This is a genomic window from Bartonella schoenbuchensis R1, assembly GCF_002022685.1.
GTDB classification, from domain to species: domain Bacteria; phylum Pseudomonadota; class Alphaproteobacteria; order Rhizobiales; family Rhizobiaceae; genus Bartonella; species Bartonella schoenbuchensis.
The window spans coordinates 461,373-576,715 of record NZ_CP019789.1 but is presented as its reverse complement, the minus strand read 5'-3'; the positions used below and the strand labels follow the sequence as shown (position 1 = coordinate 576,715).

At 36.3% G+C, this 115,343-nt stretch carries 88 protein-coding genes, 2 tRNA genes and 9 pseudogenes (1 of these 99 only partly in view); 45 read left to right on the top strand and 54 right to left on the bottom strand.

Features of this window, described 5'->3' with window-relative positions:
* The first annotated feature begins 436 nt into the window (after window positions 1–436).
* Window positions 437–2,422, top strand: a complete 1,986-nt coding sequence (gene uvrC, locus BscR1v2_RS02325; RefSeq protein ID WP_078689593.1) for an excinuclease ABC subunit UvrC — start codon at window positions 437–439, stop codon at window positions 2,420–2,422.
* A 75-nt stretch (window positions 2,423–2,497) separates the two neighbouring features.
* The gene (pgsA, locus tag BscR1v2_RS02320; protein ID WP_010703580.1) at window positions 2,498–3,079 is read left to right on the top strand and encodes a CDP-diacylglycerol--glycerol-3-phosphate 3-phosphatidyltransferase; all 582 of its coding nucleotides are present in this window, start codon (window positions 2,498–2,500) and stop codon (window positions 3,077–3,079) included.
* A 323-nt stretch (window positions 3,080–3,402) separates the two neighbouring features.
* On the opposite strand, the gene ndk is transcribed toward pgsA, so the two are convergent.
* The 3 genes from ndk to BscR1v2_RS08485 all read right to left on the bottom strand — a co-directional run bounded on the left by ndk (window position 3,403) and on the right by BscR1v2_RS08485 (window position 6,768).
* Window positions 3,403–3,825, bottom strand: coding sequence for a nucleoside-diphosphate kinase (gene ndk, locus BscR1v2_RS02315; RefSeq protein ID WP_078689592.1), 423 nt, complete (start codon window positions 3,823–3,825; stop codon window positions 3,403–3,405).
* A 415-nt stretch (window positions 3,826–4,240) separates the two neighbouring features.
* Window positions 4,241–6,208, bottom strand: coding sequence for a BafA family autotransporter (bafA, locus tag BscR1v2_RS02310; protein WP_335617882.1), 1,968 nt, complete (start codon window positions 6,206–6,208; stop codon window positions 4,241–4,243).
* On the bottom strand, window positions 6,175–6,768 hold the full coding sequence (locus BscR1v2_RS08485) for a hypothetical protein (RefSeq protein WP_335617881.1): 594 nt from the start codon (window positions 6,766–6,768) through the stop codon (window positions 6,175–6,177). The genes bafA and BscR1v2_RS08485 overlap by 34 nt, the downstream gene beginning before the upstream one ends.
* 510 nt (window positions 6,769–7,278) lie before the next feature.
* Between BscR1v2_RS08485 and BscR1v2_RS02305 the strand changes: the two genes are divergently transcribed.
* On the top strand, window positions 7,279–8,568 hold the full coding sequence (locus tag BscR1v2_RS02305) for an MFS transporter (protein ID WP_078689591.1): 1,290 nt from the start codon (window positions 7,279–7,281) through the stop codon (window positions 8,566–8,568).
* Here the strand turns inward: BscR1v2_RS02305 and BscR1v2_RS08175 are convergent.
* Window positions 8,565–8,789 (bottom strand): hypothetical protein, encoded by a 225-nt coding sequence (locus BscR1v2_RS08175; protein WP_078690296.1) that lies wholly within the window; start codon window positions 8,787–8,789, stop codon window positions 8,565–8,567. The genes BscR1v2_RS02305 and BscR1v2_RS08175 overlap by 4 nt on opposite strands.
* Window positions 8,790–9,000: 211 nt before the next feature.
* Entirely contained in the window at window positions 9,001–9,447 is a 447-nt protein-coding gene (locus BscR1v2_RS02295) for a DNA polymerase III subunit chi (RefSeq protein WP_078689590.1), read from the bottom strand.
* A gap of 405 nt (window positions 9,448–9,852) precedes the next feature.
* Here BscR1v2_RS02295 and lptF point away from each other — a divergent pair, with 405 nt between their 5' ends.
* The 6 genes from lptF to rsmA all read left to right on the top strand — a co-directional run bounded on the left by lptF (window position 9,853) and on the right by rsmA (window position 17,423).
* Window positions 9,853–11,043, top strand: coding sequence for an LPS export ABC transporter permease LptF (gene lptF / locus BscR1v2_RS02290; protein ID WP_078689589.1), 1,191 nt, complete (start codon window positions 9,853–9,855; stop codon window positions 11,041–11,043).
* Complete coding sequence (gene lptG / locus BscR1v2_RS02285) at window positions 11,040–12,131, top strand: LPS export ABC transporter permease LptG (protein ID WP_078689588.1); 1,092 nt, start codon at window positions 11,040–11,042, stop codon at window positions 12,129–12,131. Before lptF ends, lptG begins: the two co-directional genes overlap by 4 nt.
* Window positions 12,132–14,504 carry an LPS-assembly protein LptD gene (locus BscR1v2_RS02280; RefSeq protein ID WP_078689587.1) on the top strand — a complete coding sequence of 791 codons (2,373 nt, stop codon included), beginning with the start codon at window positions 12,132–12,134 and terminating at the stop codon, window positions 14,502–14,504.
* A 93-nt stretch (window positions 14,505–14,597) separates the two neighbouring features.
* Window positions 14,598–15,608 carry a peptidylprolyl isomerase gene (locus tag BscR1v2_RS02275; protein ID WP_078689586.1) on the top strand — a complete coding sequence of 337 codons (1,011 nt, stop codon included), beginning with the start codon at window positions 14,598–14,600 and terminating at the stop codon, window positions 15,606–15,608.
* On the top strand, window positions 15,589–16,602 hold the full coding sequence (pdxA, locus tag BscR1v2_RS02270) for a 4-hydroxythreonine-4-phosphate dehydrogenase PdxA (RefSeq protein WP_078689585.1): 1,014 nt from the start codon (window positions 15,589–15,591) through the stop codon (window positions 16,600–16,602). Before BscR1v2_RS02275 ends, pdxA begins: the two co-directional genes overlap by 20 nt.
* Window positions 16,593–17,423: a 16S rRNA (adenine(1518)-N(6)/adenine(1519)-N(6))-dimethyltransferase RsmA gene (gene rsmA, locus BscR1v2_RS02265; protein ID WP_078689584.1), complete on the top strand. Its 831-nt coding sequence runs from the start codon at window positions 16,593–16,595 to the stop codon at window positions 17,421–17,423. Before pdxA ends, rsmA begins: the two co-directional genes overlap by 10 nt.
* 49 nt (window positions 17,424–17,472) lie before the next feature.
* Here the strand turns inward: rsmA and gmk are convergent, their stop codons facing one another.
* The 7 genes from gmk to BscR1v2_RS02230 all read right to left on the bottom strand — a co-directional run bounded on the left by gmk (window position 17,473) and on the right by BscR1v2_RS02230 (window position 23,672).
* The gene (gene gmk / locus BscR1v2_RS02260; RefSeq protein WP_078689583.1) at window positions 17,473–18,138 is read right to left on the bottom strand and encodes a guanylate kinase; all 666 of its coding nucleotides are present in this window, start codon (window positions 18,136–18,138) and stop codon (window positions 17,473–17,475) included.
* A 78-nt stretch (window positions 18,139–18,216) separates the two neighbouring features.
* Entirely contained in the window at window positions 18,217–19,326 is a 1,110-nt protein-coding gene (mltG, locus tag BscR1v2_RS02255) for an endolytic transglycosylase MltG (protein WP_078689582.1), read from the bottom strand.
* A 107-nt stretch (window positions 19,327–19,433) separates the two neighbouring features.
* Window positions 19,434–20,696, bottom strand: coding sequence for a beta-ketoacyl-ACP synthase II (gene fabF, locus BscR1v2_RS02250; RefSeq protein WP_078689581.1), 1,263 nt, complete (start codon window positions 20,694–20,696; stop codon window positions 19,434–19,436).
* Window positions 20,697–20,811: 115 nt separating this feature from the next.
* Window positions 20,812–21,048: an acyl carrier protein gene (locus tag BscR1v2_RS02245; RefSeq protein WP_007477496.1), complete on the bottom strand. Its 237-nt coding sequence runs from the start codon at window positions 21,046–21,048 to the stop codon at window positions 20,812–20,814.
* Between the two features lie 261 nt (window positions 21,049–21,309).
* Window positions 21,310–22,047 (bottom strand): 3-oxoacyl-[acyl-carrier-protein] reductase, encoded by a 738-nt coding sequence (gene fabG / locus BscR1v2_RS02240; RefSeq protein ID WP_078689580.1) that lies wholly within the window; start codon window positions 22,045–22,047, stop codon window positions 21,310–21,312.
* An 18-nt stretch (window positions 22,048–22,065) separates the two neighbouring features.
* Window positions 22,066–23,010 (bottom strand): ACP S-malonyltransferase, encoded by a 945-nt coding sequence (gene fabD, locus BscR1v2_RS02235; RefSeq protein ID WP_078689579.1) that lies wholly within the window; start codon window positions 23,008–23,010, stop codon window positions 22,066–22,068.
* 74 nt (window positions 23,011–23,084) lie between these two features.
* Entirely contained in the window at window positions 23,085–23,672 is a 588-nt protein-coding gene (locus BscR1v2_RS02230) for an undecaprenyl-diphosphatase (RefSeq protein WP_078689578.1), read from the bottom strand.
* A 355-nt stretch (window positions 23,673–24,027) separates the two neighbouring features.
* Between BscR1v2_RS02230 and rpsF the strand changes: the two genes are divergently transcribed.
* The 9 genes and pseudogenes from rpsF (at window position 24,028) to BscR1v2_RS02180 (ending at window position 33,048) form a co-directional block, all read left to right on the top strand.
* Window positions 24,028–24,435: a 30S ribosomal protein S6 gene (gene rpsF / locus BscR1v2_RS02220; protein WP_010703562.1), complete on the top strand. Its 408-nt coding sequence runs from the start codon at window positions 24,028–24,030 to the stop codon at window positions 24,433–24,435.
* A complete protein-coding gene (gene rpsR, locus BscR1v2_RS02215) occupies window positions 24,435–24,683 on the top strand; it encodes a 30S ribosomal protein S18 (protein WP_007477487.1) in 249 nt (82 codons plus the stop codon). The genes rpsF and rpsR overlap by 1 nt, the downstream gene beginning before the upstream one ends.
* A gap of 158 nt (window positions 24,684–24,841) precedes the next feature.
* The gene (locus BscR1v2_RS02210; RefSeq protein ID WP_078689577.1) at window positions 24,842–25,822 is read left to right on the top strand and encodes a hypothetical protein; all 981 of its coding nucleotides are present in this window, start codon (window positions 24,842–24,844) and stop codon (window positions 25,820–25,822) included.
* Window positions 25,823–25,847: 25 nt separating this feature from the next.
* Window positions 25,848–26,420, top strand: a complete 573-nt coding sequence (gene rplI, locus BscR1v2_RS02205; protein WP_078689576.1) for a 50S ribosomal protein L9 — start codon at window positions 25,848–25,850, stop codon at window positions 26,418–26,420.
* A 685-nt stretch (window positions 26,421–27,105) separates the two neighbouring features.
* A pseudogene (locus tag BscR1v2_RS02200) lies at window positions 27,106–28,607 on the top strand (replicative DNA helicase).
* Between the two features lie 5 nt (window positions 28,608–28,612).
* Window positions 28,613–29,989 carry a DNA repair protein RadA gene (gene radA, locus BscR1v2_RS02195; protein WP_078689575.1) on the top strand — a complete coding sequence of 459 codons (1,377 nt, stop codon included), beginning with the start codon at window positions 28,613–28,615 and terminating at the stop codon, window positions 29,987–29,989.
* Window positions 29,990–30,143: 154 nt separating this feature from the next.
* A complete protein-coding gene (locus BscR1v2_RS02190; protein WP_078689574.1) occupies window positions 30,144–30,686 on the top strand; it encodes a CvpA family protein in 543 nt (180 codons plus the stop codon).
* Between the two features lie 117 nt (window positions 30,687–30,803).
* A pseudogene (gene purF, locus BscR1v2_RS02185) lies at window positions 30,804–32,296 on the top strand (amidophosphoribosyltransferase).
* A gap of 2 nt (window positions 32,297–32,298) precedes the next feature.
* Window positions 32,299–33,048 (top strand): SDR family NAD(P)-dependent oxidoreductase, encoded by a 750-nt coding sequence (locus BscR1v2_RS02180; RefSeq protein ID WP_078689573.1) that lies wholly within the window; start codon window positions 32,299–32,301, stop codon window positions 33,046–33,048.
* Window positions 33,049–33,113: 65 nt separating this feature from the next.
* On the opposite strand, the gene pssA is transcribed toward BscR1v2_RS02180, so the two are convergent.
* The 6 genes and pseudogenes from pssA to BscR1v2_RS02150 all read right to left on the bottom strand — a co-directional run bounded on the left by pssA (window position 33,114) and on the right by BscR1v2_RS02150 (window position 40,887).
* Window positions 33,114–33,953: a CDP-diacylglycerol--serine O-phosphatidyltransferase gene (gene pssA / locus BscR1v2_RS02175; protein WP_078689572.1), complete on the bottom strand. Its 840-nt coding sequence runs from the start codon at window positions 33,951–33,953 to the stop codon at window positions 33,114–33,116.
* Between the two features lie 8 nt (window positions 33,954–33,961).
* Window positions 33,962–34,660: a phosphatidylserine decarboxylase gene (locus BscR1v2_RS02170; protein ID WP_078689571.1), complete on the bottom strand. Its 699-nt coding sequence runs from the start codon at window positions 34,658–34,660 to the stop codon at window positions 33,962–33,964.
* A gap of 114 nt (window positions 34,661–34,774) precedes the next feature.
* Window positions 34,775–36,661, bottom strand: coding sequence for an ABCB family ABC transporter ATP-binding protein/permease (locus BscR1v2_RS02165; protein ID WP_078689570.1), 1,887 nt, complete (start codon window positions 36,659–36,661; stop codon window positions 34,775–34,777).
* A 121-nt stretch (window positions 36,662–36,782) separates the two neighbouring features.
* Complete coding sequence (locus BscR1v2_RS02160) at window positions 36,783–37,454, bottom strand: DUF421 domain-containing protein (RefSeq protein WP_078689569.1); 672 nt, start codon at window positions 37,452–37,454, stop codon at window positions 36,783–36,785.
* Between the two features lie 43 nt (window positions 37,455–37,497).
* Window positions 37,498–39,006, bottom strand: a complete 1,509-nt coding sequence (cysS, locus tag BscR1v2_RS02155; RefSeq protein WP_078689568.1) for a cysteine--tRNA ligase — start codon at window positions 39,004–39,006, stop codon at window positions 37,498–37,500.
* 553 nt (window positions 39,007–39,559) lie between these two features.
* Window positions 39,560–40,887, bottom strand: a pseudogene (locus tag BscR1v2_RS02150) (dihydroorotase).
* A gap of 64 nt (window positions 40,888–40,951) precedes the next feature.
* On the opposite strand from BscR1v2_RS02150, the gene ygfZ reads away from it, so the two are divergent.
* Window positions 40,952–41,818, top strand: coding sequence for a CAF17-like 4Fe-4S cluster assembly/insertion protein YgfZ (gene ygfZ, locus BscR1v2_RS02145; RefSeq protein ID WP_078689567.1), 867 nt, complete (start codon window positions 40,952–40,954; stop codon window positions 41,816–41,818).
* Window positions 41,818–42,432 (top strand): YfbR-like 5'-deoxynucleotidase, encoded by a 615-nt coding sequence (locus BscR1v2_RS02140; protein ID WP_078689566.1) that lies wholly within the window; start codon window positions 41,818–41,820, stop codon window positions 42,430–42,432. The genes ygfZ and BscR1v2_RS02140 overlap by 1 nt, the downstream gene beginning before the upstream one ends.
* A gap of 473 nt (window positions 42,433–42,905) precedes the next feature.
* Here BscR1v2_RS02140 and panB (BscR1v2_RS02135) read toward each other — a convergent pair whose 3' ends face one another.
* The 12 genes and pseudogenes from panB (BscR1v2_RS02135) to rpoZ form a co-directional block, all read right to left on the bottom strand.
* Window positions 42,906–43,721, bottom strand: coding sequence for a 3-methyl-2-oxobutanoate hydroxymethyltransferase (panB, locus tag BscR1v2_RS02135; protein ID WP_078689565.1), 816 nt, complete (start codon window positions 43,719–43,721; stop codon window positions 42,906–42,908).
* Between the two features lie 152 nt (window positions 43,722–43,873).
* Window positions 43,874–44,701, bottom strand: coding sequence for a 3-methyl-2-oxobutanoate hydroxymethyltransferase (panB, locus tag BscR1v2_RS02130; protein WP_078689564.1), 828 nt, complete (start codon window positions 44,699–44,701; stop codon window positions 43,874–43,876).
* An 11-nt stretch (window positions 44,702–44,712) separates the two neighbouring features.
* Window positions 44,713–45,558 carry a pantoate--beta-alanine ligase gene (gene panC / locus BscR1v2_RS02125; protein WP_078689563.1) on the bottom strand — a complete coding sequence of 282 codons (846 nt, stop codon included), beginning with the start codon at window positions 45,556–45,558 and terminating at the stop codon, window positions 44,713–44,715.
* Between the two features lie 25 nt (window positions 45,559–45,583).
* A pseudogene (recO, locus tag BscR1v2_RS02120) lies at window positions 45,584–46,329 on the bottom strand (DNA repair protein RecO).
* 1 nt (window position 46,330) lies between these two features.
* Window positions 46,331–47,236 carry a GTPase Era gene (gene era, locus BscR1v2_RS02115; protein ID WP_078689562.1) on the bottom strand — a complete coding sequence of 302 codons (906 nt, stop codon included), beginning with the start codon at window positions 47,234–47,236 and terminating at the stop codon, window positions 46,331–46,333.
* A complete protein-coding gene (gene rnc, locus BscR1v2_RS02110; protein WP_078689561.1) occupies window positions 47,229–47,936 on the bottom strand; it encodes a ribonuclease III in 708 nt (235 codons plus the stop codon). Before rnc ends, era begins: the two co-directional genes overlap by 8 nt.
* A pseudogene (gene lepB / locus BscR1v2_RS02105) lies at window positions 47,917–48,727 on the bottom strand (signal peptidase I). Before lepB ends, rnc begins: the two are co-directional and overlap by 20 nt.
* An 81-nt stretch (window positions 48,728–48,808) precedes the next feature.
* Window positions 48,809–49,210 carry a holo-ACP synthase gene (acpS, locus tag BscR1v2_RS02100; RefSeq protein ID WP_078689560.1) on the bottom strand — a complete coding sequence of 134 codons (402 nt, stop codon included), beginning with the start codon at window positions 49,208–49,210 and terminating at the stop codon, window positions 48,809–48,811.
* A complete protein-coding gene (locus tag BscR1v2_RS02095; RefSeq protein WP_078689559.1) occupies window positions 49,207–49,797 on the bottom strand; it encodes a DUF2062 domain-containing protein in 591 nt (196 codons plus the stop codon). Before BscR1v2_RS02095 ends, acpS begins: the two co-directional genes overlap by 4 nt.
* Before the next feature lie 98 nt (window positions 49,798–49,895).
* Window positions 49,896–50,474 (bottom strand): orotate phosphoribosyltransferase, encoded by a 579-nt coding sequence (pyrE, locus tag BscR1v2_RS02090; RefSeq protein ID WP_078689558.1) that lies wholly within the window; start codon window positions 50,472–50,474, stop codon window positions 49,896–49,898.
* Between the two features lie 16 nt (window positions 50,475–50,490).
* Window positions 50,491–52,719: a RelA/SpoT family protein gene (locus tag BscR1v2_RS02085; RefSeq protein ID WP_078689557.1), complete on the bottom strand. Its 2,229-nt coding sequence runs from the start codon at window positions 52,717–52,719 to the stop codon at window positions 50,491–50,493.
* A gap of 127 nt (window positions 52,720–52,846) precedes the next feature.
* Entirely contained in the window at window positions 52,847–53,245 is a 399-nt protein-coding gene (gene rpoZ, locus BscR1v2_RS02080) for a DNA-directed RNA polymerase subunit omega (RefSeq protein WP_010703534.1), read from the bottom strand.
* A gap of 496 nt (window positions 53,246–53,741) precedes the next feature.
* On the opposite strand from rpoZ, the gene BscR1v2_RS02075 reads away from it, so the two are divergent.
* The gene (locus BscR1v2_RS02075) at window positions 53,742–54,410 is read left to right on the top strand and encodes a uracil-DNA glycosylase (RefSeq protein ID WP_078689556.1); all 669 of its coding nucleotides are present in this window, start codon (window positions 53,742–53,744) and stop codon (window positions 54,408–54,410) included.
* A gap of 46 nt (window positions 54,411–54,456) precedes the next feature.
* Here BscR1v2_RS02075 and smpB read toward each other — a convergent pair whose 3' ends face one another.
* Together smpB and dapA are read right to left on the bottom strand one after the other, a co-directional pair.
* Window positions 54,457–54,933 (bottom strand): SsrA-binding protein SmpB, encoded by a 477-nt coding sequence (smpB, locus tag BscR1v2_RS02070; protein ID WP_078689555.1) that lies wholly within the window; start codon window positions 54,931–54,933, stop codon window positions 54,457–54,459.
* Window positions 54,934–54,954: 21 nt separating this feature from the next.
* Window positions 54,955–55,836, bottom strand: coding sequence for a 4-hydroxy-tetrahydrodipicolinate synthase (gene dapA / locus BscR1v2_RS02065; RefSeq protein ID WP_078689554.1), 882 nt, complete (start codon window positions 55,834–55,836; stop codon window positions 54,955–54,957).
* A gap of 246 nt (window positions 55,837–56,082) precedes the next feature.
* Between dapA and BscR1v2_RS02060 the strand changes: the two are divergent.
* A pseudogene (locus tag BscR1v2_RS02060) lies at window positions 56,083–58,181 on the top strand (lytic transglycosylase domain-containing protein).
* Between the two features lie 213 nt (window positions 58,182–58,394).
* Here the strand turns inward: BscR1v2_RS02060 and BscR1v2_RS02055 are convergent.
* Window positions 58,395–59,177 carry an energy transducer TonB family protein gene (locus tag BscR1v2_RS02055; protein ID WP_078689553.1) on the bottom strand — a complete coding sequence of 261 codons (783 nt, stop codon included), beginning with the start codon at window positions 59,175–59,177 and terminating at the stop codon, window positions 58,395–58,397.
* A 246-nt stretch (window positions 59,178–59,423) separates the two neighbouring features.
* Here BscR1v2_RS02055 and BscR1v2_RS02050 point away from each other — a divergent pair, with 246 nt between their 5' ends.
* The 5 genes from BscR1v2_RS02050 to BscR1v2_RS02030 all read left to right on the top strand — a co-directional run bounded on the left by BscR1v2_RS02050 (window position 59,424) and on the right by BscR1v2_RS02030 (window position 65,743).
* On the top strand, window positions 59,424–61,646 hold the full coding sequence (locus BscR1v2_RS02050; RefSeq protein ID WP_078689552.1) for a TonB-dependent hemoglobin/transferrin/lactoferrin family receptor: 2,223 nt from the start codon (window positions 59,424–59,426) through the stop codon (window positions 61,644–61,646).
* 250 nt (window positions 61,647–61,896) lie between these two features.
* Window positions 61,897–62,952, top strand: a complete 1,056-nt coding sequence (locus BscR1v2_RS02045) for a hemin-degrading factor (RefSeq protein WP_078689551.1) — start codon at window positions 61,897–61,899, stop codon at window positions 62,950–62,952.
* 3 nt (window positions 62,953–62,955) lie between these two features.
* On the top strand, window positions 62,956–63,843 hold the full coding sequence (locus BscR1v2_RS02040; RefSeq protein ID WP_078689550.1) for a heme/hemin ABC transporter substrate-binding protein: 888 nt from the start codon (window positions 62,956–62,958) through the stop codon (window positions 63,841–63,843).
* 20 nt (window positions 63,844–63,863) lie between these two features.
* Window positions 63,864–64,952: a FecCD family ABC transporter permease gene (locus BscR1v2_RS02035; protein ID WP_078689549.1), complete on the top strand. Its 1,089-nt coding sequence runs from the start codon at window positions 63,864–63,866 to the stop codon at window positions 64,950–64,952.
* Window positions 64,949–65,743 (top strand): heme ABC transporter ATP-binding protein, encoded by a 795-nt coding sequence (locus tag BscR1v2_RS02030; RefSeq protein ID WP_078689548.1) that lies wholly within the window; start codon window positions 64,949–64,951, stop codon window positions 65,741–65,743. The genes BscR1v2_RS02035 and BscR1v2_RS02030 overlap by 4 nt, the downstream gene beginning before the upstream one ends.
* A gap of 625 nt (window positions 65,744–66,368) precedes the next feature.
* On the opposite strand, the gene BscR1v2_RS02025 is transcribed toward BscR1v2_RS02030, so the two are convergent.
* A tRNA-Ser gene (locus tag BscR1v2_RS02025) sits at window positions 66,369–66,459 on the bottom strand.
* 334 nt (window positions 66,460–66,793) lie between these two features.
* On the opposite strand from BscR1v2_RS02025, the gene BscR1v2_RS02020 reads away from it, so the two are divergent.
* The 10 genes and pseudogenes from BscR1v2_RS02020 to BscR1v2_RS01975 all read left to right on the top strand — a co-directional run bounded on the left by BscR1v2_RS02020 (window position 66,794) and on the right by BscR1v2_RS01975 (window position 80,649).
* Entirely contained in the window at window positions 66,794–67,987 is a 1,194-nt protein-coding gene (locus tag BscR1v2_RS02020) for a porin (protein ID WP_078689547.1), read from the top strand.
* A gap of 980 nt (window positions 67,988–68,967) precedes the next feature.
* Window positions 68,968–70,804 (top strand): annotated as a pseudogene (gene thiC, locus BscR1v2_RS02015) (phosphomethylpyrimidine synthase ThiC).
* Window positions 70,801–71,749: pseudogene (locus tag BscR1v2_RS02010) on the top strand (FAD-dependent oxidoreductase). Before thiC ends, BscR1v2_RS02010 begins: the two co-directional pseudogenes overlap by 4 nt.
* Before the next feature lie 3 nt (window positions 71,750–71,752).
* A complete protein-coding gene (thiS, locus tag BscR1v2_RS02005; RefSeq protein ID WP_078689546.1) occupies window positions 71,753–71,950 on the top strand; it encodes a sulfur carrier protein ThiS in 198 nt (65 codons plus the stop codon).
* Between the two features lie 4 nt (window positions 71,951–71,954).
* Entirely contained in the window at window positions 71,955–72,728 is a 774-nt protein-coding gene (locus tag BscR1v2_RS02000; protein WP_078689545.1) for a thiazole synthase, read from the top strand.
* The gene (locus BscR1v2_RS01995) at window positions 72,725–73,330 is read left to right on the top strand and encodes a thiamine phosphate synthase (RefSeq protein WP_078689544.1); all 606 of its coding nucleotides are present in this window, start codon (window positions 72,725–72,727) and stop codon (window positions 73,328–73,330) included. Before BscR1v2_RS02000 ends, BscR1v2_RS01995 begins: the two co-directional genes overlap by 4 nt.
* Window positions 73,321–74,079, top strand: coding sequence for a hydroxymethylpyrimidine/phosphomethylpyrimidine kinase (locus tag BscR1v2_RS01990; protein ID WP_078689543.1), 759 nt, complete (start codon window positions 73,321–73,323; stop codon window positions 74,077–74,079). Before BscR1v2_RS01995 ends, BscR1v2_RS01990 begins: the two co-directional genes overlap by 10 nt.
* A gap of 440 nt (window positions 74,080–74,519) precedes the next feature.
* Window positions 74,520–75,350 carry a uracil-DNA glycosylase gene (locus BscR1v2_RS01985; protein WP_010703517.1) on the top strand — a complete coding sequence of 277 codons (831 nt, stop codon included), beginning with the start codon at window positions 74,520–74,522 and terminating at the stop codon, window positions 75,348–75,350.
* A 73-nt stretch (window positions 75,351–75,423) separates the two neighbouring features.
* Window positions 75,424–78,051 (top strand): aminopeptidase N, encoded by a 2,628-nt coding sequence (gene pepN, locus BscR1v2_RS01980; RefSeq protein WP_078689542.1) that lies wholly within the window; start codon window positions 75,424–75,426, stop codon window positions 78,049–78,051.
* Between the two features lie 279 nt (window positions 78,052–78,330).
* Window positions 78,331–80,649: a PAS domain-containing sensor histidine kinase gene (locus BscR1v2_RS01975; RefSeq protein ID WP_078689541.1), complete on the top strand. Its 2,319-nt coding sequence runs from the start codon at window positions 78,331–78,333 to the stop codon at window positions 80,647–80,649.
* Window positions 80,650–80,654: 5 nt separating this feature from the next.
* Here the strand turns inward: BscR1v2_RS01975 and BscR1v2_RS01970 are convergent, their stop codons facing one another.
* The 13 genes from BscR1v2_RS01970 to BscR1v2_RS01910 all read right to left on the bottom strand — a co-directional run bounded on the left by BscR1v2_RS01970 (window position 80,655) and on the right by BscR1v2_RS01910 (window position 96,185).
* The gene (locus BscR1v2_RS01970) at window positions 80,655–81,191 is read right to left on the bottom strand and encodes a methylated-DNA--[protein]-cysteine S-methyltransferase (RefSeq protein WP_078689540.1); all 537 of its coding nucleotides are present in this window, start codon (window positions 81,189–81,191) and stop codon (window positions 80,655–80,657) included.
* Window positions 81,192–81,278: 87 nt separating this feature from the next.
* Window positions 81,279–84,203, bottom strand: a complete 2,925-nt coding sequence (locus tag BscR1v2_RS01965; protein WP_078689539.1) for a bifunctional [glutamine synthetase] adenylyltransferase/[glutamine synthetase]-adenylyl-L-tyrosine phosphorylase — start codon at window positions 84,201–84,203, stop codon at window positions 81,279–81,281.
* 108 nt (window positions 84,204–84,311) lie between these two features.
* The gene (locus tag BscR1v2_RS01960) at window positions 84,312–85,694 is read right to left on the bottom strand and encodes a sensor histidine kinase (protein ID WP_078689538.1); all 1,383 of its coding nucleotides are present in this window, start codon (window positions 85,692–85,694) and stop codon (window positions 84,312–84,314) included.
* Window positions 85,691–86,377 carry a response regulator transcription factor gene (locus BscR1v2_RS01955; protein ID WP_078689537.1) on the bottom strand — a complete coding sequence of 229 codons (687 nt, stop codon included), beginning with the start codon at window positions 86,375–86,377 and terminating at the stop codon, window positions 85,691–85,693. The genes BscR1v2_RS01960 and BscR1v2_RS01955 overlap by 4 nt, the downstream gene beginning before the upstream one ends.
* Before the next feature lie 78 nt (window positions 86,378–86,455).
* Window positions 86,456–87,964: a Do family serine endopeptidase gene (locus tag BscR1v2_RS01950; RefSeq protein WP_078689536.1), complete on the bottom strand. Its 1,509-nt coding sequence runs from the start codon at window positions 87,962–87,964 to the stop codon at window positions 86,456–86,458.
* Between the two features lie 215 nt (window positions 87,965–88,179).
* Window positions 88,180–88,608, bottom strand: coding sequence for a cytochrome c-type biogenesis protein (locus BscR1v2_RS01945; protein WP_078689535.1), 429 nt, complete (start codon window positions 88,606–88,608; stop codon window positions 88,180–88,182).
* 39 nt (window positions 88,609–88,647) lie between these two features.
* Complete coding sequence (locus BscR1v2_RS01940; protein ID WP_078689534.1) at window positions 88,648–90,591, bottom strand: heme lyase CcmF/NrfE family subunit; 1,944 nt, start codon at window positions 90,589–90,591, stop codon at window positions 88,648–88,650.
* Window positions 90,581–91,078: a cytochrome c maturation protein CcmE gene (ccmE, locus tag BscR1v2_RS01935; RefSeq protein ID WP_078689533.1), complete on the bottom strand. Its 498-nt coding sequence runs from the start codon at window positions 91,076–91,078 to the stop codon at window positions 90,581–90,583. Before ccmE ends, BscR1v2_RS01940 begins: the two co-directional genes overlap by 11 nt.
* Before the next feature lie 192 nt (window positions 91,079–91,270).
* A complete protein-coding gene (locus BscR1v2_RS01930) occupies window positions 91,271–91,999 on the bottom strand; it encodes a tetratricopeptide repeat protein (protein WP_418214939.1) in 729 nt (242 codons plus the stop codon).
* Window positions 92,000–92,649: 650 nt separating this feature from the next.
* A complete protein-coding gene (locus BscR1v2_RS01925) occupies window positions 92,650–94,062 on the bottom strand; it encodes a sensor histidine kinase (RefSeq protein ID WP_078689532.1) in 1,413 nt (470 codons plus the stop codon).
* Complete coding sequence (locus BscR1v2_RS01920) at window positions 94,059–94,727, bottom strand: response regulator transcription factor (RefSeq protein ID WP_034990115.1); 669 nt, start codon at window positions 94,725–94,727, stop codon at window positions 94,059–94,061. The genes BscR1v2_RS01925 and BscR1v2_RS01920 overlap by 4 nt, the downstream gene beginning before the upstream one ends.
* A gap of 20 nt (window positions 94,728–94,747) precedes the next feature.
* Entirely contained in the window at window positions 94,748–94,984 is a 237-nt protein-coding gene (locus BscR1v2_RS01915) for a hypothetical protein (protein WP_078689531.1), read from the bottom strand.
* Window positions 94,985–95,324: 340 nt separating this feature from the next.
* Window positions 95,325–96,185 (bottom strand): peptidoglycan-binding domain-containing protein, encoded by an 861-nt coding sequence (locus BscR1v2_RS01910; protein ID WP_078689530.1) that lies wholly within the window; start codon window positions 96,183–96,185, stop codon window positions 95,325–95,327.
* A 1,249-nt stretch (window positions 96,186–97,434) separates the two neighbouring features.
* Between BscR1v2_RS01910 and BscR1v2_RS01905 the strand changes: the two genes are divergently transcribed.
* Together BscR1v2_RS01905 and BscR1v2_RS01900 are read left to right on the top strand one after the other, a co-directional pair.
* On the top strand, window positions 97,435–97,818 hold the full coding sequence (locus BscR1v2_RS01905; RefSeq protein ID WP_078689529.1) for a DUF5330 domain-containing protein: 384 nt from the start codon (window positions 97,435–97,437) through the stop codon (window positions 97,816–97,818).
* Between the two features lie 109 nt (window positions 97,819–97,927).
* Window positions 97,928–98,338 (top strand): SufE family protein, encoded by a 411-nt coding sequence (locus BscR1v2_RS01900; RefSeq protein WP_078689528.1) that lies wholly within the window; start codon window positions 97,928–97,930, stop codon window positions 98,336–98,338.
* Window positions 98,339–98,444: 106 nt separating this feature from the next.
* Here BscR1v2_RS01900 and BscR1v2_RS01895 read toward each other — a convergent pair whose 3' ends face one another.
* Window positions 98,445–98,882: a Ros/MucR family transcriptional regulator gene (locus tag BscR1v2_RS01895; protein ID WP_078689527.1), complete on the bottom strand. Its 438-nt coding sequence runs from the start codon at window positions 98,880–98,882 to the stop codon at window positions 98,445–98,447.
* Window positions 98,883–99,768: 886 nt separating this feature from the next.
* Here BscR1v2_RS01895 and BscR1v2_RS01890 point away from each other — a divergent pair.
* Window positions 99,769–101,861, top strand: a pseudogene (locus tag BscR1v2_RS01890) (S9 family peptidase).
* Between the two features lie 79 nt (window positions 101,862–101,940).
* Here BscR1v2_RS01890 and BscR1v2_RS01885 read toward each other — a convergent pair.
* Window positions 101,941–102,543 (bottom strand): superoxide dismutase, encoded by a 603-nt coding sequence (locus BscR1v2_RS01885; protein ID WP_010703497.1) that lies wholly within the window; start codon window positions 102,541–102,543, stop codon window positions 101,941–101,943.
* Window positions 102,544–103,161: 618 nt separating this feature from the next.
* Between BscR1v2_RS01885 and BscR1v2_RS01880 the strand changes: the two genes are divergently transcribed.
* Window positions 103,162–103,359, top strand: a complete 198-nt coding sequence (locus BscR1v2_RS01880; protein ID WP_153301970.1) for a hypothetical protein — start codon at window positions 103,162–103,164, stop codon at window positions 103,357–103,359.
* Between the two features lie 364 nt (window positions 103,360–103,723).
* Here the strand turns inward: BscR1v2_RS01880 and BscR1v2_RS01875 are convergent.
* The 4 genes from BscR1v2_RS01875 to BscR1v2_RS01860 form a co-directional block, all read right to left on the bottom strand.
* Window positions 103,724–103,798, bottom strand: a tRNA-Gln gene (locus tag BscR1v2_RS01875).
* A gap of 1,238 nt (window positions 103,799–105,036) precedes the next feature.
* Window positions 105,037–107,703 carry a pyruvate, phosphate dikinase gene (ppdK, locus tag BscR1v2_RS01870; RefSeq protein WP_078689525.1) on the bottom strand — a complete coding sequence of 889 codons (2,667 nt, stop codon included), beginning with the start codon at window positions 107,701–107,703 and terminating at the stop codon, window positions 105,037–105,039.
* A 193-nt stretch (window positions 107,704–107,896) separates the two neighbouring features.
* A complete protein-coding gene (locus tag BscR1v2_RS01865) occupies window positions 107,897–108,541 on the bottom strand; it encodes a DsbA family protein (RefSeq protein WP_078689524.1) in 645 nt (214 codons plus the stop codon).
* A 92-nt stretch (window positions 108,542–108,633) separates the two neighbouring features.
* Window positions 108,634–109,134: a DUF721 domain-containing protein gene (locus tag BscR1v2_RS01860; RefSeq protein ID WP_078689523.1), complete on the bottom strand. Its 501-nt coding sequence runs from the start codon at window positions 109,132–109,134 to the stop codon at window positions 108,634–108,636.
* Window positions 109,135–109,208: 74 nt separating this feature from the next.
* Between BscR1v2_RS01860 and mutY the strand changes: the two genes are divergently transcribed.
* Window positions 109,209–110,267 carry an A/G-specific adenine glycosylase gene (gene mutY / locus BscR1v2_RS01855; protein ID WP_078689522.1) on the top strand — a complete coding sequence of 353 codons (1,059 nt, stop codon included), beginning with the start codon at window positions 109,209–109,211 and terminating at the stop codon, window positions 110,265–110,267.
* Window positions 110,268–110,348: 81 nt separating this feature from the next.
* On the opposite strand, the gene BscR1v2_RS01850 is transcribed toward mutY, so the two are convergent.
* The gene (locus tag BscR1v2_RS01850) at window positions 110,349–111,485 is read right to left on the bottom strand and encodes a site-specific DNA-methyltransferase (RefSeq protein ID WP_010703492.1); all 1,137 of its coding nucleotides are present in this window, start codon (window positions 111,483–111,485) and stop codon (window positions 110,349–110,351) included.
* A 313-nt stretch (window positions 111,486–111,798) separates the two neighbouring features.
* Here BscR1v2_RS01850 and BscR1v2_RS01845 point away from each other — a divergent pair, with 313 nt between their 5' ends.
* The 3 genes from BscR1v2_RS01845 to BscR1v2_RS01835 form a co-directional block, all read left to right on the top strand.
* The gene (locus BscR1v2_RS01845; RefSeq protein WP_078689521.1) at window positions 111,799–112,491 is read left to right on the top strand and encodes an HAD family hydrolase; all 693 of its coding nucleotides are present in this window, start codon (window positions 111,799–111,801) and stop codon (window positions 112,489–112,491) included.
* A gap of 309 nt (window positions 112,492–112,800) precedes the next feature.
* Entirely contained in the window at window positions 112,801–114,198 is a 1,398-nt protein-coding gene (thrC, locus tag BscR1v2_RS01840; protein ID WP_078689520.1) for a threonine synthase, read from the top strand.
* A gap of 81 nt (window positions 114,199–114,279) precedes the next feature.
* Window positions 114,280–115,343, top strand: the 5' portion of a protein-coding gene (locus tag BscR1v2_RS01835) for a M16 family metallopeptidase (protein WP_078689519.1). The gene runs 229 nt beyond the window's last position; 1,064 of the gene's 1,293 nt are visible here — the first part of the coding sequence; the start codon lies at window positions 114,280–114,282; its stop codon lies beyond the right edge, outside the window.

Below are 115,343 nucleotides of genomic sequence, written 5' to 3'. Positions count from 1 at the left end.
TTATAATATGAAAGCATCTTACTTAAGAAAACACTCTTCACAATAAAGATAAATCTCATCAAACTGATTAGATAGAGAACTTACTCCACGACAGATTCTTCAACTTCTGAAGATGACCAAAACAGAAATGAATATGACTAAATAACAGTGTAAATTTGATTTTCTTTTTTACAAAACCATTCTAAAAATCTCTGGTAATCAGATCGTAATTAGACTTATTCTTTCAATCAATTTATAGGTAAGATAGGCCAGCTCATAAATTGCCTTATGGAATTAGCTTGGTGTTCTTTTGTCTAAAATGATAACTAAAAATCATAGAATTTATACTATAATGCGCTTATTTATTGGGAGATAAAATTTCAAACAAACAAACAATAATACTTGACAGAAAACAACATTTCATGTGGCAAACGCAAAATCTTGTTGGAAAAATTGAATGACCCTGAAAAACGATACATCCTGTCTTCCAAATAAAGAAAAAAAACTATCTTTTCTGTCTAACATCATATGGGACAATGCTCACCAAAGAAATGATAACCATAAACTTAAAGGAACTGCACTTATACAAGAATTTGTTAAACACCTTCCTCATAAACCAGGGGTTTATCGAATGTTTAATGAAAATGGTGACGTTCTCTATGTTGGTAAAGCACGGAATTTAAAAAAACGCGTTTCAAGCTATACTCGTGAACAAGGGCATAATAACCGTATTATCCGTATGATTAGTGCGACATATCATATGGAATTTGTTGTTACCCATACAGAGACAGAAGCATTACTTTTAGAAGCTAACCTCATCAAAAGATTACACCCACGTTTTAATGTATTACTGCGCGATGACAAAAGCTTTCCCTATATCATTATCACTGATGATCACCGAGCACCTGCACTTTACAAACATCGTGGTGCTCGAACACGAAAAGCCCATTATTTTGGTCCTTTTGCCTCTTCGGGTGCTGTTGCACAAACAATCAACGCTTTGCAACGTGCTTTTTTATTAAGAACTTGTGCTGATTCAGTTTTTAACAATCGCACACGACCTTGTTTGCTTTATCAAATTAAGCGATGTTCAGCCCCTTGTACACATGAAATCAATGATAGCGATTATATAAAACTGGTTCAAAAAGCAAAGGCTTTCCTTTCTGGAAAAAGCCAATCGGTAAAAAAAGATATGGCTCAAGCTATGCATAAAGCCTCAGAAAATCTTGATTTTGAACAAGCGATTGCTTATCGCGACCGTTTATCAGCCCTTTCTCATATACAAAGCCATCAAGGCATTAATCCTCAAACGGTAAAAGAAGCGGATGTATTTGCAATTGCACAACAAGGAGGAATGACCTGTATTCAAGTGTTTTTTTTCCGCATGGGGCAAAATTGGGGAAATCGAGCTTATTTTCCAAAAGCAGATTCATCTTTCTCTAATGCTGAGATTTTAATGAGTTTTATCACTCAATTTTATGATGATAAACCAATTCCAAAACTCATCCTTTTATCGGAAAAAATTGAAGAAGAAGCACTTCTTACAGAAGCATTAAATCTAAAAGCAAATCACAAAATATCTCTATCCTTACCGCAAAAAGGTGAACGCAAATCTCTTGTTAATCACGCTTATACTAATGCTTATGAAGCGCTGGGACGCAAACTTGCTGAAACAGCAACACATATAAAACTCCTTCAAGGTGTTGCTGAAACATTTCAACTACCTCATACTCCACGGCGCATAGAAATCTATGATAATTCACATATCATGGGTACCAATGCGGTAGGTGCGATGGTTGTTTTCGATCAAACAGGATTTATTAAAAATCAATATCGCAAATTCAACATTCGTTCGACTGATATTACACCTGGTGATGATTTTGGCATGATGAAAGAAGTTATTGAACGAAGATTTTCACGCCTTATTAAAGAACATGGCTTGCCCAATAGAAACAAAGATACAAAAAATGATAGTGATAATTCTTTCCCCATTTGGCCTGATCTTATCTTAATTGATGGTGGTGAAGGACAAATAAATGTCGTTCGTACATTATTATCTCAATTGGGATTAGATGATTTTGTCACAGCAATCGGTATAGCAAAAGGTGCTAACCGTAACGCCGGTCGTGAACGATTTTTTATAAAAGGAAAACCACCTTTCACACTGCCCTCACACGATCCTATTCTTTATTTTTTGCAACGTTTACGTGATGAAGCACACCGTTTTGCGATCGAAACCCATAGAGCAAAACGAAAAAAAGAAACATTCAAAAATTTACTTGATGAAATCGAAAATATAGGCCCCACAAGAAAATCCGCTTTGCTTAACCATTTTGGAAGCACCAAAGCCATTGCCAACGCTTCTGTTGAAGATTTAAACAAAGTAGCAGGTATTTCCACCGCAATGGCACAAAAAATTCATAACCATTTTAATGAAAAATAAGGACTTGCTTCATATTCATTGCCTTGTTACGTTTATAAAACATGCTGTACTTCACAAAGGATTGAAAACGGCTCGATGGAAAATCATACTTTTTCTTTTCCAAATATTCTGACTTATGCACGAATTGTCGCGGTTCCATTAGTTGTTGCGTGTTTTTTTTTAGAAGGACGGCTACAATCAAGTGATATTGGGCGTTGGATTGCTGTTTTTATTTTTGTGATTGCATCTATTACAGATTTTTTGGATGGTTATCTTGCCCGTATTTGGAAACAAACATCCAATATCGGCCGTATGTTAGATCCAATTGCAGATAAACTGCTTGTCTCATCATGTTTGCTCTTACTTGCTGCAGATAGCACTATTGCTGGATGGACACTTTGGGCAGCCATTATCATTCTTTGTAGGGAAATTCTTGTATCAGGATTACGTGAATATTTGGTTGAATTAAAAGTTAGTGTTCCTGTCTCTCGTCTTGCAAAATGGAAAACTTCTGTACAAATGGTAGCCATTGTCTTTCTCTTAGCGGGCCCAGCCGGTAATAAAATTTTCCCTTATACAATGGAATTTGGCATAATTATGCTATGGATTGCAGCTCTTCTCACATTATGGACAGGGTGGGACTATTTTCGTGCAGGCTTAAAACACGTTATTACATAAAAGATAAATGATAAAATTGTGGCTTAATTAGCGGTTAGAAAAATATTCGACACTATGTACTGAAATGTAATGTTTTAATATCAATGGTAAAATCGGAAAATATGCAAATAATAAAATAAAGCCATTGATTACAATTATGCATTTTTGAGCTTTTGTCATGATAAAATACCCCATTGCATATATTTGAAATGGAGTATTATCTCAAAACAATCGAAAAATTTATATGATATTTATATTATGAACTTTTGAATAAAGATTTATAACTTAGCAGAAAAAATCCTGAATACTATTTCAGGATTTTCCACTTTCCGCACATGCTTTCATTAACCAACGATTTCAATATCGGAAAACCAATAAGCTATTTCTGTTTTTGCAGATTCAGCACTATCTGAACCATGAACAGAATTTTCACCAATCGACAAGGCATATGCTTTACGAATTGTCCCTTCCTGTGCATCAGCAGGATTCGTAGCCCCCATAATTTCACGGTTTTTCGCGATTGCATCTTCACCTTCCAAAACCTGAACAACAGTTGGACCAGAAGACATAAATTGTACTAACTCTCCAAAGAAAGGGCGTTCTTTATGAACCGCATAAAACCCTTCAGCTTCATGTTGACTCATCCACACACGCTTAGATGCAATAACACGCAAACCTGCATCTTCAAGCATTTTAGTAATTGCTCCTGTTAAATTACGACGCGTTGCATCGGGTTTAATCATCGAAAAAGTACGTTCTACAGCCATTTGATTACCTTTAATTTCATAAAAAATTATCTTGTTATTCTATAAGGAGCCTTTTGCCAAGTAACCGTTAGTGAATTTATATCAATTTTAAAATTGCATATTTTTACAAAACTTATCTCTATAAAATAGAAATGCTATCGGTCAATGACTTCACACCCACAAAATCATCTTCTATTTTCTACAGGTCAAATCATTCATATGTTTCAAAAGCAGGCAAAACAAAGACTCCTTTCTCATTCTATGAGATTTTATTTGACTTAAGAATACCTCGTTTGTTCTAAAATATGCCCTTAAGATCAAGGATTAAATAGGAGGACAAAATACATTTTTTCAAAAATAGGCCCCACATTGAAGCATTTATTTGCAATAAACAAATACATATCTAAAGTTGATCAAAGAACAAATAATCGCATACTTAAAAACTATAGCGCATACCCAAAATCCCCTGAAGTGACTGCGTCATTTTATGACCTTTAAGATATTGAGCTTCTGTGTAAAATGTTAAATTTTTGCTGACAAAACTATTCAAACCTATTGCCAATTTACCTGCATTGTCAGACAAGTCCGTAATAAATTTATGCCGCTTATTAATCATTGTATGATTACTATCTATATACTCACGCAACCAAGCGGCCGTTACATAACCTATTAATGAAGCATTTGCATTAAAGTTAAATGCACGCCTAATAGATAAACCAATTTCACTACGTAATGAAGTAGAGGAGCTTATATCACCTATCATACCATTGGAAAGCTGTATTTCTTTATCTTTAACCTGTAACCATGTAAATTGGCTATAAGGTCGCACCCAAGTGCTTTGCCCTGTTTGAAAAAGATAACCTCCTTCCAAGGATGTACCTATCGCCCATTGGTTATAGTCTCCTTGGATAGCTAAGCCACTTGTAGAAACTGCTTTAAGATGATTTTGGTAACGATTATATTTCAAAATACTATCCAAATACCAACCATATTCATTTAAATAGGTCGCATAAGTTCCAAAGCTATAAGTATTTATACCACTGACGCCACGACGAACATGATTAATACGTGCTTGATCATAACTGCCAAAACCACCAATATAGAGATTTCCATATAGTAACTGTGTTACCCAATCAGTACCCAACATTATCCCTGTTTGATCCAACTTAAAGTGTGTATGACCTGTAGCAATTTGTTCTTTGTTCTTGATCGTATATGTCCAGAAAGCTGCATTCTTCCTATTTCTCTCTAAAATACCCCTTCCAGCACGCAAACTTTGTAACTCATTGTTAAAAACAAGTTCAGGAGCAACCGCTAGAGATAGTACTGCATCAGTTGAAGGAGTAGTTAAAAAATCAGAAGCTTGCGGTTCCTCTAAATCAAGCTCCAAAGAGTTTGGTTGATACTGACTTAAGTGCCGACGAGAACGTTTCTGAGATTTAAGCTGAGTATTCTGATCTTCTGCAGATAGAGTAGTTGACAGATTAGAAACCTGCTGACTTTCTGAGCTAAGTACTGAAGCATCAGACTCATCCTGACTCACATGCCGAGGAGGACGCCTTCGAGGTTTAGGTTCAGTAATCTGATCTTCAAGAGATGGAGCAGTTGACGGATTATCATCCTGTAGACTTTCTGAGCCGAGTACTGAAATATCGAAATCATGCTGATTCACGTACCGACGAGATCGGCTCTGTGTTTTAGGAATGTTTGCACCCAAATACCAAATTTTTTCATTTTTTCCAGTTTTCATGCTTTCTCTACAATACAAACCATACACATAGGTTCCAGCATCAAAAACATTAGTATTGTGACCAGATCGATCTACCAAAGTAAACTTAGCTTTCCCACTTTTATCGGTAATTAAATTGAGTCCAGTAACTACATGATTATCTTGCAAGAAAAAATTTGTAATTTCGGCACCTGAATCAGTAACGCTTATTTTATGGTTACCTGCACCATTATCAATTAAAAGATAATCACTACGACCTCCCATATTACTCAAATTAAACTGGAAATGTAAACCACCTGAAAGATTTGTAACGTGAAGATGTAAATGGTGAGGATCATACCCGACAAAAGCGAAACTAACGGTTCCACTCCCACTTAAATCGTCAATGTTAATCCGAGAGTTGTTTTTATCATTCCACATACCAACAGAAAACAACGGTATATTTTGCCTATTTACAGTGATCTTTTCTTCCGTAATATGACTTGTAGGATCACCAGCATAAAGATGAAGATATCCACCATTATTAACTATTGTTTTTCCTTTTAATGTTGCGCCAGCATACACCCATGAATTAGCGGAATCATTAATTGTTAGATTTTTTACAACACCACCCCAATACACTACTTGAACAGCGTGCTCTTTTAAAATAACGTCGTTGGCCTCGCCTTCCGCCAAAACGTGTTGCCTACCATTTTTAGATACTTCAACTTGTGAAGCACTCCCCCTTTTTTTGTTCGTACTTTATAAATATTTTGCTCTCCATCTTTCATAACTTTCGTATTCCAGGCTTCCCCACCATCATACACATTTTGTTGACCCCAAATTCCATCTTTACCAGAAACTACTGCATCATAAGCACTACTATTCCTAAACGTCCTTGTAGAACTATCCTGATTAAAAATAAACTGTGAACCCCCTTCGATTTTAGTTTCAATTGCCTTCCCCTGATTCGTAACAAGTTGTTTTCCACCTTTATGAATAGTAGCATTACTTGAAATTCCGCTATTCTGGACAATTTCAATACCTCCTTTCTTAATTTTGGTATTCTGACTGATACCCCAAGAGGTAGTGTGTGTGGAATCGACCAGTGTTTGCCCATGGAATAAATTTTTTAATAGATTACGTTTTAGTAATTGGTCAAAGTAATTCGAACTATCTTCACGTGCATTTACATTTTGTATGAGAAGACTACTCATTAATAATATCGAAACATTTAGTCTGTATTTGTGCTGCACAATCTACACTCCATTATCAATAATTAAATAAACACCCCTCCTTCTTAACAGAGCGTTCCTGTTTATATCATAATGTGTTTTATTTATGTCATAATGTTCTTTATGTGCAGCGATAATAAATTTTAATCAGAAATTGCTAAAGCACTTTTCAACGGATTTCTTTAGCTTGTAAAAGCAAATCCGTGTAGAAAAAATGAAAACAATATTCTTTATTTAAAAATACAAAATGAAACAATTGAGAGATTAAACCGTTTATGCAGAATGATATACCTCTATCCTCCTGCTGCTTTTAAAAAAAGATTTCTTATTACATTTAATCTAACGCTAAATTTAATAAATAGCATGATTAGTAGTAACAATACGTATTCCCTCACTCTTATCATGCCCTATTATTATTCTTATACAATTAAATCGTAACAATACTGACTCGACACTAATATGAAATTCTTATAACTATTAAAATCTTATCTTAATATTTTAAATATCTATATTAAAAGGAATATCCTATTCATGTCTATAAGCGTAGAAAGACAGCGCGTAAATCAAACAAATTCACCTATTCGAATTTTGTTAGCAAGCCTTGTTGGCACAACAATTGAATATTTCGACTTTTATATTTTTGCAACTGCTGCAGCTCTTGTATTTCCTTATTTGTTTTTTCCACCGCAAAACAATCAACTGGCTATTCTACAATCTTTCCTTGTTTTTGGTGTCGCTTTTTTTGCCCGCCCTCTCGGATCTATTATTTTTGGACATTTTGGTGACAAAATCGGACGGAAAGCAACACTTGTCGCTGCTCTTCTCACAATGGGTATTTCAACAGTTATTATTGGCATTCTTCCCACTTATGAAACAGTCGGTTGGTGGGCGCCTTTTCTTTTAACTATGTGCCGTCTTGGTCAAGGAATTGGATTAGGAGGAGAATGGGGTGGAGCTGTTCTGCTTGCAACAGAAAATGCTCCACCGGAAAAACGTGGTTGGTATGCAATGTTTCCCCAATTAGGATCTCCAGCCGGTTTACTTTTATCTATTGCAGTTTATTTTGGGCTGTGGAACACACTTGACTCTGACCAACTTTTCACGTGGGGATGGCGTATTCCATTCATTGCTTCAGCTTTTCTCGTCATCTTAGGATTATGGGTGCGCACTTCAATTGGTGAAACACTTGAATTTAAAAAAGCACTTGATCATGAAGAGCGTGTCAAAGTACCCGTTATCAATGTGTTCTTCAAACATCCCCGGATTGTGCTTCTTGGTACATTTGCCAGCATGACAGCATTTGTCTTATTTTATTTGGTCACTGCCTATTTATTAAGTTATTCAAAAAATCATCTGCAATTACCATTTAATCAAACACTACAAATAGAGATGATTGGAGCTATTGTTTTTGGCCTTTCTATTGCCCTCACAGGAAAATTCGCTGATCGTATTAAGCGCAGAACTTTGATGATTTGGGTAACAATAAGTACTGGTATTTACTCTTTTGCAATTCCTTACTTTCTACATTCTGGAATTGTAGGCGTTCTTGCAATGTCTATCATTGGCTTAATGCTTTTAGGGATTACATATAGCCCGTTGGGTACCATTCTTGCATCACCATTCCCAACAGCTATTCGGTACACTGGTGTATCCTTAACATTCAATTTAGCTGGTATTGTTGGCGGATCTTTTGCACCTTATATTGCAGAATCTTTGGTGCAGCATTTTGATGTAACTTACGTTGGCTATTATCTCCTCTTTTCTGCTTTTATTTCACTTATTTGCTTTATTTGCTTTACAGATAAAGAGATATCTTACTAAGATACAATGAAATATAATAAAATTAACGCTGGCGGCAGAAATGCCGCCAATTTTATTTTTAAAGACATTGGTCGAGGCACACTCCACCATAAGACCCCAGCAAACAATACACAAAGAAAAAAGAATAAAATATCTGCAATGTAATCAATATAAATGATAGAAAATATTTGTGATAGAATATGCGTTGTACCCAACCATGAAACACAAAAAAAAGCCAGCATTACTGACCATAAAGCAAGTAAAATCCGATCAACCACCGCTATTATTCCATTTGAATATTGTGATTACAGACAACATTTTTATCGCTCCCCAAAAGAAAAATAACAATAAAAAATAATGACTTTCCTTCTAATTTTTTCATAATAAAGAGTTCTTTATTAATTATCCCGACAATACCAATAAATTAGAATAGAATAATAAATGCTATGCATATCAAATTTGTTTCTCCCAACCGCGATTTTCAGTCTGTTTCCAGTAAGTTAAATTATGGTTTTCTGTTCCATATTCTTTCCACTGTGCACGAGCGAGATTCAACTGCTCGTTATTACGACCATCAAATATCACTACAAGCCGTTGATAAATATTAATATCTGGACAAACCGCTCCCTCTATAAGAAAGCGTATTTTTGAATCATTCGGGTTCTCATGGCCCGTAGTGAGAAATACAGGCTGAAAATTTGGATATTTATCGCATTCAGTTCCATGCCCAATAAATGATCCCTCAGCGTAAACCCATAAACGAGTATCTATGGCATCGCGCTGTTCTTCACTTATACATTGTATTGTTACTCTTTCAAAACGTGCAACTGCACGTTCTACTAAAACCGGTAAAATATCTTCTAATGTTGACTGTGTTAAATGATAGAACAGAATATCCATCTCTTAATCCTCATCACTCTTTATCGAAAAAGTGTAGCACTTTTTTTAAAAACATTTCTGTATTTCTAAAAAGAGAAGGAACGGTTTGGAATACCATATTTTTTTCTTACTATGTGTGTATTGTCTTTTTGTAATGTATTAAACAATAGCAAAAAGAAACAAGAAGAATCATAATTTTTAAAAATAAATGAAAAAATTTATTCTGTGTTATTTTCTTAGCTTTTCTTGATACCATACTTGAAAAAACATGGCAAAATGAATTAAGATTATTTAATTATCTCCTGTTGCTTACTAGAAAAAAGAGCACAAAGAGGTTGTTTTTTAATTTTGACGACTATGTCTTATTAATTTGGCACATTATATAGTATCTTCTTTAAATTAAAGACTAAGGATGTTACCCAATTTATGCGTATTATTGAGTTATACATCCTAAAACGTGTTTTTATTTTATTTAGCGCTGTGATGGTCGCAGCAATCGGTATTAGTTTGACAGTGCAAGTCCTTGCACGAATTGATTTTCTTACAACAAGTGGGCAAACATTCCTAACAGTTTTATACTTTTCATCCTTATTAGTTCCTCCTGTTATTTCCCTCATCATCCCATTTGCACTAGTGATTGCAATTACAACTATCCTTTCAACAATGAATCAAGACTCAGAGTTAGCTATTATCAGTGCTTCTGGCTTTTCCAAAAACACTGTTTTAAAACCAATTCTTCTTTTAGCTATTTTTACTGCATGTACATCTTTTTCAATCGCTAATTTTGTTGCTCCTCAAGCGCGCCTTAATATGCGACAAATGCTGGCAAACACTCATTCAGACCTCATTAATCTTTTTATTCGTGAAGGCAGCTTTCAAGCACTAACAAACAACCTTTATATAGAAATTGGTGAACGCTACCCAGATGGAACCATTGGACGTCTTTTCATTGCCGACCAGCGCGATTCTAAGATTGACCTTCTCTATTATGCAAAAAAAGGTGCAATTGTTAGTAATAAAAATGGAAATTTTTTAGTCCTCAATGACGGTGAAATTGAAAGAGTGAATTATCAAAATGATAGTGTTTCGATTATTAAATTTAACTCCTATACTTTTAGCTTAAGTGAATTCATCCCCAATAATGGAGTACCAACTATTTATCCTAAAGACAGGCCTCTTTCTTATTTATTGCATCCTGACCCATATGATCCCTATTATCAGCGTAACCCGCTTCAATACAAAGCTGAATTTCACCGTCGACTCACAGAGTGGCTCTACCCAATTGTTTTTGCTTTAATTGCAGTAGCTGCAGCAGGAGATGCGCGTTCACATCGACAAGCACACACATCGGCAATTGTTTTCACGATTACTTTTTCCTTGCTGATTTATTGGATAGAATATTTTTTCGCTGAAAAAACAAAGAATGATCTCACTTACGTCCCTCTGCTCTATATTACTCCAATAGGAGTAAGCGTATTAATCTTTTTTATGCTACTGACAAACCGTAAAATTAGTATACCCGCAAGATTTAACGATACTATTCAAACACTTCTTCAGAAAATGACGAACAAATCTAAATATCGAAAATCTCACTATTCTTCGGACAAAACATCATGATTGGATGGACGCTTGGACGATATTTTTTTGTACGTTATATCAAAACAACCTGTTATTTTGTATTGAGTATTTTTATACTTGCCCTTTTAATTGACTTTACGGAAAATTCTGGTCGGCTAGCTTCTCTTCCCCATTATACAGCAAAAGGCGCACTTCTTATTTCAGCGTTGCGTGTTCCTTTTATTATGCAGCAACTCTTTCCTTTTATTGCACTATTTTCTGCAATGACTATGCTAATATCACTTAACAAAAAATTTGAACTTGTTGTTGCTCGTTCAATCGGTGTTTCTGCGTGGCAATTTCTCATACCGGCTTGTCTTGGAGCTTTTCTCTTTGGATTGTTTTCGATTCTTTTTATAAATCCACTTGCCGCGTGGGGATCTTCTCAAGCAGAAAAAATGATTGCTGAATGGCGTAGTAATAATGTTCAAACATCTATCAACAAGAATCGTATCCCATGGTTAACACAACATACAAATTTAGGGACAACAACTATTGGAGCCAGATCAATCACACAGCAAGGCCTCTCTCTTATTGATGCAACCTTTGTGCAATATAATGATAACGCAACAGTTAAGAACTGGATCCACGCAAAACAAGCAACACTAACAAATGACGCTTGGCTGTTAACGAATGGCACGATCTACAAAACAGGTTATGTTCCTGAAAAATTTACTGAATTTCGGATAAAAACAAATCTAAAACCGGAGTTTTTAACTGAATATTTAGCCGATCCTGCAACTATTCCATTTTACAAATTACCAAGAAAAATTTCAGCTGCGCGATCATTTGGTTATTCTGCAAATAAGTTCGATATGTACTTACAATCATTGATTGCATTGCCAGCATTACTCGTAGCAATGACTCTTATTGCTGCGACAGTATCACTAAAATTTACACGATTTGGACAATCTAAAGCATTAATTCTTGGTGGTGTAATCGCTGGATTCATGCTTTATGTCATTTCCGTACTTGTTCAAGCTTTTGGTAATGCTGGATACATTCCTCCAGTTATTGCTGCTTGGACGCCAGTTGTTATTGCGTTGTTTTTTGGAGTTTCCTTTTTACTTCATAAAGAGGATGGCTAGGTGAAATTGCTTACAAGTAAGAGGATAATTTTGACAAAACTGAACACATTGTTTTTTAAAAGTGCTATCAGTTTTGTTTTAGGCATAACCTTATCTTATTCTGCAATAGCACAAAATTCTAATCTTTCTCCTCAAAACCATATTCAATCCCTAACATCTCCCCTTTTACTCTCTGCTGACAAACTCACTTACAACCATGACGCAGACACTGTCTCTGCTGAAGGAAATGTTCAAATTGAATATGATAACAATAAAGTTATTGCCCAGAAAGTTACTTACAATCAAAAAACAGGGCGTATTATAGCACAAGGAAATGTTGAAATTATTCAAAAGGATGGTAATAAAGTCTATTCTGATTATATTGACTTGACTCAAGACCTTGGTGAAGGATTTGTAAATTTTTTACGCGTTGAAGCTATTAACAACACACATTTTGCAGCTGAAAATGCTGAACGCAGAGGAAGTCAGCTTACAATCTTCAATAATGCTGTCTATACAGCGTGTGAACCTCATCATTACAAATCAGATAATGAAGTCTTTTGGCAAATTAAAGCAAAAAAGATCATATGGAATAGTACTACTAAAACAATTCAATTTGAAGACGGTCATTTTGAAGTTTTTGGTGTACCAATTGTCCGGTTTCCTATTTTTGAATTGCCTGATCCAAATGTAAAACGCGTCAGCGGTTTACTTGCTCCTCATCTTTCTTATACTGATCATCTTGGTATTGGTATTAAGAATTCTTATTTCTGGAATCTCTCACCTCATTATGATTTTACACTTTCCCCCACTTTCTACACAAAACAAGGACTTTTAACTGAAGGAGAATGGCGTCAGCGTTTAAAAACAGGAAATTATAACATCCGTTTTGCTCATATATATCAAATTAATCCTCATAAGTTCGATAATGACACAATTGATGCGCAAAAAAATAACCGTTATATGGTGGCAACAAAAGGCGATTTCCGTATTAATTCACGTTGGACTTATGGTTGGGATATTTTTGCCCAGTCAGATAGGCATTTTAGCCGTACATATAAACTTGAAAACTATAGTAATCCTGTACAGCTTTCTCAGCTTTATTTGAACGGCCTTGGAGGAAAAAATTACTTTGATACGCGTTTTTACCATTTCACAGTCCAAGATTTGATACCTACAAATACCATTAACAAACGTCATTCTCAGCAAGCATGGGTTTTACCCCGTATCGATTATTTTTTCACACCAGACAAAGAAGTTTACACTGGAGAACTTACTTTTCATGGCAATATGCAATCAATTTATCGTAATCACTCTGACTTCAACTATACCGATTGGCAAGAACATCCCCCTTATGTCTCTCGGCCTTCTGATATACCTGGAAATAGTTTTCGGTTAACCGGTGAAATAGAATGGAAAAAGCGTTTTAATACACAAAACGGATTACTAGTAACCCCTATTCTCGCATTACGTACTGATACAATAACAAATGCCCAGAAAAGTTATCCTGACCATCTCACAAATGACTCGTCGATAAAATTTAACATTGCCTCACCAACTATTCGCGGCATGGCAACAGCAGGTTTAGAATTACGTTACCCCCTCCTTGTAACTTCTGGCATTTCTTCACATGTCTTAGAACCAACAGCACAACTCTTTATACGCAATAATGAACAATATGCCGGACTGTTACCAAATGAAGATGCACAAAGCTTCGTATTTGATGCAACCACTCTATTTCAACGTGACAAATTCTCTGGTTATGACCGTGTCGAAGGTGGAACAAGAGCAAATATAGGTCTAAGATATTCTGGAAGTTTCAATAATGATTGGTCACTTTATGGTCTTGTTGGACAATCTTTTCATCTTGCAGGAAAAAATTCTTTTGCAGAAAAAAACTTTGTCAATGTAAGCGCTAATTCTGGTCTTGAAACATTGCGTTCAGATTATGTTGCAATGTTTAATGCAAATCATGATAGTGGTTTTGCTTTAGAATCTCGTGGACGTTTTGATAAAAAGACAGGTCAAATACGCCGTGGTGAAGTAGAAGCATCTCAAAAATGGGAAAAATTTAGAGCATCCTTACAATATGCTTATATCCAAAACCAACCCAATTACGAATATACACAAGATCGTCAAGAAATTTCTTTTCAAACTGGTATTAAATTTTCTAAATATTGGTCTATATATAATAATATCAGTTATGACTTAGTATCTAGTACATTTGTAAAGCGGGAAATAAATTTAAATTATAAAGATGAATGTTTTGAAATAAAAATCGGCTATCAGCAAATAACTAATCCAGGAAAAAATGCACCTTTGCAGAATTTTAATTTCTCTCTTTCATTACGTACAATCACAGATATTGGGCAAAAGATAAAATTAGATTTATAATGAATATAGCAATAATGTAGAAATACTTTAACTTATCATTGTTTTTATGTAGGAAAACATATATTTTAATTTGCCAATGAAAATTGATAACCAATGCGAAATTTTACTCATATGAACAGATTTAAAAATAGTTCTTTTGTTTTATTTTACGCTTCTATTTTAACCTTTTGCATTGCTGTGTTGGGTGTAAGTAGCTTTACAGGCGCATTTTTTATATCATCAGTATTTGCGCAAACGACAGTTGCTATCACAGTCAATGGTAATCCTATTACAAATTATGATATTCAAAGACGCATCGCTTTTCTCAAATTACAACAAAAACAGGGTGATCTTTCTGCACAAGCCAGAAATGAACTCATTGATGAGATGCTTAAAAATATTGAAATACAGCGTCTTAATATTGATGTTAGTGATAATGAGATTAATAGCGCCTTTGCAAATTTTGCAGAACAAAATAATATGACCGTTGATCAGCTTAGTGAAATGTTGAATCAAACTGAGGTCACAGAAGAGCACTTTAAAGCATATATTAGTGGACAAATGGGATGGGGGCGTCTTGTTAATGCGCGTTATCAATCTGAAGATGGGTACCTTAGTGAACAAGAAGCCGCACATAGAATATTAAAAAATGGTGGTATAAAACCTTCAACAAATGAATATACATTACAGCAAATTATTTTTGTTATTCCTGCCCACCGTCGTGCAGAACTTCTCACAAAACGTACACAAGAAATAAACAATTTCCGTGCACATTTCCGAGGATGCGATAATACCAAAAAACAAACACGAGGCATTCTAGATGTTACTGTTCGTAATTTAGGTAAATTTTTGGAACCTCAACTTCCTACAGATTGGGAACAAGCTATCCGTGCAACACCTGCTGGAAAAATGACCCAACCGCATGAAACTCCATACGGTATTGAAGCACTTGCTGTCTGCCAAATAAAAAAAGTTTCTGATGATCGTGTTGCCCAACTTATGTTTTCTATTCAAGACAGTCAAAAAAGGACTCCTCAAAAACTTGAAGCTTTAAGTGAGAAATATTTGAAAGAATTGCGACAAAGAGCGCATATTCAAAATCATCATGGTTCCACTAGTCGTTAGTAGTGGTGATCCAGCCGGTATTGGCCCTGAAATAGTTTTAAAAGCGTGGAGTATGCGTAATACACGGCATATTCCACCTTTTGTTCTTTTGGCTGATCCTGAAGTTATTCGTTCACGTGCTCATTTTTTACAACTCAATGTTGATATAGAAACTGTTTTTGTAGATAATCTTGTAAAAAACTTCCAAACAGCTCTTCCTGTAATGCCATTAAAAAATCGGCAAAATGACCAATTAGGAATCCCCTCATCAAGCAATATCGTTGGAATAGTTGAAGCTATCACACGCGGCGTTCAATTGATTCAAGATGGTCATGCGTGTGCACTAATCACGTGCCCTATTGCAAAAAAAAGCCTTTATGATGCTGGATTTAAATTTCCAGGCCATACTGAATTTCTCGCTTATCTCGCCTATAAAGCTTCAAATAAACATTACCACCCAGTTATGATGTTATCCGGACCGCAATTAAAAACAGTGCCTATTACTGTCCATATTCCACTTAATGAAATTCCCTCATACCTCACGTATAACTTAATCATTCAAACTGCATTAATTGTTGAAAATGATTTAAAAAAACGATTTGCAATCACTACACCTCGTTTAGCTGTAGCCGGTCTTAACCCGCATGCTGGAGAAGATGGTACGATAGGAAAAGAAGATATCGAAATTATTGCTCCTGCAATTAAATACCTTAAGAAAAAGGGACTTAATATCATAGGCCCTCTACCTCCTGACACAATGTTCCATCAACGTGCGAGACAAACATATGACGTTGCTCTTTGCATGTATCACGATCAAGCCCTTATTCCCGTTAAAACTTTGGACTTTGATACCACTGTTAATATTACCTTAGGATTGCCCTTTATTCGAACATCTCCAGATCATGGAACTGCTTTTGACATTGCCAATAAGGGAATAGCCTCTCCTGAAAGTTTCATTGCTGCTCTTACACTTGCAAATCAACTTGCTAAAAATAGTTTTACAACATGCCAATAGATAATCTCCCTCCTCTGCGTGAAGTAATTAATACATACGGACTGCAAGCTAATAAATCTCTTGGTCAAAATTTCCTTTTTGATCTTAATTTAACATCTAAAATCGCCCAACAAGCAGGAAATATAGCAGGAAAACCTGTCATTGAGGTTGGTCCAGGCCCTGGAGGTTTAACGCGCGCCTTGCTTGCAAAAGGTGCCATCGTAACAGCAATAGAACGTGATGAACGTTGTCTACAGGCGCTATTGGATATAGAAAAACACTATCCGCAAAAATTAAAAGTTATTTGTAATGATGCACTAAAGCAAAATTTTTCAGAAATTTTTGAAGCATATCCAGAGAAACCACATATCATTGCAAATCTTCCATATAATATCGGAACACAGCTCTTATTAAATTGGATTTTAACTGAACCATGGCCTCCTTTTTATAAATCAATGACACTGATGTTTCAACGTGAAGTAGCCAAACGTATTACCGCTACTCCTCATTCTCCTCACTATGGCCGCCTTAGTGTATTAATTGGCTGGCGTGCTATTGCAAAAATTGCTTTTGATGTTTCTCCAAAAGCCTTCACACCAATACCTAAAGTTACTTCTTCCGTTGTTCACATTATTCCACGTCCACAACCTCTCCCCTGTTCAACACAAAAATTAAGCCTTGTGACAAAAGCTGCCTTTGGACAAAAGCGGAAAATGCTTCGTCAAAGTCTTAAAACTATTGGAGGCGAAATGCTTTTAGAAAAATCTGGAATTGACGGAACACGTCGAGCTGAAACACTCTCGATTTCTGAATTTGTATCTTTAGCAAATTTGGTCATTTAAAAGTTTAAAACTTTTACTCATGTAAAGGCTTTTTAAAACAATAAATGCCTTAATCAATTTTTTCGCTAACAAGTGTATTAACGAAAGATTCAAGAAAACTGCAACGCTTACGTTTCACTGTTTCTCCTAAATAAATTGATTTAATAAGTAATAAGGACTGATCTAAATCTTCGTTAATCACAACATAATCGTAAGAACGCCATTGTTGTATCTCTGTTCGTGCATTATTCAACCGCAGATCAATGATACTCTGACTATCTTCTGCTCGACGATGTAAACGGGAAACTAGCTCTTTCATCGATGGGGGGAGGATAAAAACAGATACAGTATCCCCTGGCATTTTTTGTTGAAGCTGTTCTGTCCCTTGATAATCAATATCAAACAACATATCTTGGCCATTTATCAGCGCATTTTCAACGTTTTTACGTAAAGTTCCATAATAATTTCCGTGAACTTCAGCCCATTCTATAAATTCATCTTTATCACGCTTATGTTCAAATTCTTCCTTTGAAATAAAGTGATAATGAAGACCATCTACTTCACTGGGACGTCTTTGTCGTGTTGTTACACTTATAGATAGTTCTAATTGTGCATCTTTCAGCATTAACCGAGAAAGGGTTGATTTACCAGCACCTGAAGGTGAAGAGAGAATAAACAAAAAACCACGACGTCTATTTGTTGTTTGAGAGCTTAATTTACTATCTGGTAATGCCATCATATCACTCTTTTTTAAAGTTTTTTTCTAAAACCATATATTAAAATTTAAGTCATGAATTTTCAGATCTAAAAAGATCTAACGTATTTTCTCTAATGCGCGCCACTTACGGACATTCACATTATGTTCATTTAAAGTTTTAGAAAAAATATGCCCACCTGAACCATCAGCTACAAAATAGAGTGCATCACTTTTCGGCGCATGCGCTACTGCTTTTAAAGAATCACGACTTGGATTTGCAATAGCTGTTGGCGGTAACCCATTAATTTTATAAGTATTATATGGAGTTTCCTTTTCAAGATCTGAGCGATAAATTGGGCGACCTGAAGGCTTACCTTTTCCACCAAAAATACCATAAATTACCGTTGGATCGGATTGAAGGCGCATACCTTTAGAAAGGCGGTTATGAAATACCGCAGCAATTTGAGGTCTTTCTGACGCAATTCCCGTTTCTTTTTCAACAATTGATGCCAATATGACAAATTCGTCAACGGTCTTGATTGGTAAATTGGATGAGCGAGATTCCCATATCTCATTAATTAATTTTGTTTGTTCTTCACGCAATCTCTTTATAATCTCTGCACGTGTTGTACCACGAATGAAATGAATGGTATCAGTCATTAAGCTCCCTTCTGGAGGTAAAACCTCAGGAAGATCACCAACCAAAACTTCATTAGCAGCTAATCGGTCAAAAACCTGTTGAACCGTTAAACCTTCTGGCACTGTGAATGTATGCTCAATAGACTTTCCCTTCACAAGAATATCCATGATATCCTTCATCGAAGCATGAACTGGTATCAAATATTCACCCGCTTTAAGACGTGTCGTACTCTGATGATAACCAACTCCATAAACAAAAACATCAGACGATCGAATAAGACTACGTTGCTCAAGCAATGATGCAATTTCACGAATTCCTGTTCCAGGACGGATCAAAATAATTTCTTCTTTCTCAGCCGTTCCCTTTCCTTCAAATATACTTTTCCCAATATAAAGAGGAATGCTGACAGCCAAAATAATAACCACTATCAACATTAGAAAAAAATTACCGAGAATGACAAATGGATTACGGGAAATAGACGACCTCTTCCGCTTTTTATACGGTAACACACCATTATTACTAAGCAAATGATTCAATAAAGAATCATTTACATCCTGTGGCGGTATTTCATTTTTCGCATCGGACATGATTTATCAATTTTGGTAACTTTTAAATATTACGCTATCATTTCTTACCCTAAACTTATTATAAAGAAAAAAGCTCAAGAAGCGATAATAATAAATAAAAATGTTTACTATTCTCCAAAGCGTCGCATCACCAAAGATGCATTTGTTCCCCCAAAACCAAATGAATTAGAAAGAATCGTATCAATTTTTCGTTCACGTGGCTTATGTGGCACAAGATCAATTTTTGTTTCAATCGATGGATTATCAAGATTAAGAGTAGCTGGTGCTATATTATCTCGTATTGCTAAAATACAAAAAATAGCCTCAGCTGCACCAGCGGCACCAAGCAAATGCCCAATAGATGATTTGGTTGATGACATTGATACCTGCGACGCATAGCTACCTAAAACACGCTCAACAGCTGCTAATTCTATAACATCAGCCATTGTTGATGTACCGTGAGCATTAATATAATCAATATCACATACATTCACTTGTCCACGTTTAAGAGCAGCTACCATACTGCGCTGAGCACCTTCACCACTTTCTGAGGGAGCTGTAATATGATAAGCATCGCCAGATAAACCATAACCAATAACCTCAGCATAAATACGAGCACCTCGCTTTTTTGCATGCTCAAGCTCTTCTAAAATGACAACTGCAGCCCCCTCTCCCATAACAAAACCATCGCGATCTGCATCATAAGGGCGTGATGCACGCTCAGGATCATCATTACGGTTAGTAGAAAGAGCTTTACAAGCAGCAAAACCAGCAAGAGATATCCGATTGATTGGGGATTCAGCACCACCTGCTGCCATCACATCCGCATCACCCAGCGCAATCAAACGAGCCGCATCACCAATTGCATGCGCACCCGTTGAACAAGCTGTTACAACTGAATGATTAGGACCACGTAAACCATATTTAATAGAGACATAACCAGATGCAAGATTAATCAAACGTCCTGGAATAAAAAAAGGAGAAACTCTTCTTGGCCCTTTATCACGAAGGGTATAACCGGCTTCAACAATGCCTTCAATGCCGCCAACACCAGAACCAATCATCACACCCGTACGAATTTGGTCTTCATCATTTTTGGGACACCATTCAGCATCTGCAAATGCTTGATCGGCAGCAGCTACCGCATAAGTAATAAATGCATCCACTTTGCGTTGCTCCCTAGGCTCCATATGCAAATCAGCATTATATGTACCGTTTGTTCCATCCCCCAAGGGGATACGTGCAGCAATTTGACACGGTAAATCAGCTACATCAAACTCAGTAATACGTCGAACACCACTTTTTCCTTCAAGAAGCCGCTTCCAGCTATATTCGACATTACCAGCTAATGGAGATACTAATCCCAAACCAGTAACAACAACCCGTCTCATATTTTAAACCTTGAATCAACCCTTCACCCCCTCAAAGCCATATGTTCAAATTCAAATGGCTTTAAGTAAAGAATAAAGGCAAAAGCATTCTACCACTCTTGCCCTTTACATCAAATTACACAGAAGCTTTATCAATAAATTTTACAGCATCACCAACTGTGAAAATCGTTTCAGCAGCATCATCTGGGATCTCTACACCAAACTCTTCTTCAAAAGCCATAACGAGCTCAACCGTATCAAGGCTATCTGCACCTAGATCATCAATAAAGCTTGCATTTTCTACAACTTTATCTGCGTCAACTCCAAGATGCTCTACGATAATCTTCTTAACGCGCTCTTCTGTATTACTCATATTGTCCTCACAATTCTATATTGTTTCCCTGTTTGGTTAGCGATATAAGTTCACCTAATCAAGCAATAGATGCATTGCTCCAAAATTTTAACGATGATTTTTAGAACATTCTGTGGATATCCTTTAAAAATGAACTAATTTTGCATCGTAGATATAAGATTGAGCAATCACCCCGTCAAAGAAATAAACGCATCGCTTTATTTCACTTATTATTATCTAAAATAATAAAACTTATAAATCAATGTAGAATAAAATAAATACTCAGATCATTGCCATACCACCATTAACATGGATCGTCTGACCTGTGACATACGCCGCTTCATCACTCGCTAAATAAACAGCTGCAGAAGCTATATCTTCACCTATGCCCATACGCTTCATGGGAATAGCAGTCATAATTGCATCTTTCTGTTTTTCATTAAGTTTATCAGTCATCGCAGATTTAATAAATCCTGGAGCAATGCAATTAACAGTTATATTTCGTGATGCAATTTCCTGTGCCAATGATTTAGAAAAGCCTATCACACCAGCTTTCGCAGCACAATAATTTGTTTGCCCAGGATTACCAACAACACCAACAATAGATGTTATATTAATAATACGTCCGTAGCGACGCCGCATCATAGCATGTATCAATTCACGCGTTAGAGTAAAAGTAGCTGTCAAATTGACAGCTAATACATCATCCCAATGTTGGTCTTGCATACGCACAAAAAGGCCATCTTGAGTGATACCAGCATTATTAACAAGAATGTCGACACCACCCATCTCTTTTTCTACCGTTTCAGCCAATTGTTTAATGCTTTCACGCTCAAAAAAGTTAGCAGGAAAGACAAAAACATTCTGACCAAGATCTGCAGCAACTTCCTTGAGCTTTTCCTCACGTGTTCCATGAAGCCCAACAATTGCTCCTTGCGCATGAAAAAAACGCGCAATTGCCTCACCAATATCCCCTGACGCTCCTGTTACAAGAGCTTTACGACCTGTTAATTTAAACATCTTTCAAACTTCCTAAAATTAAACACCTAGTACCTGTAATGCACTTTCAATTTCCTCAGCCGTACCAATTGTTAACCCTTTAATATCTTTATTAATACGTCGAGCTAAACCTGTTAACACTTTTCCAGAACCAACTTCAAAAAGTGTATCAACTCCATTGGATCCAAACCACTCAACTGTTTCACGCCACCGCACTCGCCCAGTCACCTGTTCAACAAGTAGCATAAAAATGCGCTCTGGATCACTTTCTGGTGCAACAGAAATATTTGCAACAACCGGAATAATAGGCGCTACTTTGTTAACAGCTAAAAGAGCATCTTTCATTACATCAGCAGCAGGTTGCATTAAAGCCGAATGGAACGGCGCTGAAACCGGTAGAAGAAGCGCACGCTTAGCACCTTTTTCTAAAGCAGCTTTCATTGCCGCTTCAACTGCTTTTGCTTCACCTGAAATAACAATTTGTCCACCACCATTGTCATTAGCAATCTGACATAGACCTTCTCCTAAAACGGCGCTGCAAATTTCTTCAACATCTTGTTCATCCAAACCGATAAGTGCTGCCATTAAACCTTCACCAACAGCGACAGCCCTCTGCATAGCATTGCCACGAATTCGTAAAAGCCTTGCTGTATCAGCCAAACTCAATGTACGAACCGCACAAAGTGCTGAATATTCCCCTAAAGAATGTCCTGCAACAAATTTTACTTTTGATTCTATATCTAATCCCAACTTTTCCATCACACGAATAATTGCTAGCGACACAGCCATCAAAGCTGGTTGTGCATTTGCTGTTAATGCAAGAACATCCTCTGGTCCTTCAAAAATAATATGTGATAATTTTTCACCTAAAGCATCATCAACTTCCTCAAAGACCATACGTGCTTCAACAAATTGCTCTGCAAGCACTTTGCCCATACCAACAACTTGGCTTCCCTGGCCTGGAAAAGTAAATGCTGCTACCATTAGTTTTACTCCTCAATTGAGCATTAATGTTTGTTATTGCCCCAACACATAAGCATAAATCAAAACAAAGCAACCTATTTAGAACAGATATTTGTCTTAAAATTATATTTTAAGGGTGGAATTTGATATAAAAACTCAGGAAAGTAAGGCGCAATCAATCGAATAATACCCCAACTTGTTAGACTTCCTAAAACTGCACCACTTAAAACATCAAAAGGATAGTGTACGCCAGTAAAAATACGCCCCCAACAGATCAAAAATAACAATACTAATGCAAACTTAGAGACAAGCTTGTATTGATAGAAATAAAGGCAAGTAGTGTAAGATGCAATAACTAGAGCATGATGGCTAGGAAAAGAAGCTGTTGCTTTATGTTCAATTAATGACTGTGTTAAACCTGCAACAAACGGACGTGGACGAAAATAAATAAGAGAAATAAGATAACTAAAAAAAAGAGCAGCACAAATGCTAACACAAATACTTAGCGCTACACGTCGTTCCCTATATCCGCTGCAAAACCACAGCACAAAAAGATGTACAGGAATCACATAAATTAAAAACTTTGCACAAATAATACCAATCCAAACCAACACCATCCCCATTTGATGATTGCCAGAAAGTATCTCAAAAAGTGCTACATCAATCTGGTTTAAAAAAACCATTTTCACCTCTTTTATTCCTACAGCCCATAGAATGTTATTTTATATATTTAAAGACAATAGATATATAAAAATATATCAAAACTTAATTAAGTCACATTTTTTACAATCATCAACTTGCTATTTTTTGAGATAAGCTGTAAATATCAGCCACTCATTACCAGCATTTGGCTGGAGGTTGAACGGAGGACTGGAAAATACCAGTAGGAAATACAATAATTCCGACCTCCCGTATCTCCACTCTCGGATGTCTCGAATTATAAATGCGTCCTTTCTTCTTTTTGGGTTTCCTAAAAAGACAAGTCGCAGAGGCTTTGCGCCAAAACTGGTGAAGTTTAATTGAAGAAAGGCAAAATTAATGGCTCTTTATGAACACGTGTTTCTTGCCCGACAGGGTGTCACGCCACAGCAGATTGATGAACTTTTAAAAATTTATAAAAATGTCATTGAAGCGCACGGAGGAACAATCGGGCGTATTGAAAATTGGGGTCTTTGCACTCTTGCTTACCGTATCCGCAAAAACCGCAAAGCTCACTATGTATTGCTTAATATCGATGCCCCAGCTGCAGCAATGGCTGAAATTGAGCGCCAAATGCGCATTAACGAGGACGTTTTGCGTTATATGACAATCCGCGTAGAAAAGCATGAAAAAGAACAATCTGCCATGCTTTCACGATCTAATCAAGAAGACTCCTTTAGCAAAAATGAGGAGCGGTCTCGCCCTACGCGCCACCAACATGAAGACACCACGGAAGGAATGGAATAATGATTGAAATTAATCAAACCCCTGTACGTCGTCCTTTTCATCGTCGTCGTAAAACGTGTCCGTTTTCAGGTGCAAATGCTCCGAAGATTGATTATAAAGACATTAAGCTGTTACAGCGCTACATTTCAGAACGTGGTAAAATTGTCCCTTCACGTATTACCGCCGTCAGCCAGAAAAAACAGCGCGAATTAGCTAATGCTATCAAACGTGCCCGTTTTCTCGGGTTGCTTCCATATGTTGTTAAATAGACTGTATATATTCAAAATAAAATCAGAATATTTTTTAACTATTTTTATTGGTGTGTTAGAAGTACATTAATTACTCCACATACAAGGCAAGTACGCAAACGTTAAAATACCTAAAGTTGGGGCATTGCCCCTAACTGCAAAAGGCAGGACAGCGATAAATGGAACATTTTCATTTTTATAAAATAATGATTGGTATTTTAGCAGGATTATTTGCTGCTGTTATAGGAATGGCAATTATTAGTGTTGCCAATATTGCGCCTTATTTTTCTCTCCTTCTTGGTTTCTTTATTTCACTTCCAATTTTTATTGTAGCCTTCGGCTTTGGAACGTTATCTAGCCTTATTGCTTTAACAAGTGTCACTTTTATCTTTAGCATAGCTAACAATATTTATATTGGTTTTGGCTTTATGTTGCTGTTTTTTCTTCCAGCCGTCTATACCTCTTGGCTCTTTGGGCTTGCTCGATCAACACAAAAGGAAAATGAACTAATATGGTATCCATTATCATCAGTTATTTTCCTTTCAACCAATTTTATTGCTCTTATATTAACCTTTATTGGAATCTATGTGCAAATGCACCCAATAACTCCTATCATTGCACAAGAGGTTACCGCAAATATAGTGCAAGTTATGCGTCAATCGCAGTCTATAAATGAAGATGATATTCTTGCCTTTAGCGAACTTTTAACGACACATGCAGCCACCTTAACAGCTATTGCACTTACTGGTTACAGTCTGATTTTTCTCATTGGTAATCTTTATTTTTCAATGATAACAGCACGACATATGAAGTGGTTAACAAGACCTCGTGATGATTGGAGGCAAACTTTCCGCCTTCCACTTTCTGGACTCATTATTTTTATCGTCGCTTGTATAGCATCAATGCTTGAACTCGGTTCTATTCTTAATTTAGGTACACGCGTTTTTACCACTGCATATACTGTTGTCATATCAATCAGTGGTTTAGCGTATCTCCATCATATTACAAAAGGGATAAGTGGACGGGTAATTATATTATCGCTCGTTTATATAGCTGCTTTGACTGTTGTTTTTACAACACCTATTGTTTTCATGACCATGCTGATGGGCATTTGGGCAACTATTCAATACAACTTCCAACCATACAACAAACTTCATTAATTTATTTATTCGAAAGGAATAAACTATGGATATTATTTTACTTGAACGCATTCCTCACCTTGGTCAAATAGGTGATATTGTTTCAGTTAAAAATGGTTACGCACGTAATTTTTTGTTGCCTCAAGGTAAAGCTTTACGAGCTAATGAAGCTAATAAAAAATATTTTGAAACACAACGTGTACAGCTTGAAGCCCGTAATCTTGAGCGAAAAAATGAAGCTCAAAAAGTGGCTGAAAAACTTGATGGTCAATCGTTTATTGTTGTCCGTTCCGCTGGTGAAACAGGTCAACTTTATGGTTCTGTGTCAACACGTGATATTTCAGAAATTATAACAGAAGAAGGCTTTTCTGTTGGGCGCAATCAGATTGAGCTTAATCACCCAATCAAAACAATCGGTCTTCATACCATCACAATTAGTCTACATCCTGAAGTTCAAATTTCTGTGACAATTAATATTGCACGTTCGACTAATGAAGCACAACGTCAAGCAGAAGGTGAAAACCTCACTTCAATCGAAGCAATATATGGTATTCAAGAACAGCCATTAGCAGAAGAAATTGATGACAATGATGAAAAGAGCGTGAACGAAACAGCTTAATTGATATTTTTCTTATCTTGTCGACTTTTTGTGCTTATTTTTTACTATTTAACATATTGATATCTTACAAAAAATACCCTGCTTTTAAGCGGGGTATTTTATAATGATATCATAATATTATATCCCAACTCAAAAAAACTATACCGGGGGAAAAACGATTATACCCCCATTTTATCTGAAGTTATCCTTATTAAGGAGATTATAGAGAAAAGTAAGCTTATTATCATCGATAATAATTTTGAGACTATACTACCGTAAAATATTTAAAATATAGCTCCATATCTTTTAAATATTCTGGGAGAAAGAAAAATTTCTTTAGAGCGTCCGTTGTATTTTATGTAACGCCTTTTTATAATCCCTGAAAATGTTCTTTTTCTCTGATAAAAATGCGTTTTTTCAAATTCAAATAATTTGTATACAAATTGCAATCTTTCTTACCCATGTTATATTTTATATAAAAAACAGTTTCTGATATTTGTCTGAAATAATTGCAATTATAAACCATAAAATACAAAAAATATAAGCTGCATATTATAAACAATTGATTTGTTGAAAAAAGTATCATTAAAAATTAAAAATATAGTTTTAATTGAAAATGGAAATTTGCAATTTTGCTCTTTTAATGTACAGCATTCAATCCGTTGTCTAAGATGACTAAACTTAAAATCTTAGTGGAAAAAACTTAATGGAAGAAACAAGCATCCTTAATTTCAACCCGTTACATAAAGAAGAGACTTCTTCTTTCCGGCAACTACCACATAATATTGAAGCTGAACAAGCGCTTCTTGGTGCCATTCTCATTAATAATGATGCACTTGATCGTGTTTCAGATTTTTTAAAACCAGAACATTTTTTCGAAATATTGCATCAAAAAATCTTTGATATTTTATCACAAATTATAAAAAAGGAAAACTTGCAAATCCTGTTACCATTAAACCTTTTATTCCAGCTGAAGAGAAAATTGGGGATATCACTGTATTCAATTATGTTATTCGCTTAGCTAAAGAAGCAGTTACCATTATTAATGCTGAAGATTATGGTCGAGTAATTTATGATCTTTTTATCCGACGATCCTTGATTGATATTGGCAATCAAGTTGTAAATACAGCTTTTGATGCTCCTGTTGAACTTACGCCAACCGAACAAATTGAGATTGTCGAACGTAATTTATTTCAATTGGCAGAAACGGGAAAATATGGTGGTGGATTTGAAAGCTTTAATGACGCTATCCAAAAAGCTATTGATATGGCATCCGCTGCAAAAAAACGGTCCTCGCATCTATCAGGCATAGCTACCCACCTGAAAAAACTTGATGAAAAAATGGGAGGATTGCAGCCTTCTGATTTGATTATCCTGGCTGGGCGCCCCGGTATGGGAAAAACCTCTCTTGCAACCAATATAGCCTTTAATATTGCTGATGCTTATAATCATGATGCTAAAATGAATAATTCATCACAAGAAAATGAGGGAGGAATCGTTGGATTTTTCTCACTTGAAATGTCATCAGAACAACTTGCAACGCGTATTATTTCTGAACAAACAGAAATATCTTCTTCTGAAATTCGGCGTGGTAATATTTCAGAAGAACAATTTGAAAAACTAGTGAATGCAACGCGTCGCCTCCAAAAAGCGCCACTTTACATCGACCAAACTGGTGGTATATCGCTTTCTCAATTGGCTGCACGCGCACGTCGACTAAAGCGACAACATGGTTTAGATGTTCTGATTGTTGATTATATACAGCTAATGACAAGCAATTCAAAACGTTCATCTGAAAATCGCGTTCAAGAAATTACAGAAATTACTACAGGGCTTAAAGCTTTAGCTAAAGAACTTAATGTTCCTATCATCGCCCTTTCACAACTTTCACGTCAAGTTGAAAACCGAACTGATAAACGCCCACAATTATCAGATCTACGTGAATCTGGCTCCATTGAACAAGATGCGGATGTTGTTCTTTTTGTATATCGTGAAGAATATTATCTCAAAAATGAAGAGCCTAAAGAAGGAACTCCTGAGTATGTAAAATGGCAAGCTGAAATGGAAAAAGTTTTCGGAATAGCAGATATTCTTATAGCAAAACAACGACACGGACCAACAGGAACAGCTCATCTTGCTTTTCAGTCAGAGTTTACACGCTTTAGCGACTTGGCAGAAAGTGATTATCTTCCAGAACAACGTAATTAACCACTATGGCACGCAATCGCACTCAATTTATCTGTCAAAATTGTAGTACCGTTTACTCACGCTGGGCTGGAAAATGTGATTCTTGTGGGGAGTGGAACTCCCTTGTCGAAGAAGGTACGAACAGTGGCATTGGCAGTGGGCCAACGCAAAATATTCGTCAAGGGCGTATCATAACGTTGACTTCTCTTTCTGGAGATCTTGAAGATGCTCCACGTATTCATTCTGGTATTTCTGAACTTGATCGTGTGACCGGTGGTGGCTTTGTTCGAGGATCAGCATTACTTGTTGGTGGTGATCCAGGTATTGGCAAATCAACTTTGCTTACACAAACGGCAGCTGCATTATCGCGAAAAGGGTATAATGTCATTTATGTTTCTGGTGAAGAGGCTGTTGCACAAATCCGTCTACGAGCACAAAGGCTTGGCGCACATGATACAACAGTTAAACTTGCTGCAGAAACCAATGTTGAAGACATTTTAACAACTTTAAATGCGCATAAAAAACTTGATCTAGTTATTATCGATTCAATTCAAACTCTATGGTCAGATGCAGCCGATTCAGCTCCTGGAAGTGTAACACAAGTACGCATTAGCGCCCAAGCAATCATACGCTTTGCTAAAAAAACAGGGGCAGCTGTTGTTCTTGTTGGGCATGTTACAAAAGATGGGCAAATTGCTGGTCCCCGTGTTGTTGAACACATGGTTGATGGTGTTCTCTATTTTGAAGGCGAGAATAGTCATTGTTATCGAATTCTTAGAACTGTGAAAAATCGCTTTGGACCAACTGATGAAATTGGTGTTTTTGAAATGTCCGACAAAGGTCTAAAAGAAGTCACCAATCCATCCGAACTATTTTTAGGTGAACGTAATGAAAAAGCTCCAGGAGCTGCTGTCTTTGCAGGAATGGAGGGAACACGCCCTATATTGGTGGAAATTCAAGCTCTTGTTGCACCTTCTTCGCTTGGTACACCACGGCGTGCTGTTTTAGGATGGGATGGAAATCGTCTTTCAATGATTCTCGCCGTATTAGAAGCTCACTGTGGTATTCGTTTTGGACAACATGATGTCTACCTTAATGTTGCAGGTGGTTACAAAATATCAGAACCAGCAGCTGACTTAGCCGTTGCAGCAGCTTTGGTATCCTCGCTTGTAAACATTCCTCTTCCAACTCATTATGTATATTTTGGTGAAGTTAGCCTTTCAGGAACAATTCGCGCTGTTACTCATTCAGGACAACGTGTCAAAGAAGCTCAAAAACTCGGCTTTCAAGGTGCTGTTCAGCCCGCAATAACAACCGAAATGATAAAATCAACAACCTTTCAACAAAAAATATTTTCCGACCTTTCTGAATTTGTTGCCACTATTGTTGCAAGTAAAAAATGACTGTCATACAAATAATAATATAGAATCACTTCTATAAAGTACAAAAGAGCCTTGCTATAAAATAGAAACTAGCATAGCAGAAAATGTTCTTACGTACTTTTAGACTGATTAAAATAAAACGTAATTTTACATAACCTATATAAGGAGCAAACAAATGAGTGTAACAGTTCTTGATGGCATTGTCATTGCAATCATCCTGTTTTCTTCTTTTCTAGCCATGCTCCGAGGTTTCTCCCGCGAAGTTTTATCATTGTTTTCTTGGGTAATTTCAGCTGTTATTACACTGTTTTTATTTAAACCTGTATTGCCTTTTGTTGAACAATACCTCTCTAACGAAACAGTCGCATTAATAGCTACATTAGTTACGATTTTTATTATTGCTCTAATTATTATTTCTCTCATTACAATGAAAATTTCTGATTTTATCATTGATAGTCGAATCGGCAAACTTGATCGCATTATTGGTTTTATCTTTGGAGCATTTCGCGGTTTATTAATCACAGTTATTGGCATTTTACTTATTAATGCACTTATTAAACCTGAACAACAATCTCATTGGCTGAAAGATGCAAAAACAAAGCCTATGTTGGATTCATTAAGCCAACAAATTTGGGAATTGTTGCCTAAAAATCCCGATTATGCCCTCGAAAAACTGGAAAAGCTCTTTAACAAAAATGACTTTTCCGCAAGATTTTGAAAATACTAACCAAAACATATCTCTACAGAATAAATTAGAGTTTTTATTTGAGAACTGGTCTTAAATAATATGTAGTAGTTGTGATATTAATCATTTAACATCATTACTGAAAGTAATATGATGACAAAAATTAATATTCCTTATCAGGAACCCTCATTTGACGATGATACCCTTCATGAAGAATGTGGAGTGTTTGGTATTCTTGGGCACAAAGATGCAGCAACACTAACAGCTCTTGGACTCCATGCGCTACAACACCGTGGGCAAGAAGCCGCTGGAATTGTTTCTTATCACAACAAGATGTTTCATCAAGAAAAACACCTAGGCCTTGTTGGAGATCACTACACAAATCCTGCAACACTTGCCCGTTTGCCTGGGGATCGTGCGATTGGACATACTCGTTATTCAACAACGGGAGAAATAGCATTACGTAATGTACAGCCTCTATTTGCTGAATTAAAAGCCGGAGGTATTGCTATTGCACATAATGGTAATTTAACAAATGGCCTTACATTACGCCATGAATTAATTGCTTCTGGTGCTATCTGTCAATCAACTTCAGACTCTGAAGTCTTTCTCCACCTTATTGCCCGCTCACGTCATGAATCATCATCCGATCGTTTTGTTGATGCTATTCGCCAAGTGGAAGGTGGATATGCCATGTTAGCGCTAACACGTACCAAGCTTATTGCTGCACGTGACCCAATAGGTATTCGGCCACTTGTTTTAGGTGAACTTGATGGTAAACCAATCTTCTGTTCAGAGACCTGTGCACTTGATATTATTGGAGCAAAATACGTTCGTGACGTCAAAAATGGCGAAATCATCATATGTGAAATACAAGACAATGGTGAAATCACTACAAAAATTATTAAACCAGAAATAGAAAAACCAGAAAAACTTTGCCTTTTTGAATATGTCTATTTTGCTCGACCTGATTCAATTGTTGGAGGGCGTAGTGTTTATGCAGTTCGTAAAAATATGGGTATCCAATTGGCTCAAGAAGCACCGTGTGAGGGGATGTTGTTGTCCCCGTTCCTGATGGAGGAACACCTGCTGCAATTGGTTATGCACAAAAAATTGGTATTCCCTTTGAACTCGGCATTATTCGCAATCATTATGTTGGTCGCACTTTTATTGAACCAACGCAACAAATTCGTGCTTTTGGCGTGAAATTAAAACATTCTGCCAACCGCCCTATTATTGAAGGAAAACGTGTCATTCTAGTGGATGATTCCATTGTGCGTGGAACAACATCCACTAAAATCGTACGGATGCTCCGCGATGCAGGAGCAAAAGAAGTTCATATGCGCATTTCCAGCCCAATGATTTTTTATCCTGATTTTTATGGAATCGATACACCTAGAATTGAAGATCTTTTAGCTAATAAATACCCAGACTTAAAATCCATGTGTAATTTCATTGGAGCCGATTCATTAGAATTTCTCTCAACTGATGGCCTTTATCTCGCTATTATAGGGGAAAAACGAAATAACTCTTCCCCTCAATTTACTGATCATTATTTTACTGGCCACTATCCCACACACCTTACCGATCAAAAAAGTATTCCAAAAGTTCATAAATTATCTGTTCTGAAAACAAGAAATTAATAATGAGGAAATCTGATTTTAACCTTTCTGGACGTGTCGCACTGGTCACAGGTGCTTCCAGAGGAATTGGGTATCATTTAGCATTAGAGCTAGCAGCACGGGGTGCTCATATTATAGCCCTTGCACGAACAATTAGTGATTTAACCACGCTTGATACCAAAATCCAAGAGAAAGGTTCCTCCACAACGTTGGTACCACTTGATTTACATAATACACAAGCCATTGACACTCTAAGTACTTCAATTGCTGAATGCTGGAAAAAACTTGATATTATGGTTGTAAATGCAGGAATTCTAGGAATTCTCTCACCAATGGCTCATATTGAAAGTACGGTATTTGAAGAAGTGTTTCAAGTGAACCTCATCAATCAATGGCGTTTAATGAAAGCAGTTGAACCTTTATTACGCAAATCGGATGCTGGACGTGCTATTTTTTTATCATCAAGCGTTGCTCACTGCGCACGCGCTTTCTGGGGGCCTTATGCAGCCTCTAAAGCTGCTTTAGAAATTATTGCTCGTTGCTGGGCAGAAGAACTTAAAGAAACGTCAATCAAAATTAATTGCGTTAACCCAGGTGCAACACGCACTGCAATGCGAGCACAAGCTATGCCTAATGAAAATCCTCAGACCTTACCCTCTCCTCAAGAAGTTGCTGAAAAAATAGTACATTTATCTTCACCTTATTTAAAAGAAACAGGTAGGCTTTTTGACGTTCGTAAAAATCAGTTCATAAACTATCATACACCTCATTGATAACAGTTTATATATTGAACTAAACTTCTATAATTTTACTCTGCTTCTTAAAATCAGGTAAAACCTTATGACTCCTGGTCAGTTTGAATGGTTATCTTCTTTGCTTCTAAAGCAGCTCGTTTATTATATGCTAAAGCACTACAAGGTAGAAAAATCATATAGCTAACAGCTGTTATCAATAAAGTATACCACGTGTAAGTTGCAAGAAAACCAACATAAATAACAATAACCAGCATACACGGCACAACAATATCACGTCTTAATTTTTGACCAATTTCCTTTGCATTCCATACCGGTAAGCGGCTTACTAAAAGAAAAGCAACAACCACAGTATACAAGCTAAAAAATAAAGCCCAACCCCTACTGGGTATCAAACCAAGAGCTCCTAAATAAACAGGCAATAAAAGCAATAACGCCCCTGCTGGTGCAGGAACACCAACAAAATAATTCTTCTGCCATCTTGGTATATCTGTATTATCTAACGTAACATTAAAACGAGCTAACCGCAAACAACAAGCAACACAATACACAAGCGCTGCAACCCAGCCTACTTGATGAACCTGAGCGAGAATAAAAGAATAAACAACAAGAGCAGGAGCAACACCAAAATTAATAACATCAGCAAGTGAATCCATCTGGGCTCCAAAAGACGAACTGCCATCCATCAAACGTGCAACACGACCATCAGCTCCATCTAAAACTGCTGCCAAAAGCACCATCAAAATAGCTGACTCATAGTGATGTTCAAAAGCCAAACGGATACCGCTTATCCCCGTGCAAATCGCTAAGATAGTGATAATATTAGGAATAACAAACCGCATCGGCATAGGTGAACGTAACCGATGCGTAATATCGCCACGTTGCTCTTCAGGATCAAATGAAGAAAATAGCGAAAAAATTTTCATGACTCATCCTAATCAAGTCTAAAGTCAGTTATCTCAGTAGCATCACCAAAAGAACCTAAAACCGTTTCTCCAGCAATTGCTACCTGACCAACAGCGACACGCAATTTTACTTCAGTAGGCATATAAACATCAAGGCGAGAACCAAAACGTATCAACCCAAAACGTTGCCCAGTAATAACAGTATCATCTTTTTGAGACCAACAAACAATTCGACGCGCAATCAAGCCTGCTATCTGTACGACACCAATTTTGCCGTGTTCACTGTCAATCACCACCCCATTACGTTCGTTAAATTGACTGGCTTTATCAAGCTCAGCATTCACAAACTTACCCGGATGATAAACAATAGATTCTATTGTACCACTCATAGGAATGCGATTTACATGACATGAAAAAAGATCCATAAACACAGAAACACACATCATTTCGTCGCTCCCCAACCCTAATTCTGCAGGGGGAACACATGATTCAACACACGAAATACGACCATCAGCAGGAGAGATAATCCAATTTGAATTTACAGGCGTTACACGTTCTGGATCACGGAAAAAATATATACACCACACGGTTAAAATAAGACCACACCAAAATAACGGGCTCCATATCCAACCAAGAACGAGTGAAACAATAAAAAATGCTATAATAAAAGGATAGCCTTCTTTATGAATTGGGACAAAACTATTACAGATAGATTGAACAATACGCATATAACTTCCTATTCACAAATGATTGAACAATAAATAAACTCCTGTTTTCCCCTCTTCTCTTTTGTATATTTAATCAATTATTTTATACAAAACTAGATATGATTTCCATGTAGATCATTTCTTACGATTAACAACGCCTAGTTCATCTTCTTCACGTATTTTACGTAATTTTTCTTCAGCCTGTGAAGCTTCAAGCTGTTTATTCCACATAGAAGCATATAAACCTTTCTTGCTTAAAAGATCAGCGTGATTTCCCTTCTCAATAATACGGCCATTTTTTAATACTAAAATTTCATCAGCATTAATAACAGTAGAAAGGCGATGAGCAATAATTAATGTTGTACGACCACGACTTATAATATCCAATGCGCGCTGAATTTCTTGTTCTGTCGTTGTATCAAGAGCCGCAGTTGCTTCATCCAAAATAAGAAGTGGAGGTGCTTTTAAAAGTGTCCGCGCAATTGCCACGCGTTGTTTCTCACCACCAGATAATTTAAGACCTCGTTCACCTACTATGGATTGAAAGCCCTCTGGAAGCATTTCAATAAATTTTAATATTTGTGCCATTTCAGCAGCCTTGTGCATCTCTTCATCTGTTGCACTAGGGCGCCCATAACGAATATTATATGCAATCGTATCATTAAATAAAACTGTATCTTGCGGCACCATACCGATCGCTTCACGTAAACTTTTTTGCGTTACATCACGAATATCCTGTCCGTCAATTGTTATCGACCCTGAGTCGACATCATAAAATCGAAAAAGCAATCGGGAGATCGTTGACTTACCAGCGCCTGATGGCCCAACAATTGCAACTGTTTTACCTCCAGGAATTTCAAAATCGATATCTTTGAGAATTGAACGATCGGAATCATAGGAAAATTTCACCTGATTAAACCGAATAGTACCATTGCTTACCACCAACGGTTTAGCATCTGGTTTATCAACAATTTCCTGCTGAACATCTAAAAGATCAAACATAGCTTCAATATCACTTAAACTCTGCCGAACTTCACGATAAATCGAGCCAATAAAATTCAACGGAATGGAAAGCTGTATTAAAAGCGCATTAATAAAAACAAAGTCCCCTAAAGTTTGTGTCATATGCAAAACTTCATAAGCTGACATTAACATCAGGATTGTCATTCCAATACCAAAAATAAGAGCTTGACCAAAATTAAGCCAGCTTAGAGATGTCCAGATTTTTGTTGCAGCTTTTTCATATCCTGCCATAGAAGAATCAAATCGACTTGCTTCCAAAGCTTCATTGCCAAAATATTTGACTGTTTCAAAATTCAAAAGAGAATCAACTGCCCGTGTATTTGCTTCTGTATCAGCCGTATTCATTTCTTGCCGAATACTAATGCGCCAATCACTCGCCTTGATCGTAAACCAAGTATACAAACCAACTATCACAACAACGACAAGAAAATAACGCCACCCATAATTTATCAAAAGTACAAACGCTGTTAAAACAAATTCTAAAATGGTCGGCACTGTATTAAGAATTGAAAATCGAACAAGGGCCTCAATTCCCTTTGTACCACGATCAATCACACGAGAAAGACCACCAGTTCGCCGCTCTAAATGGAAACGCAAAGACAATCCGTGAATATGAACAAAAGTCTTATATGCCAATTGACGAATAGCGTATTGACCAACAGTTGCAAAAAGAGAATCACGTAACTGGTTTAATCCAGCTTGAACGATGCGTGCAAAATTATATGCCAAAACCAGCATAATAGGCACCACCCAAATGGATGAAGACCTTGTAAATACTTGAAAAAAGTTTAGATCAAGCGCATTTGTAGCATATTTAAAAAAATACGGCACAGATATGAGAATAAGTTTGGACAAAATAAGATAAAATATTGCCCATACCACACGCATTTTCAGATCAGACCTGGCTGATGGCCACATATAAGGCCACAAATTATAAAGGGTGCGTAGAGTTTGGTCTGAATCTACCGAAACGGTTTTTACTATTTCATTCTGTTTCATAAAGTCTTTAATTTCTTTTATTATTCATAAACATGTAAAAAATAATTTCTAAACTGTCCTCCATAGATTATTTATTACCTTTCCTTCACCTCTGAATAACCTATATGCTTTAAATTTAAGGTTAGACCATTTTCAATAAAGGAACAAGAAACAATCCGCTATAAGATTTATCGTTTTTGTCTGTATTTTCGTACCATTCTGCTACGAATAAATCTTCTACTTTCACATGCTTTTTTTTTAATTCTGCTTTAAGCCACGTTTTTGATTTATTAATTGCTTTAAGGCCTTCTTCGAGAATTTCACCATTTTGTATCACAATGGTAGATTTTTTGCCTTCTTCCTTCTTAATTACAGAAAAATCACCATTGGTTTCCAAACGAACAAAAGCTGCCTCATGTAAACTACAACCTTTAATACGCAACATGGTAATTAGATCACTTATACTAATGCGCAAACGCTTAATTTCATCTATTTGAAATACACCATCTGAAACTAATATAACATTTCCTCCCGCAATAAGCCGGTGAAAAAAAACTGAATGCCGCGCAAAAAAATTAAGAAATGTGATCAAAGTTTGCCAAATAAATAAAACAAGCAATAATTGGATACTACTAATACTCGGGTTATAAATAACCCCCCCAATAATGCCCCCCATTACAAAATTACTCACCAAATCAATTGGCGTCATTTGACTGAGATTACCACGACCTGTTGTTCTTAAAATTAACAAAAAAGCGGTAAGGCCCACAACTAACTTAAGCGCGATATATCCATAAAAGCATAAAAATTCCATCAAACTCTCTCCTTTTTTTATGAGAGCTGCTGGAACATAGGAATTATTGTCGTTTTATCTCCCACGTAGTAATACGCTCACCAGTCTGCGGGTCTTTTTCATCTTTTAATGAGATCCCCCCTACTGCAAGCTCATCACGAATTTTATCCGCAGCTTCCCACTCTTTATTATGGATAAGTTGTAGCCTTTCGGCAATGCGCTGATCAATAAATTTTAAATCAAGGTATGTCTTTCTAACAAAAAGCGGGCATTCTATTTCTTGAACCCACTCTTGGCGCAATAGCCCAAATAAATCCATACCGCGTGCAAGAGCTATAGCATTTCCTTCTTTATAAAATTTTCGTAAAATAGTAAATGCATTTGAAGTGTTAAGATCATCACTTAATGTATTGATTAAAGATTCATCTATAGATTTATCGTCATCCAAACAACATTTCTCACAGCGAAGAAATTCATACCAACGATATAATTCGCTACTAGATTGCGCTAAGCGATGAGTTGTCCAATTTAACGGTTCACGATAATGAGTTTGCAACATTGAAAAACGGATAGACAAACCTGCCCAGTTTTGTCTTATTTCATCTGTCAAAGCATCATTAAATTCAAGAAAATCACTTTCTAATAGAGAGCGAATAGTGATAAAATTACCAAGGCTTTTGGACATTTTTTTGCCTTCAACCTGCAAAAAACCATTATGCATCCAAAAATTAGCCATTCGCTTAGTTCCAAAAGCTGAACAACTTTGTGCAATCTCATTTTCATGATGAGGGAAAAGTAAATCAATACCACCACCATGGATATCAAAAACATTTGCTGCAAGATCATCACAATTTAAACCACCACCATAAGGAGCCAACAGCTTTGCCATCGACATTGCTGAGCATTCAATATGCCAACCCGGGCGCCCTAAACCAGGAATTCCTGCTGGCGATGGCCAACCTGGTTCCCATTCCTGAGAGGGTTTCCATAAAACAAAATCCATTTTCTCTTTTTTATAAATAGCAATATCTATACGGGAGTCTGCTCTCATTTCATCAAGCGATCGTTTTGCAAATTCGCCATAACGGGGGTATTCCCCCATACTGCTTATAGAAAATAATATATGATTTCCTGCTATATAAGCATGTCCTTTTTCAAGAAGTCTTTCAATCAAAGATCGTATTTCTTCCAAATGATCGGTTGCACGTGGCTGGCTGGTTGGTAATAAACAACCAAGCGCTTCTGTATCCTTTTGAAATTGGTCATATGTACATTCTGTTAATTGACGAATAGCGTCATTTAATGCAAGCTCTGGGTATTTATGGATTGCTCGTGCATTAATCTTATCATCAACATCCGTAATATTACGGGCATATATCACATGGTCCTCGCCATAAACATGACGTAAAAAACGAAATAAAATATCAAAAACAATTACAGAACGTGCATTACCAATATGAGCATAATCATAAACTGTCGGACCACAAACATAAAGACGTACCTTAGCAGCATCAATCGGTGTAAAATTTTCTTTTTTGCGTGTAAGCGTGTTATAAAACCGCAAATTTCCCATAATTATACTCCGTTAGTGATATTACTTGGTGTCGCTCTGGCAAAACTTACTCATATTATGAGCTAATAACACTGCTTGAAAAAAATATCGCGATATTGGATTTTTATTTCCAACATCGAACTATTTGATCCATATAATGCAAAAAATATTAATTAACGATAACTAATAAATACATAATAGGTGCATAAAGCAATCAAAACAGATCAAGCTGTTTATTAGTTTGATATTGGATAAACAAAACCATTTCATTTGGCAAATGATACTGCTTCAAGAATATCTGGAATATCTAGCAACATATCAGTTATATTATTTACTTCATCTGTAACAGAATAAAACTCAAATACCATATTCTGACATTTTGATAAAATCCCATAACACCTTATCTTCCAATAATAACAATCAAATCACTGCATAACATTGTTACGACTTATAATCGTAAGTATAAAATGATAAATGGAAGATAATATTGTTTGAACAGATGAGCGCATAATGATCATTATAGTATTTTTGCAAAAGACAATCATTCAAACAACACACCAAGCTTTTAGTCTTATTATGCTAATGCTTCTATAAATTTAACAGGTTCACCTTGCGAAGGCGTAACAATTTCACCTTCCCACATAACCCGCATTCCACGAATAATTGTCCCAACTGGCCAACCTTTAACTTTTTTGCCATCATAAGGTGTCCACCCTGCTCGTGAACCAATATGTGCATTGGTTATAATCTCTTCCCGTTTAAGATCAATAATGGTTAAGTCAGCATCATATCCAACTGCAATGCGTCCTTTACAGCTGATACCAAAAACGCGACTAGGACCATGCGAGGTGAGATCAACAAAGCGTTCAAGAGATATCCTCCCCGTATTCACATGAGTCAGCATAATTGCTGCTGTGGTTTGAACACCTGTCATACCCGAAGGTGAAAAAGGATAAGACTTATGTTTTTCTTCAAGTGTATGAGGGGCGTGATCTGAACCTAAAACATCAATGATACCTTGCTGAACACCGTACCAAAGACCTTTACTGTGGTGGCTTTCACGAATAGGTGGATTCATCTGGATCAATGTGCCAAGCCTCTGATAATCATCAGAAGTCAAAGTCAAATGATGTTGAGTTACCTCAATTGTCGCTAGATCTTTATGGTTTTTCAGAAAATCAACTTCTTCCGCTGTAGAAAGATGTAATATATGGACACGCTTACCCATTTCACGCGCAATTTTAATTAAACGTTGTGTACATTTCAAAGCAGCAATTTCATCACGCCAAACTGGATGTGATGACACATCTCCCTTAATGCAAAGCGCTTTACGTTCATTGAGCCGCTCCTCATCTTCACAATGAAAAGCTGCGCGACGACGCGTATTTTTCAAAATTAGACGAACACCTTCATCATCATCAACTAAAAGATTACCTGTAGAAGACCCCATAAATACTTTAATTCCAGCAGCTCCGGGAAGTCTCTCTAATTCAGCCAATTCATGCGCATTTTCACGTGTTCCCCCAACCCAAAACGCAAAATCACAATGCATCCGATGAAATCCGCGTTTAACTTTATCAGTCAACATCTCTTCTGTTATCGTCAGTGGATTTGTATTAGGCATTTCAAAAACCGTTGTAACCCCCCTAAAACCGCAGAACGAGAACCACTTTCTAAATCTTCCTTATGTATGTGCCCTGGTTCACGAAAATGAACCTGGCTATCAATGATACCTGGTAAAATATGAAGCCCTGTACAGTCGATCACCTCATTAGCAGATGCACACGTCAAATCACCAATTTCAGCAATACGGCCATTCGTAACACCAATATCACGTTTGCCACTTCCATCATGATTAACAAGTGTTGCACCTTTAAAAATTGTATCAAATGTTTTAAACACAGCCATACTCCTTAGACATCATCTCTTTACCGATTATGTAACTCTGAGCAGAAAGGCAAGGACCATGATCGAAAAACAAAACACTATTAGCTTAAAAAACCGCAAAATTATTAAAGTTATAGGTGAAAAAGCAACACGTTTCCTACAAGCCCTAATTACAACAGATGTTGAAAAAATCAACTCACAAGAACTCTTCCCTGGTGCTCTTTTATCACCACAAGGAAAAGTTATTGCTGATTTTCTAATCGGTAAAATAGACCAAGGCTATATGATTGATATCGCTGCACCTTTAGCTGACACCTTTCAACAACGCCTTATCCTTTATAAGTTACATACAAAAGTGGAAATTACACAACCATTACAATTAGTTGTTACAGTTTTTTGGAAAACTGAAATAAGTACTTGTGATTTTGATTTAAGTTTTATTGATAAACGATTTCCAAAAAAGGAAAAAATGGTACGTGTTTATGGAAAAATACCGTTTCTTGCTCCAGAACATAATGATAATTGGAACCGAATGCGTATCCGCTATGCAATTGCAGAAAGTGGGCAAGATTATGAAATAGGTAAAGTCTTTCCTCATGATATTAATTACGATCAAATTAGTGGATTATCATTCAATAAAGGTTGTTATATCGGACAGGAAGTTGTTTCACGAATGCACCACCGCAGAGCAGCTCGTCGCCGTTTTTTGATAGTAAAAGGCCAGCATAAATTAATGCCAGGATCCACTATTCAAGCCGGCACTAAAATACTTGGTGAATTAGGAACATGTGTAGAAAACGAAGCTTTAGCTTTAATGCGTATTGACCATGTTAAAGATGTTATGGACAAACATATTCCGTTTACAATAGAAAACCTTCCTGTAACAATAAATATTGCTGAAAATATGAACTTCAGCTTTCCTGAAAACACCATGGAAACTAACTAATGGCTAAAGCTGAATTATCACAAGATGGAACAGCACGTGCTTGGCAAAGAATGCTTTCTGGTCGGCGGCTTGATTTACTTAATCCTTCTCCTCTTGACATCGAAATTGAAGATATCGCACACGGCCTTTCTCGTGTTGCACGCTGGAACGGCCAAACACACGGTGAGCATACATATTCTGTCGCGCAACATTCACTTTTAGTAGAACAAATATTTCAGATACTCTTTCCACAATCCCACAATGACGAATGTCTTTTAGCTCTTCTCCATGATGCATCAGAATATGTTATTGGTGATATGATTTCACCTTTTAAAGCTGTTATAGGAAAACAGTATCAGCTTGTCGAAAAACGCATACAAGATACCATCTGCATACGCTTTTCTTTACCTGTTAATCCACCTCACAAACTATTAAAAAAAATCAAACAAGCTGATCGTATTGCTGCTTTCTACGAAGCTGTCACTCTTGCTGGCTTTAGCACAAAAGAAGCCATGCGTTATTTTGGTTCTCCAAATAATATTTTACCCGATAAACTTAATTTGCAGCCCTATTCCACACAACAAATTGAAAATGCCTTTTTAACCCGCTTTCGTGATATAGATAGTCAAAGATAATATTCATATCTTTTTAGTCACTTGTCTTTTGTTTTTACGGGAATAAAACGCAAAGTATCTTAGCTTATAGCCTCCCCAGTTGGATAAATATTAAAATATCTCATGCAGTTTTTTATTACATATTATCTTTTATAATCATACCTTGTTTGAATATGGTTTATAAATAGAACAGAATTTGTTTTCCTTCTTATTTCTATTAATTTATAGATTACCCAATCCATAATCTTTGTTTCTTCTATTATCTGTAGTTTATCCTTACAAAATAAATATCATTTATTTTCAATTTCTTGCTACAAATACTTTAAGATATACAAAAAGATTTCAGGATCTCATTAATCAATGAGATATAGACAGAATAATCATATGAAAAATAGTTCAAATTTAGTGTAAGCAAAACGTACTTAAGAAAATTTCTTTTATCTTACGCTGCATATAACTAATATATTTTATAGGGTTTTCTCTTAAACCTAATTTTATTTTGGCTTATAAATTTCTGAATCAGATGGAAAAGCACGTGACTTAACATCATGTGCATAATTTTTAATTGCTGTATCCATTGCTTGCTCAAAAGCACCATAACGACGTACAAATTTAGGTACCCAAGCCCCGTAACCCAACATATCTTCCATCACTAAGATCTGCCCATCACACTGATTGGATGCACCAATACCAATAGTAGGAATAGAAAGATTTTTTGTGATCTTCACTGCTAAGGGTTCTACTACCCCCTCTAATACAACAGCAAAAGCACCTGCCTCTTCAACCGCTGTTGCGTCAGCCTCAATCTTTAACCGATCATTTTCAGTGCGCCCTTGTACCTTAAAACTACCAAAACGATTTACCGCTTGTGGTGTAAGGCCAACATGCCCCATAACTGGGATACCCCGTTGGCATAAAAAATCAATTGTTTTAGCCATATAAATGCCACCTTCAAACTTGACTGCACCACACCCTGTTTCTGCAATAATCCGTGATGCATTCTCAAAGGCCTGCTGTGGACTTTTCTCATAAGAACCAAAAGGCATATCAACAACTACAAGCGCTTTTTGAGAACCACGTACGACCGCTTGTCCGTGTAAAACCATCATATCCATAGTAACAGGCAGTGTTGTATCAAAACCATGCACAACCATACCAACGCTATCACCAACCAAAAGAAAATCACAATATGGATCAGCAATCCGCGCGCTATAAGCCTGATAGGCTGTTAGAGCAATAATTGGTTCTTGTCCCTTTTTCGACCGTATTTCAGAAGAAGAAACACGCTTTATAGCTTTATGTGAATCCATTTTTAGTTTCCATATGTAAAATACATTAATCAATAAGTCTGACTTCACTAAAATTAAGAGTCAGCAATAAAACTGCAAAAATACATAAAAAAGCCTTTTTACATGTGATTTCAGCGTCAAAAAACGCTTTTATAGAATTTTTAAGGGTCCAATTAATGCTTATAAACCTCTGTATCAGCTGGAAAAGCACGTGATTTAACATCATTTGCATAATTTTTGACTGCTGTATCCACTACTTCCTCAAAAGAACCATACCGACGTACAAATTTAGGCATCCAGCTACCATAACCTAACCAAGTATTATAGCCTAACATATCCTCCATTACCAAAATCTGCCCATCACACTGATTGGACGCACCAACACCAATAGTAGGAATAGAGAGCTTTTCTGTAAGCCTTATTGCTAAGGGTTCTACTACCGCCTCCACCATAACAGCAAAAGCACCAGCTTCCTCAACTGCCAATGCATCAGCTTCAATCTGGAGCCAACTCTTCTCATCGCGCCCTTGTACCTTAAACCCCTCTAAACGAACTGTATGTGGCATGAGACCAATATGACATATAACTGGAATACCACGTTTGTGCAAAAACCTAACCGTTTCAGCCATATGAACACCACCTTCAAGTTTGACTGCACCACAACCTGTTTCTGCAATAATCCGTGACGCATTTTTAAAAGCCTGCTGTGGACTTTCTTCATAAGAACCAAAAGGCATATCAACAACCACAAGCGCTCTTTGAGAACCACGCATAACGGCTTTTCCGTACAAAATCATCATATCTACATCGACAGGTAATGTTGTATCAAACCCGTGCACAATCATAGCAACGCTGTCGCTCACTAAAAGAAAGTCGCAATATGGGTCAGCAATTCGAGCACTATAAGCCTGGTAAACCATTAAAGAAACGATTGGCTCTTGACCCTTTTTGGAGCGTATTTCAGAAGCAGTAATACGATTTATAGTTTTATATGAAGTCATTGTTGTATTTCCTATTGTAAAATATATTGATCAATAAGCCTTACCTCACCAAAGCGGACGCATAGTAATAAAACCGCAGGTTTATTCAGTTTTCCTCTAAACATGCATAAAGTTTCCATGTCTCTTAAATCTATTGACTCAATGATAGCACGCGGTTCTTGCTGTAAAATATCACGGACAATTTTGCACAATTTATTAACTGATCGTTCGCCTTGGCTATAAAGCCTTACAACAGCCTCACCGCTTTCAGGAATAATTTTTGCAGCTTTGCGATCTTCTAATGTTAAAAGCTGATTGCGTGAAGAGCTTGCTACACCATCTGCATCACGTAAAATAGGTACACCAACAATTTCAACAGGAAAAGCTAAGTCCTTAACCATACGACGAATAATGAGAAGCTGTTGAAAATCTTTTTCCCCAAAAAAAGCCTTATCTGGCTGCACAATATTAAAAAGCTTAGCAACAACACTGGTTACACCATAAAAATGCCCTGGGCGTAATTTTCCTATTAAAACATGTGATAATTTTTCTACCCTTACAACTGTCTCATTTCCCAGCGGCCACATTTCCTCTGTAGAAGGTGCAAAAACATATTCAACACCCGCTTTTTTCAACAAAGCACAATCGCCCGCAAGATCTCTTGGGTACATATCAAAACCTTCATGAGGTCCAAATTGCTTTGGATTAACAAAAATAGAAACTAACACTCGATCACACATTACTTTTGCCTGTTGCACCAAAGCAATATGACCACCATGCAATGCTCCCATAGTTGGAACAAAACCAATCGATAATCCTAAACGTTGCTCCTTTGCAATACATTGCCGTACTTCAGCAATTGTTTTTAAGATTTGCATTTTAAATTATACCTATTTTATAAAATCAGTAAATTGACTCTTTCATACAAAATCGCCGTTCAAATAAGTTTATTAAATTAACGCGAACAGACGGTTGTTGTATCCTTCTTGGCTCCCAAACATGGCGTGTTAAAAAAAATTTGTTAAAGCAAACCCATTTCTCATATCATTAAAATCAATAGGACGACTGGCTCTTTGTATAAGAAACTGCGGTAGAGGTAAAAGTTTATCTCTCCAAAGATACCCTGCTTCTTCACTCACAGCACGTCCTGATTTTGGTGACACATAATGAAGGTTTTCCCGACAACCTGTTACAACACAACAAGATAAATCAAGACCAAATCCAAGTTCTTTAAGAAGCCGCATTTCAAAACGTATAAGTAATTCAGCGATAACAAACCATTCATCAAAATTCTGCATAAAAATATGCAACATATCATATAAAATAGGGTGAGGATCACGTTCGGGAAGAAGGCGTAAATGAGAAGCCATCAACTGCAAAGTATAAAGCGCTTCTGGTATGAGCATTAATCTTGAAGCATGTAAATCAAGCGCTTCAAGCTTAAATAACCCCAAATGCTCATCCAAACGTGCCCACCATTCAGCCTCAACAAAATTTCCAGGTTGAAGAAGAGCCGCCATACTACGAGAACGCCCCCCCTTTACCATTCCCATATAGCGACCATGCTGACGTGTCATAATTTCAAGAATAACGCTCGTTTCACCATGCTGACGTGTACCAAGGATAATAGCCTGCTCTTTCCATCTCATTTTATTTTAAAAAATCTAATCCCATTTCTTGGTAGCGCTCTGGATTAGTACTCCAATTATCACGCACTTTCACAAAAAGAAAAAGGTGAACTTTTTGTTCCATGATTTCCATTAATTCCTTACGTGCTGCTTGACCAATCGCTTTAATTGTATCACCTCCCGCTCCTAAAACAATTTTTTTCTGACTATCACGCTCTACATAGATAACCTGATTAATTTTAACTGATCCATCTGGACGTTCCTCCCAATTTTCTGTTTCAACTGTAGAGGAATAAGGAATTTCTTCATGGAGACGAAGAAAAAGTTTTTCACGCGTAATTTCAGCAGCAAGTTGACGCATAGGCATATCCGAAACTTGATCTTCTGAATAGTACCATGGCCCCTCTTGCATCATTGTACTTAGATAATGAAGTAAATCCTTACAACCCGAACCATTTAAAGCTGAAATCATAAATGTCTGTAAAAACTTCATTCGTTCATTAATTTTAGCGGTTAATGCTAAAAGAGATGTTCTTGCAACTGTATCAATCTTATTAAGAACAAGAATTTTATCCTGTTTAATATTTTCTAAAACATTCAACATTGCATCAACTTCGTCCGAAAGACCATTTTGAACATCAATTAAAATTAACAGGATATCAGCACCTCTAGCACCGCCCCAAGCAGCAGAAACCATAGCGTGCTCTAACCGCTTATGAGGACGAAAAACACCTGGGGTATCAATGAGAACAATTTGAGTATTCTCATAAATAACAATACCACGCACCAAAGTTCGTGTTGTTTGCACCTTATGGGTTACAATTGAAACTTTTGTTCCAACCAACTGATTAACTAATGTCGACTTACCAGCATTGGGCACCCCAATGAGCGCAACAAAACCACAGCGTGTTTTGATAACATCATTCATGATCACTTTTCTCTATTGATTGCCATACACCTTCACGTCGTAAAATTTTTTCAGCAGCTACTCTTTCAGCATGTCGTTTAGAACTGCCTTGCCCAATCTCAGGTGCAAAACCAAAAACTTTTACTTCAACCATAAAAATGGGATCATGATCTGGTCCATAACGCTTCACAACTCGATATTGCGGCTGTGCACCATCTTGTGTATGAGCCCATTCTTGCAACTCTGTTTTGGCATCACGCCTACCGGCATCCATCTTCCTTGCACGATCTTGCCAATATTTTCGAATGAAAGACCGTACACACTCCAAATCCCCATCAAGGTACATTACAGCAATTAACGCTTCAATGACATCGGCATACATATTAGCTACCCGGCGATTCTCTAAGTTTTTCATTTCAAAACCAACATGAATCATATCAGGTAAACCCATTTCTAGTGCAATCTCAGCGCATGTTTGCGTATTCACTAAGCCATTTAAACGTACCGATAATTCACCTTCACTAGCGTGTGGAAAAAATTGATACAACATCTCCGCAACCAAAAGCCCAAGAACGCGATCACCTAGAAATTCCAACCGCTCATAATTGCCTTCTGCTAACCCTTGAACACTAGAATGCGTCAATGCTCTTTTTAATCTATTTTCATTCTTAAAGCGATGCCCCGTCAGCTTTTCAAGCTGATCAATGATGTGACGCTTCATCATTAGACCCTACTTAGTCAGTGGAAAATAGTGAATAGTGTTAACAAAAGAAAACAAACGTGCCCAGCGCACATCAAACGGCCAGCGCCAAATCTGCCATGCACTTGAACCATTACTTATAGAGAAAAAGATTAAATTTGCTCGACCAACAAGATTTTCTTCTGGAACATAACCTACACCCAAACGGCTATCATCTGAATTATGACGGTTATCACCCATCATAAAATAATGCCCTGGAGGAACCTCAAAAACTTTTGTATTATCAACCTGTGGGAAAAAACCTAAATCAAGCGTATTGTAACTTACACCATTAGACAGTGTCTCACGATAAACATCCACAGGGCGGTTGAGCTCTGTTACGTCAGCATCATCAATCTGCCCCATTAATTGGCGTGAAACAGCTTTATCATTGATATAAAGAACACCTTGACGAACCTGAACATAATCACCCGGTAATCCAACGACGCGTTTAATATAATCCACACTTGGATTGCTAGGTAAACGAAATACTACAACATCCCCTCGTTTAGGTTGAGATGCCCAAATACGTCCTGAAAAAATAGGAGGAGAAAAAGGAAGGGAAAAACGAGAATATCCATATGCATATTTGGAAACAAAAAGATAATCCCCCACAAGTAAAGTAGGACGCATAGAACCAGAAGGAATTGTAAAGGGTTGAAAAAAAGCGTGCGAATAAGAACAGCCAAAAATAGAGCCTGAATGAGAACAGAAATCAATTCAAAGACTCCACCTTTCTCTTTCTTTTTTTGTACTTTTTCTTTTTGACTCATCATACATTGCCTTCTTATTACAAATAAAATTCATTTTTCATCATAATGCTCAAATAACAAAAGCACAATCTCTTCCCCCGTCTATCCACGTGGAAGTGCTTCTATAATAACAACTGCCTGCGCCCAAGGAAAATCATCTGTTATACTGAGATGAATGAAAGCGTTATGGTGAGGAGGCAATAACTTTTGTAATTGCAACTGCGCGCAATTTGTTAATTGCATAGTCGGTTTTCCCGACGATAAATTAACGACCTCCATGTCTTTCCAGCTAACACCACAGGCGATACCTGTTCCTAAAGCTTTAGCACATGCCTCTTTAGCAGCAAATCTTTTAGCATAAGAAAAAGAACTTTTTTGGACATTTTCAGATTTGGCCTGTTCAACATCTGTAAAAATGCGTTGGATAAAATAGTCACCATAACGAACCAGCATTTTCTCAATTCGCCTTATATCAACTATATCACTGCCAAGACCTATAATCATAAAACATTACTTGAATTTTCTTGCCGCAAATGCACTCTTTGCATCATCTTCTGATACCTTCTTTTCTGGAAACGACCTATTGCCTTGTAAACACCTATATAAGACAAACCTCCAAAGACAAAACCTAAAAGAATGCCACCCAAAATCATTGGTAGCATAATAGAATCCCACGTATTCCCAAAAATTATCCATACCTTCGAAAACGTCAAGTTACTAAATATAGTGCGAATTTGGGAAAGAGAAATTTTACCCACATTTCCAAAAAGTGATAAAAATAGATAACCTATCTTATAATCAATCATAACAATAGGCAAAAATGTTAGCGGATTTGAAAAAACAGTTCCAATAATTGCTGCAGTAAAATTACCGCGTAAAATCCAAGAAAAAAATAGTGCCAAAATAATATGCAATCCAAAAAAGGGTGAGCAAGCTGAAAAAATGCCAATAGCTAACCCCAACGCTACTTTATGTGGCGTTTCTGATATGCGCAAAATACGCTTGCGCATATAACAAAATGAGCGACGCGACCAAAACCAAAGCCGAATACGCTCTCCAAAATCTACTAATTTTCGATGATGAAAAAGCATAAGATACTCATACACATACTATTTGTACAAAACAATCTTTGTTATTCAAATTAATCTCAATGAAGTTTTTGCACAAAACAGAGCATATTTAAAAATGGTTAGATATTGCGACTTCCTGGCTTAATTGCAGGGAGACAAGCAAGCTCAGGAGGTAGTGCATCAGCGGCATAAGATGCCACTTCATATTCTGCAAGCGCAATTAACGGAACTCCAACATCAACTTTACCACCAGAACGATCAAGGATACATGCACTTGCCACAACGTTAGCTTTCACCTTAATTAAAGCTTCAATCGTCTCACGAATAGAAAGACCAGTTGTCACAATATCTTCGATAATTACAACTCTTGCCCCTTTTTCGATTTCAAAACGACGCAGCTGAAATATGCCATTTTCACGCTCTACCCAAATAGAAGGTACACCAAGGTGACGTGAAGTTTCATAAGAAGGAATAAGACCACCAATCGCAGGACCAACTACATAATCAATTTTTCCTTCAACACAGTCCCTAATTTTTTGAGCTAACCCACAGCATAGTTTTTCGGTTAGATCAGCATGCATGAATACTTTCGCCTTCTGCATATAAGTAGCACTATGGCGACCTGATGTTAAAATAAAATGCCCCTCTAGAATCGCATCTGCCTGTTTAAAAATATCAATTACATCTTGTGTATTCATTGCAAAATCTCGTGTTTTATCCGTGCACCCGACTCACCGCACTAACTGAGCCTGTTTCTTTTAACTGAGAAAGAATACGATTCAAGTGTTTTAGATCCCAAACCTCTAAATCAAGCACAATTTCCGTGAAATCTGAAACCATACGGATCAAAGATAAATTTTGAATATTGGCATCATTTGCAAAAATAACCTGAGTTACTTTAGCCAAAGAGCCAGGACTATTAACAGCCCAAATATTTATCCGAGCAGGAAAACGTTCGCTTGTTTCGGTATCAAGATCCCAGCATACATCAATCCATCGTTCTGGCTGATCATCATAAGCCATTAAAGCTGAAGACTCTATTGGATAAATAACAATACCCGCACCCGGCTGCATAATACCAACAATTCTATCCCCTGGTACAGCTCCTTCAGGAGAAAATCGTATTGGAATATCTCCACTAATTCCTCGAATAGGTAATGCTTTGTATTGATCTTTCTTTTCTGAAGTTCCTTCCTTTTCATTTTCAAGCATTTTAAAGACCATGCTTTGAGAGGTTTCAATATTAAACCGACCCTTTTCCTCAGATTTTAAAAACGACTGACGCACTCCATTGTGTTTTTGATAATCTGGATAAATTGCTTTAACCACATCAACATAAGACAATTCACCACGCCCAACAGCTGTTAATACATCTTCCACATCCTTGCGTGCCAAACGCGGTAGAACTTGTTTAAGCATATCCTTTGAAAAAGGTTTTCCCACGCATTCAAACGAACGTTCAAGAATATTATAACCTAAACCTGAATATTGCTTACGCACTGCTGCACGTGTTGCCCGGCGAATTGCGGAACGTGCCTTCCCCGTTACAACAAAAGATTCCCACGCTACCGGTGGAACTTGATCTTGTGAACGTATAATATCAACCTCATCACCATTTTTTAATTTGGTCATTAAAGGCATAATACGACCATTGATTTTCACCCCCACACAAGAATCACCAATATCGGTATGAACTGCATAAGCAAAATCAATAGGTGTGGCACCTTTTGGAAAGGCAATTAGCCGCCCTTTTGGTGTAAAGCAGAAAACCTGATCTTGAAAAAGTTCAAGCTTTGTATGTTCTAAAAACTCTTCCGGATTATCTCCATCTGATAAAGATTGAATTGTTTGACGCAATAACGCATAAGCATTGGTTTCTCTCGACAATTTCGAGGCTGAATAATTAGAACCATAATCTTTATAAATGGAATGTGCTGCAACACCATATTCAGCAATCGTATTCATTGCATTGGTTCTAATTTGCAATTCAACACGTTGCCTTGAAGGCCCTACAATTGTCGTATGAATTGAACGATACTCATTTTGTTTAGGTATAGAAATATAATCTTTAAAACGACCAGGTACCATTGGCCATGTAGTATGGATAATACCAAGAGCACGGTAACAATCATCTACTGTTTCAACAATCACACGAAATCCAAAAATATCGGACAATTGCTCAAAAGATAATGCTTTGCTTTCCATTTTGCGAAAAATTGAATAAGATTTTTTCCGACGGCTTTTAACATCAACTTTAATACCATGCTGAGAAAAAAGTCTTGTCAATTCGTTTTCGATTGTGGAAAGTAAATCCTGATTACACTCCGATAATTCAGAAATTCTTTCAGTAATAATACGGTAACCTTCTGGATTTAAATAAAAGAAAGAAAGATCTTCTAATTCTTCGCGCATATCTTGCATGCCCATACGGCCAGCAAGCGGCGCATAAATATCCATCGTCTCCTCAGCAATCCACCGACGCTTATCATCACGCATAACACCAAGAGTGCGCATATTATGAAGACGATCTGCAAGTTTGACCAAAAGAATACGGATATCATCAGAAATAGCAATAAGAAGCTTACGAAGATTTTCTGCTTGTATGGCCTTTTTCGAGACAAAATCAAGCTTATTGAGCTTTGTTAGCCCTTCAACTAACTTACCAATTTCAGGTCCAAAAAGCTGATCAATTTCTGTTCGTGTAGCGCTTGTATCTTCAATTGTATCATGCAAAAGAGCAACAGCAATTGTTGCTTCATCTAAACGCATATCCGTTAAAATAATAGCAACTTCCAAAGGATGAGAAAAATAAAGATCACCCGAAGCACGCTTTTGATGCCCATGCTTTTCCATTGCATAAACGTAGGCTTTATTCAACAAAGCCTCATTTACATCAGGCTTATAACGTCGCACCCGCTCGATAAGCTCATGCTGACGCATCATGTAGGCATATCCTCAGAAATTTCATAATTTAAATATTATTGAATATTCTATCAATAAAAGGTCTCAAAATAAAATATACACTCTTAAATAAAGTATATATAATACTCTCTCTCAATAAACTACAAAATTAATAATCGTCGTTTTTCTCGGGTACAACCAAACCTTCAATACCTGCTAAAAGCCCCTCTTCCGATATACTGTCAAATGAACATTTTTCCTCTTCCTGTGACGTGCCAAAAGCACTTTCAGACTCACTTGAGTGAGAAATAAATTCATTAACCGTTTCCGGCTCATCCACTTCCACATGCTTTTGCAATGAATGAATAAGATCTTCTTTCAAATCTGCAGGTGATAAGGTTTCATCTGCTATTTCACGTAGAGCTACAACTGGATTTTTATCATTATCACGATCAACTGTAATCTGTGCACCTTGTGAAATCTGGCGCGCTCGATGCCCGGCTAAAAGCACCAATTCAAAACGATTATCAACTTTATCAATACAATCTTCGACCGTTACGCGGGCCATTTACGCCCCTTTCTTAAAGTTCAAAATCCAATATTCAATTTAGAGTATATACAATAATCAAAACAAAAAACAAGAAAAACAATGCAAGCTTTAGCATTTTTTTGCAGAAATTTCTTGATAACATAATTGTATAAAAAGAACACAATCAACCAAGTTTAAATGACTAATAGCATTCTTTAAAAAATAAATGGAATGATATTGGTTTCAAATGGGAAAATAACCTTCCCCATTAATAGAGTGAGTTTCTTTCAGATTCCAAAGCTTTAAAACTATATAATCATTCAAATTTCTTAAAAATCTTTTGAATTACAACGCTGTAATGTATTATTTATAATCGTATTAATCTAAAATAAAAGCTTTGAATTTATTTAACATTGTGCCAATCAATACTTTCTCCATCAAACAAATCATTAAGTTATTTACAAAAATAATATCTGCCGTATACCCAATAAAATAATTCAAAAATTTTTTATCAAGATAACGAATGCCTACGACCATGAACAGTCAATTAACAACATTTTGCCCAGAACCACCGCAAAATTGCGACTTATGCCCCCGTTTACACGACTTTATCTCCGGCTGGCGTATGAAAGAACCCCATTGGCACAATGCACCTGTGAGCCCATTCTTCCCCTCTAAAGGTGCTGCAACAACACGCCTTCTTATTGTCGGGCTTGCACCTGGATTGCGTGGAGCAAACCGAACTGGACGCCCTTTTACTGGTGATTATGCTGGTCTACTGCTCTATTCTACTTTAAAAAAATTTGGTTTTGCCCAAGGAACTTTTGAAGAAAGACCTGATGATAGTCTTGAATTGATTGATGCAGCAATTGTTAACTCAGTTCGTTGTGTGCCCCCAGAAAATAAACCTACCAGCACAGAAATTAATACTTGCCGATATTTTTTCGCACCTCTTTTAACAAATCTTCCCCAACTCAAAGCCGTTATTACCCTTGGCGCCATTGCTCATCATTCAACCATACGTGCTTTAAATGCAAAAGTCCCAGAACACCCTTTTGGTCACGGAGCAATAAATAATATTGGTAGATTACGCATCTTCTCAAGCTATCACTGTTCCCGCTATAATACTAATACTAACCGTTTGACAGATGCTATGTTTCATCAAATTTTTCAAACAGCGAAAACATATTTAGATCAATGCTGAAATTCCTTTAGTATTATTATAAAAAAGAAAATACAAACCAACCAAACTATCCGTATTTTTTCAACAATCTTGCTTTTTCACGTCCCCAATCACGTTTTTTTTCTGTTTCACGTTTATCATGAAGTTTTTTACCCCGCGCTATAGCAATCTCTAACTTCACACATCCTTTTTCATTAAAATAAAGTTGAAGTGGAACAATGGTCATCCCTTCACGAGAAACTGCATTAAAAAAACGTGCCATTTCGCGCTTTGAAAGCAATAACTTACGTAAACGACGTGGTTCATGATTAAAACGATTAGCTTGCGTATATTCAGGAATATAGGCATTGATCAACCATAACTCTCCATTCTCAAAGCTAGCATAACTTTCAGAAATATTAGCATTATTGGAACGTAAAGATTTAACTTCAGTTCCATGAAGCACAAGCCCAGCTTCAAGATTATCCAAAATTTCAAAATTAAAACGAGCTTTACGATTATGAGCAATTATTGTACGCGCTAGTGCATTTTTTTTTCTGTTCATGGTTATTTCAATACCATCTTATTATTGGATGAGACCAGCATGTTGTAAAGCCGCATCGATAATTCTTTTTGTAGTATCTTCTAATGGAACAATCGGTAAACGAACAGTATCACGACAAAGCCCTAATTTTGCAGCAGCATATTTAATACCTGCTGGATTTGGTTCAACAAACACCCCATAATTTAAAGGCATCAAACGATCATTTAATTCTAATGCCATCTTATAATCACCACGACGACAAGCAGCTTGAAGTTGTGCACAAAGTTTTGGAGCAACATTAGATGAAACTGAAATACACCCCACACCGCCATGTGCATTAAAACCTAATGCCGTACTATCATCACCGGAAAGCTGCACAAAATCCTTGCCACACTCTTTGCGTTGTTGACTTACCCGTTCAATGTCTCCTGTTGCATCCTTGACACCAATAATATTGTTAAAATCCTGATATAGATTTTTCATGGTTTCTATGCTCATATCAACAATAGAGCGCCCAGGAATATTATAAATTACAATCGGAATAGAAATAGCTTTCGCAATAGCTGCAAAGTGAGCATATAACCCTCTTTGATTAGGTTTATTATAATAAGGGGTTACAACCAAAACTGCATCAGCACCTGCTTTTTCTGCATGTTGGGCAAGTTCCACAGCCTCATCTGTACTATTTGACCCTGCCCCTGCAACAACAGGAATACGCTTAGCAACCTGCTCAACACATAACTCTACAACTCGCTTATGTTCTTCATGGCTTAAAGTTGGTGACTCACCCGTTGTTCCAACAGGGATTACACCATTAATACCCTGTATAACCTGCCATTCAACAAAATCGCAAAATGCTTTTTCATCGACATCACCATTTTCATCAAATGGTGTGATAAGTGCAGTCAACGCTCCCTCGAGCATGATAAACTCCTCGCAATTTAAGTTTTACTTAAAAACAATTGTCTTTTAAACTACTCATTATAGAGCATAGTCCTGCTCTATTCTTGAAACAAGAAGAATTCCATAAATGCTTTCACAACGTTAATATATTACTTTTTTCAATTTAGAATATTTCTTAAAAATACTATAATCCGTTAACGTGTCTTTCACGCTTTTTGTTTTAAAGTTTATAAAATGCTTAAAAAAGCAAGATCTTAAGATTTTTCGATGCGTGTATTTTCTGTCCATCTTCTCATGCCAATTTTTACTACATTAATATTGGCAATTTTGTGCTCAAATGCGTTTTCTCAAACAGTTTCGTCACCGAAAAAAATACCAATTCCTTTAGCTCGACCTTACCCATTTGCAATAACAGAAAAACCTAAGAACCAATTTAAATCGACTAATAATACAATTAACAACAATCTTACGACTAACGACATCATTTCAGTCAATCAACTTAAATTAGGTTTAGATACCCTTTCAAATAAAAATATTGCAAAAACGATAGCTCTTCGTAACACAATGGCGAAAAATAGCCTTGACCGCCATATTTTAACATGGGCAATCAACACATCAAATCATACTGACATACCCAGCTCTGAACTATTTAATGCAATTAATGAATTAAAAGGGTGGCCTGGCATGGCCACTATGAAACGTAATGCTGAACGTGCTTTTATCAATGAAACTAGTTCTTCACAAATAATCATTCAAAAATTTGCACACACACATCCTCTTACCGTACAAGGTATGGCTGCACTTGCTAAAGCGCTTATAGCAACTGGAAAAACCACCCGTGCACGACAAATTATTGCACCATGGTGGTATAAAGCACAACTTAGTGCAAAAGAAGAAGAGCTCATCCTTAAAAACGCAAGCGCTGCACTAAAACCTGTTGACCATCTAAAACGCATGCAGATTATGCTGTATGAAAACCGTATTGATTCAGCTGGGCGAATCGCAATGCTAGCTCGTGCCCAATCTCTTTTTAACGCATTTGTTGCAGTTGCAAACAATGACCCTAGAGCTGCACAAAAATTACAAGCTGTTGATCGATCTTGGAAACAAGATCCTCTCTTACAATTTGCTCATATTCGCTATCTTAGACGAACTGGACAATACAGTGCTGCGGCAACACTCATGATGAAAGCACCCAAAGATGCAGCAAGCCTTATTAACCCTGATGCATGGTGGATAGAACGGCGCACTATTTCCCGCGAAATGCTCGACTTAAATAAACCTAAAATTGCTTATCAACTGGTTGCAACTTACACCGGTTTAACACCTTCATCAGCAGCTGATGCTGAATTTCATGCAGGATGGTATGCATTAAGATTTCTTCATGATCCTAAATTGGCAATGCACCATTTTACACGTATTCCTCAGTTATCTCCTCATCATTTTTTAAAATCCCGCGGTTATTATTGGATGGGACGAACAGCAGAAATCTTAGGTGATCATGAAAATGCTCGGCATTATTTTCATCGTGCTGCCCGTTTTAATATAACTTATTATGGTCAATTAGCAGCTTCACGACTTAATCAAAAAAGCTTAGCATTTCCTTCCCTAAACCAACAACTGCTGAACGGCAACGTTTTAGCGCACGAAAAGCTGTAAAAATTATTCAACGACTTGAAGCTGCCGAGTATGCTAATCTTGCTAACATTTTTTATAGAGAACTTAGTAAAGAAATAGAGAGCCCTGGGGAATTAGCCCTTCTGGCCGTTATGGCAGAAAAAAAGGGCGACTATCATACCAGTCTTAAAATAGGTAAAACTGCTGTTTTTCAAGGGAAAAATGTCGGTGCACTATCCCACCCTATCGGTGCCATTCCACCATCTGCTAACATTTCTGCAACAGAAAAAGCTCTCGTCTATGCTATTGCACGCCAAGAAAGCGAATTTAACCCAACAGCTACATCAAAAGCAGGAGCTCAAGGTATGCTCCAATTATTACCAACAACAGCAAAAGAACTTGCAGATAAATATTCGATTGCATGGTCACCGCAAAAGTTTAAAAACGATCCTAGTTATAATACTACATTAGGTGCTCATTTTCTAGGTGAACAGTTGGAACGTTTTAATGGATCTTATATATTAACTTTTATTGGTTATAATGCAGGGCCTCGTCGTGCAAATGAATGGATAGAACGTTATGGCGACCCTAGAGGACAATCTCTCGATAAAGTTGTCGATTGGGTTGAGCGGATCCCTTATTCAGAAACACGTAACTATGTAATGCGCGTTATGGAAAATTATGTAGTTTACAAAACACGTTTTCATGGAACAACAGATATTAAAACGCACCTTGTTACGGGATACTAAAGATCATCAATTTAATTCATTTAAAAAAAATTTTTTGGCTACTATTTATTTCATAAATTATAATGCCATACTAATTTTGAAAATATACACCATAAAAGCTGATTCAAAAGCCCAATATAACAAAATCTACTTGTTTTGAATGAATATCAATGCACTTTAATCTAATCTTTTTTGTACAAGATATATTCTGTTCACGGATAAAACTGTGTAAAATCAGTTAAATATTAAAGATATTCTAATAATTTTATTCTCTTTTGAAAGCGGTGGAGGAGGAAGAATACCAACACGCTGAAGTGCTGCCATGGCTAATCGATCAAGTTCCTGATCATTAGAAGAAAGTGCAATACGGCTTGCAAAAATATTCCCCTGCTTATGCACTTTAAATTCTAATTGTACTACCCCTTTTGCATGAGTAGTACGGTGCCTTATAACATAATTTTTTTGCCTTTCTAATTGTGCTTGTACCTTTGCCAACCACTGCATAGATAATGCATCATCAAGCTTTGTATAATTATTCTTACTAACCGCAAACGAGTGTACTGATTTTGTATTGCTTTGTTTTGCTGCAATTTTTGACACTGATAATGCTTTTTTGACAAGCGCTTTATGTGCCATTTTAGAAGTTTGAGATTCTTTCAAAGTTTTTTCTACTATAAAATCATTTTTTTCTATAATAGGTTGGAGTTCTTGCAAAGATTGCATCTCTTCTGAAAATTGAGATTCCATCGATTGAACCTCATTGAGTGCTGGCTCTGATATCTTTTGTTCTTGCTCTAAAACACTAGACTGCAATATTTCCAAATCCGTATTAGTATTAATATTAGGGTGTGAAATTTCTTGTGCAAAAGTCAGCATAATCGCCGGTGGAAATACATTATCGTTCACATTAATATTTTGAAAATAAAACTGTATCCCCAATACAGCATGTAAAGAAAGAGCACTCATAAACGCCCCTATCCAAAGGATTGATAACCGCCTAGTATTTGTAAAATTCATAATCTCCATCCATTAGTATTCTACATTAAATTAGCACCAAATTGTATTAAAACTGATCCTTTTTAAATTACAACTTTTTTCTTGACGCTTTTTGTCATGTTTAATATATTACTTTTACTTCATATTGGGATCATTAGGGCTCGGTTAACTAATCTTTGTGGTTGGGGAACGGGGTTTTTGTGGTGTGAAATATTTTAGAGTTACGGGGCATTTAAGAGAAATTTTAAAAATTTTTAATGGTGTCTTATGCAAATAAAACCAAAAAGTATTTATAAAAGTTGTATAACTTTAAGCGCATTATCAATCTGGATACCCTCTTTCGTTTTTGCACAAAACAGCAATATTATTTTTTCACAAAACAGCAATTCGAACACCGTAATTGAGCTCAACCCAATTGTGATTGAAAAAAGGGAAACGATAAATCCTCTGGATACAGTAACAGTTTTAACTGACCGTGAAACTGCTCGAGATATTGAACAAAAACAAATAAATGATATCCACGATATTGGACGTCTTAATCCAACTATAACTTATAATTCAAATAATGACAGTTTTGTAATTCGTGGTTTAAGTGCCAATCGCGTTCTCGTGACGATGGATGGCATTCCCCTTCCGTGGCTTAATGATGGAGTACGTGGTGTTAAGGGTGGGAGTTCAATGTTTGACCTTAATGCCCTTTCTACACTTGATATCATTAGAGGATCAGATTCTAGCCGTTATGGCTCTGGAGCACTAAGTGGAATTGTTGCTTTACGTACTCTTGATCCTGAAGATCTTCTCACAGAAGAAAAAAATTGGGGTAGTCTTACAAAGGGCAGTTACAATTCTGCTGATAGTAGCTGGCATATAGATGAAGCTTTTGCAGTACGATTTTACCAAACCTTTCTACTGTTCCAAGGATCTCGTGTAGGAGGTCATGAACGCAAAAATATGGGAACTGTAGATACTTACGGAAGTGAGCGTACACGCGCAAATCCTGCTGATTTTGACCAAAATAATCTGCTTTTTAAAATGCATCAATATTTAAATAGCGATCATAAGGTTGGTTTTACAGCAGAACGTTTTTTTTATAATAAAGACACTCATTCATTAAATGCTTCCTCCACAACATATTCTCCAGGCTCAGTTTATGATAAGAATAATAAATATCGTGAGCGTTTTTCGATTTTCTACGATTATAGTGGTAATGGAGATGCTGTTTTTGATGCATTTCATGGACAACTTTATTGGCAGAAACTATCAAATAACCAGGTTTTAAAAGGGCATCGTATCAAACAGCCACAAGGGAACTATTTAAGAGATAACCTTATACGTAATATTAATTATGGCTTTAATGCCGATAGTCTCAAAAAAATTGATATAGGTGCTATCAGTCATACACTGAAATTTTCTACTGACATCTTTGCATCCAAACTGCATCAATATGCGTCTGGTCAAGATAATTGTCACTTGAGAGAGAATGCACGTGGATGTGCTTTTTTACATACCAATCAATCTGATACACCAGATACTCATAGCCATGGTTTTAGTTTAGCTTTTGAAGATGCAATTGGTTTTTCTAATAACCATGTTCGCGTTATACCTGGAATCCGCTACGACTGGTACAAACACGTCCCGCAAAAAACACCTTCTTATAAAAAAACAACCATTTCTAAAGAACAGCTTACAGAAAATGGCGGTTCGCATTTTTCTCCCAAATTGCGTGTAGAATGGGATGCTAATGATCAAGTGACATTTTATGGCCAGTGGGCACAAGCTTTCCGTGCACCAAGTGTTTCCGAACTCTACCTCATCTATGTTAATCCCTCTTTTTATTATACGGCTGGCAACCCCAATCTTAAGCCAGAAATCAGCAATGGGTATGATATTGGTATAAAATACGGAAATGTAAATTTTGATGGTTCTATCAGCGTCTTCACCAATCAATATAAAAATTTTATTGATATTATAGATAAAGGACCATCACGAGAATTTATGTTAGCACGCAAACATTACATAAATCGTGCTCATGTTCGTATCTCTGGCATTGAAGCTAAAACATCTTTAGCTCTTAATCAAAATTTCCATAGTAATTTTTCCTTTGCATACGCACAAGGAAAAGATCTTGATAAAAATGAATATCTCAACTCAATCCCAGCTTTAAAAGCTATTATAGGATTTGGGTATGCACAAGAGACTTGGGGGGCTGATATTATGCTCACTTTAGCCGCTAAACGTGATAAAGTAGAAAAGAATTCCGATTATGCAAAAACTCCAAGTTATAAATTAGTTGATGTGGTGGGATGGTGGGAACCTTTTGGTGAAAAAGGCCCTATTATAAGAGTTGGGGTTTACAACCTTTTCAATAAAAAATATTGGAATGCAACTGATCTTCCCGCTGCTTCACCTAGGGGTGCACCACCACCACCTAAAGACTATTTCAGTCAGCCAGGTCGTAACTTTAAGGTATCGCTTGTGCAAAAATTTTAACTATCTTTATTAGAAATTTCAAAAATCATATTAAAAAGGAGAAATATCGCGCTTTATTTTCTTTTTTCCTTAAACAAAAAATTGAGATAAGCGCTTTTAATGTTTCTAATTTACCTGGTTTTGGTTGTTCTATTATCGATAATAAAGATTGATGGTAAGCTGAACTATTGCAAAGCTATAGTTCAGCTTATCGTTTTAAGATTATAAAATATGGGAACTCTACTTCAAATAAGTAATTCAAGGAAAATTTATGTCCTACACAGCTAAAGAAATTATTAGACTGCGAGAAAAAAAAGAAATGCATAATCGTGATTTTGCTACTTCGATTGGCATATCTGAAGCAGAGCTTATTGCTGCTTATTGCACTACCGAAAAAGCAAAAAAATTAAATGCTGATGTGACTACTCTCCTTAAAAATGCTCCCAAAATTGGAACAGTTATGGTATTAACACGTAATGAGTATGCTGTTCACGAAAAAATAGGATGTTTTGAAAAAATTGTGCAAAACCAACATGTTCCTATAACGCTTGGTGAAATCGATTTGCGTATCTTTCCAAAACAATGGAAATTCGGTTTTGAATATGAAATGGTTGTTTTTGGAAAACCTACTAAAAGTTTGCAATTTTTTGATCAGTACGGTGTTGCTATCTTCAAAATTTATTCTAAAGATACAACAAATATGGAGGAATGGAATATACTTGTTAAAAAATTGCTTAGTAAAGATCAGTTACCTAATCTTGAAATTCAGCCCTCTCCTACCCTCACACAACATGATACAGCAAATATAAATGTTGAAAAATTCCGCGATCGTTGGCGACAAATGACTGATGTACATCAACTTCATGAAATTATTTCAGAATTTAAAATCAATCGACATGATGCTGTAAAATATGCTGGTAATGAATTTGCTGATGAATTAAGCGTAGAATCTCTTGAAATAATGCTAAACAAAATCGCACAACAAGAAATACCAATTATGTGTTTTGTCGGCAATAAAGGGTGCATTCAAATTTTCAGTGGACAAATTAAAAATATTAAACAAATAGGCCCTTGGCTTAATATCCTTGATAAAAAATTTAACCTTCATATGCTTGTTTCTGGTATTGATAAAATATGGCGTGTTCGTAAACCCACTCGCGATGGTTATGTCAGTTCACTAGAAGTTTTTGATAAAAATGGTGAGATGATTGTTCAATTTTTTGGCCTAAGAAAAGAGGGCCAAAAAGAACGTGAAGATTGGCGTTCTTTATTGAATGATTTGCCTTCTATACTAGAAAACAACAATTACTTTAAAAAGGTAAGGTAAGAAATGTCCATACTTCTTTTGCGCAGATTATCAAACCTTATTTTTATTTCCATTTTGTTTTATTTTACCTCTTTTTCTCATCAAGCAATCGCTGAAATTACAACCAGTTTTCCTAAAAATGCACGAATTGTTTCGATTGGTGGATCTCTCACAGAAATTGTCTATGCATTAGGAGCTCAAGATCAGCTTATTGCTCGCGACAGTACGAGTATATACCCCCGAGAAGCACTCAAACTCCCTGAGCTTGGATATATGCGAGCCCTTTCACCCGAAGGAGTTTTATCGCTCACCCCAGAAGGTATATTGTTGATTGAAGGAAGTGGCCCTCCCTTAACAATTGACATTCTCAAAAAAACGTCAATACCGTTAGTGATTGTGCCAGAAAGTTTTTCTCGTGAAAATGTAATAGAAAAAATTCACCTTGTTGGCAAAGCACTTCACCGAGAAACACAAGCAGCTGCATTAATTAAAAAGATAAACCGTAGCTTCATGGATAACGATATGCTTTTGGCAAAAGTAACTAAACCAAAACGCGTTCTTGTTATTTTTTCAATGCAAAACGGGCGTATCATGGTATCTGGAACAAATACAGCTGCCGATGGTATGATAAAACTTTCAGGTGGTATTAACGCCATCTCTAGTTATAAAGGATATAAACCTTTAAATAATGAGGCCTTATTAAAATCAAATCCCGATGTTATCTTGCTTATGACACATCCCAAAAATTCATCCCAAATTGATCAAATTTTAGCTATACCAGCAATTCAAGCTACACCCGCAGCACAAAATCATGCTATTAAACAAATAGATGCTATGTATTTTTTAAGTTTTGGTCCACGTACTGCAGAGGCATCAAAAGAACTGATTAATCTGCTTTATAGTGAGAATTAAAATGGCAAGAGCTAATAAAAATGATCAATAGCATCTCAACAGCACAAGCACCTGAAATTAAAAAAGAAAAGCATGCAATTCGAGGAAAAATTGCATTATTAAGTTTAATAATATTCCTTATTTTTAGCATTTTAGTAGGGTTATTAAACGGCGCGTCTAATGTTTCTTTTATTAATCTTATTCATGCGATTCTTACACAAGATTCTTCAGTAAGCAGTAAAACCCATGATTATCTTGTGCTTATTGATATAAGACTTCCCCGTATCATCTTGGGTTTATTAGTTGGTTCAGCTTTAGCTGTTTCTGGCGTTCTTATGCAGGGAATTTTCCGTAATCCCCTTGCTGATCCTGGAATTGTAGGTGTATCAGCAGGTGCAAGTCTTGGTGCTGTTTTAGCAATTGTTGTAGGTGTTACTTTTCCGCCCCTATTTCCGCCTTTTTTAGAATCTTATAAAGTCATTATAAGTGCTTTTTTGGGCGGACTTTTATCAACAATTACTCTCTACGCAATCGCAACACGTCATAATTGTACTTCTATTGCAACAATGCTTCTTGCGGGAATTGCTCTCAGCGCTTTAAATAGTGCTATCGTTGGAGCTTTAATCTTTATCGCAAACGATCAACAATTGCGTGATATTACCTTTTGGAACCTTGGATCTCTTGCGGGTGCGACATGGTTAAAAGTTGGGTTTATTATACCTTTTGTTGGAATTGGTCTCTTTTTTTCTCCATTCTTGTCACGCGCACTAAATGCTTTGTCTCTTGGAGAAGCTGCTGCCAGTCATATTGGTTTTCATATTCAAAAAGTTAAAAATATTTCTATTATACTTGTTGCTCTTATGTGCGGTGGTGCAGTTGCTGTCAGCGGTGGCATTAGTTTTATTGGCATTATAGTCCCACATATTTTACGCCTGCTTATTGGGCCTGATCATCGCTATCTTATTCCTTGTTCTATTCTTTTAGGAGCAGCTTTGCTTATTTCTGCTGATACATTTGCGCGCTTTATTATTGCCCCTGCAGAATTACCAATCGGGATTGTTACAGCACTCTTTGGAGCACCCTTCTTTCTTTGGATTCTCATATATCAACGGGGGATAAATGTTTTATGATTGAGGCAATTAATCTTTGCATTCAACGCAGAAAAACATACATTATCGATCACATTAATCTTCAAATTAAAAGTGGTACTTTCACTGTCATTATTGGTCCAAATGGATCTGGAAAAAGCACTTTCATTAAAGCATTGAGTGGAGAGATTCCCTACAGAGGAAAAATGACATTGAATGGTCATGATATTACCAAGACAAAAACTTGTAAAATGGCAATGATGCGTGCAGTTCTACCGCAATCAACAACACTAGCTTTTCCATTCTTAGTTCATGAAGTGGTAAAACTCGGCCTTTCTATTCACCAACGTGATATAACAAAAACAGAATTGAAAATTTTGCCTAAAAAAGCTTTAGAACGTGTTGGTTTAGCTAACTATAGTGACCGGTATTATCATGAATTATCAGGTGGAGAACAAGCTAGAGTACAACTTGCCCGTGTACTTTGCCAAGTATGGACACCTGTTTATAATAAAATCCCTCGTTGGCTAATATTAGATGAACCTATTGCCAACCTTGATATCCAACATCAGCTCATTGTTATGAATATTGCTCAAAATTTTGCTCGTTGTGGTGGTGGTGTTCTTGCTGTCCTGCATGATCTTAATTTGGCTGCCTGCTATGCAGATAAAATGATATTGTTCAGTCAGGGAAAAATTTATTGTGAAGGAAATTCTTCCTCCGTTTTAACGACGCAAAATTTGCGCGATGTTTATCATTGTCCTTTAAGCGTTTCTACATTACCTAAAGCAGATATCCCTTTTATATTACCACAGACAGCAACTTACTTATAAACACAAAATAGTGTATTTTTCTGATATATTTTATAAATAGAAAAATTAAAGCACAAATCCCATAATATATTGTTTTTTTGATATTTTAATGACTTGAGCTTTATAATAAACTTAGAATATAAAGCTTTCAACTTATCTTTAAAAAAGTCACTACACTTTCCTTAAAAGAGTAATATTTTACAATAAAAATTGATAAAAATAAAAAAGAGCTAATCTTAAACAGCTATTTCGTCAATTTGGCATGGATAAGTTATAATATTTAAAGTCATCCCAATTAACACAAGACCTTTATTTGCAAAAAGCACAAAACTGATTACGCAAAACTTTTGTAAATTATTTTATAAAGTCTACCTTAAGCAAATATCAAAAATCAGCGTATGTAGATGAAGAAAATGAATAATACCGCGTAAACTAATGCAAAAGCTACTATTTCACAAATGAAAGCACTTTTTGGCTAAATTAAGAATATTATAGCAATCACTTCACCTAAATCTAAAACAATTGGCAGAAAACAATTTACAATAGAAGTAATCAAAAAATCTCAAAAAGAGCAGGATAACAACAAATAAGTTAATAGAATCAAAAATCCCTAGCTTCTACATAACTCTTTGATTTTATTAGAATCTGGCGGAGAGGAAGAGATTCGAACTCTCGAGAGCCTTTTGAGCCCTACTCCCTTAGCAGGGGAGCGCCTTCGACCACTCGGCCACCTCTCCAAAAGCGGTGCATAAACGGTATCGATAAAAAGTTCAAGACATTTTCGATTTTTTTTAAAAAATCTAAAATTTTGTTTTTTTCTGTATCTTATTTAAGACGAAAAATTAACAAATAAACACTCAGGAGATATATTGTAACATTTTTGCCACAATAACCGAAATAATACATGGATAACTTTTAATAAAACCATTTCGTATTATGTATATCGAGCAAAGACTAGTATGTTGTAATTGATGAGGGGGTCGAATCTCTTTTGATGTCGTTTTCTTAATCAATTCAAAAACTGCATGATTTTACCCTTAAAACTAAACTTCAATCGGAGATTAATTAATTATGAATATTAAAGCTCTTCTTTTAGGCTCTACGGTAGTTCTTGCAGAAATTTCTAGTGCACAAGCTGATGCAACAGTTATTGCACAATCAAAGCCTATAGAATATGTGCGTGTTTGTGATGCATATGGTCCAGGATATTTCTATATTCCTGGAACAGAGACGTGCATTCGTTTATCAGGTTATGTTCGTGCTGACTTCAAAAGTGGTGATAAGATCAATGCAAAAACTAATGCCGATTTAAATAATGATCAAAAAACCTACCGTGTAGCTTCACGCTTGACCCTTATTTTTCAAACTGCTTCTGAAACCGAATTAGGAACACTTCGTTCATATGCAGAGATCCGTTCAGAATGGAACAATGGAAAAGATAAAAATGGTGGACAGCTTCGCTCTGCTTATATTGAGCTTGGTGGTTTTCGTGTAGGTCTTGATGACACAATTTTCAATCACTGGACTGGTTTTTATGGTAACGTCATCAATGATGACCTTGTAGCACCAGCAGGAAATACACGTACCAATGTTATTTCTTATACTTTCAATAGCAACACTGGTTTTTCTGCTATTATCGGAGCTGAGGCAGGTAATGCTTCAGGCCCTTCTGGAAATGATTACTACTACGTTAATAAAGATGGTGTAATTACCAATGTTGTTGACGTTCCAAGTAAAAGCATAAAAGGTTACACTCCAAATATTCTTTTGGGTATGAAATTTTTCCAAGAATGGGGAGGTGTATCAACAGTTGCCGCTTATGACGCTTACTATAAAAAATGGGCGGGTAAAATGCGTGTTGACTTCAATGTTAACGACTATTTAAGCCTCTGGGCCATGGGTGGTTATAAAAACAACCTTGATTATTATACCGAAAGTGATGACCATATATTATCACGAGAAAACACCACAATTTATGCAAACTGGGGCGGTAAATGGGCTGCTTGGACTGGTGCAACCTATAAGATTACGCCAAAAGCAAATCTAAATGCTCAAATTTCGTACAGTGCTGCAAAAACTTTCTCAACCTCTGTTAATATTGCATACACATTGGTTCCAGGTTTCACTATTACACCTGAATTAACTTATGTTTCTTGGAATGATAATCGCAGTTTCGCTGACAAAAATTCTGAAAGAAACTATACAGCTGCTTTAAATGGAAAAAATGCTTTACAAGGTATGATTCGCTTCCAGCGCTCATTCTAGCATTTTAAGAATTACGCTCTTAAAACTGGCAGTTTAAACTGCCAGTTTTTTTTTATTTCTTAAAAATATCCATAAAGTCATAAAGCATTAAATTTACTCATCATTATCCCATGACATAAATTGGTTGCTTTATGAAAATATTTATACGAATTAATTCGATAGCGTATTGATAAATACACATCTCAACTTCTATATAAGTTATAAGAAATTAGGTGCAAATTTTGATCGCCAATGCAATTCCTTATAATGTAGTTTCTTATTAAGATCGTGTGAGTGCCTTTAAATGCTAATTTAAAATCTTGATCTACCGTTAAGAGTTTTATTTGCGTATTTTCACAGGTCGAGACTATCTATCAATAACAGCCATTTAAAAACCAATAATCAATTTACGAATTTTAATAGTCTCTCTGATATTGAGGATATGTACTTATAGAGTAGCAACTATATTCCTCAAAATAACAAGTCACTATACTAATATTGCCTAGCAAACATATTGTGTCCTGCTGGCTCTTGACCCCAATCATCGTTGAACTTTAAGGAATATGTCACGAGTACGTAGCAATAACCAATATTCTATCTTTTACGTTGGATATTATAGTGTGAATTAATGATAACACATTCTTCATGCTGCTTTCTTGAAAGAATACTTAATGTTATTAGCTAATTATTTGCAATGATTTTTGCCTTCATCCTTCCAAAATATTCTAAAATCGTTGAGAACACATCTTTGCGATTGACAACATAAACATTTAAGCTGATCATAATTAGGAAATAAAATGCTCTGATCATGGTTGGAAAATATATAAAAGTTTTTATTAGCTTTCTCGCAATGAAATTTTCAGAGCTTGATTAGATAATACGTGTTGGGGGTAAAGTGATATTGTATATACAACCTCACTAAAGTGCACCTTATTAGTTGAATACATTTTTGTTAATCCTGCAATGCGTTTTTTAATTATGAATTTATAAGGAAAAAGTTTGTGCAAAAAAACACTCCATCAGTTAGTTGCAGTCCCTTTCCCGCCTCACGCAAAATTTATCAACAAAGTTCTCTCTTTGCTAATGTGCGTGTACCATTACGCGAGATTTCACTGACAGATGGTTGTGATGAAAAATCTTTAAACGTTTACGATACTTCAGGGCCCTATACCGATAAAGATGCTGTCATTGATATCACTAAAGGACTTCCTGCAATCAGTGAATATTGGCTATCTGAACGTGCTGACACTGAATCTTATCCTGCTCGATTAGTCAAACCTGAAGATAATGGCTATACTCACGATAACAACCTGACACCAGCTTTTGAACAAAAAGGCCTATTTTGCGTGCAAAAAATGGAAAAACAATTACGCAGATGGCTTATGCACGTGCTGGTATTATTACTGCAGAAATGGAATATGTTGCTATCCGTGAAAATGAAGGTCTAACAGAACAAGACCAACAAAAAACAGCATTAAATAATAAGGCATTTAGTGCATCAATACCAGAAATCTATACTGCAGAATTTGTACGCAATGAAATTGCTTGCGGACGAGCTATCATTCCTAAAAATATCAATCATCCAGAATGCGAACCAATGATTATTGGGCGTAACTTTCGTGTTAAAATTAATGCTAATATCGGCAATTCAGCAGTCACTTCATCTATGGCAGAAGAAGTTGAAAAAATGGTTTGGGCCATTCGCTGGGGAGCAGATACAGTTATGGATCTTTCAACAGGGCGTAATATCCATAATATTCGTGAGTGGATTATTCGAAATTCCCCAGTTCCCATTGGAACCGTTCCAATTTACCAAGCACTCGAAAAAGTGCACGGCATTGCTGAAAATTTAACATGGGATATTTTTCGCGATACCCTCATTGAACAAGCAGAACAAGGTGTTGATTATTTTACTATTCATGCAGGAGTAAGATTACCTTTCATTCCGCTTACTATTGATCGCGTAACAGGTATTGTTTCACGTGGTGGATCTATTATGGCTAAGTGGTGTTTGTATCACCACAAAGAAAATTTTTTATATGAATATTTTGATGAAATTTGTGACATTGCACGCACATATGATGTTTCTCTTTCATTGGGTGATGGATTGCGTCCTGGTTCTATTGCTGATGCTAATGATAAAGCTCAATTTGCTGAGTTGAAGACTTTAGGAGAGTTAACAAAAATTGCATGGGAAAAAGACGTACAAGTTATGATTGAAGGACCTGGTCATGTGCCAATGCATAAAATTAAAGAAAATATGGAACAACAACTAGCTCTTTGTCATGAAGCACCCTTTTATACCTTAGGCCCCTTACAACTGACATTGCCCCTGGATATGACCATATTACATCAGCAATTGGAGCTGCTATGATCGGTTGGTTTGGAACTGCCATGCTTTGCTATGTAACACCTAAAGAGCACCTAGGACTTCCTGACAAAAATGATGTAAAAACTGGTGTTATCACTTATAAAATTGCTGCCCATGCTGCTGATCTTGCCAAAGGCCTTCCTAGAGCTCAAGTGCGTGATGACGCTCTTTCACGTGCACGGTTTGATTTCCGGTGGTATGATCAATTTAATCTCTCACTTGATCCAGACACAGCACGTGCTTTTCATGATGAAACTCTGCCTAAAGAAGCACATAAATTAACCCATTTTTGTTCTATGTGTGGACCAAAGTTCTGCTCAATGCGCATTTCTCATGATATCCGTGACGCAGTAGAAACAAAAAAAGTGAAAGATGAAGGCATGGTCGCCATGGCCGAACAATATCGAAAGAACGGTGATCTCTATATAGAAGCTGTTCCTACAAAAAAAGAAATAGTAAACGGTTGAAAAATATTCTTGTAAAAGGTGCAGGTGTAGGCGGTTTAACAGTTGCCTTTATGTTACAACAAAAAGGCGCAACTGTTACTGTATCTGCTCCCCCCATTCCCCATAGGAACGGCAAGCTGGTATGCAGGAGGTATGCTAGCGCCTTATTGTGAAAGAGAAAGCTCTGAACCAATTGTTGAAGATCTTGGTATACAAGGTTTACAATGGTGGAAAGAAATACTTCCCGAAATTGTGATACAAAAAGGCACTTTAGTCATTGCACCCACACGAGATATAACAGAACTTAAACGATTTTCAGTGCGCACCAATAATCACAAAACTATAGAAGGCTCAGAAATAGCGCATCTTGAACCTGATCTTGCAGAACGTTTTAATTATGCACTTTTTTATGAAAATGAAGCACATATTGATCCCCGTAAAGCACTGATTATTTTAAAAGAAACCCTCATAAAAAACGGAGCATTTTTTGCTGATATAGGAGTACCTGAAAAGAACTTTGACATCATTATTGATGCAACAGGAATAGCGCGTTTAGGAAAAGACAAAAATATACGGGGAGTACGCGGGGAAATGCTTTTAATACGCAGTACAGATATTCAAATTTCTCGCCCCATTCGTCTTCTTCATCCACGTATTCCTCTCTATATCGTTCCCCGAGAAGATAATATTTTTATGGTTGGAGCAACAATGATTGAAAGTGACTTTAATGGTGCAATTTCGGCAAGATCAATGATGGAATTTCTTAATGCTGCCTATACTTTGCATCCTGCTTTTGCAGAAGCAGAAATTATAGAATCTGGTGTCGGTGTACGTCCATGCTATCCTAATAATTTACCTTGCGTTAATAGACACGGTAATCATATTTCTATTAATGGTTTTTATAGACATGGTTTTCTTTTGTCTCCAGAAATGGCAAAACAAGCAGTAAAACTAGCATTGGAATAAAGCATGCAAATATTTGTCAATGGTCAAATGCTCCAGACAGAAGTAACTTACCTCAATTTACTTCTTGAAAAATTAGGTTATGAAGGAAATTGGCTAGCAACCGCTGTAAATTCTGAAGTTGTTCCTGCAGATGCACGAAATCAATTTGTTTTGCATGAAGGAGATAGAATTGAAATTCTAAGTCCAATGCAAGGAGGTTGAAACTATGTTGAATTTTTATGGCTCTCAGTTTTCTTCCCGTCTTTTATTGGGAACAGCTCAATATCCTTCACCAGCAATCCTTCGTGAAGCCATTCGTAAATCTAACACAGAAATTGTGACAGTTTCATTACGTCGAGAAACTGCAGGCGGAAAACAAGGCGGACAATTTTGGCAATTTTTAAAAGAACTTAACGTAACAGTACTTCCTAATACTGCCGGCTGTTATACTGTTAAAGAAGCTGTTACCACAGCCCAATTAGCACGAGATCTCTTTAAGACACCTTGGATTAAACTCGAAGTTATAGGTAATTCGGATACATTACAGCCAAATGTTTTTGCCTTAGTCGAAGCAGCAAAAATTCTAAACAATGAAGGGTTTCAAATTTTTGCTTATACAACAGATGATCTCATTGTAGCTGAAAAACTCTTAGAAGCTGGTTGCCGTGTCATTATGCCTTGGTGTGCTCCTATTGGATCTGCCAAAGGCCCTTGTAATACTGACGGATTGCGTTCTATCCGTGCTTACTTGCCTGATCTTACTCTTGTTATTGATGCCGGCATTGGGCGACCATCGCACGCCGCTATTGCTATGGAACTTGGCTATGATGCAGTATTGCTCAACACCGCTGTTGCCAAAGCAGGTGACCCTGTATTAATGGCTGAAGCATTTTCTCACGCTATTAAAGCAGGACGTATGGGTTACAAAGCAGGAATCCTTGAAGCACGCAATGTAGCTGTGCCTTCAACACCAGTTATTGGGCAAGCAGTATTTTCATGAAACTTGATCCGTTTTATCTCATCGTTGACAATGCCGATTGGGTTGAACGCTTGGTCCCTCTCGGGGTTAAACTGATACAATTACGTATGAAAAACAAAAATATAGAAATAATAAACCACCATATAAAACGAGCAAAAAATATATGCGATAAATTTGGAGCACAATTAGTCATTAATGATTATTGGGAAATAGCAATTGATGAAAAGTGCGATTTTATTCATCTTGGACAAGAAGATTTATGCAACGCTGACATTCCTGCAATCCGTAAAAATGGTATTAAATTTGGTCTTAGCACTCATGATGAACATGAGTTAGATATTAGTATGTCTTTTTCTCCTGAATATATTGCGCTTGGTCCGATTTATCCGACAATCTTAAAAAAAATGAAATGGGCTCCACAAGGATTAGAAAAAATCAAACAATGGAAAAAACGGATTGGAGCTTTGCCTTTAGTTGGCATTGGTGGTTTAACACCAGAGCGCGCAATTGATGTTTTGGAAGCAGGGGCTAATAGCGCTGCTGTTGTAACCGATATTATTTTACATAAAAAACCAGAAGAGCGCACCCAACAGTGGATGAAGGTAACTCAAAAATGGCGTTAATTCCTTCTATTCTTATTGTTGCTGGTACTGATCCAACAGGTGGTGCTGGCATTGTTCGCGATATAGAGACAGCTGTATATTTTCAAACAAAAGCAAGTTTAGCAATCACCTGTGTTAATGTGCAAGATGACAACCACGTTGCCAAAATTGTACCCATGAGTGGAGAATTTGTTGGCGCACAAATGCGAGTGGCCCTAGAAGCCAATCCTATACACGCAATCAAAATCGGAATGATAGGCACTCAAGAAATTATAGTGGAAATCTGCAATGTATTAGAAGACTACTCCCATATTCCAGTTGTTTTTGATCCTGTTCTTACTGCCTCATCAGGGGGAAAACTTACAACAGAAAAAACTACAGAAATTATGCTTAATAAACTGCTTCCTCACATTGAACTTTTAACACCTAATATGGAAGAACTAGCTCTTCTTAGCCAAAGTCCATTAGCTTCTAATTGTGAAGAGGCAATACAACAAGCCAAAAAACTTCTTTCATTTGGTCCGCGCTATATATTGATAAAAGGTGGACACGCATATGGTGCTTTTGCAACCGACATTTTAATTGATAAAACCCAAGCAATAAATATTTCTGCTCCACGTTTAAAAGGAGGAATGCGTGGAACAGGTTGCATCCTTTCAAGTGCTATTACTGCACATTTGGCATTCAACAAATCTATAACGACAGCCGTAAAGAAATCAAAAGAATATCTTTACACATTGCTTTTAAATCACTCTCAAAAAGAGCATTAAAATTTTAAACACCACTCTATTTCTTTTGAAAATTGTTTTAATCCTTTTATATCACATGAGACCTGCTTATAATGGAATAAAATAACTGGTTTTAGAGTAATCGCATGATACTAAAACGTATAAATACATTGCAATGATCCATCACGCACTTTTAGCAAATACAAAATATAAATTATACCCTTACATCTTTCACATCGCATAAATCATACAGAAAACCTGTGTATCAATAAGGGCATAGATAAAAGTTCCAATCATTTGCACGCCAAAGAAAAACTATGAACTTCAATTATTGAATCTTATAATTTCATTAAGGCTAGTTTCTAAGAAATCATCAAACAATATTACTATACCTTCATTCGTAATAAAATACATTATAAAGCTTGAAGAATAATTCTGCTTGGTTTATCCATTAATGAATTGGTTACAAGTAAAAAAGCGAAATGTCAGAACAAACTCAATGTTTAATCTCATATGAAGAACTATTAAGCTTTTATAAAGAAAGTGGTGTAGATGCTGCGCTTAACGATACGCCAATTGACCGTTTTAGCCAATCTGCTATTTTAGAGCAAAAATCAAAACAAGCAGTTGATATTATCCATCATAAACAAACTTCCCAACCCATAAAACTGCATAACAAACCACCGCATAACCTTGACAATAAAACACATGACACGCTCTCAGCCATAGAGATGGCAAAAAATGCCCATACACTTGACGAATTAAAATCTGCCCTCCTCGCCTTTAATGGTTGCTCATTAAAACTGACAGCTAAAAACACCTGTTTTTCAGATGGAACAGCAGGAAGTCCACTTATGCTTATAGGAGAAGCACCAGGACGAGACGAAGATATACAAGGAATTCCGTTTGTTGGAAAAGCAGGAATGCTACTTAACAAAATATTGGCATCTATTGGTCTAACAAGAAAAAATGTTTATATAGCAAACACTATTCCATGGCGCCCACCTGGAAATCGCACACCAACACCAAGAGAGGTTGCATTATGTCGCCCCTTTATTGAACGACAAATTGAGCTAGCTAACCCTCGTGTTCTTATTGCGCTAGGAGGAACTGCTGCACAATTTCTTACGGGGGCTCAAGGCGGAATTATACGCATAAGGGGAAAGTGGCAAATCTATGAGAGCGCAAATAACGTTAAAATACCTGTTATGCCAACTTTTCATCCTGCTTATCTTTTACGAACCCCTAGTCAAAAAAAGCTTACATGGATGGATTTTCTAGAAGTAAAAGACCGTCTCAATAATCTTTTATAACTCATTGATCTTCCTTCTTTTAAAACATAAACGCTTAATTACTCATATTCCCAAATACAATAAGGAAAAAATTATGAAACAACCAACTATTCCCACTTATCGTTTGGAAGATTATCAGCCCACACCTTACACTATACCCAAAACGCAGCTTGATTTTTGCTTAGAGCCAACAAAAACTCGTGTTACAGCAACATTACTGATTGAGCCTCGTGAAAATATAAAAAAATTAACACCTTTGGTACTTTCTGGTGACGAACTTACACTAATTTCTGTTGCCATAAATGGTGAAAAATTAGCTGAAAATGCTTACAAAAGCACCCCTTCATATCTGGAAATTACAACTCCACCTACTTCTCCTTTTACATTGCAATTGGTTACAGAATTAAACCCTGAAAATAACCGCAAACTCATGGGGCTTTACCTTTCAAACGGTGTTTATTGCACACAGTGTGAAGCGGAAGGTTTTCGCCGTATTACTTATTTTTATGACCGCCCAGATGTTCTTTCCACTTATACAGTAAGAATTGAAGCAGATTCTCACACAATTCCTATCTTGCTTTCTAATGGTAACCTTGTTGAAACAGGAACCCTTGATAACAACCGTCACTTTGCCATTTGGGAAGACCCTTATCCGAAACCATCCTATCTCTTTGCTCTAGTTGGTGGAGATCTTGATGAGTTAGAAGATCATTTTACCACGGAATCTGGGCGGCGTGTCAAACTTGGCATCTATGTAGAAAAAGGAAAAACAAAACGAGCAATCTATGCAATGGATGCACTCAAGCGCTCTATGCGTTGGGATGAGCAGTGCTTTGGACGCGAATATGATCTTGATGTTTTCAATATTGTCGCTGTCTCAGATTTCAATATGGGTGCGATGGAAAATAAAGGATTAAACATTTTTAATGATAAATATGTCCTTGCAGACCATGAAACAGCAACCGACCATGATTACCGAAATGTTGAACGCGTTATTGCACATGAATATTTCCACAATTGGACGGGAAATCGTATTACGTGCCGTGATTGGTTCCAACTCTGTTTAAAAGAAGGATTAACTGTTTACCGCGATCAGGAATTTTCTGCAGATCAAAATGTACGCAGCCTACAGCGAATTGAAAACATAAAAACTCTGAAAGCTACACAATTTTCTGAAGATGCTGGTCCATTGGCTCATCCTGTACGACCTCGTCAATATAGTCAAATCAACAATTTTTATACTACGACTATCTATGAAAAAGGAGCAGAAGTGGTCCGCATGGTGCACACTATTTTAGGCCCTACTCTGTTTCGTAAAGGTATGGATCTCTATTTTCAACGCCATGATGGACAAGCATGCACTATTGAGGATTTTATCACCTGTTTTGCTGAAGTCTCTGGTAAAGATTTTTCACAATTTATGTTGTGGTATGAACAAGCTGGTACGCCTAATGTGAAAATCGATAGTGATTATAACAATGGCGTTTTAACGATTCATGCAAAACAACATATTCCAGCAACACCACAACAAAACGAAAAAAAACCTATGCTCATTCCTATCGCTTTTGGCTTACTGGGGCATAAGGGAGAAGCGTTAACTTATGAATCTGATGCAAATATTCAAGCAGATGTTATGATACTATCTCAAGAAACTCAGACCTTTACATTAAAAGGATTGAGTGAAAAGCCTGTTTTATCACTTCTCAGAAATTTTTCTGCCCCTATTACTTTACAAACCCCATTCAATGAAGATGAACTGATCTTTCTTGCTAAAAACGATAGTAATCAAATTAATCGCTGGCAATCACTCAACCATCTGATAACGCAAGCCCTTATTCAAGTAATTAAAGATAAAACGCTAGAAAAGAGTGGCATGCCCTCTAATTTGCTAGAACTCATCGAAATGATCATTAAAGATGAAAATCTTGAACCTGAATTTCGTGCATTTTGCTTAAGCTTACCTAGCGAAGTTGAACTTGCTCGCACACTTGCTGAAAATGTCGATCCAGATCGTATTCATCACGTGCGTAATCAATTTTTAGCTTCTATCGCACACACTCATCAAGAACTCTTAACAAAAATCTATACACAGATGGAGATAAAAGAGCCTTATTCACCAAACACTGCACAAATTGGAAAACGAGCATTACGCAATGTTATATTAGACTATCTTTCTATTGCAGAAAACAAACCAGACCGTGCTGCCACACAATATGCAATGGCTGATAATATGACTGACCGCGTGGCCAGCATAACGATTTTAGTGCAACGCTTTAATGAAAGTAAACAAGCACAAGACGCCTTAAATGATTTTGAAAACCGATATCGTCACGATCCTTTGGTTATGGATAAATGGTTTTCTATTCAAGCAATGGTTGCTGGAGAGGCAACACTTAGCCAGATTCAAAAACTTATGAAACATCCGCTCTTTTCACAGGATAATCCTAATCGAGTTCGTGCCCTGATTGGTGCCTTTGCAGCAGGAAACCAAACAGGTTTTAATAGAGTTGATGGAGCAGCTTATCATTTCCTTTGCCAAATCATCTTAGAAATTGATAAAAAGAATCCACAGCTTTCTTCGAGATTATTAACAATTATGCGCTCCTGGCGACAATGGGAGCCCATTCGGCAGCAGAAACTTGAAACTGCATTAAAAACAATTGCAGCAGCACCTAAATTGTCAAGTGATGTAGCAGATATTATTAATCGTATGCTCAATTAAAATATATTTATAATCAATATATTATAAAATGTTTTGAAGATAATTTAGAAATATCTATTCAATAACGCTAAGCTCATAAACAAGTCGTGCAAGCTTGTTTATGAGCAATATTAAAGCGTTTTCAATATTCAATAATTTACGTTCATAGCAGTAAAATTACTTTCTCCTAAAAAAAAGACTAGACAGAAGACTCCTGTTTTGATTCACTGTACCCACTGGTTTGTTATGAGTACAGAAATAGTTTTCCAGTCATATTATTCATGATTAGAGGAACCAGAAATGGAGAAATTGGACGTATATAATGCGCCCACAGGAATATATTCCGATTCAAAGCCGAGCGTTCAAAATCGCAAGGCACAGGAAGCGTATATTGATTTACTTTCTGGTTCAATTCATAAAAAACTTTTATCGATTGAGCCTTGGCTACGTCGGTCTATCCCATTTATCATCATTCTTTTTCTCATTGTGTTAGCAGCAGTCCGCTTTGTGTCAATTTATGACTTACGCCATACAATTGATAAAGATACGCGCTCTACAATGAATCTATTAGCTGCTTACATCGTAAATACGATTGATCGTGACTTATCTACCGTTACCAAGCAAGGAAAAACTACTAGTCTTTCTCATAGTCATTTAGAAGATATCCTTGTTGATCTGCGTAACCAAAACCTTGTCAATACCAATACTATAATCGCTATAGTCGATCAAAATGAAAATGTTTTAGCTTCATCTAGTTCAGAGGTAATCTTAGGAAAACCTTTAAAAAATTTCATCTCTGAAAATGCCGCTTTAGAGTCTCTTAAACAGCACACTGGCGCTACACAAATCAAAATAGGAACAGAACCTGCCTTAGCTTTACTTAGCCAAACAAAAAATAGTCAATATAGCGTATTTATGAGTGAAAAAACACACGACATCTATATGGAATGGCGTAAAATCTTCTCATTAAATATGACCTTATTCATAGGAACCACCGGTATTATACTGGCTCTTCTTTATGCATATTATAACCAAGTTTCACGCGCACATAATATGGATCTGGTTTCAGAAAAAAATCAAAACCGTATTGATATGGCAATGATGCGTGGACGTTGTGGGTTGTGGGATTGGAATATGGCAAGCGGTCGAGTATATTGGTCACGAGCCATGTATGAAATGCTTGGTTATGTGCCTCAAGATGCGTTGCTGTCAATCTCTCAAATTACTGCCATCATCAACCCAACTGATACTAATTTCTTTGATCTCGCTCAGGAATTAATGAGCGGTGAAAAAAAACACATCGATATTAATATTCCCATGCGTCATGCTGATGGTCATTATATATGGATGCGTTTTCGTGCCGAAGTTACTGAAGGAGAAGAGCCTCATTTAGTTGGTATTTCCTTCGATATTAGCGAACAACGTCAACTTGCTGAACAAACAGCACAAGCTGATCTTCGTATTCGCGATGCTATTGAAAATATTTCAGAATCCTTTGTATTGTGGGATTCTGAAGGGCGTTTAGTTATGTCTAATAGCAAATTTTGCGAATATGCAGCTATCCCAAAACAAATGCTGCAATCAGGCATTCAACGTGCGACTGTTGAAGCTATGGCACGTCCTGCTATTAGTGAATATCTCCTCAAAGAAGATGGAACTGGTAACCTAACCAGTATTCGCCAAACTGCAGATGGATGTTGGCTCAAAATTAATGAACGGCGTACACAAGATGGGGGGCTTGTTTGCACTGGTACTGACATTTCCGAACTTAAACAACAGCAAGAAAAATTTAAAAACAGCGAAAAAAGCCTTTTTTCTTTCATTCAAGAACTCAAACGTGCACGAGGAAATGCCCAGCAACGTGCAACAGAGGTTGAAAAACTGAACAAAAGTCTGCAAGCAGAAAAAGAGCGAGCTGAAAGTGCTAATAAAGCTAAATCAGAATTTTTAGCCAATATATCCCATGAATTACGTACTCCTCTTAACGCTATTCTTGGTTTTTCAGATATCATGTTGCAATCCACCTTTGGTCCTCTTGGTTCACAACGCTATAAAGAATATATGCGTGATATTCACAATTCAGGAACTCATCTTTTAACTCTCATCAATGATATCCTTGATATGTCAAAAATCGAAGCTGGGAGATTTACTCTTGATTGTAAAAATATTGATCTTGGACCAATCATCAGTGAAGCAGTTCGAACACTTACCCCACAAGCACAAGAAAAAAAGGTTTCCGTTACAGAAAATATTGCACCAAAACTTCATGCTGAAGTTGATTGCCGTGCTATAAGACAGATTTTCCTTAATCTTATTTCCAATGCCGTTAAGTTTACACCTTCTGGTGGCAATATTGATGTTTGTGCCTTCCAGAAAGAAAATAACCTTATCTTTAAAATAAAAGATACAGGAGTTGGTATTCCTCAAGCAGCAATAAAAAAACTTGGGCAACCCTTTGAACAAGTTGAAAATCAATTTACCAAAACTCATACCGGCTCAGGCCTTGGGTTAGCTATTTCTCGTTCTCTCGTTAAACTACACAAAGGAAAACTTGAAATTACTTCTAAAGAAGAAAAAGGTACAACTGTAACTATTACAATGCCAATTCAACAAAATTAAAATTTTCAAACAAAATATTCTTGCCGTTCTCGATGAAGCAAAATTTGTTTTCGTTGAATACCCCAACGATAACCTGCAATAGCGCCATTTTTGTATATCACACGATGGCAAGGAATGACTAATGCCAACTTATTATGTGCACACGCATTTGCAACCGCACGAACAGCCTTCGGCATACCGATATGTTGCGCTAATTCTTTATAAGAAACCGTTTCCCCACACTGTATTTCACATAATGCACCCCACACTTTTTGTTGAAAAGCTGTACCTTTAATATCTAATTGCAAATCATGATGTTCTACCAATTTAGGAGTTTCCACCATTGCTACAATATGCGCAATTTCTCTATTTAATACATTGTCATCAATATTGTATTGCACATTGGTTATTTTCAATTCCTGTAATAACTGTTCGGCAGTATCGCCTAAAGCTATATTACAAATACCTTTGCGAGATTTCGCAATTAAGAGAACCCCTATTGATGTCTCTTTCAAGATAACAACAATCGCATCTTGCGAATTCTTGTTCTTAAGACCTATCATGAATGCTTTTCGAGAATTGAGTTAACACTTTGTACAATTTAATCTTCTGACAAAATGGAAATTTTATGATTTTATGATAAAGCGTGTTCAATCTTTAAACACCTGTGTAAAAATTGAATGTACCGATTGGCCTGTTTCTTCAATAAATTTCTCAACGCGCAGCAAATCAGGCTCACCAACGCTATGCAACAAGAGGTCACCTAGTCCAGGCGGCATATCATCAGGATTAAGATAATCATTTAAGCAAAGGCGTATAATTTGACTCAAATTTGTATAAAGGCAATAAGCGTGATGTAATTCAGAAATAAGTGATTGATCAAGAAAACTTTTCGGTAAATGAGAAAGAATATCAGCAGTCGTCGTTCCAATCTGGAATTCAATCATATGAGTTATAAGAGCATATTGAGCAATAAATTCAAGCTCCATAATTCCACCAGGTATAGTTTTTAAATCCCATCGATTTTTTGGTGGTTTTTTTTGCTCAATTAAAGCACGCATTTCACGTACTTCTTTTGCTATCATTTTTTTGTCGCGAGGAAGTGCAATAATTGCACGAACCTCATTTTCTAATTTTTGTAAAAAATCAGCATCGCCAGCTATACCCCGTGCTCGGGTTAAAGCAAGATGTTCCCATATCCATGCTTCCTTACGCTGATATTTTGCAAAAACTTCAAAAAAAACAGCAACAGGCCCTTTATTGCCCAATGGTCTCAATCGTAAATCAACCGCATAAAGGACACCTTGACCTGTAGAAGAAGATAAAGCAGAAACAAAACGTTGTGTTAGACGAGTATAATATTGGGAAACATAAAGAGGCTTTTCTCCATCAGATTTTTCTGCGTCCTCATCATGATCATAAAGCACAATAAGATCGACATCTGAGCCTGCAGTTAATTCACAGCTTCCAAGCTTACCCATACCTAATATGCCAATACGTCCTCCTTTAACATGACCATGACAACGAGAAAATTCTTCTTGAACAACAGCAATCGTTTTTGCAATCATAAGATCTGCAAGTGTAGTAAAAGCAAAGCCTGCTTTATCTCCTGTAATTGTACCGTTCAAAAGCCGGATACCAATCAAAAAACGTTGCTCATCTGCAAAAATTCTTAAACGATCCAGAATATCTTCATAAGCAGTTACACCCTCAAGAAAATAATTAATTTGATTTTCTAGATAAGCTTTTGTCGGTAATTCTGAAAAAATTGTTGGATCTAGCATTCCATCAAAAACATGTGGTTTACGTGTAATAATTTCCGCAAGGCGAGGAGCTGCTCCCATAATACGTACCAACATATTCAAAAGAGATGGATTAGACTGCAATAAACTAAAAAGTTGAATCCCTGAAGGTAAACCTTGCAAAAAACTATCAAAACGCAACATCGCCTGATCAGCTCTTTTAGTAGCACCGAAAGCTTTCAAAAGTGCTGGTGTAAGTTCCGTTAGCCTTTCACGTGCTTCAGCAGATTGAGTAGCTTTATAACGCCCACAATGCAGCGTGCGCATAATACGACAAATATCACTAGCCCTTTCAAAACCTAAACGACTTAATGTAATAAGTGTTTCGGGATCATCTTCTTCACCTGTAAAAACTAAATTGCCAATTTCCAAGCCAAGTTCTTGTTCATGCTCAAATAGCGCTGCATAATGTTTTTCAACTATTTTAAGTGTTTCTAATAAATCACTAATAAAGCAGTCTTTCTTGTTATACCCCATCAAATATGCAACACTAGTGAATTGAGAAACATCCTCTGGTAAAATATGCGTTTGCTCATCTGCAAGCATTTGAATACGGTGCTCAACATTACGTAAAAAAGCATAACTTTTTATAAGGCTATCTCTGGTTTCCTTACCAATCCAACCAAGATTATGAAGTTCTTTCAACATTGCAACTGTCTCACGTCCACGCAATTGAGGAAAGCGTCCACCTGCAATTAACTGTTGTGTCTGAACAAAAAATTCAATCTCACGAATACCACCTCTTCCCAATTTTATATTATGGCCAAAAGCAGCAATCTGACCATAATTTTTATACGCATGGATTTGACGTTTGATAGAATGAATATCAGCAATAGCAGCATAGTCTAAATATTTTCGCCATATATAAGGTGAAAGATCTTTCAGTACATTAAAACCTGCAATAATATCACCTGCCACCGGACGTGCTTTAATCATAGCTGCACGTTCCCAATTTTGTCCACGCCCTTCATAATAACGCAAAGCTGCTCCTACCGGTAATGCTAAAGGCGTTGAACCCGGATCAGGACGAAGTCGCAAATCAAGCCGAAAAACATATCCATCAGCAGTGCGAGCTTGAATGATATGGATCAATTGACGTACTATTTTAGAGAATATATCGACACTTTCACAAAAATCACTAACATGAGGCAACGTGTCATCAATAAAAATAATAAGATCTATATCAGAAGAATAATTAAGTTCTCCTGCACCAAACTTTCCCATACCTAAAATGATCAAACCACAATTTTGTTCTGGATTGTCACGATTAAGCAAATTAATCTTTCCATGATCATGTGCTTCCCTTAAAAGAAAACGTAAAGCCGCACCCAAAGCCGCTTCACCCAAGCGGGTTAACCACATACATGATACTGCGCAAGTAAAAATACCACTTAAATCAGCTAAAGCGATAAGAACATGTGCTTCTTTTTTCTTGCGTCTTAAAGCAGCCATTAATGAAGCTTCATGAATACCTTCAACTCTATCGATAGCTGCAATATCTTCTATAATTTTGCTAAGCCTTGTTTCTATATCAACGTCCAATAAGGAATTAAGATAAGATGGATTGGCAATCAAAGCTCCACGCAAAAAAGGAGATAAGGTCATAACTGCACTAATGAAGTCAACCTGCTCTCCCCCAGCTGTAATATAGGAAACCAATGATTCTAAATTTTCTTTTCTTGCTTGTTCTGTAATATCCTCCAACCATTGAAAACCACTTTCATCAAGTGGGCGTAAAGAGAGAAGCTGTGTTTTTAAAAAAGCTTTTTTCATCTACATTTCCTTGAGGAAGCATTTTGAGTTTCATTTTATTATATTTACATTATAGACTTAGAAAAACAGTCTTACACACATCAAATAAAGTGATGAAGTAAACAAATATTAAGGAAACATCAAAACAGCTCTAAGCCCTGGGTTTGCATCTTCAAGCAACAACTCTCCCCCATGAAATTTCATAACAGCTTTTGCTATACTTAAACCAATACCACAACCAGGCTGTGTGCGGCTTTTCTCAAGGCGAACAAACCGTTCTGTTACTTTTTCACGCTTATCTTCTGCAATTCCCGGACCATTATCACTAACCACAACAAGCAAACATTCGCCACGGTATTCCATTGACAAAGAAATTTCTGTATTTTTTTCACCACTAGGTGCATATTTGATTGCATTATCAATGAGATTAAAAATCGATTGTGCAATAAGCTCACGATTGAGCCTGACCTCTTTATCAAATACATGCCCTAATCGAAGCAAAATACCCGCTTCTTCAGCAAAAGGTTCATAAAGTTCAACGGCATCTTCAAGAATTAACTTCACATTCATGGGTTCAAGATGCGCAATAGAACTGCTAGCCTCAATGCGGGAAATCATCAAAATAGCATTAAAAGTACGAATAAGTTGATCTGATTCAGCAATAACATCATCCAGCGCCTGCCGATATTCAAGCTCTGTCTTTTGCCCTGACAGCGCTTCTTCAGCGCGATTTCTAAGACGTGTTAGCGGCGTCTTAAGATCATGAGCAATATTATCTGATACCTGACGTAGACCAATATTTAATTCTTCAATACGATCTAACATAACATTGAGATTAGCTGATAATCGATCAAACTCATCACCTGCTTGAGAAACAGGTAAGCGCTCACTAAAATCACCATCCATTAAATGTTGTGATGCAGCTGTGACACGATCAATCCTCTGCAACGCCCGTCTGCCAACAAAAAACCATATTAGCAAAGCCCCTCCAACCATTGCTATAAGAGCAATCACCACAGCTTTACGAATAACCTTTGCAAAACGTTCTGGTTCATCTAAATCCCGTCCAACAAGAAGTTTCATAGCATTTGGTAAATCAACAACAACTGCTAAAGCACGATGCTCACTTGTTTTGCCATGCTCTCCAAAACGTGAATATAAAAAAGAATCCGAAAGAAAGCCATTATATTTTAGCAGACCAGGTTCAATCCGCGCAACATTGCCTGTTAAAATACGCCCCATAGGATCAGTAACAAGATAAAGAAAAGCCCCAGGTTGTCGCGAACGATAATCAATAGTACGCATTAATAAAGACAACCCACCATAATTATAAGCGCTTTCAATATTCCTTAATTCTTCACGTAAAGCTTGTTCAGTTTGATCTGTTAATAATGAGACAGCAAATGCTGTCATATAAATAGAAAGACCAGCTGCAACCAAACTAAACAATAAAATATAAAGTGCAGAAAGCCTTAGAGCAGTTGTGCGCATTATATTGATTAAACGGTTCATATTGTTTTGTCTGGAGCCTTTAGCATATATCCAGCTCCACGTACCGTATGTAAAAGTGGAATATCAAAGTCTTTTTCAATTTTTGCTCTCAAGCGAGATATATGAACATCAATTACATTTGTTTGCGGATCAAAATGATAATCCCAAACATTTTCCAAAAGCATAGTGCGTGTAACAACCTGACCAGCATACCGCATTAAATATTCAAGCAAACGAAATTCGCGTGGTTGTAATATGATATTTATTCCACCACGTTTTACTGTATGCGCTAACCGATCAAGCTCAAGATTGCCTACGCAATAAACAGTTTCTGCCTCTTTAGGGCTTTTCCGTCGTTGCAATACTTCAATACGTGCAAGAAGCTCTAAAAATGCATAAGGTTTTGTCAGATAATCGTCACCTCCTGCACGTAAACCTGTTACACGGTCATCAACTTGCCCTAAAGCAGAAAGAATAAGAACTGGCGTTTCATTGCCCTTGGCACGTAATTCAGAAACAATGGACAGACCATCACGATGTGGTAGCATCCGATCAACAACCATAACGTCATAATTGCCTGTTTCAGCCAAAGAATAACCAGTGTCCCCGTCACAAGCAATATCAGCTGTATATCCTACTTCCAAAAACGCCTTTTCAAGATAACGTCCTGTTTCACGATCATCTTCAATGACAAGTATCTTCATAAAACGCTTCTCCAATTATTTTATTAAACAATTATGGGACAGAAATTCATAAAAATTCTGCCCCACTGTTAACAGACGTTATTTCTTAACAATTTGAAGAGCAATAAAACGATTTTGATCATTTGTACGCACTTGCAACAATATTGCATTTCGTCCTAGCTTTTGCGCATTCTTAATTGCATCAGTAATATCAGACACCTTTTTAACCGGTTTATTATTAACTGTTACAATTACATCACCAGGGCGAATTCCCTTCTCTGCTGCTTCTGAATCGGAATCCACATCGTTTACAACCATTCCTGTGCTATCATCAGAAGGGCTTACAATTAAACCGTAATCTTCTAGCGTTTCATTCGAACTTTGTTGCTTACTTGATGAAGACCTTGAAGCCTCTTTTTTATTTTCACTTTCTGGCATTGCATCAAGCTTAACCTTAATTTTTTCTTCTTTGCCAGATCTCCAAACATTTAAGACTGCTGTTTCTCCCGGTCTAATATGCGCAATACGTCTTGCTAGATCACGCGCATCAGTAACCTTTTCACCATTTACTGCAATAATTACATCACCTGTTTTAATACCAGCCTTTTCTGCAGGCCCTTTGAGTGGATCAGTAACTAAAGCACCCTTGGTTTCTTTTAAACCTACTGAATCAGAAATTTCCTTGGTTACTGGTTGAATCTGAACACCAAGCCAACCACGTTGAACTGAACCTTTTTCAATAAGCTGCTTTACAACCTGTTTTGCTGTTGTTGCAGGGATAGCAAATGCAATTCCAACATTTCCTCCAGAGGGAGAAAAAATTGCTGTATTAATCCCAACAACTTGCCCATTAAGATTAAAAGTTGGCCCACCAGAATTTCCCCTATTAACAGCAGCATCAATCTGAATAAAATCATCATAAATACCAGCACCGATATCACGTCCACGTGCTGAAACAATCCCTGCTGTTACAGTTCCACCAAGACCAAATGGATTACCAACAGCAACAACCCAATCGCCAACATAAAGCTTTGAATCATCAGCAAAATCAACATATGGGAATGTTCGTTTGTCATCTACTTTTAACACTGCTAAATCAGTTCGAGAATCTGTTCCAATAAGTTTGGCATTAAGTTCTGTACCATCATCAAGAACAACAGAATAGCTTGTTCCATCAGAAATTACGTGATCATTAGTCACGATATAACCATCAGGCGAAATAAAAAAACCAGATCCAAAAGCTATAGGACGGGGTTTATGCGAACGATGAGAATGCTTATTGTTAGGCCAACCACGGTCATAAAACTCTTTGAAAAATTTTTTAAAAGGATGTTGATCTGGTAATTGATCAATACCTGGAGCACTAAAAAAGCCATCAAAGAACCACTCTTCTTTTTTTGCATTGCTCTTCACCTGCACTGAAACAACTGCAGGCTTTACTTGAGACACAATATTTGCAAACCCCTGCTGCTGCACTGATGGAACAAATACAGGATCTGCATGAGCTTCTGTCATCCAAAAGTTTGATCCACTCAAAAACATTGTACTTGCTAAAACCGTAGAAAGACCTATTGCCGGCGATATCATACGGAAGATTGGTTTAACCATTTTGTGTGCTCCTATTTAGTAATATTGAGGTCTTTATGAAATTAGTAATAAAACAACAGACCTTACCGTTTTCTGTCTAAATCGTTAAAGTTTTGTAAGGTTAGACAAACAACAATTCATAATAATAAATAGAGACAAAGCATTAATTTAAACAGACCAAACTTCTTTTCTGTATATAATTTATTTCACTTTGATAACATTTTAGTCATCTCTATTCATTTAGTTTTGAAAGCAATTAATTTTGAGCGTTTACGACGTTTTATTTGAAAAAATATAACACTGGTACCAATGATAAGAAATATCAGAGGAAATAACCATAAAAACCATGTTATTTTATTGAATGGTAACTCCAATAAAATAAATTCACCATATCTTTCAACAAGGAAATCAATAATCTGTTGATCACTATCACCTGCTTTTAAGCGTTCACGTATTAAAAGGCGTAAATCATGTGCCAATGGAGCATCTGAATCATTAATCGATTGATTGTAGCAAACTGGGCAACGCAACTGTGATGAAATATTACGAGCCCGTGATTCAAGTATTGGGTCTTCTAAAATTTCATGTGGCTCTACTGCTATCACAAATTGTATAGGAGAAAGGATAACACAAAAAATAAAAGCCCAACAGAAAAACCTTTTCACCGCAATACTCTTTCAAAAATATTTAAAATTGGAAATTACTCATTGATGCATCCTTATACGTAACCAATAACCTAAAAAGGAAAAACAGCCACCAATTGCCATCATCAATGCACCAAACCAAATACAGATCACATAAGATTTCCACCGTATATATACATCAAGACCTTGATCACCTATCCGACCTGGTTCAACATAAAATTGAGAAAAACCATAACTTTTAATACCAACTTTTGTCGTTGATATATTTTTACTTGGGTAAAATCTTTTTGATGCCGTTACATTGCGCACAGATTTCTGATTTTTATATATTTTAAAATCAAATTGCATTTCAGAATAATTTGAGAAAGCAACATTACGTAATGCGTCAAAACGAATAGTTTTACCAGCTATTGTAACCGTATCCCCTATTTGCATGGTTAACATCTGTTCTTGCTCAAAAGTTGCAACACAAACAATACCAAATAATGTGACCCCTAATCCCATATGTGCCAATGCAGTTCCAAAAACAGACCACGGCAACCTAAAAAATCTCCTTGCTCGTATCAGCACAGGTGTTTTTCTATGACCACTCTTCACCCAAAGACCAGCTAAACTACCCAAGACAACAAAAATTGAAAGCCCAACTCCCAAAGCTGCAAAAATATCACGCCAAGACGTTGTATAAAATGTGATAAAACAAGCCACACAAGCTAATACAAAAACAAACCACAACCGCTCAAAAACTGCAAGAAAATCGCCGCGCTTCCACGCTATCATTGGCCCAAATGGAACCAACAATAATAGCACCACCATTAAAGGCCCAAATGTAAGTTTAAAAAAATGAGCACCTACGGAAATCTTTTGTCCAGTTAATGCTTCAATAAAATAAGGATAAACTGTACCAACTAACACTGTTGCTGTTGCCGTGGTGAGAAATAAATTATTTAAAACAATAAAACCTTCACGCGAAATTGGTTGAAAAAATCCACCTATTTTTAAAACAGGTACACGCAAAGCAAAGAGCAAAAAAGCCCCACTTATGAAAAAAAGCAAAATAGCAAGAATTGCCTGCCCACGTGCTGGGTCAACAGCAAAACTATGAACAGACATTAAAATACCCGAACGAACAAGAAAAGTCCCCATAAGAGAAAGAGAAAAAGTAAGAATGGCTAAAAACAAAGTCCAACTTTTTAAGGCATTTCGCTTTTCAAGAACAATAGCAGAATGCAAGAAAGCCGTTCCTGAAAGCCAAGGCATAAGTGAAACATTCTCAACGGGATCCCAAAACCAATAACCACCCCAGCCAAGTTCATAATAAGCCCAATATGAACCAACCATAATCCCAAGCGTTAAAAAAACCCATGAGAGAAGAATCCATGGCCGTATCCAACGTGCCCAAACTTTATCGGCATATCCTGTAACTAATGCAGCTATTGAAAAAGAAAAACAAACTGAAAAACCAACATAACCTAAATAAAGAAGTGGTGGATGAATTGCTAAAGCATTATCCTGTAAAAGAGGATTAAGGCCATTTCCTTGTAATGCTGGTGGATTAATACGTACAAATGGGTTGGATAAAAAAAGAATAAATAAAAGAAAAGCGCTTGTAATCCAACTTTGGCAACTTAAAACTAATGCTTTAAATTTTTCTGGCAGTTGATGACTAAACAATGCCACTAATGCGCTAAAAAAAGCTAGGATTAAAACCCATAATAACATTGATCCTTCGTGATTACTCCAAACACCAATGACCTTATAAAACATTGGTTTTTCTGAATGAGAGTTCTCAACAACATTCAGAACAGAAAAATCAGATACCATATAGGCATGCACAATAATTGAAAAAGACAAGAACAATAATATAAAGATGATATATGCCAGCGGTTCCACTATCCGCATCAATGAGCGCTCTGCCCACAAAATACCCAAAATAGGTAAAAAAGCCTGCAATAAACTAACCGTAAATGCTGAAGCTAAAAAAATATGACCCAATTCAACGAGCACGATCAAATGCCCTTTCCATACCATGACGCTTTTTTAAATGATCAGCTGTTTCCTTAGACATATAAGTCTCATCATGTTTTGCCAAAACACGTGTGCCTATAAAAAGCCCCTGTTCGTCAAAATATCCTTCTACAATAACACCCTGCTCTTCACGAAATAGATCTGGTAATATACCATTGAAAATTACTTTTTGGCGCTTTGAATGATCTGTCACGAAAAAAGTTACTTTCATCCTGTCACCGTATTCAACGGTCCCTTTTTCAACAAAGCCACCTAGACGCAAAGAATGACCTGTTAAAATATCCTCCCTAGTGATCTCAGATGGCGTTCGGAAAAAGCTTGCAGCATTACGCATTGCGTACAATAAAAAGCCTGCTGCAATTGCCAGTATAAAAAGGCATAATAAAATGAGTAGCAGGCGCTTTTTTTTTCGCTTTTTCAAAATAAGCTTAAGTGAAGGGAGACTTTTTAAAGATTGACTGTTCATAGCCTATTTACAAAAAATATTTTTATAAATTACGTGATATACATAAGTACAATTTAATCATTCATATATTTCATCTTTTTAGACAGCTTTACAGTATTCTGTACACTGATCAATTTGCTTATCTAATTTTACTACTCAATAAGCCCTTTTGTTTCAATAGCCTTAAGCTGCTCCAATTTACTTCTTTGACATCTAATTACATGTATTACGTAACTGAACTATCATTTTTTCAACACGGGATCGTCCTGAAACATCTTTAGATATTGTACCGAGAAAATTTTGTAAAAGCTGGACTGCCTGTTCAGGCTTACCAGCCTGACAAAGTGCATCAGCTAAAAATAAACGAGGATAAAAATCATCTGGAGCTAAATCTGCAGCCTTTTGAAAAGCATTCTGCGCTTCTTGTGTAATTACTCCGCCTTCATAACCAACCAACGCTAAACCATACCCCATCAACCGTGGAGCTGTTTCTCCATTTAAACGAAGTGCATCTAAATAAATATTCACCGCATCCTGAAAAAGACCTTCCTCAAAATAACTGATTGCTAAAACATCTGCTATCTTGCCATCATTGGGCGTGCGAAAAAAAAGCGTTTGTAAACGTACAAGTTTCTCATGCCTATTTAACGTTTGTGGATCCTTATCCATTAATTCATTAAAAAAATAACTTTTGGCTCCCGGACTGCCTGTTAAACTGTAAATACCGCATGTTACAAATGGAATAAATAAAATAACAAATGCCTTTAAAACACAAAGGCCCTTACGGTGCTTATAAGGTTTTTGTACAAAAGCCTTGTGTGTTTCAACAGAAATGGCTGTACTAGGTAATTCAAGATGTACTTCTTGTATGCGCTCTTTATCAATGAAGTCATACTCAAAGCCAGATTCAATTCTATGAATCTGACTTTTGCCCTCATCCATAACCAAAACTTGCCTACCTTTTTGGATCCATAGTCAAAATGCAGCAAAAAAAAGATAGCACTTGTTAAAAGAATGAGAAAAAACGCAGCTAAAATTAATAATAGCATATTACTGTAATATCATTATAATAATTAAAAAGCTATAATCTGTTCTTCTTTACTTCGTAATTCATGTAAGAAATCCCCTAGTTTCCATTAGAATTGTGACATGTACTGCTATAAACTGTTTGTAGCGTATCATTGAAGATAAAAAACTGTATTGATAACAATTTTCAAATCAATTGGGATAAAATAATCCTAGTATCACCATTTTTAGGAATACTTACCTCATATAAACATTCAAGTGATTTTTTCAGTATCCAACATCCTCTAATACATTATATCCTTTACAAATTTTGTAATGACTTGCCAAAAATAAAAGCATTAAAAAACCCATGAAAACAAAGCCACTTTTGCATTATGACTTGAGCAAAATTCATTATTAATTTTACCCACATATACAAAGTATAACAAAGACTCCACTTATAGATCTTTAGTATATACAAACACCATCCTAACATACAAAAAATGACTTTTTTACCTCAATGCGTTGTATGAAGATACTACTTCATTTATTAATTCTAATATACGCGCCTCTTAGAAAAAATATATTTACCGCCTTGGCAATAAAACCTTTGTATATAATCCACCCAATTTAGAACGTGATAAAGAAAGACTTCCCCCATATTCACTGACTATATCTGAAACGATCGCTAATCCTAATCCCGTTCCCGGTTTACTTTCATCAAGTCGCTGTCCCCTTTTTAAAGCTTTATCTATTTGCTCTTCTGTTAAACCAGGACCATCATCTTCGATAATGATATTAAAGAATGCTTCCTCTTCAACACCCTCTTCTAAACCACAGCAAATTAAAATTTGGGTGCGAGACCATTGAGCAGCATTCTCAACCAAATTACCGACAATTTCCTCTAAATCTTCCCTTTCACCAGAAAAAACAATATCATCAATATCCATGATAAATTGAATATGTTTATCAGGATTGAGCTTTTCCATGACCCGCACTAAACGATCGAGCACTTTGCGAACAGATGTGTGATTAATAATACTGTTGCACTGCGCTGCAATCCGAGAACGTTGTAGATAATGATTGATTTGAGCCTGCATTATTTTAGCTTGTTCACATAATAAAACAGCCTGTTTTCCACTCATTTTATCAGTTTCATTCATGATAACTGATAAAGGTGTCTTCAATGAATGAGCAAGATTACCAACTTGCATCCGAAATCGTTCAATAATACGCTGATTATTATTAATAAGAGCATTCATTTCTTGTGCCAACGGCATAACTTCACTCAATAAATCCGTATTGACATAATCAGCTTTACCTTCACGAATATCATTCAATGTTTGTCGAATCCGTTTCAATGGTTGAAAACTAAAAAAAATAACAGCAATATTGATAAGAACACTGCCTATACCAAAACTCCAAAGAAAAATTTGTAAAGTTTGCTTGAACTCTTTTACTTGCGCATGCGCTTCATCAATATTCCCAACGAGGCGAAAACGTGCAACCCTATTTTGATTATCTAAAACAATATCGCTTTCAATAACCTGTAGGTTCTTACCATCATCCCCTTTTACTCGATAAGAACGAAAGAATTGATTGTCAAAAGGCACATCAACATCGCTTGGTGAAAAAATTTTTTTAGTTCCCAATGACGGTGACACCAATCTTCCATGTAAATCAGGTGATACAGCAACTACTTCCCAATACCACCCTGATGTGGAATCTGAATAACGAATATCATCAAATCCAAAACCTCCTTTTAAATACCCCTCAGGCGTTACAGTTACAGTTGCAATAAGACTATAAAGCTGAGCAGAAAGAATACGACATAGACTTTGTTCACTTGAACGCTGATAAAATAAAATACTGATTGCTGAAATAGACGAAATCGAAATAGTAACCCACAATGTAGACAAAATCATAACACGTAAGCTGAGAGAGTTACCAACAAAATAAAAGAACTTCTTAAACTGGCTATTGTTCTTCAGGGCTGTCATTTATCACCTAATGTTTTTACCCGATACCCCATTCCACGAACAGTCTCTATCAAATCTACTCCAAGCTTTTTTCGTAATCGCCCTACAAAAACTTCAATCGTATTTGAATCTTTATCAAAATCCTGATCATAAAGATGTTCGATAAGCTCTGTCCTTGAAACGATTTGATCACAATGGTGCATAAGGTAAGAAAGAAGCCTAAACTCATGTGATGTCAATTTAATCAATTGACCATCAACAAAAACACGAGAAGTCTTAGTATCTAACAAAACACTCCCACAAGATAATGAATTTGTTGCATGGCCTGCAGCTCGACGAATTAACGCCCGCAACCGTGCTATTACCTCTTCTATATGGAACGGTTTAACAACATAATCATCAGCACCTGCATCAATGCCAAGTACTTTATCAGACCAACGATCGCGTGCTGTTAGCATTAAAACAGGCATGGAATACCCCTCTTGGCGCCATTTCTCAACAACACGAATCCCATCCATGCGTGGTAAACCAATATCAAGAATTACAGCATCGTAAGGCTCTGTACTTCCTAAAAAATAAGCTTCTTCACCATCAAAAACACAATCAAAAACATATCCTGCATTTTTCAAAGCTTCTGCTAATTGATCATTAAGATCTCGGTCATCTTCAACAATTAAAATGCGCATTACTATACCTGCACAAAAAATTAATCAGCAGGAACAACAACTTCAACACGACGTGGTCTCTTACCATTATGAGCAGGCACTACGATTACAACCACGCACATATTTTCGCCATCTCGCATAATTGGCGTTGAGCGCGTCAACGTTCCGCCTTGACGGCTAGCAATTCTTTTACCCACCTCAGCACAATCAGCAGCTAAAACAGAATCCACACTGATGACACTTAAGAACATTATAAATAAGAAAATTTTTTCTATCATAAATAGCTTATAATCTACTTTACCTGAATAGAAAATGAACAATAGAATTTTATTTAGGCAAAATCACAAAGTAGTACCTGACTTGCAATGATAAATTCCAAAAAATCTAACTTACTATGATACCCTAATTATCTCTACAACAACATAACACACACTTCCCACACGCCATGTATAGAACAAACATGTATAGAACAAACAAGAGCAGATATCCAAAAATTTTAGATAAACAAATTTATATTTACTTTTAAAAATTCTAGTCTCAATTTATTTTTTATGGAATCCAAATTATAAGTTATAAAACCCAAATCAAAAAATAAGGAATCTATAGAAAGAATTATTTTTAACTCAGCAAACCAACTTCATGCATTTTGAGCAAAACTTCACGATCAATCTTACCTGTTATGGGAAGATTAAATATTTTTTGAAACTGCTTTAAAGCACGCATAGTTTTTTCATCTTCTATACCAGTGATTGTCACCTCTTGGTTACCAAACATACGTAATGCTTTCTGTACCCGTATAATATCTGTAACAAGAGGCTTTAAAATAACTTCCTCTGAATGAGTTAACTCACTTGTTGTTATTGGATTATTTGCCATCTCTATTTCGCTACGCTCAATGAGTGCAGCAACTTCATCTCTCGGATGCTTTGACACAATATCTTTATCTTTTTGCACTGGTAAAGTTTTATTAGCAGTTTGTTGTTTCCACAGCTCTATAGCACGACGCATCTTAAGATTATCCACACCATCTAAAGGACCATCATACAATCCAAGTTCTGCTAATTCTTTTTGTATTTCCAACAAATCCTCTGGTAAAGCACTCTGCAAAGAATTCAACGATAAATTTTGATGCAAACTCTTTGTAGTAGGTACAGAAATAACAAAAGTATTTTCTTGAGATGTAGCGCGTTCTTTAAGTAAAATAAAATTCTGTATAACAGTCGGAACTGCCGCCAAGCTCATTTCAACGAAGCTATCCTGACGCATTTTTATTTGTGAAAATAAAGCATTAAAAGCAAAAAAAACAAAACTGATAATAAAAAAGAAAAAGCCTATAACCAATAAAGCATTTATGCGCGTACGACGATAAAGCCATTTTACTAACCAAAGCAGAAAACGGTAATTTATTAAGAAAAATGTTATAATAATACTACGCTTTTTTATGACTTTCGTTTTGCGCGTTTTTCGTTTTTTTGCCATTATTTTAATTTTTTATTTTTAACCGTAATTGCTTTCCGTATAAAATCAAACTTATTATCACTTTCAGCTAGAAAAGCATACCTACTGCTATCATTTGTACTTTTTAAGTTAGACTCAATATGTTCATTATACCGATATACAAACTTACATACACAAGTAAGACAAGTCTTAATCTATTTTTCTCAATTTCACATTGCCACAATATTTTTAGCAATCTGTAAAGAGATATCTAGTTTATATAACATTTTTTCATCTCAATCTTACTTGCATATAATACCCTCTAACAAATTACCTTAACAATGTTGTATCTTAAATTACACTTTTCTTGTGCTTATTATGCTATGATGAAATCATATTGAGATATATTTCATGATTATTAAAAGCCAACTTTGCAGCATATTTTTTTCCTAGATAGCTTATTTATGAACTTATACCCTTTGACGTAATGATTTGATCAATACAAATTCAAATATAGTATCACACGTTGATAGCAATTTTATCCACTAATATCCTGCTCAATCTTATAAGATTTATTTCGGATTCTATTTGCAATATCTGAAGGGTAAAAAAAACTATTTAACCTTCTCACTGAAAATGCGCATTTATTTTTTCGGCTTTTCATTCTTCTTCAATATAAGCCACAAAATTAGCACCGCCTAAAATAACAACAAACAATTGAAAAAATAATCAAAAATACTGAAACGAAAGATCATTATCTAAACTTTTACATCACGTATTAAATAGCATAAAAACAAAATGTATAAGGTCTGCCTTATAAACCCAAATTACAATTGGTCCTTTTTACATTCACCCAAATTATATAAAAAACGTAAAAATATAATTCAGTTTAAGGTGCATAGAATCCATTAAAACACTTAAGGTTTGAAATTTCTTTCATAATAAAACGTTAAAACAAATAGCTATATAATACCTTGAATATCAATTCATTACCCTAATTCAAGGGTGTGATTATTGATCATGTTCCCTTTCGTAACTGTGTTTATTCCCTATGTATTTACAAAATGAGAGAATTTTTACAAAACAAATTGGAAATCTAGTTTTTTATGAAAAGAAAATAAATAACGCCTGTACATGAGACTATATCATATATTTTGGTAACAAAAGCTAATAATGCAATTTCAGAAATGCATGCGAAATTTTACAAGGCCAGTGTTATATAAATCTTTCATCAAGGAAAATAATATAAATTATTTTTTATTCAGTTGTAACTACAGTATGTTGGTGTTCTATGATACGTTTTTTAATCAAATCAGCATTTTTTCTATTTATTATTTTTGTAGTTATTTCATTTTTTTCTGCAAAACCAAAGGACAATCACTCCTCCAGCCTAGAAGCTAATATAACAGCAAGCGATGCTATTATCGCTTTTAAAAATACAATCACTGATTTAGGAAAATTCTGTGAGCGTAATGTAGAGGTTTGTAAAACTGGAAAATCCTTTTTCAACCCACTTGGTGAACGCGCACGTGATGGTGCAAAAATAGCCTATGAATACCTTGATAGTATATTTAGTAATAAAAATACCATTCAACCTGAAAATACTACCTCAGAAGACGATATTTTACCCCCTGCAGAAAAGCAGATCAAACAAGATTATATAGAATTACCTTGAAACAAAAATTCTTAACTTTTACTGTTTTTTTGTATTTTACAAGAAAGAGATACGTATCTGTCAACTAAATGTACTATACAATCACAAAAACAAAACAAGGATTGAAGTTATGGCAGAAACGATTGATGATATCATAGAAAATTTTTCCTTTCTTGATAACTGGGAAGATCGTTATCGTTACATTATTGAACTCGGCAATGAGTTACCGCCCTTTCCAGAAAATGCACAAAATGATGCTCACAAAGTTCCTGGTTGTGTCAGTCAAGTATGGCTTTTATTTTCACGTGATAATTCAAAAGATCCTATATTAACATTTCAAGGCTATTCCGATTCCCATATTGTTCGTGGGCTAATTTATATTCTTCTCGCCTTCTATTCAGGTAAAAAAGCCTCTGAAATTCGTATAGCTGATGCTGAGGGATTGCTTAAAACACTCGGTTTAAATGAACAATTAACACCACAACGATCGAATGGTTTTAAATCTATGATTGAACGAATTCGTACTGAAAGTTATTCATAACCTTTAAAACTTTCATACTAACAACTATATAAAGCACCTTATAAAAATGTACTTTCAAAAAAGTATTTTGAGATGTTAAATTTGAAGAGTGTTTTTTTAAAATGGATTACTTAATTTTCTTTTTTTGGCGTTTGCGCCCAAGTCCCATTTCCTTAGCTAAATTCGAGCGGGCCTTTGCATAATTAGGTGCAACCATAGGATAAGAGCTATCCAATTGCCATTTTTCACGATATTCCTCAGGAGACATTTTATAATGTGTCATCAAATGACGCTTTAAAGATTTAAACTTTTTTCCATCTTCAAGACAAATAAGATAATCAGGAAAAATCGAACGTTTTGGATTAACAGCAGGTCTTTGCTTTTCAACTCCAGCTTCTGCTGATGCAGCATTCCCTACTTTCAAAAAAGCAGCGTGAACATCAGCAATTAGACCTGGCACTTCAGTCGGCCGAATTGAATTATTACTTACATAAGCAGCAACAATATCAGCAACTAACGTAATAACTAAATTGCTTTCAGTCTCTAGGACTGGGTGATGTTCCATCCTTGTTTCCTTTAATTTTAAATTGAGGTAATATTCGCATTTACACTCATGACATTGAAATTTTAATGCATATAAGTTTCATATTGTACAAAAATCTTTTTTGTCAATTCAATTATTTTATAAAATCATCTCAACACAGAAAAAACAAATAAACTTCTCCTTTTTGACATATTACATTATAAAAACTCAACTTGTTCCTTTTGTGAGCTAATTTTGTGTTATAAAATATCGTCTATAAATACGAAATATAGCAAAAAATTAGTTATTTTTCATTGAATTTATAAAAATATTTAATACAAAATCATGATATATAGAACGAATTTTGTATTAAACAATGATAACTTCATAGTTTTGTATCCGCCATGCAAATTTCAATCCTGATATAAATAAACAACTTTTTAAAAATACAAAAAGTGACTTAAACAATTTTCTAAGTTCAGCAAAAAAAGAATGCGGCGGACAAAATAAAAATCAAAAACGTACAAAAAAACTACGAATGGTATGGTCATTAATACCAGAAAGATATAACATCACGTATTAATACAATATCTAAAGAACTCTTTCTATTCAAATTTTGGCATCCTTATTTTCAGTATAATCTTATTGTGTATATGATAGAAATTTACTTCACCATGGAGAGGTCAAATTCAATTCTAACACTAGCTAATTTTCAACTTAATTAATAAAGATATGATTATATTGATAGAAGGTAATATCTATAAAATACAGCGAATAAACATACATTGCATAAACTGTGAAAATTAACTTAACCATTTTTACAGGTAAATTAGAATTTACAAGTTTATGCTATTTACATGAATTTTGCTTGAATGGTGTTGCTCTAACATATGAATAAAACCATTAGATCTTATAGGACCATGGTATGATGCATCTACCTAAACTTCCCCCAAAAGCATCTAAAATCATTTATAAAAAGATGTATCACGGTATTTACCGAGAGGATCCTTACTATTGGCTGCGTGCAGCTAATTGGCAAGATGTTTTAAAAAACCCTAGCTGTCTTGATGAAAATATTCGACGCCACCTTGAAGAAGAAAATGCTTATCAAACTTCTCAAATGGCCGATACAAAAACATTACAAAATCTGCTTTTTGCAGAAATGAAAAACCGTATTCAAGAAAATGACAGTTCCGTTCCTATAAAACGTGGTCCTTTTGCCTATGGGCTATGCTATAAAACTGGGGGAGAACAGCCACACTATTTTCGTACACCAAGAAATGGAGGTAAAAAAGACATTTACCTTAATGGTGACGTTTTGGCTGAAGGTAAAGATTATTTTAATCTTGGCTCAGTCCATGTATCTCCTGATCATACACATGTTGCGTGGAGCTATGATGATAAGGGTTCTGAATTTTATACAGTTAAAATTCGTAGCTTTAAAACATTATCTGATTACACAGATACAATCATAAATACATCCGGACAACTCGTCTGGGACGCTAAATCTGAAGGCTTTTTCTACACTAAAATGGATAAAAACCACCGCCCCTCAGAACTCTATTACCACCAATTGAACACTGACCCATCTCAAGATAAGCTTATTTTTCATGAAGATAACCCCGGGTTTTTCTTACATGTGAGTGGCTCTAAACTTAATGACGTTATTTATATTAACATTCACGACCATGAAACATCAGAAACCTGGCTTATCCCTGCTACAGCGCCCCTTACAGCACCCCAATGTGTACAAAAACGACAAAAAGGCATTGAATATTCGCTTACAGAAGGAGGCGATGTTTTTTATATTCTCACCAATCAGGATAATGCAAAAGACTTTAAAATCATGGTCGCCCCATATTCATCTCCGCAATCAGAAAACTGGTCTGAGCTTGTACCCCATCAACCCGGACGACTGATCCTATCTCACGATGCCTATCAAGATTTTTTTATTTGGTTTGAACAATTTGAAGGGGTTCCTTCTATACAACTTATGGAGCGCTCAACAAAACAAATTCATTCCATTGCCTTTACAGAAGAAGCCTATTCCTTAGATCTACAAGGGGCTGCAGAATATAATAGCCAAACCATTCGTTTTGCTTATTCATCTATGACAACACCTAATCAAATTTTTGATTATGAAGTAAAAAGTCGTAAACGAGTGCTTTTAAAAACACAAAAAATCCCTTCTGGGCATAATAAAGATGACTATGTAACACGGCGTATTACAGCAATTGCAGATGATGGTGAAACGATCCCTATTTCTCTTGTATATCATAAAACTACTGTGCTTAATGGTAGTGCACCTTGTCTACTTTACGGTTATGGTGCTTATGGATTTTCCATTCCTGCAAGTTTCAATAGTAATGTACTTTCATTAGTCAATAGAGGCTTTATCTATGCCATTGCTCATATTCGTGGTGGAAAAGAAAAGGGCACTGAATGGTATGAAAAAGGAAAACATCTTTTTAAACACAATACATTTTATGATTTTATTGCCTGTGCACGTCATCTTGTAAATCATAAATTTACTGCTCATGACCGGCTAATCGCCCAAGGTGGTTCAGCAGGAGGAATGCTGATGGGGGCTATAGCAAATCTAGCTCCTCAGGATTTTGCTGGCATCGTTGCTAATGTCCCTTTTGTTGATGTTTTAACAACAATGCTAGATGCTTCATTGCCCCTAACACCTCCAGAATGGCCTGAATGGGGTAACCCTCTTGAATCAAAAGAAGACTATAACCTTATCGCTTCTTATTCACCCTATGATAACATCAAACACCAGGAATACCCCCTATTCTTGCCATTGCAGGCTTAACAGACCCTCGTGTAACCTATTGGGAACCTGCAAAATGGGTAGCAAAACTGCGTGATTTTAAAACAGATGATAATACAATTTTATTGCGTATAAATATGGATTCAGGTCACGCAGGTGCGGCTGGACGTTTCTCAAAATTGGAAGAAACCGCATATATATACGCATATATCCTAAAAATAGTTGGAAAAATTATTGATAACTAAACATCTTACTAATAAAGGCCCCACAATCTAATAAATTATGAAGCCTTTATTCTTTAAGATAAATAGCCCTATAGACTACTTAAAACCCGCAATTTTCATACAGCTCTAAAACATAATCCCAATTAATTAAATGATCCACGAAAGCCTCAAGATATTTCGGACGTGCATTACGGTAATCAATGTAATAAGAATGCTCCCACACATCAACACCTAAAATAGGTTGAGCATCATGAATCAGAGGGTTTTCACCATTGGGTGTCTTCATAATCTCAAGCTTGCCATTTTTAACAGCTATCCACGCCCAGCCAGAACCAAATTGAGTACTACCAGCTGCAATAAAATCTGTACGGAATTTCTCATAACCACCAAGATCAGACTCAATAGCCTTTGCTAATTTTCCAGGTAGCTTCTGACCACCACCACCTTTTTTCATCCAATTCCAAAAATGATGATGATTATAAGATTGAGCTGCATTATTAAACAAACCAGGATTTTTGCCAAAACTTTCCTTAATAATATCTTCAAGGCTCTTATTTTCTAAACCTAAATCTTTTACCAAATTATTTGTATTAGTAAGGTAAGCAAAATGATGCTTATCACGGTGATATTCAAGCGTCTCACGTGACATATAAGGTAACAAGGCGTCATAATCATAAGACAATTCAGCTAATTCAAAAGCCATTTTAAAAATCTCCTCGATTCTAATTATTAAGCTCTCTCCCAAAATTTACTTTGGCACTTACAGCACTTAAAAGCAAATGTTATTGAATATTTGTTTACAATCAATTTAGCTTTAAAAGCCGTTTTTATAAACCAATTAAACTAATGAGAAACTAAACACTATAATGGCACTAATAAAAAAAATATGCCAAATTAATTTATAGAAAATTGTTCTCCTACTAAGTCATCAAAAAAGATAAAAATTATAAACTAAAAAAGTTCTTATCCCCCTTATTTAGTAAAAATAATCTAAGTTTGAATATATTTAAAAATATCACAATATATCGCACTTAATGAAAATCTTACCAATGCATACATAAAATTAAATCCATATTTATGCTATCAATAAAATGAGTAAGCACATAAACACATCAACTATAGTCATTCCTCTTCACAAATTTTAGAATATTAACACAAGCTGCTTACATTCTCTGACTTACTATGCCTTCTAATTACACTCTATATTTGTAAAATCTAATCATAAACATGAATATGTATTTTGATGATACCGTCATTAACTGAAAAGTATATCCATGAATAAACCGGATTAATGCACGCTTGCATGTCATCGATAAAAATTGTGATAGAGTGCAAAAACCGTTTTATTGACCTTACTAAAACCAATAAGCAGCACCTCACCCTCATTATTGATCTGGTAAAACCATTATCAGATATAAAGGAAGTATATTTCCCACGACTTGCAATAGCCGCACTGCTTTTTGCTCTTATTTTACTTGAATTAGCAAAAACATTTGAAACGGGACCCTATCGGCCATGAAACATTTATATCTATGGGAAAAGGGCAAAAAACTAAGCAAAGAAAGCTTTGGTAATCTGTTGAGAGATGCTTGTAATGCAGCTGGCGTTAAGAAATCAGTTCAGTTCATGGATTGAGAAAATTAGCAACAACAAAAGCTGCATGTAGGTGCTACAATTTTACCAGCTAAAGCACTTTGGATGAACTGGAGATGATATGTATAGTATCACTCTATAAAGACTAAAGACAGCAAATAGAAAGCGACCTGTCATAAAAGCAATTAAAAAACTTCAAAAAAATGAGAGATAGCAAAAAATAAGGGCAATAGAATCAATAAGTACAAATTCCTTTATTTGTACAGTAGCCGATTTATTTTATTGATATTTGGCTGGGGTACCTGGATTCGAACCAGGGAGTGCCGGTACCAAAAACCGGTGCCTTACCGCTTGGCTATACCCCAAAAAAAGAAAACTATTACACTATGCTCGCGCCTTATACCGATTCTTGTAATTGTACGCAATATCTGAAAGCCAAAGCTTTCATTTTTCTTCTTACAAAAGCTTTCTAATTATTACAATAACACAGAGCAATACACCACAAATATTAAAAGAACTATACCAAAAAAAATCTATACGTTTATTCTCTTGATCAAATAATTTTAGTTCACATTATAGCTGTTATAGCTTTTTTATCATAAATATCATCATTTCACAGAGTAAACTTAATTCAAATATCCTCTTGAAAAACGCTAAAATTATTGAATAACGGCAACTAAACAATACTTAATGGATACAGTGATTATATAAACTTTTCGTGTATAAAAATGGTATTTTCCTTAGTTATTCTCTTATAGATAAATATTATCGCAGCTGAGTTTAGAAAATTCAACAAAAGATCACGTGCTATCACTCAAATAGACTTCTCATATGTAACGATACACTTTATTCCCAACTATAAATAATTGCTTTTCATAAATCATCCCCCTTCTAAGATATTGAAATACGTTTAGAAAACTTCAATGACAAAAATTTCTAAAACATATGGTATAAAAAATTGGAACTTGCTGTATTAGTTTGGATCCATCGTAGATGGGGGGAGCAAAAAAACAAAAACTAAATGAGTGCTATTATAATGAAGTAATAGTAACGAATAAACATTACCCTCTTAGAGCTTCTATTCCAGAATGAGTGCTATATAGTCATAAATTGTAAAGCACTTTTACAAAAAATTCTCTTCCAATTTCATATTCTACAGAGAAATTTCAATTACATGACACAAATAAGTACTTATTTATAAGATCATAAATAACTCTACACAACATTCATTTTCGATAGTTATTAGTAAATTTACATAAGTAGTAATCAATGTTTTTTTGTTTCTTTAATATATTCACCTATTATTTTACAGGTAAAGAAACATCACTATCAGCATTCAATAAAAATTCCACAAGTCTAATACTTTAATACCTATTACGCATCATAAGATACGGTATGTATGCATAACATGATAACATGCTTTGTACCTTAAACTTTCTCATAAAATACATCAAACGCAATGCTATCTTCCATATACATAACTCAAATAAGGCACCTCAAACAAAGCATCTCAAGAAATTTTCTTGTCTACCTTTAGCAACGTATTAAAGTATTATTCCAATATACCAAAGCCATTAAAGTAAAGAATAATATCTTTAGATTTTTATGCCTTTTGGGCAATTGCTGCTTGTGCTGCAGCTAAACGTGCAATTGGTACTCGAAAAGGTGAACACGAAACATAATCTAAGTTATTTTCCTCACACAAAGCGATAGAATCAGGATCTCCTCCATGTTCACCACAAATACCTAATTTAATTTTTGCACGCTGAGAACGCCCACGCTGTGCAGCAACAGCGATAAGCTCCCCTACTCCATCACGGTCAATTGACACGAAAGGATCTTGTTCCAAAATTCTTTTTTGAGAATAAGTTGCTAAAAAAGGAGCTGCATCATCACGTGAAATACCAAAAGTAGTTTGTGTCAAATCGTTTGTTCCAAACGAAAAAAATTCTGCAGTTTCAGCAATCTCACCTGCACGAAGAGCAGCTCTTGGTAATTCAATCATAGTTCCAACTATATACTGAATTTCCCTTCCCTTTTCCTTCATTACTGTACTAGCTACATCGTCAATACAGGTTTTTACAAAATCCAATTCAGATTTAAGCGCAACAAGCGGTATCATAATTTCAAGCATAACAGGAGATCCAGACTTTTGAGCAGCATCTGCCGCTGCTTCAAAAATCGCTCGTGCCTGCATTTCAGCAATTTCAGGGTAAGTAATGATCAAACGACATCCCCGTAACCCAAGCATAGGGTTAAATTCATGTAGTTGCTGTGCCCGTTCGGAAATAATTTCAGAAGGAATTCCCATGGCCATTGCAACATCACGAATTTCTGCATCCGTTTTTGGTAAAAACTCATGCAAAGGAGGATCCAAAAAACGGATAGTGACAGGCAAACCAGACATAATTTCAAACAATTCTGTAAAATCTGACCGTTGCATTGGCAAAAGCTTATCCAATGCTTTACGGCGTCCATCTTGATCATTGCTTAAAATCATTTCACGCATAGCAACAATACGTTCACCAGCAAAAAACATATGCTCAGTACGACAAAGGCCAATACCTTCAGCTCCAAAAGAACGCCCCATACGTGCATCAGATGGTGTTTCTGCATTGACGCGAATTTTCATACGCCGTATTTTATCAGCCCATTCCATTAATTGAGCGAAGTCTCCACAAAGCTCAGGCTGCAACATTGCAACCTTCCCTTTAAGGATCTCTCCACTTGCACCATCAATTGTAATGACATCTCCCCTTTGAAAAGTCTCTCCTGAAACAATCATTGTGTTTGTGGTATAATCAATTCGTACACTACCTGCACCAGAAATACAGGGCTTTCCCATACCACGTGCTACAACAGCAGCGTGACTTGTCATGCCACCGCGTGTTGTTAAAATTCCTTCTGCAGCGTGCATACCATGAATGTCTTCTGGGCTCGTCTCTACGCGCACCAAAATAACTTTACGGCCTTCTTTTGATGCTACCTCTGCCTCTTCTGAAGTAAAAACAATTTCACCAGTTGCTGCACCCGGAGAAGCAGGTAAACCACGCGCTACAACAAAACGGGCCGCTTTGGGATCAAGAGTCGGATGTAAAAGTTGATCAAGCGATTTTGGCTCAATTCGCATCACCGCCTCTTCACGACTGATCAACCCCTCCTCAACCATTTGCACTGCCATTTTTAAAGCTGCACGTGCCGTTCGCTTTCCTGAGCGAGTTTGTAAAATCCATAATTTACCCTTTTCAATTGTAAATTCAAGATCTTGCATATCACGGTAATGCTTTTCAAGTTTTTGGGCAATTTGACAAAACTGTAAAAAAGCTTCTGGCATAATTTTTTCTAGCGACGGCTTATTCGAACCAGCAGCAATCCTTGCAACCTCAGTGATATTTTGTGGAGTACGAATGCCTGCTACAACATCCTCACCCTGTGCATTGATTAAAAATTCACCGTAAAGTTCTTTTTCCCCTGTCGATGGATTGCGTGTAAACGCAACACCTGTTGCAGAATCTTCACCCATATTACCAAAAACCATGGCCTGCACATTAACCGCCGTTCCCCAATTTTCAGGAATATTGTGCAAACGACGATAAGTGATTGCACGAGTAGTCATCCAACTTGAAAAAACTGCACCAATTGCACCCCACAATTGCTCTTCAGGATCTTGCGGAAAAGGCTCACCTAACTTTTCTTCAACATATGCTTTGTAAGAAATAATAACGTTTTTCCAATCAGTGGCTGTCATTTCTGTATCAACATCATAACCGTTGGATACTTTTACCTCATCAAGAATCTCTTCAAAGCACGAATGATCCAAACCTAAAACAACATTGGAATACATTTGGATAAAACGGCGATAACTGTCATAAGCAAAGCGTTCATTACTAGTCTGCAAAGCGATTGCTTTCACTGTCTCATCATTCATACCAAGATTAAGAATTGTATCCATCATCCCCGGCATAGAAGCCCGAGCCCCAGAACGAACAGAAAGTAACAGTGGTGTGCTTTTACTACCAAATTCGCGGCCTGTTTGTTCACCAATGCGTTTGAGTGCTTGCTTGACAGCTCCTTGCAATTCCTTTGGATATGCCTTGTTATGCGTATAATAAAAGTTACAAACTTCTGTCGTAATAGTGAATCCGGGAGGAACAGGTAAGCCAAGCTTGCTCATTTCTGCTAAATTAGCCCCTTTGCCGCCAAGGAGATTACGCTCATTTGCGCTTCCCTCTGCGTTACCATCACCAAAACTATAAACCCATTTTGTCACTGTACAAGTTCTCCCATTATCAACATTAAAGTATCATTTGACTTAAGCTAACTGTCCAAATGAATCACCCTATCCCAAATTAGCTTAACCAAATAAAACGTTGTTTCATAAACGCACGAAAGTAACCCTTTGTAAAAAGAAGGAGAACCGCCATAATTATTAATTGCTTATTTTCTTAGTAGAATGTGTGTGTTCAAAGAAAACTATCAATAATTGAGAAAAAATCTTCCTCTGACATCAAACCTTCATACTTATTACCATTAATGAAAAAGGTAGGTGTCGCTGTAACACCAAATTCTTTCCCACGCTCAAAAGATGCATTTACTTCATCTAAAATAGACTGATTTTTTAGACAAGCCTCAAAGCTCTCATCTGTAAAACCAGCCAGTGAGCTAATTTTCTTCAATGGCGTTAAAGAATCCTCTACCCAAACCCACTCACTCTGTTTTTGAAATAAAACTTCTATCAAAGGAAAATAGCGATCTTCTGGTGCACAACGCGCCAACATAAAGCCTGCTGTTGCCCGAGGATCAAAAGCAAATTCCCGGAAAATAAGCTTTACTTTACCCGTTTTTATATATTTTTTCCGAATTTTGGGCAGCACATTATTATAAAAGTCAGCACAATGACCACAGGTAACTGAAGCATATTCAACAATAGTCACTGGTGCATTAATATCACCTTCAACTCTATCCTTACCATCCTGAAGAAGCTTAACCATATCAACAGTTGCAACTGGTTTAACTTTACCAGCTAAGGCTGTAGTCGCATTAATCTGTGCAGTTATAGCCGAGATTAAAATCACCATGCAAAATAAAGAAGAACGATAGTTTAGCATAAAAAAAACTTTTCTGTTATTATTAGATATATAGAAATTCAGTGCTTTTATATATTAAAGATAATAGTAAAAATATACAAAAATGTTTTGATTTATTTATTATTTTTTTCTGCAAAAATGCAACATCCAAGTTCATAAAGCGATTGACGGAGGTTTTCATCTTCAACATATTGAAGCATTTTCTTCACGTGTTGTTTATCTTTTTCATTCGCAATTGGCTCTGCCCTTAGCTGCTCAGTAAGAGTTGATACTTGCTTTTGTTCTATCTTAATACGGTCAATAGCAACATACCCAAAAAAACCATTAATTCGCTGAATCAATTCCTCTGTTTCATGGATCAATTTTAACGCAGTAAATCCTTCACATGCTATGACAAGTGTTGCAGGTTTAAAAATTTCATCTTGATTTGCACGACGTTTCCAAATAATTTTGAGTGGTATTGTGGATTCAGCAATATCGTAGCCTACAATCTGCGACCAGTGTTCTATAAGCGCCATATTAAGCCCTGTCCGCCTGCGTAAAATCGGATCAAGCATACTAGACACTGTTTTAGAAAGAGAATAAAAATGGTGCTTTTGAGATGTCTTGCTCATTTCGTATCAGATTATTACTAAATTATAAAAATTTTTTCTTTGTATTTTATATCTTCCTATGATTGAAGACAATGATGCATGAAATTTCTTCGCGCCTTCTTTCTTGGTACGATCAAAATCATCGGCATTTGCCATGGCGTATTACCCCTAAAGAACAAATGGAAGGTATTCGCCCTGATCCTTATAAAGTTTGGCTATCTGAAATCATGCTTCAACAAACAACCGTTGAAACAGTTAAACCTTATTTTAAAAAATTTTTAAAGCTTTGGCCTAATCTTTCTTCTCTATCACAAGCATCACAAGATGATATTATGAAAGCATGGGCTGGCCTTGGCTATTATTCGCGGGCACGTAACCTTAAAAATTGTGCTCATCAACTTGTTGAAAACTATAAAGGTGAATTTCCTCAATCTGTAAAAACATTACGTACTTTACCCGGTATCGGAGATTATACTGCAGCAGCTATTGCTGCAATTGCTTTTGAACACCCCGTAGCTGTTGTTGATGGTAATGTTGAACGCATTATAACCCGTTTATTTGCTATTACTTCAGTATTACCTAAAGCAAAATCTGAAATAAAAGAAAAAACTCAAAAAATTACTGATTTAAATCGTCCTGGTGACTTTGCACAAGCCATGATGGATTTAGGTGCAACAATTTGTACACCACGTAAACCATCTTGTTTACTCTGCCCTCTTCAAAATCTGTGCAAAGCAAAAAAAATGCATATAACAGAAGCATTTCCAGTTAAAGCCCCTAAAAAAGCACGGCTCTTTAAAACTGGCGTTGCTTTTGTAGTACTCAATAAAAATAAGCAAATTTACTTAGAAAAACAACAAAGTAACAGACTACTCAATGGAATGACCCAAATACCCAATCATATTGGAACAAATGGTGAAAATGAGCTCCAAAATGCACCTTTCCAAGCCAATTGGCAATTTAAAGGACAAGTTACACATATTTTTACTCATTTTTCTCTGAAACTTGATGTCTATTGTGTCGACAATATTAGCGAAACGAAACTCCAAAACGGCTGGTGGTGTGATATCCATGATCTTTCCAAAGAGGCACTTCCCACCGTTATGAAAAAAGCCATTTCTGTAGCACTCCCCAACTCTTTTAAACTAAAATAGCTTTGCTTGCGTAAAAGCTTTAGTATTTAATTTAGTGCTAATTTATTGAGATTTGAAAGGCAAATAAATGTGATTTATTGCTCACATAATGCCAGTTTTTAACATTTGTGAACGAATTACCATTCTTAAATCATCAATTGATTTCAACTGACCATCTTCTTCATAATACCAAAATGTCCAGCCATTACAACTTTGTGAAGCTTGAGCTTTTCTTCCCATCATATGAATAGAGCCAGCTTCACCACCATACATAATAGTACCATCAGCTTTTACAATAGCAGATACTCGTTTCTTCCGATCATAAAGAATCATTCCAGGATGTAACAAACCTGCCTCAAGTAAATTAGTAAATGCTACACGCGGTTCTGCTTTTTTATTTGCTAAAACTGTTAATTCCGATTCAGCTAGAGGCTTAACCATAGCAATTCTTTCATGCGCTGCATCAATGTAGCTTTGCTCGCGCTCAATACCCACAAAATTACGCCCTAAAAGTTTAGCAACAGCTCCTGTCGTTCCCGAACCAAAAAACGGATCAAGAATAATATCACCTGGCTTGCTAGAGGCCATAATAATACGTGCTAATAATGTTTGCGGCTTTTGTGTTGGATGTAATTTACGCCCTATTTCATCTTTTAAACGCTCAGCGCCTGTACAAAGAGGAAAAAGCCAATCTGAACGCATTTGTACATCTTCATTGGCAGCCTTTAATGCCTTATAATTAAACGTATATTTCTTATCTTTTTGATCACGCACAGCCCAAATAAGAGTCTCATGGGCATTTTGAAAGCGACGCCCACGAAAATTAGGCATAGGATTATTTTTGCGCCAAATGATATCATTGAGTAACCAAAAACCTAAATCCTGTAATGCCGTACCAACCCGGAAAATATTATGATAAGACCCTATAACCCAAAGCGTTCCATTGGGTTTTAATACGCGACGGCAAGCCAATAACCACGCACGTGTAAAAGCATCATAAGCAGCAAAATTTTCAAATTGATCCCATGCATCATTAACCGCATCAACACGTGAATAATCTGGACGATATAATGTATTTTCTAACTGCAAATTATAAGGTGGATCTGCAAAAATCATATCAACCGAATGCTTAGGGAGCTTTTCCAGCATTGCAACACAATCACCTTTGAGGATTTTATTGCACCACTGTGTCTGTAAAGACGTACAAACCAGATCTTTTTGAAACTGAACAACTGTCATAAAATATTCAACAATACGGGCTGAGACTATCCTATAGTCAAAATGATTTACGGATTTGATATTATGCCTTATATTTACAAAATAGAGTAAAAGGATCGTTAAACTATTTTAAAACTAATTGCCTTTTTCTTTAAAATCGGGTAAAATAATTCATATTTATTAACTTTTATTTCCTTTTCTTCAGTGCATAGTTTAAACATTTCTTACCTTATTAAGTTAATAGGGCGTACCTTTCAAAATATACTTTTATAAAAAAGGGATGCCTTTATATCGTTTTATTACAAGCTTTTAAGCCATAAATAAGGAATATCTTATGCCTCAAATCGACCTTATTATTTTTGATTGTGATGGAGTTTTGGTAGATTCTGAATATCTAGCAGCAGAAATTGGTGCGCAATTACTGACAGAAGCAGGATATGAAATATCACCTGAAGAATTAAGTGAACGCTACGCAGGGCTTATTTTTCGTGATATTCTTCAAAAAGTCGAACAGGAAACAAAAAAGCCAATTTCTGCTCGCCTTATAGATCAAATGTCAAACCTTTTTCGTGCACAAATAACAACCAAATTACGTGCTATTGACGGTATAAGAAAAGCAATAGAAACTATTAAACTTCGATACCCCTATTGTATCTGCTCTAATGCAATGAGCGCAGATATAAAACAGATGCTCATTGCCGTTAATCTCTATGATCTTTTTGAAAACAAAATATTTTCTGCGCTCGAAGTTGGAACTCAAAAACCAAAACCTGCACCCGATATTTTTCTTTTTGCTGCACAAAAATTATGTGTACAACCACAAAATGTTATTGTTATAGAAGATTCTATTCATGGCGTACATGCAGCAAAAGCAGCGGGGATGCGCGTTGTTGGCTTTACGGGAGGATCGCACAGTTATCTTGGCCACTCCAATGCTCTTACAGATGCTGGAGCTGAAACAGTAATTACGAAACATGCACATTTACCGGAAGTTTTAGAAGCAATGGCAATATGGCAAGATTTATAATATAAAGATATCTTCAGGAAAAATTATCGTGATTTTCTTCAGTTTTAAAGAACGCGATTAAGTTATACAAATCACAGTTAACAAAAAAATAAAATAGATACTTTGTTTATAAACTAGCATATTCTTTAATAGTCAATATTTTATATTAGCACCTGATTTTATATTAATATCTGAAATTTTTAGCGTAATTTTCTCATTTTGCACAAAAATGAGCAACCGCACTTTCATTCATTGGATAATTTAAATATTATTAAAAAAGTAAAATATAAAAATTGCCTATTTGCTCAAAATAAATGAAAGCGAAGACTTATGAAATACATCAGTACAAGAGGCAAGGCTCCTGCTTTAAACTTTACTGACACAATTATGACGGGTCTAGCTAGTGATGGTGGTCTTTATCTTCCAGAAAAATTCCCTCAATTTTCACCTGATGCATTACGAGCGCTACGTGGTCAATCTTACGCTACAATTGCTAAAACCATTCTTTGGCCTTTTATAGATAATGAGATTGAGCGCACAACTTTTGAAAATATAATCACTGAATCTTATGCTGTTTTTCGCCATCCAGCAATCTGTCCATTGCAGCAAACCGGCCCCAATGAATTTATCCTTGAACTTTTCCACGGCCCTACTTTGGCATTTAAAGATGTCGCAATGCAATTTCTTGCTAGACTAATGGACTATATCCTGACTAAAAAAAATAAACGTGCAACAATTATTGGTGCTACATCAGGTGATACAGGCGGTGCTGCGATCCAAGCTTTTGCTGGGAGAGAGAACTCAGATATTTTTATTTTATTTCCTAAAGGGCACATATCATCAGTTCAGCAACGGCAAATAACCACTAATCACAGTGCTAATGTTCATGCTATAGCTATTCAAGGCAATTTTGATGACTGCCAAGCACTTGTCAAAGCAATGTTTAATGATCACAATTTCCGTCAAAAAACAGCGCTCTCAGGAATAAACTCTATAAACTGGGCGCGTATCATGGCGCAAATTGTTTACTATTTCTCATCTGCACTTTCCCTTGGGGCACCCGATAGATCTGTTTCATTTACCGTTCCTACTGGAAACTTTGGTGATATTTTTGCAGGTTATGTTGCTGCTCGTATGGGGCTACCTATTGCTCAATTGGTTATAGCAACAAATGATAACGATATTCTTCATCGTGCATTAACCAGTGGCGTTTACGAAATACGTCCTACAATACATACCACATCTCCTTCGATGGACATTCAAGTCTCTTCCAACTTTGAACGCTTATTATTTGAAAATTGCAATCGTGATTCAGTATGGATTTGCAATGCAATGGAAAATTTGAACCAATCAGGCTGGTTTAACCTTGATAAAAAGCAACTTAAAAATATTTGTACTTTGTTTTCTGCTGGAAAAAGTAGTGTAACTGAAACAGCACAAACAATTAATAGTGTTTATAAAGAAAGTGGTTACCTGGTTGATCCACACACAGCAGTTGCACTGAAAGTAGCCCGAGAAAAGAAGCAATCACCTATTCCAATGATCGTCCTTGCTACTGCTCACCCTGCTAAATTTCCTGATGCTATCCAAAACGCTTGTGGTATTAATGCGCCATGGCCATCTTGTCTAAATGATTTAATGCAGCGCGAAGAGCACTTTACAAGTCTTGCTAATGATGAAAAAATAGTCAAAGATTATATCTCTTTAAAATCGCGTACATCGCATTAGATGTTAACTGCGTCTATCCAAATCAAAAAATATGTAATGTCCTTATGATTGGGCATTTAGTTTGTTTAACGGAGTCATAAAATGGGTGTAGATATCAGCCGCCTTAGTAATGGTTTGACTATTGCCACGCATACAATGCAACAAATTGACAGTGTCGCACTTGGAATATGGGTTAAAGTTGGCTCACGTAACGAAACTTTTACACAACACGGCATTGCCCATCTCCTTGAACATATGGCTTTTAAAGGAACTGAAAACCGCACAGCCTTTAAAATTGCAGCCGATATTGAAGATGTTGGAGGGGAAATTAATGCCCATACCAGTATTGAAACAACTGCCTATTTTGCACGTGTACTTAAAGACGATATCCCGCTGGCTATCGATATTCTATCTGACATCATGATATGCTCAAAATTTGATGAAGACGAATTAGAGCGAGAAAAACAAGTGATTATTCAGGAAATTGGTGCTACCTATGATGTTCCGGATGACATTGTTTTTGATCATTTTACTGAAACAGCCTTTCGTCATCAGTCTCTTGGGCGCTCTATTTTAGGAACACCAAAGACAGTCCAATCATTTACGTCTGCTGACTTACATAGTTTTATGAATAAACACTACAGTGCAGACCGCATGATTGTAGTGGCTGCAGGAGCTGTGAATCATGAAAGCTTTTTGCGTGAAGTTGAAAGCCGTCTTAGTACTTTTCGCTCTCATTCAACAACCTCTTTTACCAACCTTGCCAATTATATCGGTGGTGACTTTCGTGAATACCGTGATTTAATGGATACACAAGTTGTTCTTGGTTTTGAAGGGCGCCCATATCATGCACGTGATTTCTATACAGCTCAGATTCTTTCAATTATTCTTGGAGGAGGCATGTCATCACGCTTATTTCAAGAAGTTAGAGAAAAACGTGGATTATGTTACTCTATTTATTCTTTTCACTGGGGGTTTTCAGATACTGGGCTTTTTGGTATCCATGCTGCTACCGGACAAGAAGGGCTAGAAACACTTTTGCCTGTCATTCTCGATGAACTTTCTAAAGCGAGTAAAAATATTCACGAAAGCGAACTTCAACGAGCGCGGGCACAATATCGCGCTAACTTCACAATATCACAAGAAAACCCATCTAGCCAAGCACA

Bases quoted from the DNA above. Each gene is read 5' to 3' on its own strand.
- BscR1v2_RS08175 (WP_078690296.1), bottom strand. From the start codon at position 8,789: ATGCTGGCTTTTTTTTGTGTTTCATGGTTGGGTACAACGCATATTCTA.
- BscR1v2_RS02045 (WP_078689551.1), top strand. From the start codon at position 61,897: ATGTCCTACACAGCTAAAGAAATTATTAGACTGCGAGAAAAAAAAGAA.
- BscR1v2_RS02210 (WP_078689577.1), top strand. From the start codon at position 24,842: ATGGAACATTTTCATTTTTATAAAATAATGATTGGTATTTTAGCAGGA.
- BscR1v2_RS02040 (WP_078689550.1), top strand. From the start codon at position 62,956: ATGTCCATACTTCTTTTGCGCAGATTATCAAACCTTATTTTTATTTCC.
- BscR1v2_RS01950 (WP_078689536.1), bottom strand. From the start codon at position 87,964: ATGGTTAAACCAATCTTCCGTATGATATCGCCGGCAATAGGTCTTTCT.
- panC (WP_078689563.1), bottom strand. From the start codon at position 45,558: ATGCAAATCTTAAAAACAATTGCTGAAGTACGGCAATGTATTGCAAAG.
- acpS (WP_078689560.1), bottom strand. From the start codon at position 49,210: ATGATTATAGGTCTTGGCAGTGATATAGTTGATATAAGGCGAATTGAG.
- BscR1v2_RS01960 (WP_078689538.1), bottom strand. From the start codon at position 85,694: ATGAACCGTTTAATCAATATAATGCGCACAACTGCTCTAAGGCTTTCT.
- rnc (WP_078689561.1), bottom strand. From the start codon at position 47,936: ATGAAGCGTCACATCATTGATCAGCTTGAAAAGCTGACGGGGCATCGC.
- pgsA (WP_010703580.1), top strand. From the start codon at position 2,498: ATGGAAAATCATACTTTTTCTTTTCCAAATATTCTGACTTATGCACGA.
- BscR1v2_RS02275 (WP_078689586.1), top strand. From the start codon at position 14,598: ATGCGAAATTTTACTCATATGAACAGATTTAAAAATAGTTCTTTTGTT.
- BscR1v2_RS02180 (WP_078689573.1), top strand. From the start codon at position 32,299: ATGAGGAAATCTGATTTTAACCTTTCTGGACGTGTCGCACTGGTCACA.
- era (WP_078689562.1), bottom strand. From the start codon at position 47,236: ATGAATGATGTTATCAAAACACGCTGTGGTTTTGTTGCGCTCATTGGG.
- BscR1v2_RS01965 (WP_078689539.1), bottom strand. From the start codon at position 84,203: ATGAAAAAAGCTTTTTTAAAAACACAGCTTCTCTCTTTACGCCCACTT.
- pepN (WP_078689542.1), top strand. From the start codon at position 75,424: ATGAAACAACCAACTATTCCCACTTATCGTTTGGAAGATTATCAGCCC.
- smpB (WP_078689555.1), bottom strand. From the start codon at position 54,933: ATGAACAGAAAAAAAAATGCACTAGCGCGTACAATAATTGCTCATAAT.
- BscR1v2_RS02035 (WP_078689549.1), top strand. From the start codon at position 63,864: ATGATCAATAGCATCTCAACAGCACAAGCACCTGAAATTAAAAAAGAA.
- BscR1v2_RS02230 (WP_078689578.1), bottom strand. From the start codon at position 23,672: ATGGTTTTTTTAAACCAGATTGATGTAGCACTTTTTGAGATACTTTCT.
- rpoZ (WP_010703534.1), bottom strand. From the start codon at position 53,245: ATGGCCCGCGTAACGGTCGAAGATTGTATTGATAAAGTTGATAATCGT.
- BscR1v2_RS01985 (WP_010703517.1), top strand. From the start codon at position 74,520: ATGTCAGAACAAACTCAATGTTTAATCTCATATGAAGAACTATTAAGC.
- BscR1v2_RS01895 (WP_078689527.1), bottom strand. From the start codon at position 98,882: ATGGAACATCACCCAGTCCTAGAGACTGAAAGCAATTTAGTTATTACG.
- BscR1v2_RS01850 (WP_010703492.1), bottom strand. From the start codon at position 111,485: ATGACAGTTGTTCAGTTTCAAAAAGATCTGGTTTGTACGTCTTTACAG.
- BscR1v2_RS02085 (WP_078689557.1), bottom strand. From the start codon at position 52,719: ATGATGCGTCAGCATGAGCTTATCGAGCGGGTGCGACGTTATAAGCCT.
- BscR1v2_RS02050 (WP_078689552.1), top strand. From the start codon at position 59,424: ATGCAAATAAAACCAAAAAGTATTTATAAAAGTTGTATAACTTTAAGC.
- BscR1v2_RS02305 (WP_078689591.1), top strand. From the start codon at position 7,279: ATGTCTATAAGCGTAGAAAGACAGCGCGTAAATCAAACAAATTCACCT.
- BscR1v2_RS01905 (WP_078689529.1), top strand. From the start codon at position 97,435: ATGATACGTTTTTTAATCAAATCAGCATTTTTTCTATTTATTATTTTT.
- uvrC (WP_078689593.1), top strand. From the start codon at position 437: ATGACCCTGAAAAACGATACATCCTGTCTTCCAAATAAAGAAAAAAAA.
- fabF (WP_078689581.1), bottom strand. From the start codon at position 20,696: ATGAGACGGGTTGTTGTTACTGGTTTGGGATTAGTATCTCCATTAGCT.
- pyrE (WP_078689558.1), bottom strand. From the start codon at position 50,474: ATGAATACACAAGATGTAATTGATATTTTTAAACAGGCAGATGCGATT.
- BscR1v2_RS02295 (WP_078689590.1), bottom strand. From the start codon at position 9,447: ATGGATATTCTGTTCTATCATTTAACACAGTCAACATTAGAAGATATT.
- rpsR (WP_007477487.1), top strand. From the start codon at position 24,435: ATGATTGAAATTAATCAAACCCCTGTACGTCGTCCTTTTCATCGTCGT.
- BscR1v2_RS01975 (WP_078689541.1), top strand. From the start codon at position 78,331: ATGGAGAAATTGGACGTATATAATGCGCCCACAGGAATATATTCCGAT.
- BscR1v2_RS01920 (WP_034990115.1), bottom strand. From the start codon at position 94,727: ATGCGCATTTTAATTGTTGAAGATGACCGAGATCTTAATGATCAATTA.
- pdxA (WP_078689585.1), top strand. From the start codon at position 15,589: ATGGTTCCACTAGTCGTTAGTAGTGGTGATCCAGCCGGTATTGGCCCT.
- fabG (WP_078689580.1), bottom strand. From the start codon at position 22,047: ATGTTTAAATTAACAGGTCGTAAAGCTCTTGTAACAGGAGCGTCAGGG.
- radA (WP_078689575.1), top strand. From the start codon at position 28,613: ATGGCACGCAATCGCACTCAATTTATCTGTCAAAATTGTAGTACCGTT.
- panB (WP_078689565.1), bottom strand. From the start codon at position 43,721: ATGGATTCACATAAAGCTATAAAGCGTGTTTCTTCTTCTGAAATACGG.
- BscR1v2_RS01915 (WP_078689531.1), bottom strand. From the start codon at position 94,984: ATGATAGAAAAAATTTTCTTATTTATAATGTTCTTAAGTGTCATCAGT.
- BscR1v2_RS01910 (WP_078689530.1), bottom strand. From the start codon at position 96,185: ATGGCAAAAAAACGAAAAACGCGCAAAACGAAAGTCATAAAAAAGCGT.
- rplI (WP_078689576.1), top strand. From the start codon at position 25,848: ATGGATATTATTTTACTTGAACGCATTCCTCACCTTGGTCAAATAGGT.
- BscR1v2_RS02000 (WP_078689545.1), top strand. From the start codon at position 71,955: ATGTTGAATTTTTATGGCTCTCAGTTTTCTTCCCGTCTTTTATTGGGA.
- BscR1v2_RS01925 (WP_078689532.1), bottom strand. From the start codon at position 94,062: ATGACAGCCCTGAAGAACAATAGCCAGTTTAAGAAGTTCTTTTATTTT.
- mltG (WP_078689582.1), bottom strand. From the start codon at position 19,326: ATGTCCGATGCGAAAAATGAAATACCGCCACAGGATGTAAATGATTCT.
- panB (WP_078689564.1), bottom strand. From the start codon at position 44,701: ATGACTTCATATAAAACTATAAATCGTATTACTGCTTCTGAAATACGC.
- ygfZ (WP_078689567.1), top strand. From the start codon at position 40,952: ATGATCGAAAAACAAAACACTATTAGCTTAAAAAACCGCAAAATTATT.
- BscR1v2_RS02170 (WP_078689571.1), bottom strand. From the start codon at position 34,660: ATGCGTATTGTTCAATCTATCTGTAATAGTTTTGTCCCAATTCATAAA.
- rsmA (WP_078689584.1), top strand. From the start codon at position 16,593: ATGCCAATAGATAATCTCCCTCCTCTGCGTGAAGTAATTAATACATAC.
- mutY (WP_078689522.1), top strand. From the start codon at position 109,209: ATGCATGAAATTTCTTCGCGCCTTCTTTCTTGGTACGATCAAAATCAT.
- lptG (WP_078689588.1), top strand. From the start codon at position 11,040: ATGATTGGATGGACGCTTGGACGATATTTTTTTGTACGTTATATCAAA.
- rpsF (WP_010703562.1), top strand. From the start codon at position 24,028: ATGGCTCTTTATGAACACGTGTTTCTTGCCCGACAGGGTGTCACGCCA.
- dapA (WP_078689554.1), bottom strand. From the start codon at position 55,836: ATGCTCGAGGGAGCGTTGACTGCACTTATCACACCATTTGATGAAAAT.
- fabD (WP_078689579.1), bottom strand. From the start codon at position 23,010: ATGGTAGCAGCATTTACTTTTCCAGGCCAGGGAAGCCAAGTTGTTGGT.
- BscR1v2_RS01885 (WP_010703497.1), bottom strand. From the start codon at position 102,543: ATGGCTTTTGAATTAGCTGAATTGTCTTATGATTATGACGCCTTGTTA.
- BscR1v2_RS02160 (WP_078689569.1), bottom strand. From the start codon at position 37,454: ATGGAATTTTTATGCTTTTATGGATATATCGCGCTTAAGTTAGTTGTG.
- BscR1v2_RS01955 (WP_078689537.1), bottom strand. From the start codon at position 86,377: ATGAAGATACTTGTCATTGAAGATGATCGTGAAACAGGACGTTATCTT.
- BscR1v2_RS01865 (WP_078689524.1), bottom strand. From the start codon at position 108,541: ATGCTAAACTATCGTTCTTCTTTATTTTGCATGGTGATTTTAATCTCG.
- BscR1v2_RS01970 (WP_078689540.1), bottom strand. From the start codon at position 81,191: ATGATAGGTCTTAAGAACAAGAATTCGCAAGATGCGATTGTTGTTATC.
- thiS (WP_078689546.1), top strand. From the start codon at position 71,753: ATGCAAATATTTGTCAATGGTCAAATGCTCCAGACAGAAGTAACTTAC.
- BscR1v2_RS01990 (WP_078689543.1), top strand. From the start codon at position 73,321: ATGGCGTTAATTCCTTCTATTCTTATTGTTGCTGGTACTGATCCAACA.
- pssA (WP_078689572.1), bottom strand. From the start codon at position 33,953: ATGAAAATTTTTTCGCTATTTTCTTCATTTGATCCTGAAGAGCAACGT.
- BscR1v2_RS02095 (WP_078689559.1), bottom strand. From the start codon at position 49,797: ATGCTTTTTCATCATCGAAAATTAGTAGATTTTGGAGAGCGTATTCGG.
- BscR1v2_RS01900 (WP_078689528.1), top strand. From the start codon at position 97,928: ATGGCAGAAACGATTGATGATATCATAGAAAATTTTTCCTTTCTTGAT.
- ccmE (WP_078689533.1), bottom strand. From the start codon at position 91,078: ATGAACAGTCAATCTTTAAAAAGTCTCCCTTCACTTAAGCTTATTTTG.
- ndk (WP_078689592.1), bottom strand. From the start codon at position 3,825: ATGGCTGTAGAACGTACTTTTTCGATGATTAAACCCGATGCAACGCGT.
- BscR1v2_RS02165 (WP_078689570.1), bottom strand. From the start codon at position 36,661: ATGAAACAGAATGAAATAGTAAAAACCGTTTCGGTAGATTCAGACCAA.
- BscR1v2_RS02020 (WP_078689547.1), top strand. From the start codon at position 66,794: ATGAATATTAAAGCTCTTCTTTTAGGCTCTACGGTAGTTCTTGCAGAA.
- BscR1v2_RS01860 (WP_078689523.1), bottom strand. From the start codon at position 109,134: ATGAGCAAGACATCTCAAAAGCACCATTTTTATTCTCTTTCTAAAACA.
- BscR1v2_RS02245 (WP_007477496.1), bottom strand. From the start codon at position 21,048: ATGAGTAATACAGAAGAGCGCGTTAAGAAGATTATCGTAGAGCATCTT.
- cysS (WP_078689568.1), bottom strand. From the start codon at position 39,006: ATGGGAAATTTGCGGTTTTATAACACGCTTACACGCAAAAAAGAAAAT.
- BscR1v2_RS01930 (WP_418214939.1), bottom strand. From the start codon at position 91,999: ATGGATGAGGGCAAAAGTCAGATTCATAGAATTGAATCTGGCTTTGAG.
- BscR1v2_RS01995 (WP_078689544.1), top strand. From the start codon at position 72,725: ATGAAACTTGATCCGTTTTATCTCATCGTTGACAATGCCGATTGGGTT.
- BscR1v2_RS02055 (WP_078689553.1), bottom strand. From the start codon at position 59,177: ATGAATTTTACAAATACTAGGCGGTTATCAATCCTTTGGATAGGGGCG.
- lptF (WP_078689589.1), top strand. From the start codon at position 9,853: ATGCGTATTATTGAGTTATACATCCTAAAACGTGTTTTTATTTTATTT.
- thrC (WP_078689520.1), top strand. From the start codon at position 112,801: ATGAAATACATCAGTACAAGAGGCAAGGCTCCTGCTTTAAACTTTACT.
- BscR1v2_RS02140 (WP_078689566.1), top strand. From the start codon at position 41,818: ATGGCTAAAGCTGAATTATCACAAGATGGAACAGCACGTGCTTGGCAA.
- BscR1v2_RS02190 (WP_078689574.1), top strand. From the start codon at position 30,144: ATGAGTGTAACAGTTCTTGATGGCATTGTCATTGCAATCATCCTGTTT.
- gmk (WP_078689583.1), bottom strand. From the start codon at position 18,138: ATGGCATTACCAGATAGTAAATTAAGCTCTCAAACAACAAATAGACGT.
- BscR1v2_RS01845 (WP_078689521.1), top strand. From the start codon at position 111,799: ATGCCTCAAATCGACCTTATTATTTTTGATTGTGATGGAGTTTTGGTA.
- BscR1v2_RS02075 (WP_078689556.1), top strand. From the start codon at position 53,742: ATGAACAGTCAATTAACAACATTTTGCCCAGAACCACCGCAAAATTGC.
- BscR1v2_RS02030 (WP_078689548.1), top strand. From the start codon at position 64,949: ATGATTGAGGCAATTAATCTTTGCATTCAACGCAGAAAAACATACATT.